Genomic DNA, 114,477 nt, shown 5'->3' on the forward strand with positions numbered 1-114,477 from the left:
GCCCCCGCCCGAGGACACTGGCAGCGCGCCGACATACGACGAGCCGTACTGGACGCGTCCTGCACCGGAGCCGACCGCCAAGCCGCCCACGCCTGTCACCCGCTCTCCGATCAGCGTGGAGCCGGTGCCCAGGAAACCGACGGAGCGCAACTCTCTCGGTGAAAGCGACAAGCCCGGCTGCGCGGGCTGGTGCTGAGGTGCCGGCTACTCGTAGTTGAGGCCCTGCACGAGCGTTGGCCGAGTCGAAAAGTCAATCTGCACTGCGGGATTGGCAACCGCGGTGACCATCCCCGTCCCGAACGGGCCTTGCGAATCGAAGAGCGTCGCGGTACCTACCGAAATGCCGTCTGACGTCCAGTGTGAGTCCGCCTGTATTGCGATCCAGGCGTCCACGGGCAACCGCGCGAACGCGGCGGTCAGGTCCCCATTGATGTACCCGATGCCCCGAGTGCCGAGGTTGGTGACCAGACTTGTCGACTCGGCGAGCATGACGGCTCGGACGAAGGCCGAGTTCTCCTCGCCCGCAACCACTTTGATTCCGTCGTTGAAGAAGCACTTACGAGAATCGTTCTGGTGCGCGGCGGGCGACCGGGTCCAGCCCACCTCTTCACTACCGACGAACGGCTGGATCGAATCGTCGGGTGCGGGCGGCTGTGGACGCGCGACCGACGCGCTCCACTCCCGACCGGGCGGTGGCGCTGAACGCCGGTACTGCACCAGCGTCGCGCGCGCCACCGGTCTACCGTCCTGCACCACATCACATTCCGTGGTGCGCACCCGCCTGCCGTCACGCACGGTGCGGACATCGACGGTCGTCGGGGTGTTGCGTGCGGCCCGGAACAGGTCGGCAGTGAACCGAGCGGGCATGAAGTCCGGTGACCCAGCATGCTTTTCGAGTTCGCGTGCGGCCAGTCCGACAACGGCGGGACCGTTGAGATGATCATCGCCCCAGTGGCTCTGCGCGAACGACGTCGGCAGGTAACCGCCGTCGCCAGTCAGGGCGAAATGGGCCGGTTGCGTTGACATCCGATGATCGTCGCACAGCCGCCGACCGGTCAGGTGTTGCGCCCTCCGTTGACACCGAGGATCTGACCGGTGATGTAACCGTGCCTCATCGCAGATCAGGAAGGCACATACCGCGGCGATGTCTTGAGGTTTACCCATCCGACGGACGGGGGTGGCGTTGATCGTCGCTTGCACGTCGCCGACGACGCCGCGGGACTCAGCGCTGCGCAGCATCGGGGTGTCGATGAAGCCCGGCGGCGCCGTCGGTGCGCAACCGATCGGCCACCGCCCGCCCGATGCCTGAGCCGCCCCCGGTGACGACAGCCGTCTTCATGGTCTTTCCTTCCCGGAGCGTCGAGGCGTCCGCATCCCCAGCGTGCGACGCGCGGCGTCCACCAGATGTTCGCGCAACGCGTCGTCGTCGAAATGTCCCCACGCGGGTCCCACTGCGCCCGCCATGCCTGCGAACACCATGGCCGCCTTCACCTCACCGCCCGGTCCGGAGTTGACATCGGCCAGCAGCGCGACCTGGCGGCTGATCAGTTCACCCCATTCGGCACGCTCGCTCAGCGCGGTTGCTACGCTGCGATCCGCGGCAAGCACTGCGACAAGCCCTCGGTTGCGTACGGCCAGCGTCGCGTAGCCGGTGAGCATGTGTTCGGCGCGCGCATGCGCGGTGCGTTTGGCCTCGGCGGCTTCGACGACGACGCGCAGTTCGTCCAGTATGGGTTCGAGGACGGCGGCCAGCAGTTGTTCGCGCGTTCGGAAGTGGTGGTAGATGGCGGCTTTCGTGAACCCGAGTTCGTCGGCGATCATCTGTAGGGACGTGCCGGCGTAACTGTGCCGGGTGAACAGGTCGACCGCGGCGTCGATGAGTCGGGTACGAGTGTCGGCGGCCTCGGACGCCTTACCAAGGACCACGCTCACCGCCTATGTATTCCGCCACCCGACTTTACGATCGTAAAGTACTGTACTGGCCATTCGTAAAGCTAATCGGCGGTCAACAGCACTCCGTCCGGCGCCGTTTCCACCCTGGTGCCGAACCGTCGGCTGATGTCCTGGAGGTTTCCGCGAAGCCATTCGGCATCGGAATCGGGTGTGCGCTCGAGCCGCATCCGTCTCATCCGCATCGGCACCATCCGCAGTGCGCGTTCGTCGACCGACGCGAAGTACAACAGCCGCAGTTCGTGCCGGAATGATTCATATCCGGGGATGCCTTCGTAGTCGTCGATGGTGTCACCGCAGCCGTACATGATCAGCTTCCCCCGGTACCACTCGATCGGCCGGGGATGGTGCGACGAATGGCCATGCACCAGATCGATCCCTGCGTCAATCAGCCTATGCGCGAACTGGATTTGCGCATCACCCACGTCGTAGCCCCAGTTCGAACCCCAGTGCACCGACACCACCGCGGTATCGCCCGGCCGTTTGGTGGCGTGTACCCGCTCGGCAATCACGCCGGCGGCGTCGTCGGTCACGTCCGGTAGGTACGCAACACCGGGCCGCTGATCCGTCGCGGCCCACGCCGGCGGAATTCCGCTGGACCGCATGCCGCAGCACACGATCACCGTCCGGGCTGCGACGGCGGGCCGCCAGGCCTGCCCGGCGTCCAAACCCGCTCCGGCGCTGCGTATTCCGGCAGCTGCGGTGGTCCGCAGCGTGTCGAGCAGTCCGCGATGACCGAAGTCGAGCACGTGATTGTTCGCCAGCGTGCAGACGTCCGCGCGGATCGCTGTCAAACATTCAATGTTGTCCGGATGCATTCGGTAGTGCACGGCCTTGCCCGGCGCGAAGTCGGCGCACGTGGTGATGCTGGTCTCCAGATTGAGTAGTCGGACGTCGGGGGCGAACGCATCCACGATGTCGAGCGCATCGCCCCAGGGCCACGTGTAGTCGACCGGCGCCGGGATCGGCCCGTTCACGCGCTCGGCCAGCGAGATGTACCTGCGTGCGTCGCGGACGACCCTCTCGCGCAGTTCCGGATCGCCGGGATACGGCAACAATTGGTCGATCGCGCGCCCGGTCATCACGTCACCGGTGAGAAAGATGACGGTCACCTCGACTCAGCGGGTGCCGGCCTCTGCGAGGTCGGCCACCGTGTTGATGTTCGTCTCGTCGACGAACGATGGTCCGGTCAAGGTGGGCTGGCCGCCGCCGATCACATTCCTGTTGGTGAGGTAGAGCCACAGCGAGTCGACCGCGAGATAACCCTGCAGGAACGGCTGCTGGTCGATGGCCCACTCGATCATGCCGTTCTTGATCGCGTCGACGACACCGGCGTTGGTGTCGAATGTCGCCACCTTGGCGTAGCTGTTTTCCTCGGCCACCGCCTCCAACGCGGCTAAAGCCATTGGGGCTCCGAGGGTCAGGATGCGGTCGATGCTGAAGTCCTGTTGTAGGCGTGCCGCTACCGCGGTCTTGACGACCGCGTTGTCCACACCGTCGACTTCGAGCGTCTGGGACTTACCGGCGAAGGCGTTCGACAATCCTTCACATCTGGCTTCGAGGTTGACGTGCCCCGGCTCATGAATCACGCACAGCGCGTTTTGGGCCTGTTCGTTGGTGAGGCGTTCCCCTGCCGCCTGGCCCGCGATCAGCTCGTCCTGCCCGAAGTAGGCCATCACCCCGAGCTGTTGCCAGTCTCTGATCCCGGAATTGATTGCTACTACTGGTATTCCGGCTGCGACCGCCTCCTGTACCGCGGGCGCCATCACCGCGGGGTTGGCCAGGGTGACAGCGATGCCGGACACTTTTGCGTTGACGGCGGACCGCACGAGGTCTGCCTGCGCCGCCGAATCGGGGTTCTGCGAATACTGCAGATCGATGTTGTCCTTACCGGCGGCCGCTTCGCCACCGCGCCGGACGAGGTCCCAGAACGTGTCACCGGGCGCCTGGTGGGTGATGAGAGCGACCGTCGCGCGCGGCGCGTTGTGGACGGGACCCGTCTCTGTCGTCGTGGCCGTGCGCTCACCGCCCGAACACGACGTAAGCGAGACCAATAGGGCCGAGAGGATGTACGCAATGAGCCGTTTGGCCATCGCTTCGCCCCTCCCGTGCGAACCGGCGCGACTTCACCCATGACGGTGGTCTCAACACCCATAGTTGCAGGTGCTTACCGCCGAGATGGCAGCTTTAGCCCGAACCGGGACCCTTTTCCTCGGATGCGCTCTCGCCGGCGTCAGCGGTGTCTCGGCGTCGTTCACGAAGTACGAAGGCGGCCAGGGCGAGTACCAGCACCACGCCGCCGAGTACGCCGATCTCGACGACGGCGCGCGCGTACTCCGGCCCCTTCGACAGCAGAGTTGCCGCCTCCACCGACAGCACGACGATCTCTTTGATGCCGGCCAGGATCCCGACGACGAGGAACGGTTCGGCGACGATCTCGTGCGAGCGCAGGCACGACCGCACCGCGTAGAGCAATTCGACGAAGATGAAGATCAGCAGCAACCCGTCGAGAATTTCCACCATCACCACTTGGACGGGGGTGTTCGTCAGTCGGAACATCGTGACGAACTGGGAGACGAGCAAGGCCACGGCCCCGGCGACCAGTACCACCGCGATCGCCCAATAGACCGCGTCCTCAAGCATTCCCAACACACGGTCAGCGACGCGCTGACGCTCCTCCTCGTCCGTGTCGGCTTCTGTTTGGCGCGCGGTCACGGTCTCACCGGCCGCGGTTGAGTTGCCAGATGCGCGAAGACAGCAGCGTCGCGAACGCGCACCACGCCGGGTAGGCGGCGAGGACTCCCGCGGCGGGACCGCGCGCGGCGACCGCCCGCCGCGTGAGATCGGCACTGCTGGCCGTCAACGCCGCGGCCGCCACGGCCGACGTGCCAAGCAGTCGACGGTCGAAGAACAACCACGACCAACTGGCATTCAGCACGAGATTGACCCCCAACAGCGCGGCGAAGGTGCGGGCCTGTCCCGGGTCGCGGTTGCGCAGGCGCTCCAACGTCGACGCCGACACGGCGGCGATGTCCGCGTACAGGATCGGCCACACGATCGGAAAGGCCTGCCGTGGCGGCTGAAAGCTCGGCTTCTCGAGCTTGGCGTACCAACCCGACTGCGCGGGCCTGCTCGCCAGACCGCCGACCGCGCCGGTGAGAAGGACTGCTCCAAGGGTGCTGACCAGGGTCTTCGGCTGCATGACGTTATTTACCCCGAAGTCGATGTCACGAATCGCCGGCGTGCTTGCGTCTCGTGTTCATCAGTCGACACGGAAGGCACGAATGATGAACGAGATCCTGATACTGGGCGCCGGATACACCGGCATGGCGGCCGCCGCGGGCCTCGCGGGCCGACTCAAACACCACGACGACGTCCACGTGTCAATCGTCAACCCGCAGACGAGGTTCACGGAGCGACTGCGCCTGCACCAGATTGCTTCGGGCCAGGAACTGGCCGACCTTCGGATCCCCGACCAGTTGGAGGGCACCGGCGTCGACTTCGTCAAGGGCTGGGTGACCGGTATCGACGCCGACGCGCAAACCGTGCGCGTCGACGACGCCTACACGCTGCGCTACGACACACTGCTCTTTGCGCTCGGCAGTGTCGCCGACACCGAAACAATCCCGGGTGTCGACGAATTCGCGTACACACTGAATAGCGCACACGATGCATCGCTTCTCGCCGCCCGGTTGAGCCGCCTCGGGAACGGCACCGTCGTGGTGGCAGGCGGCGGGCTGACGGGAGTCGAGTCCGCGGCCGAAATCGCCGAGCAGCATCCCGAACTCGATGTCGTGCTGTTGAGCCGCCAGGTGCCCGGGGCGATGATGGGCGCTAAGGCGCGGGCCCGGTTGCACGCCGGCCTCGACCGGTTGGGTGTGCGGGTGCGCGCCGGCGCCGAGATCGTCAAGGTGATGGCAGACGGTGTCGCGCTGGACGACGGCGAGGTAGTGCCCGCCGAGGCGGTGTTGTGGACCACGGGCGTGCGGGTATCCCCCATCGCCGCGGCTGCGGGCTTCGAGGTCGACGACCGTGGCCGCATCGTGACCGACGAATCGCTGCGGTCGGTGTCACATCCGACCGTCTATGCCATCGGCGACGCCGCCGCGATCCGTCAGAGCTACGGGGTGATGCACGGCACCTGCCAGAGCGGCATCCCGAGCGCGCTGCACGCCGCAGCGTCGATCGCTCGCGAATTGAAAGGCAAGCAGCCCAAGAGGTTCCGCTTCGGCTATGTGCACCAGCCGGTGAGCTTGGGCCGCCACGACGGCGTCATCCAGTTCACCCACGCCGACGACAGCCCCGGCCGCTTCTACTTGGCCGGCCGCTACGCGGTGGCGTACAAAGAGACGGTGAGCTCCAGCCCGTGGACCACATATCGACTTCTCAAGGTGCTGCCCGCACTGGGAGCGGCGACCTGGCGGCGCGGCGGCCGGTCGACGAGATGACGTCGGACCAGCAGACGTTCGCCGATCACAGAACTCTGTTGTTCTCGATCGCCTACCGGATCCTCGGTTCCGCCGCGGATGCCGAAGACGTCGTCCAGGACGCCTGGTTCAAATGGTCGGCGCAGGATCGCTCGCGGGTGTCGGACCCGAAGGCCTATCTGGCGCGCATCATCTCGAACCTGTCGATGGAGCGGCTTCGCTCCACCCGGCGTCAACGCGAAACCTATGTGGGGCCTTGGCTTCCGGAGCCGATCCTGACCCAGCCCGATGCGTCCGACGACGTCGCTACCGCCGAATCGGTGTCGATGGCGATGCTCGTCGTGCTGGAGACCCTCAGCCCACTGGAGCGCGCGGTGTTCGTTCTCAAGGAGGTGTTCGACTTCAGCTACGCCGAAATCGGTGACGCCGTCGACCGATCGGAATCCGCCGTACGGCAGGCGGCCCACCGGGCGCGTGAGCACATCCAGGCGCGACGCCCGCGGTTCGAGACCGACCGCGTCAAGAAACGCCAAGCCACCGAACGCTTCTTCGCCGCGATCACCGGCGGTGACATCAACTCATTGATGGAACTGCTCGCCCCTGAGGTCACCCTGTGGACCGACGGCGGTGGCAAGGTCCGCCAGGCCATGCGCCCGATCCGCGGCATCGACAACGTCGCGCGCTGGATCGCCGGTGCCAGTCAGCGGCCGTATGAGGGTGTCGAAATCGCCGATATGGCAGCCGAAGTCGTCGAGATCAACGGTGGTCCGGGCATCCTGTTGACCGGTGGTGGTCGGGTGATCGCCACCCTCACCGTCGACCTGGACGCCGACGGTCGCATCGAAACCGTGCACAACGTAGCCAACCCCGACAAGCTGCGCGCAGTGACAGCCGGGGTGAAACACATTTAAGTACGGTTCACCGGCCGCGACAGCCACCGGTAGCCGCCGTAGAGCAGCGCGGCTACCGCCAGGTTGACGAAGTAGGCGATGTCCGCGCCGTGCCAGGCCTTGGCGATGGGTCCCTCGAACAGCGAGGTGTTCATGAACGGCACCGCAGCGACATATGCCAGCAGGAAGACGACGACCGCGACCGCTGCATCCCGGCGGCCGGTGGTTTCCTCCGCCGGGTTGATGCTCGCCCTGCCGTCGATGCGCAACAGCCAGTCGATGACCACAATCGCGACGAACGCAGGGATCCAGTAGCTGACCAACAGCAGCACGGCCTGAAACCTCGGTGCAGTGTCGACATCGTTGAGCCACAGGATGAGCGGATACGCCAACACCGCCACCATCAGCGCCGACACCGGCCGTCGCACCTTGACGCCGATGGTCTGCAGCGCGAGCGATCCACTGTAGTCGTTCATCACCCCGGAACCGATCGAGGCCAGCGCGATGATCAGCAACGCCAACCCGCCCAGCAGGCCACCGCCCATCACCGTCCGCACACCCTCGGCGGTCTGGTCGGACACCACATTGCCCGCGGCGACGCCGATGCCCTGAATGAAGGTGTAGCCGAACATGATTCCGGCGAACGTGAAACCGAAGACCCGCGTTTTCGGTGAGCTGGCGGGCAGGTAGCGGCTGAAGTCGGCGGCGTAGGAGGCCCATGACACCGCGAGGCTGAACGCGATGGTCACCTCGAGCACGAACGCGCCTGCCAGGTTGGCGCCTTCCGCGCCTGCGGGCGTGATGATGTCTTCTCCGCTGACCAGTTTCACCGCGAACACCACGAAGGTCACGAACAGCACCACGGTCAGCACGGCCTGCAGACGGTGGATGACCTCGTAGCCGAAGAAGCCGACCGCCGCCTGCACCGCGAGCACGATCAGCACGGCGAACCAGAACGGGATGCCGACCAACAACGCCAGCGCCTGTCCGCCGAACAACCCGACGAGTGCGTCCCACGCGATGGTGCCCAGCCATTGCAGCACCGCGGGCAGTACCACCGCGCCCCCGAAGGCCATCCGCGAGTTCGGCAATTGCCCGGTGCCGGTGCGCGGACCCCACGTCGACAGATAGGCGACCACCAAGGAGCCGAGCGCCGTGCCGATCACCATCGCGAGCAGACCCAGCCAGAAGCCGAGGCCCAGCACGATCGCCAGCGCGCCGGTGAACACGCCGGTCATGTTGACCTGGGGCGCGAACCACACGGTGAACAACCGGACCGGCGACCCGTATCGCTGGTCTTCCGGGATCGGCGCGATGCCGTGCGTCTCGACGGAGAGATCGCCTGCGGCCGCGGGTCGGTGGCCTGCGAAAGTCGGTTCGGTCAGCGCGCTCATTGCTCCATTCGATCATGAGTGTTGAGAGGATCGGCCGGTGACCATGACCCACACCAGTGACGGTCGGCCCCGCGCACGCGGGCTCGGCATCCGGCTGCCCGGTGAGCCGGGACCGCTCAACGCGATCACCGACGTCGACGGCGTGACCGTCGGCGTGACGACGTTGATCGACGGCGCGTCGGTGCGCACCGGCGTCACCGCGATCCTGCCGCGCGGCCGCGACGGTGTCGGGCAGCCGTGCGCGGCGGGCTGGTATTCGCTCAATGGCAACGGCGAGATGACCGGCACCACGTGGATCGACGAAGCCGGATCGTTCAATCTGCCTGTCGTACTGTCGAATACGCACGCGGTCGGCGCCTGCCACACCGGCGTCGTTGGCTGGGTCAACCGGGTCAATCCGCGACTGGCGCGGCAGTGGCTGCTTCCGGTGTGCGCCGAGACGTGGGACGGCTACCTCAACGACATCAACGGCGGCCACGTCCGACCTGAACATGTCGAGGCCGCGCTGGACGCGGCCACGACCGGACCGGTGGCAGAAGGTTCGGTCGGCGGCGGCACCGGGATGAACTGTTACGAATTCAAGGGCGGCAACGGCACCGCGTCGCGCCGGGTCGGTTACGGGTCGAGGACGTTCACCGTCGCGGCGTTCGTGCAGGCGAACTTCGGCTCGCGGGCCGAACTGACCGTGGCCGGAGCCCATGTCGGTCCGCACCTGCTCGACGACAACCCGCTCGGCGGCGATTGGTTCGAGGTCGATCTCGGCCTCAAACCGCCGCCGGGCGCGGGGTCCGTCATCGCGATCGTGGCCACTGACGCCCCGCTGCTACCCGGGCAGTGCAAGGCGCTGGCCCGGCGCGTTCCGCTCGGCCTGGCGCGCACCGGAACGGCGGGCAGTCACTTTTCCGGTGACATCTTCCTGGCCTTCTCCACCGCCGACGTGCCGGGTTTGGCCAGCGCGTTTCCCGTCGGCCCTGTTGACGCACCCGGTCAGGACGAGTTCGGCACGCTGACGTTCGTGCCGTGGGGACGCATGGACGACCTCTACACCGCCGCCGTGCAGGCCGTGGAAGAGGCGGTGCTCAACGCGCTGGTGGTCAACAGCGACATGGTCGGCCGCGACGGCCACCGCTCCCCCGCCCTCCCGCACGACCGCCTGCTGGCCCTGTTGAGGTAGCCCGCCTCCGGCGCGAACGTTCCTTACCGCTCGAAATGTCGGCGATTTTTCGAGCGGTAAGGAACGTTCGCGGGGCAGGGCGCCGGGCCGCCGCGCCGCGGGACATAATGCGAGAGAACCCAAGATGAGCTAACGATCGGAGCCGGGCCGTGGTCGAGACCGATGCGACACGGTCCGGCGCAGGCGTGAAGCCGGGACTGCTCATCGCCGGTCTGTCGATCGTGGTGCTGACGGTCGCGGTGCTGCAGACCGCCGTCGTCCCGGTGCTCGGTGTCATCGCCGACCAATTGAACGTCTCGCCGGTCGCAGCGAGTTGGGTTGTCACCGCGAACCTGTTGGCCGCCGCGGCCGCCACCCCACTGATCGGCCGACTTGCCGACCTGCACAGCAAGAAGCGGGTGCTGCTGACGGTGCTCGTCATCGTCCTCGCCGGTTCGATCCTCGCCGCCACCACGACATCGCTGGCGTTGCTGGTGGTCGCCCGCGTGCTGCAGGCCGCCTCGTACGGCCTGTATTCAATCAGCATTGCGATCCTTCGTGAGGAAATCCCCGACGACCGGATGGGCTCGGCGATGTCGGTGCTCTCGGGCACGTTGGGCTTCGGCGGCGGCACCGGGCTGGTGGTGGTCGGCCTGCTGATGAGCGGGCAGGCGGGCTATCACCGCGTCTTCTGGTTGACGACGGCGTTCACGGTGGTCGTGATCGCGATCGCGCTGCTCGTCGTGCCCGACCGCTCACGCGCTGCCAGCGGGACCATCGACTGGGTCGGGGCGTTCGGGTTGGCCGCCGGCCTCTCGGCGGTGCTGTTGGCCATCACGCAGGGCCACTCGTGGGGTTGGTCGGCGCTGCCGACCGTGGGCTGCGCGGCGTGCGGCGTGCTGATCCTGTGCGGCTGGTGGTTCTGGGAGCGTCGCGCCAGGCAACCGCTGGTGTCCACCACGATGATGACCCGACGGCCCATCATGCTCACCAATCTCGCCACCGTGTTCGTCGGCATGGGGCTGTACTTCGCCTTCCTCGGCCTCACCCAGTTCGTTCAAATCCCTTCCGACGCAGCGGGATACGGCTTCGGCGCGACCGTCCTTCAGGCAAGTGTCAGCTATCTGCTGCCGGGTGCGTTGACCGGCTTTCTGGTGGCTCTGGCCAGCGGTCGGTTCATCGACCGGTTCGGCGCCAGCCCGGTTCTGATGGTCGCCGCCGTCGCAGGCATCGCGGGCTTTCTGTTCATCGCATTGGCCCATGACGCGCCGTGGCAGATCATCGCCGCCAGCATCCTGGCCAACGCCTACATCAGCCTCGGGTACGGTGCGCTGCCCGCACTGGTGGTAGCCGAGGTCGACGCAGCCGAGACCGGCGTCGCGACGAGCATGAACGCCATTGCGCGGACCATCGGCAGCGCGCTGGCCGCCGCCCTGGTCGCGGTGTTACTCGGCCGCACCCGCAACGGGGTACCGATGGAGAGCAGTTTCGTCGCGATCTTCGCGGGCGGCGCGATCACCGCCGCGCTGGCGATGGTGCTGATCGCGTTCTCGCATCCGCGGCGGACGACGATCGAATCCGTCGAGGCGCGCTACGAATCCCGCGCCATGAACCACGAGTGGGGTTAACCCAGCGCCGCGAGATTCTCCACGGACTTGCGCACGTCGTTTCGGATCAGCTTCGCCACGAAATTGCCCACCGGCGTGTTCAGCACGCCGCCGGACAAGTCGGCGACCACCCGGAAGGTGGTGCCGGGATCGTCGTCGACCACGTGGACGCACAGGCCGATGCGAATTCCGGGACGGCCGCGTCCGACCATCTCGATCAGCTCGGGCTCGTCGTAGCGGGTCACCCGCCAGTGGATGATGTTGCGGACACCCTTGACCCGGATGCACGACGACACGCAGGTACCGACCTCGAGCTGGGACGGCACCTCGCTGCGCCAGCCGTTGAAGATCGTCAGCCACTCGTCGAAGCGACGCAGGTCCGACGCCAGCGCCCACGCCTTCTCCGGACTCAGACTCGACGACACCGCTACATCAACCTTTGCCATGTCAAGGCAACTACCCGGCGGTGCGCATCACGTAAACGACGTCGGCAATTTCCACCGACCGTGCGCTGCACGGCTGGGAAACTGGAAGCCCATCCCGTCGCCCTGCCGTCAGCGGCAGGCGGTAGGCGATGACGCCCGATTCAGCGGTTTTTCTCGGTCTCAGGGGCAACTGACGAAGGATTCCATTGTAAAAATGTAAATTCGTTGCGGAATCGCTTGCGCAGGACCGCTCGATCCGCGAAGGTTTACCCACAGCTTCACCGCTGTGTCTAGAGGAGGCTCGCCCTGACCGGCACACACACCACCCCCGTCGAGCAAGCGGCGGGATCTGACGGGGCCCGCGCCAAGGGCGGCCCGGTCATTGAGATCGATCATGTCACCAAACGGTTCGGCGACTACGTCGCCGTTGCCGAAGCCGACTTCTCCATCGCGTCGGGCGAGTTCTTCTCGATGCTCGGCCCGTCGGGGTGCGGGAAGACGACGACATTGCGGATGATCGCTGGATTCGAGACGCCGACGGAGGGCGCGATCCGGCTGGAAGGCGCCGACGTGTCGCGCGTCCCTCCGCACAAACGCAATGTCAACACCGTGTTCCAGCATTACGCGCTGTTCCCGCATATGACGGTGTGGGACAACGTCGCGTACGGGCCGCGGAGCAAGAAGAAGGACAAAAACGAGGTCCGCAAGCGGGTCGACGAGTTGCTCGAGATCGTGCGGCTCACCGACTTCGCCCAGCGCAAGCCTGCTCAGCTGTCCGGCGGACAGCAGCAGCGGGTGGCACTGGCCCGCGCGCTGGTGAACTACCCCAGCGCGCTGCTGCTCGACGAACCACTCGGTGCACTCGACCTCAAGCTGCGTCACGCGATGCAGTTCGAGCTCAAGCGCATTCAGCGGGAGGTCGGGATCACGTTCATCTACGTGACCCACGACCAGGAGGAAGCGCTCACGATGAGCGACCGGATCGCGGTGATGAACGCCGGCAACGTCGACCAGATCGGCACCCCGACCGAGATCTACGACCGCCCGTCGACGGTGTTCGTGGCGAGCTTCATCGGACAGGCCAACCTGTGGGTAGGCAAGCAGACCGGCCGGGTCAACCGCGACTTCGTCGAGGTCGAAGTGCTGGGCACGAAGTTGAAGGCGCGCCCTGGCGATACCGCGATCGAATCCGGCGGCCATGCCACGCTGATGGTGCGACCCGAACGGGTCCGGGTGTCCATTGACGCACCGACCGGAGACGTCGCGGCCGTCCGCGCGACGGTCACCGACCTGACGTTCCAGGGCCCGGTGGTGCGGTTGTCGCTGGCCGCGCCTGACGAGTCGACAATCGTCGCGCACATCGGCCCTGAGCAAGATCTGCCGATGCTGCGGCCCGGTGACGAGGTCCATGTCTGCTGGGCACCCGAGGCTTCGCTGGTGTTGCCCGCAGCGGACATCCCGACCACCGAGGATCTCGAAGAGATGCTCGACGACTCCTAATCGTTGGCCGTTGTTTCGTTCTCTTCCCTTCGTCGAAAGGCCCAGTCGCCATGCCCTCCAAGGACTTTGACCCGCAAATTCTGAATCGTCTTGCCGCCAACCGGACTTCGCGCCGGCGCTTCATCGGCGGCGGCGCCGCGGCCGCCGCGGCGTTGGCCGTGGGCGGCTCTTTCCTTGCCGCGTGTAGCTCGGACGACAAGTCCGCCTCCGGTGGCGGCACGACGACGCAGGAGGGACCGGCCACCGGAACGGTGCGCATCTCGAACTGGCCGCTGTACATGGCCGACGGCTTCGTGGCGGCGTTCCAGAAGGCGTCCGGTCTGACCGTCGACTACAAGGAAGACTTCAACGACAACGAGCAGTGGTTCGCGAAGGTCAAGGAACCGTTGTCGCGCAAGCAGGACATCGGCGCCGATCTGGTGGTGCCCACGCAGTTCATGGCTGCCCGCATCAACCGCCTCGGCTGGCTCAACGAGATCAGCGACGCGGGCGTGCCGAACCGGAAGAATCTGCGCAAGGACCTGCTGGACTCGCAAGTCGATCCTGGCCGCAAGAAGACCGCGCCCTACATGACCGGCATGGTCGGGTTGGCCTACAACAGGGCCGCCACCAAGCGAGACATCAGGACGATCGACGACCTTTGGGATCCCGCCTTCAAGGGCCGGGTCAGCCTGCTCTCCGACACCCAGGACGGGCTCGGGATGATCATGCAATCGCAGGGGAACTCGATCGAGAAGCCCACCAAGGAGGCCGTGCAGAAAGCGGTCGATCTCGTCAGGGAGCAGAAGGACAGGGGCCAGATCCGGCGGTTCACCGGCAACGACTACGCAGACGATCTGGCGGCGGGCAATATCGCCATCGCCCAAGCGTATTCGGGTGACGTGGTGCAGTTGCAAGCGGACAACCCGGATCTGCAGTTCGTGATCCCGGAGTCCGGCGGCGACTGGTTCATCGACACGATGGTGATCCCATACACCACCCAGAACCAGAAGGGTGCCGAGGCGTGGATCAACTACGTCTACGACCGGCCCAACTATGCCAAGTTGGTGGCCTTCACCCAGTACGTTCCGGTGCTCTCCGACATGACCGACGAGCTCAACAAGATCGATCCGAAGCTCGGCGCCAACCCGTTGATCAACCCGCCGCAGGCCAGCCTCGACAAGCTGAAGTCCTGGGCCGATCTGACCGACGAGCAGACTCAGGAGTTCAACACCATGTACGCCGCAGTCACCGGCGGTTGATCCGATGGCGGGTGTAGCCAGCAGCAGTCGGCAGCGGAGCAGGATCGCTCCGTATCTGATGATCCTGCCGGCGCTTGTGTACCTCGGAATCTTCTTCGTGGTGCCGCTTTTCACGCTGGCCCGCACGTCGTTGTCGAGTTCCGGCGGGTCGGTGTTCCTGCCGACACTGACGTTCGACTGGGACTTCGGCAACTACGCGGAAGCGTTCAGCACCTACCGCGATCAGATCATCCGGTCGTTTTCCTACGCGTTGGTCGCCACCGTGGTGTGCCTGCTGCTGGCCTTTCCGCTGGCGTATGTCATCGCGTTCAAGGCGGGCCGGTACAAGAACCTGATTCTGGGACTGGTGATCCTGCCGTTCTTCGTCACGTTCCTGATCCGCACCATCGCGTGGAAAACGATTCTGGAAGACGACGGTTGGGTGGTCAAAGCACTCGGCGCGATCGGACTGCTGCCCGACGAAGGCCGACTGCTTTCGACGGCGTGGGCGGTGATCGGAGGGTTGATCTACAACTGGATCATCTTCATGATCCTGCCGCTGTACGTGTCGCTGGAGAAGATCGACCCGCGACTGCTCGAGGCATCACGCGATCTGTACTCCGGCGCGCCGCGCAGCTTCCGCAAGGTGATCCTCCCGCTCGCGATGCCGGGTGTGCTGGCGGGCAGCATGCTGGTGTTCATTCCCGCCGTCGGCGACTTCATCAACGCCGACTATCTGGGCAGCACCCAGACCACGATGATCGGCAACGTGATTCAGAAACAATTTCTCGTGGTCAAGGACTACCCGGCGGCCGCGGCGTTGTCGATGGTGCTGATGGCGATAATCCTGGTCGGCGTGCTGCTGTACACCAGAGCGCTTGGGACGGAGGACCTGGTATGACGACTCAGGCCATGACCGACCTGGCCAGCACCGAGACGACGACCGTCAAGGGCAGCCCGAAGTGGGGCGACCTGATCCTGCGGATCATGGCGGGTCTGGTGCTGCTGTACCTGTTCCTGCCGATCTTCGTGATCATCCTGTTCTCGTTCAACAAGCCGCTCGGCAAGTTCAACTACACCTGGCAGGGCTTCACGTTCGAGAACTGGATGCATCCGTTCAAGTACCCGGCGCTGACCGATGCGTTGCAGCTGTCGCTGAACGTGGCGCTGGTGTCGACGTTGATCGCACTGGTTTTCGGCACCCTGGTGGCGATAGCGCTGGTGCGGCAACGGTTCCGCGGCCAGACCGCGGTGGACACGTTCCTGGTGCTGCCGCTCACCGCGCCCGAGGTGGTCATCGGTGCTGCCCTGCTGACCCTGTTCCTGGATTTCGGTTGGGCGGCCGGCTACACGACGATCGTCATCTCGCACATCGCCTTCGAGATCAGCTTCATCGCGATGACCGTCCGCGCGAGGGTGCGTGGTTTCGACTGGACGCTGGAAGACGCGTCGATGGACCTGGGCGCCTCCCCGACCCGCACGTTCTTCAAAGTGACTCTGCCACTGATCGTTCCGGGCATCGTCGCGGCGGCGATGCTGTCCTTCGCGCTGTCCCTGGACGACTTCATCATCACCTATTTCGTCAGCGGGTCGACGGTCACCTATCCGCTGTACGTGAACGCTGCCGTCAAGGCCGCTGTGCCCCCGCAGATCAACGTGCTGGCGACCGCGATCCTCGTGGTCAGCCTGTTGCTGCTTGCGGCGGGAACTCTGTACCGGCGCAAGCGGTTCGAGGCCTAACCCAGCTGGACGGTGACCTTCACGTGCCCCTTCTCGTCACGGCTGGCGACGGCGTGGCCGCTGCGGTCTCGGCCGTCGAGCTTGAGCAACGTTATCGGGCCGCCCTCGCCGAGGAAGTTGCGCCACCACGTCTTGCCGTTCGGTGCGGTCACGTTGATGACGATGCTGTCGCCTGAGCGCCGGTAGCCCACCGGCGTCTGAATCGTCTTGCCTGAGCGGCGCCCGACGTAGCGGGTGTTGATCAGGCCGCGTCGCACGACCGGACCGACGATGGGCGCGTCGATCAGCGCGACGAACATCTTGTTGACCACGCCGGCGATGGGCGTATCGAAGATTCCCGATGCCATGACTCGAGGGTAGGTCAGCCGACCTCGGCGGGCACCGGCGACGAGCGTGCGCCGGTGCGTGCTGCACCGATGCCAGCGGCTACCACGAAGCAGATGCCGACGGTGCCCGCCGGGCCGGGGATCTGGTGCAGCACCAGGAAACCGACGATCATCGCGAACGCCGGCTCCAGCGCCATCAGGGTGCCGAACGCCGCGGTGGTCAACCGCCGCAGCGCCAGCAGCTCGAGCGCGAACGGCACCACCGGCAGCAGCACCGCCAAACCGATGCCGATGAGCAGGATGTCGGGGGTCACCCGCGGCAGCACCGCGGGACCGACCGCGATGGTGGCCACGAGGCCGGCGACCGGCATCGAGACCGCGAGCGCGTTGATGCCGGACACCTCGTCACCGGCCCGCTGGGTGAGCACGATGTAGCAGGCCCAGCACGCGCCCGCGCCCAACGCGAACAGCACCCCGATCGGGTCGACGGACCCGGTCCACGGGCCGGTCAGCAGCACCACACCGACGGCCGCCAGTCCCGGCCACACCACCCGGTGGCTGCCCTTGCCGTGCGCCACCGCGACGCCGAGTGGCCCGAGGAACTCCAGGGCGCTGGCCGTGCCGAGTGGGATGCGGTCCAGCGCAGCCATGAACAGCAAGGTGACGGTTGCGGTCACGATGCCGAGCAGCACGCACACCCGGAACGTGGCCCAGGTGAACGCCGCGAACCGGGGCCGCACGATGACCAGCATGAGCACACCGGCCCACGCCAGTCGCAGCCACGCGGCACCCTCGACGCCGATGCGATCGATCAGCGTCACGGCCAGCGCGAGGCCGACCTGAACGCACATCATCGACCCCATCGCCATCAGGGCGCCGGTGCGGGCCTGGTTCGTCATCACCCCTGAATTGAACGGGATAACGACCGTTCACGTCCACGTGATTTTCCTGCACATACCGTTCACAATTCGTGAACAGTTATTTGATGGTGTAGCCCCCGTCGATGACAAGGTCGGCACCATTGACCATCGCCGCGGCGTCGGAGGCCAAATACACTGCGGCCGCGGCGATTTCGTCCGGATAGGCGAACCGCCCGGTGGGGATGAGCTTCTTGAGCGCATCGCCATGCGGCCCGTCCCACGCCTTGCGGCCCAGTTCGGTAAGCACCACCGTGGGCGAGATCGTGTTGACGCGCACCCCACGCGGTCCCCACTCCGCGGCCAGCACCTTGGAGATGCCGACGACGCCGAACTTCGAGGCACAGTAGGCCACGTGCTGGTCGAGTGCGACGCTGGCGGCCTGCGAGGCCATGTTGACGATGGCCCCGCCGCCTGCCTCCAGCATCGACCGGCCCACCGCCTGACACATCAGGAAGGTGCCCTTGAGGTTCACGTCGAGCGTGGTGTCCCACGCCTTCTCCGACAAGTCCTCCGCCGGGGCGAGATGGACCACCCCTGCGCTGTTCACCAAGATGTCCAGTCTGCCCAACGCGCTGTGCACCGCCTCCACGGTGCGGCGCACCGAATCGGGATCGGCGACATCGCAACGGAAGCCACGGCTTTCGGTCGGAAGAGCCTCGGCACGGGAGATTGCACCGGCCTCGTCGAGGTCGACGACCGCGACGCGGGCGCCCTTCGCGGCGTAGGCCTCGGCGATGGCCGCCCCGATGCCGGCGGCGGCACCGGTCACCAGGGCGGTCTTACCGTCCATGCGGAAGTCGAAATCGACTGTGACGTCCTCGGTTTCGCCGGTCACGGCTGTTTCTGACCCGGGATGCCCTCGTAGGCGATGTCACCGGTTTGGAGGTTGCGGTTGGTCAGCTCGGTCAGGTCCTTGAGGAACTGCGCGCGGTCGGTCACCACGTGCTGGATCGCGACGTCGACGTTGTCCTTGGTGATCGCAGGCATGGTGTAGACGGGATCGGCCTTGACCTCTTCGTGCTTGGCGAGCTTGCTGGCCACCGCGAGACCGGCGGCCAGTTCGACGGTGCCGTTCTGCAGTGAGGTGCCGATGAACTCACCGCTCTTGACCGCGTTCAGGCCGTCCTCGATGCCGTCGATGCCCACGATCGGAACACCCGAGCGGCCCGCCTCCTTCAACGCCTGCAGCGCGCCGAGGCCCATGTCGTCGTTCTGCGCGACGACGCCGGTGATCTGCGGTCCGAACCCGGAGATCCAGTTCTTCATCTTGTTGACGGCCTCGTCGCGTTTCCAGTTGGCGGTGTCCTTGGCGAGCACCTTGATGTCGGGGTACTTCGCCAGCACCTGCTCGATGCCCTTGCTTCGGTCGAGTTCACCCGACTGCCCCAGGGGGCCCTGCAGGATGACGATGTTGCCGCGGCCGCCCAGCTTGTCGGCCATCATCTGCATCTCCTGCGCACCGGCCGCAACGTCATTGGGTTGGACGTTGCCTGAGATGTCCTTACTGTTCAGCGATGCGTTGACGGCCACCAGCGGAATGCCCTTGGCCTTCGCCGCGGCGACTTGCGGGGCGAGCGAATCCGCTTGTACGGGAACGACGATGAGGGCGTCGACGCCCTGGTTGATCATCGAGTCGACCTGGCTGGCCTGGGTGGACACGTCGAGATTGGCTGAGTTCCAGACCAATTCGATGTTGTTCTCCTTGGCGTAGGCGTCCATCCCCTCCTTGCCCGCGGTGATGAACGAACTCATGTCGTACACGGTCACTCCGACCCGCAGGGTGCCCTTCTTGGCATCGGTGTCGCCTGCGCCGCAGGCCGTCATGCCGACGGTGAGCGCGCCTGCCGCGGCGATGGCGCCGATCTTGGTTGCCAGTTTCATATGACGGTTCTCTTTCTATGTGTGGTGATTCAGGTTCCGACCCTGCGGCGCGAGGACCACACGTCGACGGCGACGGCCGCGACGATCAGCACGCCCTTGATCACGTCCTGCCAATAGGCCGGGACGACAAGGATGTCCAGGCCGTTGTTGAGGGTTTGAATCATGAACAGGCCGAGCGCGGTACCCCAGATGGTGCCCCGCCCGCCCATCAGGCTGGCCCCGCCGATGACCACCGCGGCGATGGCGTCGAGTTCGTAGCCCTGACCGAGGTTCGGCGGTCCTGATATCACCCGCGAGGCCAGCATCACGCCGGAGATGCCCGCCAGCAGACCGGAGAAGGCGTAGACACTGAACAGCACGTTCTTGGTGTTGATACCGGCGATCTCGGCGGCATTGCGGTTGCCGCCGACCGCGTAGACCCGCATGCCGTAGGTGGTGCGCTTCATCACCACCGCCAGCGCGACGATGCCGATGATCATCAACAGCACCGGGATCTGCAATCCGAGGATCTTGGTGTTGGCGATCGACCCGAATTCGGCGGGCAACCCGTTGATGGGCGCGCCGCCGCCGATGACGTAGGCCATTCCGGACCCGGCGGTCAGAGTGCCCAATGTCGCGATGAACGGGGGAACATTGATGCGCGACACCAGGATTCCGTTCAGACAGCCGACCGCGAGCCCGACGACCATCGCGACCACGACGGTCAACCACACCTGCCCCGGGTTCGCCTTGGCGGTGGCTGCCGCGGCCATCGCCGACACCGCGATCACGCTGCCGACCGAGAGGTCGATGCCTCCGGTGAGGATCACCAGTGTCTGCCCGAGCGCGATGAGCGCGAACGGTGCGGCGGCGACCAGAATGGTGACCAGGTTGTCGACAGTGCTGAATCGCACACTGCGGTAACTGAAGTAGGCGATGACAAGCAGCATCACCAGCACCATCGCGTAGCGCAGCGCCAAGCCTGCGAACCATGCGCGCGAGAACAGCCGCACCGGCTCACCGGTGGCCGGCGAGGCCACACTGCGAGCCCGCACAGATGCGGTCTCTTCGCTGTCGAGTTGGGTGGTCACGAGGCAGCCTCCTGAGTTGTGTCGGCCTGCAGGCTGGGTGATGGTGCATCCAGGGCGGTGGCCAGACGGAAGACGGATTCCTGGACTGCTGGATGGTCCAGTGCGTCACGGTCGAGTTCGCCGACCAGCTCGCCGGCGCGCATGACGAATGCCCGATGCGACAGGCCGACGATCTCTGGCATATCCGATGACGCCATCACCACCGCCATGCCGTTGGCGGCGAATTCGGTGATGATGCGGTAGATCTCGCTGCGGGCGCCCACGTCGACGCCGCGGGTGGGTTCGTCGAGGAGCAGCACGTTGACCTCGCCGGTCAGCCACCGGGCCAGCACCACCTTCTGCTGGTTGCCTCCTGACAGCGTGCCGACCTCCTGACCGAGTCCGCGGCTGCGCAGGCGCACCGACGTCATCACGTCCGAAACAGCTGCGGTGCGGGCCTTTCCGCGGAGCCAGCCGGCCAGCGAGAACGAGGACAGTCGCGGCAGCGAACCGTTGTCGAGCACGCTCATCGACAACACGGCACCGTTGAGTTTGCGGTCCTCGGGCACCATCGCCATGCCGGCGGTGATGGCGGCGGCGGGTTGGTTGCGTTTGACCGGCTTGCCGCCGACGAGCACCGAGCCGGCCGTGCTGCGCCGTGAGCCGAAGATGGCCTCGAGCAGTTCGGTCCTGCCTGCGCCGACCAACCCTGCCAGGCCGACGATTTCGCCGGCGCGCACGTTGAACGAGACCGGTCCTGCGGCGCCCACGACTTCCAGATCGCGGACCTCGAGCACGGCGTCGGTGCCGGGTTGCGGTCGTTGGGGGAACAGGGTGTCGAGTTCGCGGCCGATCATCGCGGTGACGATCTCGTCGTCGGACACGTCGGCGATGGGGGTGTCCAGGATCAGCCCGCCGTCGCGCAACACCACGACGCGGTCGGCGATGGCGCGGATCTCAGCCATCTTGTGCGTGGTGTAGACCATCGCGACGCCCTGGTCGCGCAACCGGCGCACGATGCGGTAGAGCCCTTCGACCTCGCGTTCGGAGATCGCCGACGTCGGCTCGTCGAGCATCATCACCCGTGCGCCGGTGCGGGCAGCCTTGACGATCTCGACGATCTGTCGCAACCCGACGGGCAGGCTGCCCATTCGCGCTGTCGGCGAGATGCTGACGTCGAACAACCCCAGCGTCTGCCTCGCCTCGGCGATCATCGCGCGGCGGTTCAGCAGCGGTCCGCGCCGCAGTTCCCGCCCGACGAACATGTTCTCGTAGACCGTCATGTCCTCGATGGAGGCGAGTTCCTGCGGGACGATGGCCACGCCGTGGCGGACGGCGTCGCGGGGGCTTCCTGCCGTCAGGGTGGTGCCGGACACCGATACGGTGCCGTCGTCGGGGCTGTACTGACCGCTGATGATCTTCATCAGCGTCGACTTGCCTGCGCCGTTCTCACCAGCCAGCGCGGTCACTGTTCCTGGCTCGAGGCGTAGGCTCACACCTTTGAGGACCGGTACGCCGCCGAATCCCTTTGTGATCGACGAACATTCGAGAAGCGTCTCGGTCATCGTCATCCTGCGCTGGCCTGCGTGGCCGGCTCGTACTCGCCGATGGCCTCCACCTTTCCCGCCGACGCGCTCTGCGGATCGAACTCGTAAGCCAGCCATTCGCGGGCCAGTCGCCTCGCAAGTTCGAGGCCGATGACGCGTTGTCCGAAACACAGCACCTGCGCGTTGTTCGACAGCACCGAACGCTCGACAGAGAAGCTGTCGTGCGCAGTGACGGCCCGAATGCCGGGCACCTTGTTGGCGCTGATCGCCACGCCAAGACCGGTCCCGCACACCAACAGTGCGCGGTCCGCGTTGCCTTCGGCCACGACGCGGGCCGCTGCGACCGCAACATGCGGGTATGCGGTGTTGTCGTCGGCGCCGACACCGACGTCGATGACCTCGGCGACGCGGTGGTCGGCGAGCAGGTCGCCCTTGAGGGCTTCCTTGTATTCGTATCCGGCGTCGTCGGCGCCGACCACGATCCGCAGACCTGCGGAGTGTTCTGTCATGTCAGGGTTTCTCCTTTGGAGGTCAAGGTGAAGCAGTCGGCGACGGTGACGACGCACATGGCGAGTGAGGTGGCCCCCGCGTCCGGTGTTCCGACGCTGCGGTCGGCGAGCGGCCTTGCCCTGCCGATCTTCGGTCGCATGTCGGCGGTGCCGCGCGCGGCGTCGGTCGCGACGTCCGCGGCAACCGCCCACGCCTGCTGCCACGGTGTGCCGTCGCCGACGCGTCGCTCGAGATCCTCGACGAACGGCAATAGCGCGTCGAGCATCGTCTTGTCTCCCGGTGCGGCGCCGCCGAGTTGGATCAGCGCGTCGTAGCCGGCCCGCACGCCGGCCGCGATGGTGCGCCCGTCCGGTCTTCCGATGTCGCCCAACCGCGTTCCGAACGCCTTGAGCAATGCGCCCCACAGCACGCCGGACGTGCCACCCGCCCTGGCCGCCCACTGTTCGCCTGCGACCGTCAGAACCGAACCTTGTCCTGCGCCTGCGTCGACCGCGCTCAGGGCCGCGTCACGTGCCGCGGTGGCCCCTCTGACCATGCCGCGGCCGTGGTCGCCGTCGCCTGCCACCGCGTCCAGGCGGCCGAGTTCCTCTTCCGCCGCGGTCAGCGCCTCCGCCATCGCCTCCAACGCCCGCGCCACCAATCGGCCGCCCGCGCGGCCGTCGCCGTCCGACAGTGACGCCAAATCCGGTGTCGGCGTGGTCGTTTCAGCGGTGCCGCTGTCGGTACGCCGCTCCCCTGCGGCGGCGGACACGTCGGCGGGCCCCTTCTTGTAGGCGGGCGTGTCAGCGGGCGCCTTCCAGTAGCGTTCGAGTTCGTCGTCGAGCCACATCACGGTCAGCGAGCACCCCGCCATATCGAGGCTGGTCACCAGTTCCCCCACCTCGGGCTCGACCAGTTGATAGCCGCGCTCGCGAAGGAGTCGCGCCACCTCACCCCACACCACGAACAATTCTTCGTATTTGGTGCGGCCGAGTCCGTTGAGTATCACCGCAATCCGACGAGACGTCGCATCCTCGTTGTCGCCGAGCACACCGTCGACCAATGTGGCGGCCAGCCCGGCCGCCGTCGGCATGTCCCGTTCCTCGACTCCGGGTTCGCCGTGGATGCCGAGCCCCAGCCCCATCTTGCCGTGCGGGACGGTGAACAGCGGGTGATCCGCGCCGGGCAGGGTGCAGCCGTCGAACGCCACCCCCAGCGTGCGGGTCGCTGCGTTCGCCTTCTCGGCAACCCGGACCACGCCGGCAAGGTCGAGTCCTTCTTCGGCCGCCGCACACGCGGACTTGAAAACGGTGACATCCCCGGCGATGCCGCGGCGCTTGCTCTCCTCCCCCTTCGGGGCGCTGGCGACGTCGTCGGTCACCGCGAAGTAGTGCGCCTCGATCCCTTCGTCGCGCAACTGTGTGGCAGCAAGGCTGAAGTTCAACACGTCACCGGCGTAGTTCCCGGTCGTCAGCAACACGCCCGCATCGCCATGTGCCGCGCGCGCCACCGAGACGGCCTCCTCGGTCGACGGTGAGCTGAACACGTTGCCGACCACAGCGCCGTCGGCGAATCCGGGTCCAACCGTTCCGCAGAACGCCGGATAGTGCCCGGACCCGCCGCCGATCACCACTGCGACCTTGCCCGGCCTGGTCTTGTGTGCGCGCACCACGCCGCCAGGCACGCCAGTGACGTACTTGGCGTAGGCGTCCAGGAATCCGACGAGCATGTCGTCGCTGAAGCGGGCCGGGTCGTTGAAAAGCTTGGTCATCGCAGGCGCTCTCCGGTCTCGGCGTCGAACAGGTAGACGCGTTCCGGTGGCGCCGTGACCACCACGCGCTGTTCGGGCTCATACGATTCGGACGCAGGGGTCTGCACGATGATTCCTTCCTCCATGCCTGCGACAGTGCTGGTCGCCAGTCCGAACTCCAGCAGATGCTCGAAGTACGCGACGGTGGCGGTGATCCCCTTCTCCGCGGCCGAGGTCAGCGCGCAGTCCTGCGGGCGGATACCCACCGTGACGCGCGCCCCGTCGGCCACATGCTTGGCATTTGTCTCCAAACCGCCTGCGCCTGAGCCGATCTCGACTCGCACCCGGCCGTTGTCGACCTTTGCCACCCCGCGCAGCACGTTGATCTGTGGTTCACCGACGAACTGTGCGACAAACAAGTTCGCCGGATCGTCGAACACCTCGTCGGGAGTGCCGAACTGTTGCACGACGCCCGCATCCATCACCGCGAGGCGGTCCGCGAGCGACAGCGCCTCGACTTGGTCGTGGGTGACGACGATGGTGGTGTAACCGAATTCCCGCTGCAGTACCTTGAGTTCGCGACGCACCCGTTGCCGCGCCGACGCGTCGAGGTGCGACAGGGGCTCGTCGAGCAAAAGCACCGGTGGGTTACGCACCAGCGCGCGAGCCAGAGCGACGCGCTGCTTCTGACCGCTCGACAGCCCGGCAGGGCGCAGTTCGAGCATGTCGTCCATCTCGAGCCTGCGGCTGATCGCGGCGACCATCTGCTCGGCGCCCTTCACCTTCCTGGCCTTGAGTCCGTACAGCAGGTTCTCCCGTACCGACAGCGGCGGGTACAGCGCGTAGCTCTCGAAACCCACGCCGATACCGCGTTTGGCCGCCGGAAGGCCGGACACCTCCCGCTCGCCGATGCGGATGGAACCGCTTGTCACGGTTTCCAATCCGGCGATCATCCGCAGCGTGGTGGTCTTTCCGCAGCCCGACGGCCCGAGCAGAGCCACCAACTCGCCGGGTTCGATCGCGAGGTTGATGCCCTTGACCGCGGTCACGCTTTCCCGTCCACGCGACGCATACGTCTTCACCAGGTCGGTCAGCGTGAGGCTTTGTGCGGTGCCGGTGCTGGGCTTCTCGACGGTGGCGGTCACTGTGCTACCTCCAGCGTGTCGTTCGCGTTCAGTCGTGGACTGTCTCCCTCGCCTGCGGCGAATACGTGCACGTCCGAATCGGCGACACTCAACCCGACGTGCGCCCCTTCGCCGACACCTTCGCGGCCGGAGGCCAACACGATCACCTGCGTGCCCGCGACGTCGACGGTGAGTTCGATGTTGCGACCCAACCGCTCGGCCAGCACCACGCGTCCGCGGATTGCGGCCGAGTCCGGATCGGCGACGTGAACATCGCAGGGCCGCAGGCCCACCCGCACCCGATCGCCCCTGTCGCAGCGGACGCCGCCGGGCACCGGCACGTCGAACGAACCGTCGCCCAACCGGATTCGATCGTCGTCGACGACTCCGTCGAGCAGGTTGATCTCCGGCTGGCCCAGCGCGCGCGCGACAAAGGTATCCGCCGGCCGACGCCAGATCTCCTCGGGGCTGCCGATCTGGATCAGCTTGCCCGCACGCATGACCGCGATGCGGTCGCCGAGCGCGAGCGCCTCCTGATAGTCGTGCGTGACGTAGAGAGTGGTGGTGTTCGACATCGCGCCGAGTTGTTTGAGTTCGGCCCGCATCGACGCCCGCAGCTTGGCGTCCAGGTGGCTGAGCGGCTCGTCGAGCAGGTAGATGTCGGCGGGCCGCACCAGCACCCGTCCCAACGCCACCCGCTGCCGCTGACCGTTGGACAGCTCGCGCGGAAAACGCTTGAGCAGGTGGTTGATTCCCAACGTCGTGGTCACCTGGTCGATCCGCTCGGTGCGTTGCCGCTCGGTGTACTTGCCGGTGCGACCGGATTTCAGCGGCGAGGCGAGGTTCTCGCTGACGGTCTTCTGCGGATACAGCGCATAACTCTCGAACGCCATCGCGACGTTGCGGTGATAAGGCTCGACGCGCGTCACGTCGGTGCCACCGATCGCGACCGTGCCGCCGTCGACGTCGATCAGACCCGCGACCGATTTCAGCGTCGTGGTCTTACCTGCACCGCTGGGGCCGAGGATGACGAAGAATTCGCCGTTGTCAATGTCGACCGATATGCCGTCGACGGCCTTCGTCTTGCCGTACGACTTGTGCAGATCGGTGATGCTCACCGTTGCCATCAGGCTTTCACCGCCCCGAACGACAGGCCCCGTACCAGGTAGCGCTGAATGGTCAGCGCCAGGATCAGGGGCGGGAGTGCGGCGATGATCGCCGCCGCGGCGGTCAGGTTGTAGTAGGCCTGCCCACCGCCGCCGAGGAACTTCGTGATGGCGACCGTGACGGTGGCGGCGTTGGTGTCGGCCAGGATCAACGGGAACACGTAGTTGTTCCACGCAAAGATGAAGGCCAGCAGCGCCGCGGCGGCGATGCCTGGACGCACGATAGGCAGCGCAACCATCAGGAACGCCCGTGTCCGGGTATAGCCGTCGAGCAGCGCGGCCTGCTCGAGATCCTCTGGCAGATCCTGGAAGTACGATCGCAGGATCCACACCACCAGCGGCATCGTCACCAACTGCAGCACCCAGATCATGCCGACCTTGGTGTCGAACAGTCCGATCTGGTTGTAGATCACGAACAGCGGCACGATCACCATCAGCTCCGGCGCGAACCGGAAGGACAGCATCTGGAACATCAGGTCCTCGCTACCGCGGTAGCGCCACCGGCCCGCGGCGTAGGCCGCCGGAATGCCGATCACCAGCGAAACAATCACCGCGCCACCGCAATTGATGAGACTGGTGATCAGCGACGACTTGAAGTCGACGCTGGTCAGCTGAGTGCCTTTGTCGCTGACCACGGTCGCGAAGTTGGACCAGGTGGGGCTGAACTGAAAGTACGTGGTGGTCTGTTGCTGGTCATTCTTCAACGCCAGCAACAACATCCAGGCGATCGGGAAGAGCGAGAACAGGAACCAGAAGACCAACCCGACGTCCGCGGCGGCGGCGCCGATGGAGAAGCGCTTCTGGCCGGGCAGTAGTTCTTGTTTGGCCATGGTCTACGACTCCGCTCCGGCAGCACGTCGCTGCGCCTTGCCGAGCACGCTCACCAGGTAGCGCGCGGTGATGAACACGATGATCCACAGCAGCAGCATGTAGGTGCTGCCGCGGGAGTAGTCGAGGTTGATGATCGAGTCCTCGAAAGCGCCGATCTGCAGGGTGCGGGTGGCCACCCCGGGTCCACCTGCGGTCAGCACGTAGATGTGGTCGAACACCTTCAGGTTGTCCATGAACCGGAAGATCACCGCGACCAGGATGTAGGGCCACAGCATCGGCAGCATCAGCTTGCGGAACATGTACAGCCAGCTGGCGCCGTCGACCTCGGAGGCTTCGAACGGCTCCTTGGGCAGCGACCGGATACCGGCCAGCACCAGGATGGCCACGAACGGAGTGAAGATCCAGGTGTCGACCAGGATGACCGACATCAAGGCGGTCTTGCCGGACAGCCAGTCGAAGGTACTGCCAAGGCCGAGAACGTGATTCAGGATGCCGAACTGCGGGTTGAACATCAGCTTCCAGATCACGCCCGCGATCACCGGCGCAATCATCAGCGGAACGATCAGCACCTTCTCGAAAACCCGTCCGATGGTGCTGGACCGGTTGAGCAGCAGCGCCAGCCCGACACCGAGCACCGTTTCGATCGCGGTCGCCGCGACCGCGAAGATGCCGGTGACCTTCACGCTCTGCCAGAAGACCTGGTCGCCCAGAACCGATTTGAAGTTGTCGAACCAGACGAAATGCGGGTTGGGATTGACCGCGGCGTAGTTGAGGAACGCGTAGTACGCGCCCAGCACGAACGGGTAGAGGATGCCGATGACGATCACCAGAGCCGGGATCGACAGCAGGTAGGGCCGCAACCTGCGGCGCCACTGCGGAACCTCGGGCAGCACTCGGCGCGCGGTGGTGTCGGATGTCTCGGGAGCGGACTGGGAGATCTTGGATGTCTGGGTTGTCATGGTGCGCCGGACTCCTACAGATTGACCTTGGAGGTGTTGGTCTTGGCGAGGCTGCGCAGCCGCGACGCGGTATCTGCCCCGCCGTAGATGTCTTGCAGCGCGACCGCCCAGTTCTGAGTGGTGTCGAAGAACTTCTTCTGCGGGGTGAACTGGATCTTCGACGATCCGATCACGGTCTCGAACGCCTCGAGGTAGCCGAACTGGTCGGCGGCCACGCGCTTGAACGTCGTGTCGAACACGGACTTACGGACCGGGTCGGCGTACGTGCCGCCTTCGACGGCCTTGTTCAACGAGTCTTTGCCTGTCGCCCATTGGATGAATAGCCAGGCGGGCAATTTGTTGCGGGAGTTGGCGCTCATCGCCCAACTCCACGTCCAGAGGTTGGTCTTGTAGTTGCCGTCGGGACCGGCCGGACCCGCGTACCAGCCGAGGTTGCCCGCCTGCGCGCTGGCGCCTGCCTTGTTCTTCGGGTAGGTGGCACTGTCTGCGTCGTAGACCATCATCGCCGTGCCGTCGCCGAGATCCCCTGTGGCGTTGGGGTACTCGTACGACGTCCAAGAGGTCGGGCCCGCCTTGTGTTGCATCTCGATCCACTTCTTGGTGAAGTCGATCGCCTTGTCGCTGTCCATCTGCGCGACCAGGTCCGAACCGTTGAACGTGTAGTCCACCGCGCCTTCGCGCACGTACTGCGTCATGAACCCGGGGTGGATGGTCGCCCAGGATTTCGACCCGCGGGTCGCGATGCCGTAACGGTTCTGTGAGCGGTCGGTCAGGTCGACGGCCAATTGGATGAAGTCGTCGAACCGGTCCGGCAGTTTCTTGATGCCACGCTGGTCGAAATACTTTTTGTTGTAGGCGACTACGTTGTTCTCGAATCCCCACGGGATCGCCCACTGTCCACCGGTGCCCAGCGGGTTGCCGGTGGTGAAATCCCAGCGCGTCGAGGTGCGCAGCCCTTCGAAGATGTCCTCGAAGTCATAGTCGGGTCCGGTGGCCGACGAGTTCTTCAGCCAGGGGTCGAGGTTCTCTATCCAGCCGGCCGGTCCGTACTGCCAGATGAAGTACGCACCGAGCATGAACGCGTCGTGCTTACCGGTCCCGCCCGCCAGTTCGGTGTTCAACTTGGTGAAGTAGTCGGCCTCCGGCACCAGGTCGACGTTGACGTTGATCCCGGTGAGTTCGGTGAACTCCTTCAGCAGCGGCTGGTAGGACTTCTGGTAGGGGTGCGGGGTCTGCAGGATGTTGATAGTCGACCCGGCGGCCTTCTTCCAGTCGAATCCGCCGGTTACTTCCCCAGCCCCGTTGGGCGCGTTCGCCTTTCCCCCAACGCCGCATGCCGACAGCACCGGCAGGCTCACCGCCGCCATGCCGGCAAGGCCCATGGCGGCGAGCATGTCGCGGCGCGACAGTTCTCGACTCATCTCTCGTCCTCCGTTTCGGCGCGATCGATCACGCCGGAATCAGCGAGACCTTCACCGACTCCTTGCCGCTGGCGACCAGGTCGAGCCCCTTCTGGAATTCGGTGAGCGGAAACTGATGTGTGCAGATCTTGTCCATCGGCAGCACCCCGGACTCGATCATCTTGATCGCGGCGGGCCAGCAGTACGGGCCGAGGTGCGCGCCGAGCACGTCGAGTTCCTTGTCGTCGCTGATGATGCTCCAGTCGACCGAGGCCTCGCTGCCGAAGACGCCGTACTCGACGTAGCGGCCGAGCTTGCGTAACACGTTGAGTCCCTGGGAAACCGCGGAGGGATGGCCGGTTCCCTCCAGATACACGTCGGCGCCGTAACCGTCGGTAAGGTCCTTGATCACGCTGACGGGATCCTGCTCGGCGATGTTGATCGTGAGGTCGGCGCCGCAGGCCTCGGCCAGCTTGAGCTTCTCCGGGGCCATGTCCAGAGCGATGACCCGCATCGAGTTCTTGGCCTTGGCCCCGGCGACCATTCCGAGGCCGATCGGTCCGCATCCCGCCACCACGACGGTGTCTTCGAAGGTGATCTGCGCGCGCTCGACGGCGTGCAGTGAGCACGACAACGGTTCTGCGAATGCTGCGTGGTGTGCAGGAATATCACCAGAAACCTTGTGCACCAACGCTTCCGCCGGATACACCATATAGCTCGCCATCGCTCCGGGGGTGCGCCGCTTGAAGCCATAGAGGTCGTGCGGTTGGCACATGTGGTACTGGCCGCGCTTGCAAAACCGGCATTCCCAGCACGGCACGATCTGCTCGGAGACCACCCGGTCGCCGACGGTGATCCCCCACCGCGCGGCGGCGGCGTCGTCGAGTGCGACCACCCGGCCGGCGAACTCGTGACCGGGAATCACCATGGTCTCGGCCCAGGCGGGACGATTCTCGTCACCCCAGAACTTCGCCGCGCCGTGGTAGCACTTCAGGTCGCTGGCGCAGATGCCGACCGCCTCGACCTTGATCAGCGCTTCGCCGGGGCCGACGGTGGGAACCGCCACCTCCTCGAGGCGATAGTCGTGCGGCCCGTGGCAGACCACGGCCTGCATCTTCTCGGGGACTTGGTCGGACATCTGCAACTCCTTCGATGTCGGTGAACCGGCCGATCACAGCGCGGTATCGCTGTGGTTGCAGTCACACTAAAACAGCTCGTGCACAAATGTCCAGAACAAATGTTCATAGAAATTTCGCGCCGAACACATGTGCAGTGTCATACTCGTCACGTGCCAGGGCCCGCGCACTCCACCCAACCGGACGGCGTCGACGCCGCCGTCTCTGAAGTCGACGCCGGACATTTCCAACCGTCGTTGCTGTATGCGGCCGCCAAGCTCTACTACACCGAAGAGGCCACCCAGGCCGAGGTCGCCGCACAACTCGGCACCAGCCGAGCCACCGTCAGTCGGCTACTCGCCGAGGCGAAACGACGCGGCATCGTGCGCATCGAAGTAGTGCCGCCCGAAGAGGTCGCGACCAGCGACCTTGCCGATCGGCTTGTCCGTGCGCTGTCGCTGACCACGGTGTATCTCAGCCATCCGCTGCCCGCGCCCGGCGCAGGCCGCACGATCGTCGACGTGATGGGCGCCGCGCTGGCACCCGCCGTCGGCCGGGCGCTGGCGGCCGCCGGGCTATTGCCGGGCGACGTGCTGCTGGTGTCGTCGGGCCGCACCGTCTACGAAGTGGCGCAGTACGAACTGGCATCGCTGCCCGGCGTGCTGGTGGCGCCGACGGTCGGCGGCAACGACCAGCCCGAGGAGTGGTACCAGACCAATGAGATCACCCGCCGGGTCGCCAACCGGGTGGGCGGCAGGCCGAACTATCTGTTTGCGCCCGCCTTGCCGGGACCGGACCTGTACCCGTCGTTGTTGAAGGATCCGAGCATCCAGCGGGTGCTGCATCTGTGGCCGCGCGCCCGCTGCGCGCTGATGGGCGTCGGTGCGCCGCCGCTGATGCGTTCGGACATTCCCCGTTTCGTACCAACGGATTCCACATCGCTGCGCTCGGCCGTCGGCGACGTCTGCTCGCGGTTCTTCGACCGTGCCGGTGACGAAGTCGACTTCGAGGGCCGCGAACGCCTGATCGCCGTCGAGCTCGAGGCTTTGCGCCACGTCCCAGTCACCATCGCGGTGGCGGTCGGTCAGGAGAAGGTCGACTCCATCGTCGCGGGTGCGCGCGGCGGCTATTTCAACCAGTTGGTGACTGATCCGGTGACCGCGACGGCCATCCTGGCCAGCGTGGAGGCCGACGACAGGCCTGCGAAAGGTAAAGCGTGACAACGATGACCGAACGGCGCTACGCGGGCGTCCTACGCCTCGATGGCAAGCGCACCCTGATAACCGGCGCAACCAAGGGCATCGGCGCCGACATCGCGAAGGCGTTCGCGTCGGCAGGCGCCCACTTGGTGCTCAGCGGCCGCGACGAAGACGAGTTGGCCGCCGCGAAGACCGCGTTGACCGCCGAATTCGGAGCCGAAGTGCGCACTGCCGTAGTGGATCTGGCCGATCCCGAGGGCGCCGCACAACTGGCTGAGGTTGCCCGCGACGCGTTCGGCGGCCTCGACGTGCTGGTGAACAACGCCGGTATCTCCCATCCGCAATCGGTGTTGCAGACGGATCCGGCGCAGTTCGATGCGACGATCGCGGTGAACCTGCGGGCCCCTGCGCTGTTGGCGTCGGCGGTCGGCGCCGCCATGGTCGAACAGGGCACCGGCGGATCCATCATCACTGTGGCGTCGGCGGCGGCGTTGGCCCCGCTGCCCGACCACTACGCGTACTGCGCCTCCAAGGCCGGGCTCGTCATGGCGACCAAGGTCCTGGCGCGCGAACTGGGCCCGTACGGCATCCGCGCCAACTCTGTGTGCCCGACAGTGGTGCTCACCGAGATGGGCCAACGCGTGTGGGGCGAGGAGACCAAGGCCGCGCCGATGCTCGCTCGAATCCCGTTGGGACGCTTCGCCGTACCGCAGGAGGTATCCGACGCCGTGGTCTGGCTGGCCTCCGACGCGGCCAGCATGATCAACGGTGTCGACATCCCCGTCGACGGCGGCTACACGATGGGCTGACGCTATGCGGAATCGGTTTCGGCAAGCCTGTGCACCTGGTCACGGGTGGCCGGGTACAGCTCCCGCCACGTCGCGTACAGGCCTTCGTAGAGTTCCCGGTTGCGCGCGTCCGGTTTGATCTCGCGCGCGATTTTCGCCCAATCGGTGTCCGGCTCCACCAGGCCGACGCCGATGCCTGCCAGCAGCGCGTCGCCGTAGCTGGCACCGATGGCCTGCTCGGGTACGAGTTGCGGGCGTCCGGTGATGTCGCTGACCGCCTGCGCCCACACCGGGCTGCGCAGCCCGCCACCGACGGCCACCGTCCGCGACGCGCTGTGGGCGTCGTCGAAACGCTCCAGGATCTGCCGGATGCCGAATGAAATCCCTTCGTAGGCAGCGCGGAACAGATGTCCGCGGCCGTGGCGCAAGGTCAGGCCGGCAACGACGCCGCGAGCCCGCGGGTCGAAGACCGGCGTCCGCTCGCCCGCCAGATACGGCAGCACCAGCAGCCCTTCGCTGCCCGGTGGCACGTGCTGCGCCTCGGCGGTCAGGTCTTCGAACGATGGTCCGCCCGTGACCTTTTGCAACCACGCGATCAGACTGCCCGCTGTGGACGTGCCTGCCGCGAGCGCCAAGCTGTTGTGCTCGATGCCCGTGGTTGTCCACAGCGTCGGGTCGCTGTGGTACTCGTCGATGATCTGCACCAGGAACATCGTCGAGCCGTACATCAGCATCTGATCCCCTGGCTGCCGCACGCCGACCGAGAACGCCTCGGAGTAGGCGTCGACGGTGCCAGCCGACACCGGCGTGCCGACGGGAACTCCCGTGGCCTCGGCGGCCGCTGCGGTGACGAAGCCGACCACGTCGCTCGGCCACACCAGCCGTGGCAGCGGCAACCGTCCGCAGATGCGTTGCGCCCATTCGTGATTCCAGTCGAACTCACGCGTGGCATACAGCGGGTCGCACTGGCTGGCGGTGTGGTGATCCATCACGTATTCACCGGTCAGCTTGGCGGCGATGTAAGAGTTCGAGCCGTACCATCCGGCGGCTCTGTCGAACACGTCGGGTTCGTGGCGCCGGACCCACTCCAGCTTCGGGCCGACGGCCTGACTCGACAGCAGGGTGCCTGCCCGGTCCAGGATGTTCTGCTCGCCGAGTTCGGCGGTCAATGACTCGATTTCCGCCGTGGCCCTGGTGTCGATGCCGTAGAGGATGGCCGGCCGCAGTGGCCGCAGGTCGTCGTCGCAGAGAACAAGGCACGGCCCGACGCCGCTGACACACATTCCAGCGAGCGACGCACCGGCGGGCAACTTGGCCATCAGCGAAGCGCTGATGGCACACACCTCGCGCCACCACAACCCCTCGGCGTCCACCTCCGCCCACCCGGGCCGCGGCAGATCCATCGTGTGGGGAATCGCCTCCGACGCCATGATCGAACCGGTGGTGTCGACCAAGACACCCTTCGTGCTCCCGGTTCCAATATCGATTCCGAGCAGCAAGTCCACGCGACAACCCTACGTGGTCCTCAGCCACGTCACAGTGCACCGTCGGGAAACGAATCTGTGCTGAGGACAGCGAATGTCTATCGCATTGCCATCGGGTCAGCAGTCCCGCGCTGTCAGCTGTGAAGCGCCATATCACGGTTTGCCTCCATCAGTTTCAGCCACACCTCACTGATCGTCGGGAAGCACGGCACCGCGTGCCACAGTCGGGCCAGCGGGACCCGGGCGGCGACCGCGATGGTCGCGGAGTGCAGACCGCGAATCCGATCATTCGGTTTCGCACTGTTCACGGATGCTGAACAATCACCGGTGATGGACACCCGTCGCCTGCAACTGCTGCTGTCGCTGTCCCGGCTCGGTTCCATGCGAGCCGTTGCCGAGACACACCACCTCACCACGTCCAGCGTGTCGCAGCAGATTGCCGCCCTGGCTAAGGAAACCGGGGCGCAACTCATCGAACCCGCGGGACGGCGGGTGCGACTCACCCCCGCCGGACAGCGCCTCGCCGAGCATGCGGTGACGATTCTGGCTGCTGTCGACAGCGCCCGCCTCGACCTCGACCCGGACGCCGATCCCGCCGGGACGGTCCGCGTGGGTGGATTCGCGACCGGGATCCGGCTTTCGTTGCTGCCGATCGTCGCCGAGCTCGCCGAGGAGTTCCCGAAAGTGCGGTTCGTGATCAGCGAGTACGAGCCCATCGAGGCGTTTGCGCTGTTGACCGACGACGACTTGGACCTAGCGCTGACCTATGACTACAACCTCGCACCGGCGTCGCCGAGTCCGGTGCTGGAAACCGTTGCGCTGTGGTCCGTCCCGTGGGGTCTCGGTGTTCCCGCAGACACTGCCGACGGACCCGCGGATATCGCCGAGTACGCGAATCGGACGTGGATCGTGAACTCCCGCAACACCGCCGACGAAGATGCCGTGCGCACGCTGGCGTCGCTCGCCGGATTCGTCCCGCGTATCGCGCACGAAATCGACAGTCTGGAATTGGTCGAGGATCTGATCGTCGCCGGTTTCGGCGTCGGGCTGCTACCTGTCGGCAGGCCGACGTCTGCCGGCGTCAAGGTGCTACCGCTGTCCGAGCCTCAGGTGGTCCTGACCGCCTATGCGGTCACCCGTCGCGGTCGCGCGACGTGGCCACCGCTGCGCACCGTGCTCGACCGGATGCGGCAGCGGCCCGGCACCGAACTGCCGCAACCGAAATGGCCGCGCCCAATCCCCGAAACAACCAGGGGCTAACCGCTTGCCTCCCTGACGGCCTCGACGTCCCCACGCCGGACATCGACGGTGAATCGCTTAGGTCCCCAGCCCGTGGCAAGTGAGAAGTGAACCTTCTTGGGTTTGCCGAGGACGGTGGTGGACTCGACAGTCCCGACGGACCCGACCGGGACCTCGGGGACATTCATGCCCTCGATCCGGCGGCGGGCGATGATCGAATCTCCTTTGCGATAGCGCAATTCAGTTACCCCCAAAGGCTCCGAGTGCTCGACAGCTCGCACAACTATGTTGGCAACTTCGACTGTTCCAACGCAACCGAATTGTGGCGGATGGGTGTCTGAACGGCCAGCATGCCGGCGAGGCCGAGGGCCAGCACCACACAGATTCCGCCCATGCCGGCGCGGTCCGTGTCGAAGACGTCGATGAACGTCGAAAACAACCATGGCGCAAGAAAAGACACCGCCCGACCGGTCGTGGTGAACAGGCCAAATGCCACGCCTTCCTTGCCGTCAGCCGAGATCCGCAGCATCAACGTGCGCGCCGACGCCTGGACCGGGCCGATGAACAGGCACAACAACAGACCGCACACCCAGAACGCGGCGGGCCCCGAGAGCGCCATCAATGTGAGCGCAACGGTGAGCATCGCAAACAACGATCCGACGATCACCGGCTTCGACCCGAGTCGGTCGTCGAGCAGGCCGCCGCCCACCGCGCCGATAGCGGCGATCACACTGGCGCCGACACCGAACAACAGCACGTTGGCCGCCGAGATCCCGTACACCTTGACGCCGAGCACCGCGCCGAAGGTCGCGACGCCGGTGATCCCGTCGCGGAACACCGCGCTGAAAAGCAGGTAGTAGACGACGTTGCGGTCGCGCCGCCACTCACTGACGATCTCCGTCCACAGTGTCCGGTATGCGCCGAGGAATCCGACCGACTCCCGTCGCTCTCCCACCGGTAGCGCGGGCACGGCGATGAACACCGGAAGCGCGAACACGGCGAACCAGACGGCCGCCAGCAGGACCGCCGCTCGCACATTCTGCCCGTCGGCGCCAGGCAAACCCAGGAGTCCGTGCACGTCGCCGCCGCCGGAGATGAAGCCGAAGTACACGATCAGCAGCAGCAGGACGCTGCCGAAAAACCCCATCCCCAAACCGAATCCGGAGACCCGCCCGGCGCTCTCGGTGCTCGACACCTGCCGCAGCATCGCGTTGTACGGGACGGTCGCCAGGTCGTTGCACGCCGCGGTGCAGGCCAGCAGGACCAGACCGGGTAGCAGGTAGTGGTAGTCGTCGCGGATCAGACTCATCGCCGCCGTCAGCAGCACCGCCGCGCCCGTCAACATGGCCAGAACCCGGCGCCGCCGCCACGGTGCGTCGACCCACACCCCCGTGACAGGCGCCAGCACGGCCACCACCACGCCGGCGACAGCCAACGCCCGCCCGAGCCAACTGGCAGCACTGGTGTGTCCCGGCAGATCCTGGCCGACGCTGCTGGTCAGATAGACGGAGAAGACGAACGTCACCACGATCGCGTTCACGCCGGTCGCGCCGAAGTCCCACAGCGCCCAGGACGCTTGCGACCACCGGCGACTCATGATCGCCCACCATATACAGGCAGTTGGCTGGGTCTCAGGCGGCCTTGTAGCGACGGACCGTGCGCTTGCGGGTGTCGGTGGACCACAGCGTGGCGCAGTTCGGGCACTGCAGGTGCACCACCGTCGCCTGACTGCTCAGCAGGTATTGCCAGTGCGACGCGCAGTTCGCCGCACTCTGGCACTCGACACAATCTGCGCCCTGATCGCAGTTCGGACACGGCAGCCACGCGCGGCGGCACGGGTCGGCGGTCGGATCAATCGGCAACACGGTTGGCCGTCCGATCTGGCAGCACGCCGGCAGCGACGAGTTCGTCGTAGATCCGCTGCTGCTCATCGTCGAGATCGGAGTACAGCATGTCGTAGGCCTTCTCCTCCTCGGCCAGTACGGCGACCGGATCCCAGTCGTCGCCGATCGCTTCGAGTACCGCGGCACGCCGTCGACCCTCGTCAAGGGTGAGATCGTAGGAGAACTCAAAGTCGGGCATTGCGGCCAGAGTTCCCGACGATCGTTAGCCCAAGCAATGACCTAGGTCACGTTCCCGACTTGACCTACATCACAGCGCTTCGTTGCCCCAGCGTCAGGGGTTGCGCGGCGAGGTATTGGTCGATCACATCCGGTGTCGGGTCGGCAACGTAGGACGCCGTCGACTGCGCCGACCACCGAGGCGGCGAATCCTGTTCCGAGACAATCCATGCCGCCTGTCTGGCGGCCCCGATCGCGACGTACTCGGCGGGCGTGGGCACGTGTACCGGTGTGCCCAGCACCGCAGGCGCGATACGGCGCACCGCTTCTGAGCGCGCTCCCCCGCCGATCAAGATGATGCGCTGGACGTCGACACCCTGGGCGGTGATCTTGTCGATGCAGTACGCCATGGAGGCCAGCAGACCCTCGACGGCGGCACGAGCCACGTTGGCGGGCAACAGATTACGGGTCGTCACGCCGTGCAGCGCGCCTGCCGCGTTGGGTAGGTTCGGCGACCGTTCGCCTTCCAGGTACGGCACCAGGGTCAGCCCTTCGGCACCCGCGGGGGCCGACAGCGCCAGCTTGTCCAGTTGATCGAAGTCGACGCCGAGCATCTTCGTCACCGCCGCCAGCACCGGCGCCCCGTTGAGGGTGCACACCAGCGGTAGCTGACGTCCAGTGGCGTCGGCGAATCCGGCGACGATGCCCTCGGCGTCGTGGGGTGCGGCCTCGCCCACCGCGCTGACCACCCCGGACGTGCCAAGGGAAACGATGCAGTCGCCGGTCGCGGCGCCGAGGCCCAGCGCCGCCGCGGCGTTGTCCCCTGCGCCAGGTCCCAGGACGGCTCCAGTCCGCGTCTGGCCGGCAGCGTCCCTGGGGCCAAGCACGGTGGGTAGCGTTGGCCGTCGCCCGCGCGTCGCCAACTCGAGTAGATCGGGTTGATAGCTGTCGGTCTCCGAGGAGAAGTACCCGGTGCCGCTCGCATCGCTGCGGTCGGTGCGCAGCGTGGTGATGTCCGTCGACCCGCTCAACCGCCACGTCAGCCAGTCGTGCGGCAGACACACCGCAGCCGTCATGTCCGCGTGCGCGGATTCGTGGTCGGCCAGCCACCGCAGCTTCGTCGCGGTGATGGCGGCCACCGGGACCACTCCGATTCGCTTCGCCCACTCGCCGGGTCCGCCGAGTTCGTCGACGAGCGCCGCCGCCGCGTCACTGGATCGAACGTCGTTCCACAACAACGCATCTCGGACCACAGTGCCGTCACCATCCAAGCACACCATGCCGTGCTGCTGGGCGCCTACCGAGATTGCCGCGACGTCGTCGAGGCCGCCGACGGCGGTGATGCTGGCCTCCAACGCAGCCCACCACAGCTGCGGATCGATTTCGGTGCCGTCGGGATGCGGCGACGACGCGGACCGCACGATCTCACCGGTATCCGCATCGCAGACAACCACCTTGCAGGACTGGGTGGACGAGTCGATTCCCGCAACGAATGCCACGCCTGCGAAGCTACTACGGTGCGACGGCTTCTTGTCACCATCCTGGCGGTCGTGGCCGCGGTGTCATTGACGCCCGTCGCGCATGCAGATGACGACGCCGCGGCCAGGATCGCCGCAGCGGATTCCTACCTGAGCACCCGGCCTGGCACCGTCGGCTACGTGCTGCGCGACCGCACGACGGGGGCGGTGTATCGCAACGCGCACGCCACCGATTCGGTGTGGACGGCGTCGACCATCAAGCTCGCGATGGTGGTCGACCTGCTCACCCGGCAGCGCGCGGGCGCGATCACCCTGACAGACAGCGACAACCGTCTGATCGGCGCGATGCTGCACTCGTCGGACGACGACGCTGCCGACACGTTGTGGGCGCGCTACAGCGGAGCGGATCACCAGGCCTTCAACAACGACTTCCCGTCCTACGGCATGACGGACCTGCGGCCGCAACGCGGCTACAGCAAGACGTATCCCTACTGGGGTTTCCAGAAGGCCACCCCGGACGATCTCGATCGGCTGATCAACTACACCCTGACCCAATTGGACCCGGCCGACACCGCGAGCATCGTCACCCAACTTCAACACGTCGACGCCGATCAGCAGTGGGGCGTATGGGGCGCCGGACCGGCGATGGCACCGGGCAACAAGGACGGCTGGTCGCTGGAGGACACCGGGTGGGTGATCAACACGGTGGGATTCGCGGGCCCTGGCCAGCGGTACACGCTTGCGGTGATGAACGACCTCGGCGGAGCGGGCGGCTACGCGGACGGCGTCGCCACCACCACGCATCTTGCGCAACTGTTGCTCTCGGGCCGATGAGTTGACCGCCCCTGCGCGGTCAGTACTCATATGCGAAAGCTCGTGATCACACAGAACATCACGCTCGACGGATCCATCGAGATGCTCGACGACTGGTTCGATCCGCTGCTGCAGGACGACGATCTCCTCGAGGAGTCGCATCGCCAGGATTCGCAGGCCGATGCGCTGCTGGTGGGCCGTCGCACCTTCGAGGACTTCCGGGGCTACTGGCCCCAGCAGACCGACGATCGCACGGGGGTGACCGCCTACCTCAACGACGTGGCGAAGTATGTAGTGTCCTCGACCTTGACCGACCCGGGCTGGCAGAACTCGACCGTGCTGACCGGCGACGCCGTCGAGCAGGCGAAGGCGCTGAAGTCGGAGGCGGGCAAGGACATCGTGCTGACCGGCAGCATTCAGTTGGCGCACGCGTTGATCGCCGGTGGCGTCGTCGACGAGTACCGGTTGTTCGTCTATCCCACCGTGCAGGGCCGTGGCCGCCGACTGTTTCCCGAAGGAACAACAATCGGCAGACTGCGACCGGTGCAACCGCCGAAGTCGTTCCGGTCGGGAATCACCTTGCTGCGCTACGCCGCGTGATTGCCGCCGTTCGGAGTAACCGCGGCACCCCGGACTGTCACACTTATCTGGTGTCGGACATCGAGCATCCCGAGGCCCAGAAATGGGATCGGGATCGCGACGAGACGGAAGCGCAACGACTGGACCGAAATTGGTCGAGTCTGCTGCAAGAACTGCGAGTCGCGCAGACCGGTGTCCAGTTGCTCACCGGCTTCCTTCTGACGCTGCCGTTCCAGCAACGATTCACCCAACTCGGCGACGTCATGCGTGGCGTCTACCTGGTCACCGTCGCGTGTTCGATAGGCGCCACCGTGTTGCTGGTCGCACCGGTGAGCATGCATCGACTGTTGTTCCGCAGGCACCGCCTCGACACGTTGGTCTCGGCCGCGCACACCTACGCGATGGTGGGTCTGGTTTTGCTGGGGGTGGCGCTCGCCGGCGTAGCGGTCGTCATCTTCGACGCGGTGGTGGGCGCGACCGAAGCTTGGGTGGCCGGAGGGGTGACCTTGGTGGCGCTGGCAGCGTTCTGGTACGCCATGCCGATGATCGGTCGACGCGACCGGAACAACCGCTACTGACGTTTGCGTCACGAGGGGTCGGGGAACTCAGGGCCCATGTTCATCCGACGAATCGCGCGCCCCATGCTGTCGGCAGTTTTCATCAGTCGCGGCATCGATGCTCTCCGCAGTCCCAAACCCGCGGCAGATGCGGCCCGTCCCACCCTAGAGGGCCTGAGCAAGCTGCCGGATCCGGTAGGCCCCAACGTCCCGTCCAACGCCGAAACGGTGGCCCGCGTCAACGCCGCGGTGGAGATCGGCGGCGGCTTGTTGCTCGCCAGCGGCAAACTACCGCGCCTGGCGTCCGCCGCGTTGGCCTTCACAGTGGTGCCGGGAAGCCTTGGCGGCCACGCGTTTTGGAGTGAATCTGACCCGCAGCGCAAAGCCGACGAACGTCGGGCGTTCCTGACCGACGTCAGCTTGATCGGCGGGCTGATCATCGCCGCGCTGGACACCGAGGGCAAACCGTCCCTTGGCTGGCGCGGACGTCGCGCGGCGCACAAGGTCACCGAGGCGGTGGGCGCGGCACTGCCGGTCGGCGCCGCAACCGGCGGGGCGCTGACAGATAGCGCCTTCGCCGAGAAGGTCGGACATGGCCTGCAGGTCGGGGCGGAACGCGGCCGCGAGTTGGCGCACGTCGCCCGCGAACGCGGCGCCGAGTGGGCCGAGATCGCCCGCGAACGCGCACCGGTCGTCGTCGAAGCGGCGCGTGAACGGGGTGCGGAATGGGCCGAAATCGCCCGCGAACGCGCACCGGTGTTGGCCGAGGCCGCCCGCGAGCGGGGAGCGGAATGGGCGGACATCGCCCGCGAGCGCGCGCCGGAGCTCGCCGAAACCGCCCGCGAACGCGCGGGCGAGTTAGCCGGCACCGCCCGGGCTCAGGCCGAGCAGCAGCGCCGCCGCTGGCGCTGACCTGCCGAATCACGTTGCGCGCCAATTTGCCTTGATATGCGCACGTGAGCGGTACATTTGCCGCATGACAAGCGGTGAGTATCAACCTCAACCCGGACAGTACGGGGAACCCGGCGGTTATTCGCGACCCGTTGGCCAGGAACCCGGTGGCCTGGTTCCGCGTTTCGTGGCGCGCTTCGTTGACGGCATCATCGTCAACGTCGTCGCGATCGTGATCGCCATCGCGATCGGCTCGTTGAACAATTACTGGGTGACCGGCCTGTTCTCCGGTCTGCTGATGTTCCTCTACTTCTTGGTGTTCGAATCGAGCCAGGGCTGGACGCCAGGCAAGAAGCTGCTCGGCTTGAGCGTGCACGGGCCCGGCGGCGCCCCCAAACCGGATCTGCAGCAGGCCGCGATCCGAAACGTCTGGACGCTGCTGAACATCGTGCCGTTCATCGGCGGTCTGCTGACCCTGATCGCGGTCATCGTGATCGCGGTGACCATCAACGGCAGTCCGACCAAACAGGGCAAGCACGACGAACTCGCCGGGGGCACCCAGGTGGTCAAAGGCTAGCTGCCGCCGTCAGATAAATATCCCGAGCAGCAACACCAGCACGAGGCCTGCCACCGACAGCACGGTCTCCATGATCGACCACGACTTGATGGTCTGGCCCACGGTCATTCCGAACAACTCCTTGACCAACCAGAAGCCGGCGTCGTTCACGTGTGAGAAGAACAGCGAGCCTGCACCCACGGCAAGCACCACCAAGGAGACCTGGCCGGTGCTCATGCCTTCGACGAGTCCGAGCATCAACGACGACGCGGTGATGGTGGCCACGGTTGCGGAACCCGTTGCGAGGCGGATCAATACGGCCAGCACCCAGGCCAGCAGGATGGCGGAGATGTTCGCGCCCTTGGCCCAGTCGGCGAGCAGTGTGCCGATGCCGCTGTCCACGAGCACCTGCTTGAAGCCGCCACCTGCCGCGACAATCAGGATGATGCCCGCCACCGGCGGCAGCGACGTCTCGATGCATTTGACGATCTGGTCGCGGGTCATCGCCGCGCCGCGGCCCAGAGTGAAGATGCCGACGATCACCGCGATCAGCAGCGCCATCAGTGGGCGGCCGAGGATGTCGAAGATCTGCCGCAGCAGGTTGGTCTCGTCGTCGATGAAGATGTCGGCCAACGCCTTACCCATCATCAGTCCGACCGGCAGCAGCACAGAGAACAACGTGATGCCGAAACTCGGCCGTTGCCGCTCGACCCGGGTGGCCGTCTTCGTCGTCGCGGCCTCCCCCTCGGCGACGTCTGCCGCGGTGACCACCGAGCCTGCGCCGCCTGCGCCGCGTGCGAAATCGTCGGCGTCGAACCGGTCGGGGACCTCGAGGACCACCCAGCGACCGGCCAGCCTGCCGAACAACGGGCCCGCGACGATCACCGTCGGGATCGCGACCAGGACACCCAACGCCAACGTGATGCCCAGATCCGCCTTCAACAGGTCGATGGCGGTCAGCGGTCCCGGGTGCGGCGGAACCAACCCGTGCATGGCGGAAAGGCCTGCCAGCGCGGGGATTCCGACCGTGATCAACGACAGTTGCGAGCGCCGCGCCACCAGATAGATCACGGGCATCAACAGCACCAGGCCGATCTCGAAGAACATCGGCAGCCCAATGATGGCGCCTACCAACGCCATTGCCCACGGCAGCGCCCGCGGCGATGCGTGTCCGACGATGGTGTCGACGATTTCGTCGGCGCCGCCGGAGTCGGCGAGCAGTTTGGCGAACATCGCGCCGAGGGCGATCAGGATGCCCACCCCGGCCGCGGTGGTTCCGAAGCCGTCCCCGAACGAGTCGAGCACGTCGCCGACGTTCTCCCCGGCGACGATGCCGACAGTCAGCGCACCGAAGATCAGCGCGAGGAACGGGTGCATCTTGGTGATCGTGATCAGCACGACGATGAGCGCGATGCCCGCGACCGCGGCCAGCACCAGCTGCCAACCGGCCGCGACCGGCTCCGGTAGCTCTGTGTCAGCCGCCAAGACAGTGAGTGCCGGATTCATCAGTTCTCCTGTTCCGTTGTGCGCGCGACGGATAACGCGACGTAGTTGTCGATGATGGAGTCGATGTTCTGGTCGACGTCGATGACGACGCCGCGTTCGTCGGGGGCCAGCGGTTCGAGCGTCGCGAATTGGGACGCCATCAGCGATGCGGGCATGAAGTGCCCGGGCCTGCTGGCCTGGCGCCTACCGATGACCTCGGGTGTGCCGGACAGATGCAGGAAGTCGACGTCCGGGCAATGACGGCGCAACTGGTCGCGGTACTTGCGTTTGAGAGCCGAACAGCTCATCACCCCGCCGTCGCGGCAATGCCCGGCGAGCCAATTTCCGATCGCTTCGAGCCAGGGGTAGCGGTCGTCGTCGTCGAGCGGTTCACCGGCCGTCATCTTCGCGATGTTGGCGGCCGGATGAAAGTCGTCGGCATCCGCGAAGGGAACCCGCAGGCGCTGCCCCAACGCCGCACCGACGGTCGACTTCCCGGAGCCAGAAACGCCCATGACGACGATTGGTGACGCCATTCTCTCCACCTACCCAGTTGTGCTTGACGTCACACAGCATGCACTAATAGTCATACGATTGCAACTCTGCAGCGCAATCATATGTTTTTAATAACGCCAGCAAAGCTATGACAAGATGTAAGTGTGGCTCCTGAGGCAAACGCCGGTGCACTTCACGGCAATTTGCTCACCGCGCTGGGGGCGTCCATCGTGTCCGGGACGTACCCGGCGGGGCAGGTCCTGACCCTGGAAGGGGTCAGCACCGAGCACGGGGTGTCACGCAGCGTCGCCCGCGAGGCGATTCGCGTGCTCGAGTCGATGGGCATGGTGGAGTCGCGCCGTCGGGTCGGCATCACGATCCAGCCGGCACCGAAGTGGAACGTCTTCGATCCTCGGCTCATTCGCTGGCGACTGGAGGCCGGGGACCGCGCCGCGCAGTTGGTGTCGCTGTCCGAACTGCGTCGCGGCTTCGAGCCCGCGGCTGCGGCGTTGGCCGCCAGACGCGCCGACCCGCACCAGTGCCGGATCATGGCGGCTGCGGTATCGGACATGGTGGTACACGGCCGCTCCGGCGACCTGGAGGCATATCTCTTGGCGGACAAGATCTTTCACAAGACCCTGCTGGAAGCCAGCGGCAATGAGATGTTCCGTGCACTCAACGGTGTGGTGGCCGAGGTGCTCGCAGGGCGCACTCACCACGGCATGATGCCGGACTCGCCCAACCCTGCCGCGATCGAACTGCACGACCAGGTGGCGCGCGCGATCCGGTTGCGTGACGACGAAGGCGCCGAGCGGGCCATGCGCGCCATCATCGACGAGGCGGTATCGGCTGTGGCGGAGGAGTTTTCGGACCCGGCCTAAGACTCCGCGAACGCCGCCGTTTCGGCGCCGGTGACCATCGCGCAGTCGACAGTGTTGCCCGGCGTGCCCTCCAGGTTGTCTGCGCACCGCGCTTGATCAGCACCGGCACCGGGCGATTGCAGGGACCATACAAGTCGCGCACTGACGGTGATGGTTAACTGCAGAAGTGACCAGACATCCTTCCCTTGCCCGCCGGTTCTTCGAACGCTACGAACCGGTGCACGGCGTCACGTATTTCGCGCCGGAGGCCCGAACGGCCCTCGACCAGCTGGGATTTCGCGGATTTTGGATGAGCTACTTCGCCGCACGGTCCGCGCCGTTCGGGGTGGTGCCCGCTCAGGTCGTCACGGCCGCGTTCTACAACTTCGCCCCCGAACGCGTCGCCAAGGCGCTGCCCGCGGCATGGGACGTCGCGTCACCGGAAGACGCGCTGCGCATCCGCGAAGATTCGGCGGTCGAGGCGCTGCGCCGCTACGGCGTGACCGATGACGAAGCCGCCGCTGCAGCGGAACTGGCCGAGAAGGCGGCGCGGAGCGCCCCGCTTGACGGCAGGCCGCTGTTCGCCGCGAACCTCGCTCTGCATTGGCCCGACGACCCCGTTGCCCGGCTGTGGCACGCGACGACTCTGCTGCGCGAACACCGCGGGGACGGACACGTCGCGGTCCTCGCGACGCTGGGGGTTTCGGGACGGGAGTGCAATGTGCTGCATGCCGCCGCGGGCCGAGTACCCGCGGAGATGATCATGCGCAGCCGCGACTATGACGACGCGACGTGGGAGCGGTACCGGTCGCAGTTGGCCGAGCGAGGCCTGCTCGACGCCAACGGTGCGCTCACCGACGCCGGTCGGGAGTTGAAGCAGCGCATCGAGGACACCACCGACACGCTGGCGCTCGCGGCACTCGACGCGTTGTCCGACGACGAAGTCGAGCGGCTGTTTCTGGCGCTCACGCCGATCACCCGCAGAGTGGTCGCGGCGGGCGATGTGCCCGCGGCGACGCCGATGGGCCTCACCCGCGACGACCTGGACGACGACAGCGCCCACCTACTGGGCTGACTTCGCTCGGCGAGCGACCATTGCTGTACGCCGACACGCCGTGTTCTGCGTACATTTTGCGGTCACTCGCGGCACGCTGTGGGGCGTGGTCGTGCTGAAATCCATCGCCCTGTTCGTGCTCGCGGCACTGCTGGAGATCGGCGGCGCGTGGCTGGTGTGGCAAGGCGTACGTGAACATCGCGGTTGGGTCTGGGCCGGTGCGGGGGTGATCGCGCTCGGCGCCTACGGATTCGTCGCCGCGTTTCAGCCCGACGCGCATTTCGGCCGGGTGCTGGCCGCCTACGGTGGGGTGTTCATCGCCGGCTCACTGGTCTGGGGCATGGTCGCCGACGGCTTCCGGCCCGACCGCTGGGACATCGCGGGTGCCACCGTGAGCCTTATCGGTGTTGGCCTGCTGATGTACGCTCCGCGCTGATGCGTGTCATCGTCACCGGCGGCAACAGCGGCGTCGGACGAGCCACTGCCGCGGCCCTTGCCGCCGACGGCCACAGCGTCGTCCTTGCCTGCCGCCGCCTCGTCAAGGCCAACCAGGCCGCCGCCGCGATGTCGGGTGACGTGTCGGTCGCCGAACTCGACCTCGCCGACCTGGCCAGCGTGCGGGCGTTCGCCGAATCGGTGAAAACCGTTGATGTGCTTGTCAACAACGCCGGCGTGATGAACTTGCCGCTGACGCGGACCGCAGACGGCTTCGAGGCGCACATGGGGACCAACCATCTCGGCCACTTCGCGTTGACATGTCTGCTCGCCGACAAGATCACCGACCGGGTCATCTCGGTGGCCAGCGCGATGTACCACTTCGCGCGTCTGCATTTCGATGACTTGAATTGGCAGCGCAGGAGGTACGCGCGCACCGCGGCGTATGCGGAGTCGAAGATCGCCAATCTGCTGTTCGTGCACGAACTCGCGGCCCGCGGTGTCCGTGCCTACGCGTCGGATCCCGGGATGACGGACAGCGGCATCACCAGGCGCGCCGCGGAGGAACTCCCGGTGGGCGAGCGAAATATCGTATGGCGCATGCTGCATACCCCGGCTCAGGGTGCGCGCGCCACGCTCGAAGCGGTGCGCAGCGACTTGCCGAGCGGGACGTATTTCGCGCCGCGGTTCAACCAGTGGGGCAAGCCACGTGTCACCCGGTTACGGAAGAAGGCCCGCGATCCGGTGGCGGCCCGCCGGTTGTGGCAGCTGTCCGCGGAGTTGACGGGCTGCGACTGGCCATGCTGACCTACGCGAGGGACCGCTTTTGCACAGGGTTTCGCGGCGTGTCGATGTACAGACGCGGTCACTCGCGGAGAAGGGGTCAGGGCTGGTTGCGGTTCCACTCGACCCAGCCGACTCCGGTGCGGCCGTCGTCGGTGGTGACCGTCGCCCATGCCCGCGGGAAGTGGCTGATGCGGCCGTCGGGCGCGGTGAGCAGCACCGGGGCGTGCCCGCGGATGTCGATCGTCGCGGTGACGTCGCCATAGGTGATGGTGGTTGCTGTCGGTAACCCGTTGTCTGCGAACGCTTCCCGCGTCGCGTTGGCCGGCACCTCCACCAGTGGACGATCGGTCGACTGCACATATCCGACACTGAACGGTGGGGCGCCGGGGATACGGATGTCGACGCCGTGTAGGTGTGTGCCGTCGTCGAGATGCAGCGCGCTCCACACCCAGTCCATCGCCCACCAGTCCCGAACGCCCCACGAGTGGTCGCGCTGGCCCGCGACACCGCGCACCTGAACGTCGCGGTCGCCGATGGTGACGGTGCCGGACACCGTGCACGGGATCTCGTAGCGCGGGGTGACGCGGTACAGGTAGGGCACTCCGGCCGTCGACCACACCAGGTCCATCGTCACTTCGGTCGGTGTGCCCGCCTCACCGCGCAGCAGCGCCGCCGGATCCTCGTAGCGCTGCCCCTGTCCCCGCACCGTCACCCGGTACGTCTGCAGCGGTTCGGTTGCAGCGAAGGTGAGTTCGAGTCGGTCGGTGCGCACCGCGGCGGCGTCGTCGGGCAGCTCGGCCTCGAAGTCGTTGAGCGCCACGGTGGCCAAATCGGGCCCGCACAGCAGCGCGTTGATCCACGCGGTGCGCTGATTGGGGTACAGCCCCAACCGAATCCAGCCGCCAAGGCCCTGGTCCGGGTCGGCGAAGTCGAAGTACCAGCTCTCATTCCACAGCGACTCGTCGGTCGCCTCATGTGGACCCTCGTCGTCAGCGGCAGGGGTGAGCGGTTCTAGGGCAACGGGTTCCGGTAGGGCGGCCAGCGCATCGGTGTCGAGCACATGCTGGCAGTGCCGTTGCAGCATCACCATGAACATCTCGTCACCGCGGTCGGTCCGCTCGACCAGCATCGACGAGACGATCGCCATCATCACCCCGAAGAAGCTCTGCCGGCGCACACCGTCGCGCACCTCGTCGAGCGTCAGCGCGGGATTCTCGCCGAGTGCGTCATGGTAGACCCGCAGCAGCGCCTCGTATTGTTCGCGACGGACTTCGTCGGGCAGTGCGCAGCCGAGGAAGTACGCCACGTCGGTCAACGCGGGGCCCCAGGTGACCGTCTGCCAGTCCACCACCGTCAGCGGCCGGTCGGCGGCTGTCTCACCGAACAGCATGTTGTCCAGCCGATAGTCGCCGTGCACCAGTCCGTGTGGGCGCTGCGCGGCGGATTCGCTTGCCACATAGGCGTCGAAGCTCGCGACCAGGCGCTCGCACACCTCCTGGTGTTCGGGCGCGATGCGGTCGCGGTACCGGTCGACGAATCCGGCGTACAGTTGGCCGATCAACGCCTGGCTCATGGGTGACTCGCGGTTGAGCCATTCGGCGTTCGCCATCGCGGTGTCCCCGAGCAGCGGCGCGTGCACCCGGCCCAGCTCCGACAGCGCGAGCATCGCCTGTTCGGCTGTCGCTCCGCGGATTTCGTCGCCCACCACCGCAGGTCCGGCGTCGCCGAGCAGCAAGTGGAAAGCGCCGGTCTCGGTGTTGATCCCGGCGTGGTGGCAGGGGGCGATGGGCCCGTCGATACCAGGTGCGATGTCGGTGTAGAACCGCACTTCCCGTTCGTAGAGGCCCAGTGCCAGACCGGTCTGCCTGCTCACCGGATCGGTCGCCGCGACCTTGAGCACCACCGAGACGGGGCCGTCCTCGCCGTCGGCGTAGCTCAGTTCGACGCGGTAGCACTCGCTCATCTGGCCGGTGCCGATCCGGTCGAAGGCGAAGTCGCGCACCGGCGCACCGAGCGCCGCGGCCAGCCACTCAGCCGTCAGATCGGTAGGCCGCTCGATGATGTCAGTGGTGTGCACTGGTCGCCTGGGTGTGTGCGCCCTCGACGTCGAGCGACGGGTTGCGGTCGAAGAAGCCGAACGGCTTGAGCCAGAACGACACCACGTCGACGGGCATCACCGGCCAGTCTTCCGGCCGGGTGATGTGGTGAATGCCGAATACATACCACAGCACGATATCGGTGTTGTCGATCGACCTGTTGGCCCGTGTCCACCGGCCGAGCCCGGTGTCGTGTGCCGATTGGTTGACGAACTCACCTGCGGGCCAACGTTCGTCGGACCGGTTGGGTGTCACCCACAGGGTGTGGCCGATGACCCCGGCGCGTTCGATCAACGGCGATTCCGGATCGAACATCGGCGGGATCGCGCCCGTTGGGACGAGTTTGTACGACGGATGCGTGCCAAGGCCGTTCACCACGTTGGTGTTGACCACCTTCCAGCTGCGTTGTGTTGCGAAGTTGACGTCCTGTTTGGCCTGGCTCTCGGTGCGCAACGGCACGTTACGTACCACCAGCGACAGACCGTGCGGATTATCTGGGCCGACCGGTTCCGGATGCGACTCGGTCATGTACACGGTGTTGTCGCTGCCGTCGACGTCCATGTCCAGCCGCGCGACCAGAAAGTGTTGGTGGAACGGCGCATACGTGCGTTCGTCGACGAGCGTGCCGTTCGGGTGTGGTTGTCCTGGTGCCAGCGGCGTGGTGACCATGATACCGGTCGCCCGAACCTCGCATTCGATGGTGCCGTCCTGGTACAGCCGCCAGTACACCAGGTATTCGTAGTTGGCCACCGTCACGTGAAACGAGATGGTCAGTCGCCGCGACCGGCGCACCTCGGCGCCGACGTCGTGGTCGACGTGCTTCCATAGCACCGCGTCGTCTTCTTCATGTATGCAGATCGCGTTGGCGATGGTGTACGGCTCACCCAAGCTGTCGTGCAGAACGGCGTCCAGATAGCGGATTTCGCCGAGGCAGTCGCAGCCCAGTTCCAGCGAGGTGGTCATGAAGCCCAGGCCCCACTCACCGATGTCGAATGCGGTGCGCCGGTAGTGGTCCACCGAGGGATCGCGATACGGGACGATCATCTCGGCGAACGACAAGCGATGTGCCACTGACCGATTCCGGTCTCCGTCGCGGTAGCGCACGGTGTGCAGGATTAAGCCCTCGCGATAGTTGAAGCCGAGGCGCAACGACCAGTTCTGCCAGTGCAGCAGGTTGCCGTCCAGCGTGAACGACGGTCCCTCGGGTTGCGTGACGTGCAGCGGCTTGAGTGGTTCGCGTCGCGATGCGGCGCGGATGGCCTCAGGAATGCGGCTGGGCACGTATTCGCCCATCACGTCAGGTGTCTCGACGCCACCGGAGTCTTCAACGCGAAGCAACTCCATGGCGTTGAGGTCGATCACACAATGCAGACCGCTGACCAGATTCGCGTACGGGTTCGCGCCTGGCCCGGCCTTGAGCCAGCTGTCCGACCAGCCGAGCCGCCGGTTGCGGTACTCCTCGGGCAGCACCGCGTCGCCGTAGGTCCAGGTGTCGAAGAACACCAGATCCATGTTCGTGATGCCGCGCTTGGCGAGTGCCGCGATCACGTCGGGATGGCTGCGCAGTAACCGGTCGCATTCGACGAATTCGTCGACGGTGAAGTTGGCCTGCACACCGGGGATGTGCTCGAACGACTCGGCCCGGTCATCGGTCAACGACACCACGCTCTTGTAGGTGGCGTTGGTGGACCGCTGCAGGCACACTGCGGTCGCTCGCCGCGGCGGCCGGGCTCCCCCGTCGTCGAACGCACGCAGTTCCGCCTTGCTGGGCTCGGCGAGTTCGATCGACGCGAACCGCCAGCCCAGGTCGACCCCGTGTTCACGGTCCAGGATCGATGCGACCGTCCTGAACTCATCGCCCGTCAGCGGGTCCAGTGGGTGAGCCACCGAATCACGCAATCACATCCGCGGCTGGCCGCGCAGCCGATTCGGGCGAGCATCTCTCATCCGGTCGCCAGCGAGAAGTCGGCCCACGCCTGTCTGCGATCGGCGTGCGGGTCGTATTCGACGCGGGGCCGCCGGTCCAACACCATCACCGCGCGGTCTTCGGTGCTGTAGGCAGGCCAATCGTGCCCCGGCACACCGGTGCGGGTGAACGCCCGCCACCGCGCCTGCACGTCGTCGCTAACCCGCAGCGCCGATCCGCGATCCGCCGCAGCAGTGAGCAACCGACCGAATGTTGTGCGGTAGACGTCGAACACCGCTAACAACTCGGTGGCGTGCGTGGCCCCGAGCCCCGACCAGCGCAGCGTTCGCGGGGCGTAGTCGTAGCGGTACAGGTACGTTGGCGCGTGCTGACTGTGCGCCTCCGCGATCTGCCACGCCGCGGACCCGAATGCGAAATCGCTGCCGAACTGGATGCATGCCGCGGGGTCCGGGTAGCCGGGGTATGCGGCGGTAATGCGTTCGCGCTCATCGGGTTTAACCGCCGCGAGCAGTCGCTCGATGGTCGGCTCGGTCATCGGCAACAGCTTGAGGAACCGGCCGAACAGTCGGGCCTCCTCGGCGTTGGTGCCCACGATGAGCGGCACCCGATGCGCCGCGCCGACCCGCATCGCCTCGACCGGATCGAGCGGTAGGTACTCGGTGTTGCGCGTCGGGCCCGCCGCGAACGCGCCGAGCATCTCGCGCTGGCCCTGGCGCACCAACCGGTCGAACGCGGTGACCAGCTCTGCGGGCCTGGCCGCCATCACGGCCTGGGCACCGTCGCCACTGCCTGCGCCGAGTAGCGCGGCGAACTTCGCTGCGTATTCGGTCGCGATCTCGGGAGACCGGACCATTCCCGCGGCCGGACTCTCCGAAATCGCCTGCGCGAAAAGGCCTTCGGCCTCGGGAACAGCCAACAGTGTGGCGACCGCGTGTGCCCCCGCGCTCTCGCCGAAGATGGTCACCTTGTCCGGGTCACCGCCGAACACGGCGATGTTGTCGCGCACCCAGCGCAGCGCCATCACCAAGTCGCGGAGGAACAGGTTGTCGTCGATCCTGATGTCCTTGGTGGACAGCGACGACAGGTCGAGGCAGCCCAGCGCATTGAGTCGGTAGTTGACCGAGACGTACACACAACCCTTGCGGGCCAGCGCTGCGCCGTCGTAGATCGGCGTCGCCGAACTGCCCATGAAGTAGCCGCCGCCGTGGATGAACACCATCACCGGCAGCGGCTGTTCTGCCTGCCCTTTGGGAGTAACGACGTTGAGCGTCAGGCAGTCCTCCCCCATCGGCTGGTATTTGCCGGGACCGAGCATCGTGTACATCCGTTGCTGCGGTGCGCAGTAGCCGAAGCCGTGGCAGTAGCGCACGCCGCGCCACGGCTCGACGGGCTGTGGTGCACGTAGACGCAGCGGGCCCACCGGTGGCCTGGCGTACGGGATCGACCGCCACCGGTTCACGCCGTCACGGGTGAAGCCCTCGACCGTGCCCGACTCGACGGTTGCGCGGACAACGTGTTGGTGCATGGTTCCGACGGTATCGAACGAGCCTGGCCGCCGCGCCTGGCCTCCGATCGCGTGTCGGCCCGCTAGCCTTGGCCGTTATGCGGATTGCTGCCCTCATCGCGGCGTCTGTGCTGGTGGCGGGATGTTCGCACTCGGTCGGCGGAGAGGCCGAGCGGGCGACCCCTTCGCTGACGGGCCCACCGAGCACGACGCGCGCTGCACCCACGACGACGCCGCCCACCCCCGCCAAAGCACCCGCCCCTGGCGCGCCGATGAGTGATGTCATCGCCTGGGTGGAAGCCGGCACGCCCGCCGACCCGGCGCAATTCCACTCCGCCTCGCGCGGCGGGGATACGACGGATCTCGGCGCGGACGTCGCCTTCGTCACCCCGTCTGGCAAGACCAATTGCATGACCGACTCTGCGCACAGTGCGGGCGCATTGGCGTGCCTGGTGGATCTGAAGGACCCGCCGCCGCGGCCTGACGACGCCTATGGCGAGTGGAAGGGCGGTTGGGTCGACTTCGACGGGATGAGCGTGCAGATCGGATCGGTACACGGCGACCCGGGCCGGTTCGACGCGGGCACCGGCGCCGAACTGCCGTACGGTCAGTCGCTGGCGTTCGGCGACTACCGCTGCCGAAGCGATCAGGCGGGGCTGATGTGCGTCAACTACGCGCACCAATCGGCGGCGCGGTTCAGCGACGCCGGTGTGCAGGTGTTCGGGTGCTTACAGCCGGCCACCGCCCCGCCGGACATCGGCGAAATGTTCAGCTGCTGAGCGCGTGCGCCGGATAGGCGTGCACGATCACCGAGCTGAGCTTCGGATTGCTGTGCGCCAGTTCGTGTTCGGCTCCGTGGGCGATGGTGTGCGCCTCGGCCAGGCTCAGAGACGGATCGATGTCGAGTTCGACGTCGGCCTCGAGTTGGTGACCCACCCACCGCATCCTGACCCGGCGCACCGCGCGGACACCGGGCCTGGCCGCCAACACGGTCACGGCGTTGTCGACCAGTTCGGGATCGACGCGATCCAGTAGCCTGCCGAACACGTCGCGCGCCGCGAAGACCAGAACGACGACGATGGTCGCGGCGATCACCAGTCCGACGATCGGGTCGGCCGCCGGGAACCCGAGCGCCGCCCCGGCGGCGCCCACGACGACAGCCAGCGACGTCAAACCGTCTGTGCGCGCGTGCAATCCGTCGGCCCGCAGCGCCGCAGAACCGATTCGATTGCCGACACGGATCCGGTACAGCGCCACCACCTCGTTACCGAGGAATCCGACGAGGCCCGCCACCACAACCCAGCCCAGGTGGGTCAGCGGGACGGGGTCGATGAGCCTGCGGATGGCCTCGACCGCGGCGATCACGGCGGAAATCGCGATCATCGCGACGACGAACAGGCCTGCGAGATCCTCGACCCTGCCGAAGCCGTAGGTGTACCGGCGGGTGGCGGCACGCCTGCTGATCGCGAACGCGATCCACAGCGGCACCGCGGTCAGCGCGTCGGAGAAGTTGTGCACGGTGTCGGCCAACAATGCGACCGAACCGGATTGCACCACGATGACCAACTGGGCGGCGGCGGTCAGGCCCAACACCAACAGACTGACCTTGACCGCACGGATGCCCGCGTCGCTGTCACGCAACGCGTCGTCGACGGCGTGGCTGTGGTCGTGGCTGTGACCAAGTCCCATCAGCCGGTCGCCTCCTCGTGCAGCACCCGCAACTCTTTGTCGTCGAGGTGGTGTGCTGGCACGCCGCCCGCCGCGTGCTCCGCGTTGTGCACGGCGTCGGTGAGGAGTTGACGGACATGGTCGTTCTCCAGTCGGTAGAACACTTGGGTGCCCTCGCGGCGGGTCCGCACCAGCCGTGCCATCCGCAGTTTCGCCAGATGCTGCGACACCGACGGCCCTGGCTTGCCGACCCGTGCTGCGAGTTCGTTGACCGAGAGTTCGCGATCGGCCAGCGCCCACAGCAGCTGAATGCGGGTGGCGTCGGCCAGCATCCGGAACACCTCGACCACCAGGTCGGCCTGTTCGTCAGCCAACCGGCGCGCACAGACCTGCTTATCTGCATTCATACGCAGATAATAGCGGTCCGTCACACCGGTCGGGCGCTCTCCCGTGCGCGGGCGGGATAGATCTGCGTCATGCCGATCGCGCCGACTATCACCACGACCGGGATCACCGCCTTGGTCCAACCGGCGGTTTCGGGTGCGTCGACGGCGACGTAGCCGAGGACGGCGATCAGCGCGAAGACCAGCGCCCACATCAGCGTGAGTACCCGGTTCATGCGGCGAAACGCCGCCTTCTCCCAGTCGTCGCGTGGTCCGCCCTCGGGCGCGTACTGCGCGGTGAACGGTACGAACGCCAGCGACGCCACCGACATCACCGCGAGCACGCCACTCGACAGCGTGGTGGCGTAGGTATCCATCCAGTCGCGGTCCTCGGCGCCGACGACCATGCCTGCGATCGTCACCGCGACGAAGAACAGGATGGTCACCACTTCCAGCAGCCGCGGTCCGCCGCGGCCTGCCGACACCCCGAGCGTCAGCGCCGCGATCACCGCGCATATCGCGCCGAACATCCAGGTGCTCGGTCCGTCGGCGACAACCCAATAGATGATCCACGGCGCGAACCCGACGAACGGGCTGCGTTCAAACCACTCGTCCACGGGTCTAGTTCTATCCGCGAGCAGACGTAAAACTGCCGCAAATTCGCGAAAAATGGGCAGTTTTGCGGCTGCTCGCGGGTGCTAGGCGACGCCCTTCTGCTTCAACAGCGGCAGCACGCCCTCGGCGAACCAGTAGGCCTCCTCGAGGTGCGGATAGCCGGACAGGATGAACTCGTCGAAGCCGAGCGAGTGGTACTCGTAGATGAGGTTCGCGACTTCTTCGTGGCTGCCGACCAACGCGGTGCCCGCCCCACCGCGAACCAGCCCGACACCCGCCCACAAGTTCGGGTAGATCTCCAACTGGTCCACCCGGCCGCCATGCAGCGCGGTCATCCGACGCTGCCCTTCGGACTGCGACTTGGCATGCAGCTCAGTGGCTTTGGCGATCTGGTCGGGGGTGAGCTCGGCCAGCAACTCGTCGGCGACGGCCCACGCCGCCGCGGAGGTGTCGCGGCTGATGGTGTGCAGGCGGATACCGAACCGCATGCTGCGGCCGCGCTCCTCGGCGAGCTTGCGCACGGCCGCGATCTTGGCTGCGGCGGCCTGCGGCGGCTCACCCCAGGTCAGATAGACGTCGACGTACTGCGCGGCGATCGGCAGGGCGGCCGGAGACGAGCCGCCGAAGTAGATCTGTGGCAGCGGATCCGGCGGTGCGGACACCCGCGCATCGGCCACCGAGTAGTACTTGCCCTCGAAGTCGACGGAGTCCTGGCGCCAAATCGAATTGACGATGTGCAGGAACTCGCCTGTGCGGACGTAGCGCTCGTCATGGCTGAGCCAATCGCCGAACCGGCGCTGCTCGAGGTCGTCGCCGCCGCTGACGATGTTGAGCAGCACGCGGCCCTCGGAGAATCGCTGCAGCGTCGCCGTCTGTTGCGCGGCCAGCGTCGGCGGCACCAACCCGGGCCGGAACGCGACCAGAAACTTCAGTCGCTCGGTCTCGGCCAGTAGCGCCGATGCGGTCAACCAGGCGTCCTCGCACCACGTTCCGGTCGGGGTGAGCACGCCTTCGTAGCCGAGGCGGTCGGCGGCGCGGGCCACCTCGGCCAGATAACGCCGGCTTGGGGCGCGGTAGTTCGCGGGCACGGTGTGATGCGACGACGCATGCGACGCGCCGACGATCGAGCGACTGTCGCCGTTGGTGGGCAGGAACCAGAAAAATTTTGCAGCCATAGCCTTCTCAATTCGTGCTTGCGAACAGGGGGCGCAGCGCGTCGTTGTAGCGACGGTCCACCCAATTGGCGAATTTCGGTGCCGGAGAGGCGATTTGGCCGGAGGCCGCGAACAGGTCGGCCAGCTTCTGTTCAGAAGCCACGATCTCGTCGTCCAGCTCTGTCGGCAGCCGCAGGCTGCGACCCTGCGCCACGGCGGCCACCTTCGGATCGAGGCCGACGTCGGCGGCGTAGCTATCCGCCCACTGCTGCGGATGATCCTGCGCCCAGCGCACCGCCTTCTCGAAGCGCACCAACAGGTCTTGTAGAGCGGTGTTGCGCTTCGGATCCGCCAGCGCCTGATCCGACGCGACGCCGAACCAGTAACCGTTGGTCACGTCCTTTGCCTGCGCGATGCTGCGCACCCGCACCTGCGCCTCGGCCTGCGCGGTGTACGGGTCCCAGATCGCCCACGCGTCGGCCTGGTGTTGGGTGAACGCGGAGAAGGCGTCGGCGGGCTGCAGGAACACCAATTTCACGTCGGACGGCGACAGCCCGGCCTTGTCGAGTTGGCCGAGGATGTTGCCGTGCGCGGAACTGCCCTTGCCGACGGCAATCGTCTTGCCCCGCAGGTCGGCCACCGTCTTGATCGGTGAATCGGCATGCACCAGGATCTGGTCGCCCACACCGCCGCCGTCATAGGCCGACACCACTTTCACCTTCGCGTTGGACGCCGCCCCGAAGATCGGCGGGGTGTTCCCGGTGATCGCGAAGTCGATCTTGCCCGCCGTCGCCGCCTCGACTTGCGGCGGTCCCGAGGTGAACGTCGAGAACACCACCTGGTAGGGCAGGTTGTCCAAGGCATTCGCCGCCCGCAGCAGCGCCTCGGTGTTGCCTTTCTGGTCGCCGACTTGCAATGTCAGACCGGACAATTCAGACAGTGCCACGGTGGCGGGAGCCGCGGTGGCGACCGAGTTGTCCGTGCGGGACACACATCCCGCGAGCAGAGCTGTCACGGCGATAACCACCGCGGCCAAACGTCGGTTCGACAAGGTTTGCCTTTCTCAGGTCTGGACGCCGAGTTTGTCGAGCAGTTCGTTCCGATAACCCTCGGTGTGAACGCCCGGCGACTCGCGCGGTTCGTCGATGGTCAAGGTGTGGATCACCCGGCCCGCCTCGAGCACAAGCACTCGGTCGGCGAGGGCGAGCGCTTCGTCCACGTCATGCGTGACGAGCAGCACGCCGAAACCGTGCTCGCGCCACAAGTCCAGCAGCAGCGCGCGCATGCTCAGCCGGGTCAGCGCGTCCAACGCGCCGAAGGGTTCGTCGAGGAGCAACAGCTCCGGTTCGGCGACGAGTGCGCGGGCCAGCGAAACGCGTTGAGCCTGACCACCGGACAGCGTCAGCGGCCAGACGCCGGCACGGTCTGCCAGGCCGACATCGGCCAACGCGCTGTCTGCGCGGGCCTGCGCTTCTGCCCGCGGCAGCCTGCTGCGGGTCAAGCCGTACACGACGTTGGTCCGTACGTCGCGCCACGGAAACAACCGCGGCTCCTGAAAAGCCAGCGCCGGAGCCCCGGAGACCATGCGCTCACCGGTGTGGTCCCTCGACAGGCCGGCGAAAACCCGCAGTACCGTTGACTTTCCAGAACCGCTTCGGCCGATGAGCGCAACGATCTCACCGTGCCCGACGCGCACGTTGACGTCGACGAGCACGTGATGCTCCCCATACCACTTGTCGACGTGGCGCAGTTCCCCCGCTGTCGCGGTCCGGCGGCCAGAGACAATCGTCATGACCGGTACCTCAATGCTCGACGTTCCAAGGCTCGGACTATGGCGTCGGTGCCGATTCCGAGGAGTGCGTAGACGATCAGGCCGAAGATGATGACGTCGATCCGCAGGAAGTCGCGGGCGTTGTTGATCAAGAAGCCAATGCCCTTGTCCGCGTTGATCTGTTCGGCGACGATCAGTGTCAGCCAGGCGATCGCCAGCGACTGCCGCACACCGACGAGGACCTGCGGCGCGGCGCTGGGCAGGATGATCGTCCGAAACCGCTGCCAGAACGAGAATCCCAGCACCTGTGCGGTTTCGAACAGCTTTGGGTCGACCTGGCGGATCGCCGAGAACGTGTTGAGGTAGAGCGGGAAGCTCACCCCGAGCGCGACCAGCAGCACCTTGGGCAGTTCACCGATCCCGAACCAGAGGATGAACAACGGAATCAAGCCGAGGTGCGGCAGCGCCCGGATCATCTGCATCGGCGGATCGACGGTGGCCTCGAACCACCGTGACAGCCCGACGGCGGTTCCCAGTGCGACACCGAGGATCCCGCCAAGGAGCAGGCCCTCGGCGACGCGGAGTCCGGACACCCGCAGCGCATCGGCCAGTTGCCCGTTGTGGATCAGTTCGATCCCCGCTTCGACGATCAGTGACGGGGCGGGCAGCACATCCTGCGGGATCACGCCGACGGCGCTGCCCAACTGCCAGACGCCGAGCAGGACGAGCGGCGACAACAGCCGGACCAATCCCCACTTACGGTGGGCCCACCGGTCGGTTCGCGCAGCGGCTGTCGACGCCAGAGGCACGGCCGACTCGGCGGAGATGGTCACGGTTAGTCGACGCTACGTGTCGCGATGAGGCCGTTGAATACTTTGATTCTGGATGATGAAAATGCCGAGGGCCCAGCCGGGTCAGGCGGCTGGGCCGTTGGGCGAGAAGGCTGTTGGGCGGTCAGCCCAACCGGAAGGTGCCGTTGACGAGCGTCGGTGTCACGTCGCGGCCGTTGATGGTCGATTTCGCGCTCTTGTTCTGCAGAAACTGGATCTGTGACGCTTGCTGAAGCTGTCGCTTGTTGCGCACACTGCTGCGGAACTGCTGTTCGTTGAGTTGCTGCAGTTCGGCCTGCTCGAAGTCGCGGCCGGTGATGCTGCCGGTGTTGAACTGGACACCGATCGCCGAGCCGTCCTCACGCACCACCCACGATGCGCGCACACCTTCGGAGTCGGCGGTGTACATACCGGCAACGCCCGACACCGGCGCGGCGCTGAACTTGTATGCGACACCGTTCATGGTCAGATCGCCCATCACGTCGGCGCCGTTGAACTGCGCGCTCAAGGTGTCGCGGAAGCGGGATTTGAGGTCGAGTTTGCCGTCGGCCTGGTTGCCGAAGAACCACGCTTCGTCGTCGGTGCCGTTGCAGGCGTACGCGGCGATGGACGGGCCGTCGACGGAGATCCCTATGGTCATGGTCTTGCCGTCGGCCGCCTTCATGTCGGCGACGTAACGCGCCGACTGCGGGAACGGTTTCGCGGTCGCTTCAGGCGGTGTGGTGACCGCCTCGGAGGTGTTGGTGGCTTCGGTGCTGGTGCCGCCGGAGCATGCGGTCAGGGCGCCAAGGGCGAGAAGCGCGCTGACACCCAGGATCAGGGTGCGGAGGTGCTTGTTCATGGTGATCAGCATGTCCGGTTCACAGCGACTTCACATGAAGAACGTGTGGAGATTGCGTGGAGATGTCAGCACGTGAGGAAGCGGTCGACCTCAGCGAGAAACAGCGGCCACGCAGGCTCGTCTGCGGTGAGCAGATGGTTGTTGCTCAACATCGCGACAAGTCGGGAGTCGGGTATCAGCGCGGCGAGTTCCTCGGCGAATCGGATCGGCACCCGGTGGTCGTCGCGGGAATGCATGATCAGCGTCGGACAAGTCAGTTGTGCCGCCTCGTCCCGAACGTCGATGCGGCCGAACTCCTCGAGGAAGCGCACCGCGTTCTCCGGTGAGGTGGTGCGGCGTTGCAGCTGATCGAACGCGGCCCAGTCGGCGCGGGTGCCGTCCGGCTGGAACTGCGCGGCGAACACCTGACGGAATGCCGGATCGTCTCGCCCCCAGCCGACCCTGGCAAGCTCCAGATCGAGGGCGGCTGCACGCTTTTCCTCTTCGCTCGCCGCGCGCACCGCCCGTCCGCGCGCGTAGGCGCCGCAGAGCACCAGATGGCTGACGCGGTCGGGGTGCCTGGCCGCGTAGGCTATCGCCACCGCACCGCCCTGTGACACGCCGAGTAACGGAAAGCGGTCCAACCCAAGGGATTCCACGACGGACTCGAGGTCGGCCACCCAGTCGTCGAAGGTGAAATCTGCGGCGTCCCAGTCCGATAGCCCGCAGCCGCGTTCGTCGTAGCGGATGAAGCGGTACCTCGACGACAGTTGGCACACCCAGTGTTTCCAGACGGGGCTTTCGATGTCGTAACCGAGGTGGGTCATCCAGTTGGCGGCCCTGACGAGCGGAGGCCCCTCCCCCGCGACCGCGTAGGCCAGTCGAACACCGTCGGCGGCGCGGCAGAACGCGATCTGCTGGCGCGGAGTGGGTGACTCCGGCGCGGGATCAGGCTGGGCCGCAGGGTCGTCTGCAATGGTGCCGACGAACTGGTAGCCGCGACCGCGGACCGTCCTGACGTAGCGCTGCGATTCGCCGTCGTCGCCGAGCGCCCGCCGCGCAGCCTTGATGCGACTGGTCAGCGCGGCCTCGCTGACGAAACGCCCGCCCCAAACCGAGTCGAACAGCTCTTCTTTGGTGACGAACCGGTGCGAATTGCGCACCAGGTGGGTGAGCACGTCGAATACCTGCGGCTCGACGCGGATCACGGCGTCGGCGTTGCGCAGTTCGTAGCGCAGTGTGTCGAGCACAAACGCGTCGAAGCGCCACACTCCGGTTTCTGGAAGTGAAATGGACACCCGCGTTCCCCATCTCGCGATTCGTCGTCTGCAAATCGTAGAACGGGTGTCCTGCCGGCGATGTTCACCGCAAAAAACAAATTGGTGGCTAGCGCCAGCCGTCGGCCGCCTTCGCCGCTCGCATCAGCGCGTCGCACAACTGGCGCAGCTCCGCCCCTTCCGCTCCTTCCTCGACCGCGATCGCGACGTCCTCGGCGGCGCATCTGACCTGGTAGACCCGGTCGGACAGCTCGGAGGCCTCGTCTGCGGTCAACACCACGGAATCCGGCGCCAATGAGGTGCCCTTGACCATCGCGCGCTGTTCGTATGCGCGTTGCCGGCACGACTGCCGGCAGTACTGTCTGCGCCTGCCGAGCCCCGCGTCGGCGACTTCTCGACCACACCAGCGACAAGGCTGGGGTTTCACGCTTCGTCTTCCGTGCCCCACGGACCAGACTGTAAACCGGACGCGGCGCGGATCCCGGTATCATTGACCGTCGAGTCGGGAACTGCGCGCGGCGTTGCTGCGTTGTTTCTCCGGACAAAATATTGACTTGAGGAGTGATGACGATGGCTGATCGTGTCTTGAGGGGCAGTCGCCTCGGAGCCGTGAGCTACGAGACTGACCGCAACCACGACCTGGCGCCGCGTCAGGTCGCCCGTTACCGCACCGAAAATGGCGAGGAGTTCGACGTTCCCTTCGCCGACGACGCCGAGATTCCCCACACCTGGCTGTGCCGCAACGGTATGGAAGGCACCCTGATCGAGGGTGATGCGCCCGAGCCCAAGAAGGTGAAGCCGCCGCGCACTCACTGGGACATGCTGTTGGAGCGCCGCTCGGTCGAGGAACTCGAGGAGTTGCTCAAGGAGCGCCTGGACCTGATCAAGGCACGCCGCCGGGGCAATTGAGGCGGCTAAGCCGCCGGGCCAATTGAGGCGGCTCAGCCGCCGGGCAAACTAGCGGGTTACGCCGACGCCGCGGGCGCGATCCAACCGCCCGCGGAAACCCCATTCCGCGACCTTGAACATGGCCTCGCGAATGTTGGATCCGCTCATCTTGGACTGACCGAACTCACGTTCGGTGAACGTGATGGGCACCTCGACGACGATGAAGCCGTTGTTGATGGTGCGCCAGGTCAGGTCGATCTGGAAGCAGTAGCCCTTGGAGTCCACCGCGGCCAGGTCGATCTTTTCCAGCACCTCCCGCCGGTAGGCGCGATAGCCGGCGGTGATGTCGTGGATGTCGACGCCGAGCAGGATCCGGGAGTAACCGTTGGCCGTGCGCGACAAGACCAGCCTGCGGCGCGGCCAGTTGCGCACCTCCCCGCCGGGGACGTAGCGCGAGCCGATCACCAGATCCGCACCCGCGTCGACGGCATCCAATAGCCGGTGCAACTGCTCCGGGGGGTGGCTGCCGTCGGCGTCCATCTCGACCAGCACCGAATACTCCCGATTGAGGCCCCACGCGAAACCGGCCAGATACGCCGCGCCGAGGCCGCCCTTGGCGGTGCGGTGCATGACGTGGATCCGGTCGGTGTCGGCCAGCGACAGCTCGTCGGCCAGGTCACCGGTGCCGTCGGGGCTGTTGTCGTCGACAATCAAAATGTGCACGTCAGGACGTGCCTTGTGCACCCGCTCGACGATCAGGGGCAGGTTCTCCCGCTCGTTGAAAGTGGGGATGATGACCAGAGTGCGCTCACTCGGGCGCTGAGCGTCAATGTCCCCCAGTCGTTCCCCTACCCTTCGGCTGGGAGGTTCCCCCACCGCTCCGCCCCTTGGGACGCCCATCTCGCTCCTTAATCCTTGCCGCGCCGTCCGAGCCGACGCACGAAACTCCCATTGTGCAGCATCGCGATGAGCACAGCGGCAACGCCGATCGCGGCCAGCAGGTACGAAACGATCGGTCCCCATCGTGTGGCGGGCGTGAGCTGCGTCTTTAGCCGCACCTGCTTGTCGAGGTATGCCGGCTCGAAGAATCCGGTGCGAGCCAGCTCACGGCCGTCGGGAGCGATGACGGCGCTGATCCCCGTGGTGCCCGCGACGACGACGTATCGGTCGTGTTCGACGGCCCGCAGCCTGCCGAACGCGAGTTGCTGCTCGCTCATTGCCTCAGTGAACGTGGCGTTGTTGGACGGCACCGCGAGCAGCTGGGCGCCGCTCTTTACCGCCTCGCGTGTAGCGCGGTCGAAGATGACCTCCCAGCACGTCGTCACCCCGATGGGCACGCCCGCCGCGTTGACCACCCCGTTGCCGGTGCCGGGCACGAAATAGCCGGCCCGGTCGGCGTAGGACGACAGATGCTTGAAGAAGCCACGCCACGGCAGATATTCGCCGAACGGCTGGATGATCTTCTTGTCGTGCCGGTCGGCGGGGCCGCTGCCGGGATTCCAGACGATCACCGAGTTGGTGGCCACCGGGTTGTCGGGGCTGTAGCCGGGGGCGGCGACGACGCCACCGACCAGGATGGGCGCCCGGATCGCCGCGGCGGCGGTGTCGATCTGCTCGCGCGCGTCGGTATTGGTCAGCGGGTCGATGTCGGAGGAGTTCTCCGGCCAGATGACGACCATCGGCTGGGGTGCACGGCCCGCGTGCACGTCGTCGGCCAACTGCATCGTCTGACGGACGTGGTTGTCGAGGACCGCGCGGCGCTGCGCGTTGAACTCCAGCCCGAGTCGCGGCACGTTGCCCTGGACCGCGGCGACCGTGACCGCCGGATCGTCGCCCGCGCCGAGGCCGGACTGCTTGACGTGTGGCCACACCAGCGCGGTGCACAGCAACACGGCACTGATGCACACCCCCGGCAGCACCACCGCGGACGGCGCCCCCGCCTCGTCGCTCTTGCGGCGCCACCACTTGATGATCTCGAACGTGATGGCCGCCAGGCTGAATCCGGTCAGCACCACCGCGAACGACAGCAGTGGCGCACCGCCGAGTTGCGCAAGTGCCAGCAACGGACCGTTCGTCTGACTGAAACCGACCACGCCCCAAGGAAATCCACCGAACGGGACGGTGGACTTCAACCACTCCATGGCCGCCCACAACCCCGCGAACCAGAACACCCAACCCGACAACCGCCGAACGTAGACGGCGGCCAGCCCGAACAGCGCGGTGAACAACGCCTCGACCGCCGACAGCGCAATCCATGGAGCCGGGCCCACCAGGCCGCTGATCCACGGGATGAGGGGCAGATAGAACGTCAGCCCGAAGAGGAAGCCGTACCCGAATCCCCCTGCCCGGGTTGTCGTCTCGCGGGTGAGCACCCAGGCCAGCAGGCCGGCCGCCGCGAACGCCGCGAACCACCAACTGAACGGCGGAAAGCTCACACACAGCGCCAGCCCGGCGACGATCGTGACGCCCAACTGGGCCAGCCGGTCCACCACCGCCTGGCCGAATCGCGTTGCCCGCGTTTGAAATTCAGCCTTCCAGTCGCGGCCCTTAGCGGGTGCGAGTTCGGCGTAGTCTTCGCCTTCCACCGGCTCTTCGGTGTCGTCGACGATCGGCGGAAAGGTCTCCGTATCGTCGGCTGCGCGGGCCCATTCGCGCCTGCGCCCGGACGATTTAGCCATGTATGACGGCACCCCGGTGCACCGTCTGCCTGCAATGCGGCAACGGGTCGTCGAGTCGCGGCAGCGGCGGCACCCGCGACCGCTGATCGGTCGACCAACGCTGCACCGCATCGGCAGGCGCGCTGACTTCCAGGGCGTCCGTCTCCCAGACGGCATAGGACGCCGGGGCACCAGGAACGAGGGTTCCTGTGATGCCGTCGCGGGCGCCGCCTGCGCGCCACGCACCGCGGGTAGCCGCTGCGAACGCCGCCCGCGCCGACACCGCGCCGCCTGGAGTGCGGTGTCGGGTCGCGGCACGTACCGTCGCCCACGGATTCAACCCCGTCACAGGGCTGTCCGAGCCGAAGGCGATTGGCACGCCTTGGGATGCTAGCAGCGCAAACGGGTTCAATTTGACGCCTCGGCCAAGCCCTAGGCGGCGCGCATACATGCCGTCCTCGCCGCCCCACAGCGCGTCGAAATTCGGCTGCATGCTCGCGAACACGCCCCAGGACCCGAGCTTGGCCGCCTGCTCCGGCGTGACCATCTCGAGGTGTTCCAGCCGGTGGCCGCAGCGGGCGACCGAGGGCGCACCGAATTCGTCGACGACACGCTCGAGTCCCGCGACGACGGCGCTGACCGCGGCGTCGCCGATGACGTGGAAGCCCGCGGTGATGCCCGCCTCGGTGCAGGCCCGCAGATGGGCGGTGATGGCGTCGACGTCGAGATACGTGTTGCCGCAACAGTCTGGCGCATCGTCGTAGGGCTCGTGCAACCACGCGGTGCGGGATCCGATCGCGCCGTCGACGAACAGGTCGCCGGCAAGACCTCGGGCACCCGTTCTCTCGATGAGCGCACGCGCCGCGGCCGCCGTCGTCACATGCTCGCCCCAATAGCCGATGACCTCGACTCCGTGCTGCGTGTCGCGGACCTCGACCCAGTCGTCGATGCCGCCGATCTGCGGACCCGCGCACTCGTGCACCGCCGCGATGCCGAACGCGGCCGCCGCGTCGAGGGCCGCGATGCGGGCCTCGCGGCGCTGTGGTGCGGTCAATCGGTCACGGGCGGCGGCGCGAACCAGATGGTGCGCTTCGCTGGTCAAGGGCAGGCGCGGGTCGAAACCCGCCGCGTCGGTCAGAGCGGGCGCCAGACGCCGCAGCGCGGTCGACGCGGCCGCCGAGTGCACGTCCACGCGGGCCAGGTAGGCAGGCCGGTCGCCGACCACGCGGTCAAGGTCGTCGGTGCTGGGCGCGGTGTTCTCAGGCCAGCCGGACTCATCCCAGCCGTGGCCCCAGACGGGACCGTCGGGATGGCTGCGCACGTAATCGGTGACCAGATCCAGGCAGTGCCGCAGCGAGGTGGCGCGCCGCAGGTCCAGTCCGGCCAGCGTCAGTCCGGTCGCGGTGAGGTGGACGTGGCTGTCGACGAAGGCAGGCGCGACGAAACCGCCGTCGAGGTCGACGACCTCCGCGCCCGGAAACTGTTGGCGCCCAACGTCGTCGCTACCGAGCCACGTGACGACGCCATCGGCGACCGCCATCGCGGTGGCGTCGGGCATGGCGGGGCTGTGCACCCGCCCGTTGAGCAGGAGAGTCGCCACTAGTCAGGCTTGCGCTCCACCGCGGGCGGCGGCACTTCGATGACCTCGCCGTCGATGTAGTCGCCGCGGCCTGACGCGTCGTAGCCCCAGCCGGTGGCCGCGATCGGACCGGCGGCAGCCACCAAGGGCACCCGGCGCGCGGCCATCGCGGTGATCAGCGGACGCGCGGCGGCCCGGGACGGCGGCAGCAGAAACAGCGCGCCGACCACAGAGCTGGCCAGTCCCGGGATCACGACGAGCACGGTACCGAGTGCGACGATCAGGCTGTCCGTCGCGGCCCCCTGGACCGCTGCGGGCTTGAGACCCGACTGGAGTCGTCGGATGTGTCGCTTGACCTGCGATCCGGCCAGGGTGACACCGACCACCCAGGTCCCGAGCAGTGCCACGATGGTCCAGCCGAAGCCGATGGTCGACGTCAGCGCCACGATGACGGCAAGCTCGACGACCAGGTAGACCAGAAACAGCCGTATCGCCATGCAATGTGAACGTCGCCGGGCACGCCTGGGTTCCGTGCGTGCGAGTCAGGCCGGCTGGATCTCGATCGCGCTGTGCACCTTGTCGACTCCGCCGCGGATGATCGCCTGCGGGATCCACCACCACGCGTGCCACCAATACTTCCTGGTGACCATCTCGAAGACCCGCCGGTTCTCCGACTTGGGCAGGTTGCGGGCCACCGCTTCCACCGGTTCGCACTTCGGCTTGCCCAGGGCGGTGGACTTCTGGATGGTCACCCGCGGGGTGTTGTTGATGCGCTTGGTCTTCCACGACCCGTCGTCGGTGGAGATCAGCAGCCGGTCGCCGTCGCGCACACCCCAGACCGGGGTCGGTTTGGGCCTGCCGTCCTTGGTGAAGGTAGTGAGCAGCAGGTACTTGGCGTCGGCGACGTCATGGAACATGTCAGGCATGGGTGTTGGCCCGCTTTCAAACAGGGTTTGCTAAACGGCTCGCAGCTCGACGGTCACGTTCTTCGTCATTCCCCCACGCAGCTTCGAGAAAACGTTGAACGTTTTGCCGAGCAGGCCGTAGCGCTTGCCGATCGCGTCGTAGGTGGCGCCGTTTGCCGACTTGTCCAGGATCGTGGCGGTCGCCTCGACCGCCTCACTCTTCGGGTTGCCGCGCCGGTCGCAGACGGCGATGGTGACGCGCGGGGTGTTGCGAATCCGCTTGACCTTCCAGGACTGCTCCTGCGTGATGACGAGCAGGCGGTCGCCGGCGGGCGCGGCCCAGATGGCGGTGGGCTTGGGCCTGCCGTCCTTGGTGAACGTGGTCAGCAGGATGTACTCGGATTTCGCGACGTCGGCAAAGGTGGTCTGCACCGACCCAACCTAGCCTTCGAGTTCGCCTTCCGTCTCGAGCAGCACCTGTCGCAAACCGTCGAGGGTGGCCTGCTCGGGCCGGGCCCACATGCCGCGGCCGGCGGCCTCCAGCAGGCGTTCCGCCATGCCGTGCAGTGCCCACGGGTTGGACTCGGCCATGAATTTGCGGTTCTGCTCGTCGAGCACGTATTCCGCGGACAGCCGTTCGTACATCCAGTCGGCCAGCACGCCTGCGGTGGCGTCGTAGCCGAACAGGTAGTCGACGGTGGCCGCCATCTCGAACGCACCCTTGTACCCGTGGCGGCGCATCGCGGTCATCCAACGGGGATTGACGACGCGCGCGCGGAACACCCGTGTCGTCTCCTCGGACAGTGTGCGGGTGCGCACGGCGTCCGGTCTGGTGTTGTCGCCGATGTAGGCGGCAGGCGACTGCCCGGTCAGCGCACGCACCGTGGCGACCATGCCGCCGTGGTATTGGAAGTAGTCGTCGGAGTCGGCGATGTCGTGTTCGCGGGTGTCGGTGTTCTTGGCGGCCACCACAATTCGTCGATACTGCCGGTTCATGTCGTCCGCTGCGGGCGCGCCGTCCAGCCCGCGGCCATACGCGAACCCGCCCCATGCGGTGTAGACCTGCGCGAGGTCGGCGTCGTCGCGCCAGTTGCGGCTGTCGATCAGCTGCAGCAGGCCGGCGCCATAGGTTCCCGGCTTGGAGCCGAAAATTCTTGTGGTGGCGCGGCGTTGGTCGCCGTGGTCGGCGAGGTCGGCCTGCGCGTGTGCCCGCACGTAGTTGTCGTCGGCGGACTCGTCGAGGCCCGCGACCAGTTGCACCGCGTCGTCGAGCATGGTCACCACGTGCGGGAAGGCGTCGCGGAAGAAGCCGGAGATGCGCACCGTCACGTCGATGCGCGGCCTGCCGAGTTCGGCCAGCGGCATCGGCTCGAGGTCGACCACTCGACGCGACGCGTCGTCCCAGACCGGCCTGACGCCCAGCAGCGCAAGGACTTCCGCGATGTCGTCGCCTGCCGTGCGCATCGCCGACGTGCCCCACACCGACAGTCCCACCGACTGCGGCCAGCGACCGTAGTCGTCGCGGTAGCGGGCCAGCAGCGAATCCGCCATCGCCACACCGGTTTCCCAGGCCAACCGGGACGGCACGGCCTTGGGGTCGACGGAGTAGAAGTTGCGGCCCGTGGGCAGCACGTTGACCAATCCGCGCAACGGCGAGCCCGACGGCCCCGACGGGATGAAGCGGCCGTCCAGTGCCCGCAGCACCTGGTCGATCTCCCCCGCCGTCCCGGCGAGTCGAGGCACGACTTCGTCAGCGGCGAACCGCAGGATCGCGGCGATGGCGGGGTCGTCGGTCATGGTGTCGGCGGCCGTGGCGTCCCAACCGGTTTCCTGTAGCGCTGCCACCAGGGCGCGGGCGGCGGACTCGGCGGCGTCCACCGCGGTCCGTTCGTCGCTGCCGTCCTCCGCCAGGCCGAGCGCCTGACGCAACCCCGGCACCGTCTGCTCGCCACCGAACAACTGCCTGGCCCGCAGTATGGCCAGCACAAGGTCGAGTTCGGCCTCGCCCGTTGGCCTTTGGCCGAGGACATGCAGCCCGTCGCGGATTTGCACGTCCTTGATCTCGCACAGCCAGCCGTCGACGTGCAGCAGCATGTCGTCGAACGAGTCGTCCTCGGGGCGTTCGTCCAAACCCAGATCGTGGTCCATCTTCGCCGCGCGCATCAGCGTCCAGATCTGCTGCCGGATCGCGGGCAGTTTGCCTGGGTCGAGGGCGGCGATCGTCGCGTGCTCGTCGAGCAACTGTTCCAAACGTGCGATGTCGCCGTAGGTTTCGGCGCGGGCCATCGGCGGGATCAGATGGTCGACCAGCGTGGCGTGGGCGCGGCGCTTGGCCTGGGTGCCCTCGCCGGGATCGTTGACCAGAAACGGGTAGATCAGCGGCAGGTCGCCGAGCGCAGCGTCGGCGCCGCACGCTGCCGACATGCCCAACGTCTTGCCCGGCAGCCATTCCAGGTTGCCGTGCTTGCCGAGGTGGACCACGGCGTCGGCGCCGAATGCGTTGCCGATCCAGTGGTAGGCGGCGAGGTAGTGGTGGCTGGGCGGCAGGTCGGGATCGTGGTAGATGGCGACCGGATTCTCGCCGAATCCGCGCGGCGGCTGAACCATCAACACCACGTTGCCCGCCTGCAGCGCGGCGATCACGATCTCGCCGTCGGGATCGCGGCTTCGGTCGACGAACAACTCGCCAGGCGGCGGGCCCCAGTGTTCGGTGACGGCGTCGGTGAGCTCGGCGGGCAGCCTGTCGAACCACTCGCGATAATCCTTGGCGGACAACCGGATCGGGTTGCCGGCCAGTTGCCCGTCGGTGAGCCAGTCAGGGTCCTGACCGCCGCGCGCGATCAGCGCGTGCACCAACGCGTCGCCGTCCTGCGCGTCGAGGCCGGGAACGTCGTCTATGGCGTAGCCGACGTCGCGCATGGCGCGCAGCAGCGCCACCGCACTGGCCGGGGTGTCCAGTCCGACCGCGTTGCCGATCCGGGCATGTTTGGTGGGGTACGCCGAGAACACCAGCGCGACACGCTTGCTCGACGGCGGAATCGTCCGCAGCCGGGCGTGTTTCACTGCGAGCCCGGCGACGCGCGCGCACCGCTCGGGGTCGGCGACATAGGAGATCAGGCCCTCGTCGTCGATTTCCTTGAACGAGAACGGCACCGTGATGAGGCGACCGTCGAACTCCGGCACGGCGACCTGGGTGGCGACGTCGAGCGGGGACAGCCCGTCGTCGTTGTCCGTCCACTGGGCACGGGAACTCGTCAAACACAGGCCCTGCAGGATCGGAATGTCCAGCGCGGCAAGGTGCGCCACGTTCCAGCTGTCGTCGTTACCGCCCGCGGTGACGGAGGCGGGGGTTGCGCCACCGGCCGCAAGCACGGTGGTCACCATCGCGTCGGTCGTCGACAGCAGGTCCAACAGACCCGCTTCGGCGGTGCGCAGCGAGGCGCAGAACACCGGAAGCGGTCTGCCGCCCGCGTCTTCGACCGCCCGGCACAGCGCTTCGACGTAGTCGGTGTTGCCCGCCAGGTGCTGGGCGCGGTAGTAGAGAAGCGCGATCGTCGGGCCGTCGACGTCACGTGCCGCGCGGTCCAGGACGCCCCACGACGGTGTGGTCTCCGGCGGGGCGAAGCCGAATCCTGTCATCAGCACCGTGTCGCACAGGAACGCGTGCAACTGGCGCAGGTTCGGCACGCTGCCCTGGGCCAGATAGATGTGGGATTGCAGTGCGACGCCGGCGGGCGTCGTGGAATGGCCCATCAGATCGGCGTCCGGCGCCTGCTCGCCGCTGACCACGACGGCAGGCACGCCGCTGGACACCACGGTGTCGATGCCGTCCTGCCAGGCCCGGTAGCCGCCGAGGATGCGGACAACGGCGATGTCGGCGCCGGCCAGCAGTTCCTCGAGTTCGCCGTCGACCAGCCGTGACGGGTTCGCCCACCGGTAGTTCGCGCCGCTTGCCCGCGCCGTGATCAGGTCGGTGTCGGACGTCGACAGCAGCGCGACGGTTGGCTGGTTCACCCACCATTCGTACCGCACCGCCCCCTGGACCGGTGCGGTCGGTGGGTCAGCCGCCGCTGCCCCAGCGGCCGTGCCATGTCTGCGGGTACGGCAACCCGACTCCGGCGATGAGCAGCAGCAGGAACACGCCGAATGCGATGAGCGCGAACATCGTCGTCCTTCCGTGACATTCGGGTTACTACACACGCGTGCAGTAGCCAGAATCTAACGCGCTACCGGTGGATATTGATCCTTCTGTGTGGTAGAGATCACCGCTGCCCGTACTGTGGCGGCCGTCACATCTCGCGTCGTGGAATTCGGATCGCGATCAGCCAAACCGTTTACCTGGCGACCGATGCCTGCCGGAATGGATGCGTGACTGAATTCTTCGATGTGGTGAAACTGGGCGCCAATATCGGGGCCCGCGTTGACGGCGTCCGTCTGGCTGATGATCTCGACGCCCGCACGGTGGTGGCGATCAACGACGCACTGCTGGAACACAAGGTGATCTTCTTCTCTGACCAGCACGACCTGGACGACGACGGTCAACTTGCGTTCGCAGGAAAGCTGGGCACCCCCACCACGGCACACCCCACGCTTTCGGCCGGCGAGTCGGTGCTGCCGATCGACTCGCGATACGACAAGGCCAACAGTTGGCACACCGACGTCACCTTCGTCGACCGTATTCCGAAAGCCTCTCTGCTGCGCGCTGTTTCGCTGCCGAGCTACGGCGGCACCACGGCGTGGGCCTCAACCGAAGCCGCATATGACCAGTTGCCGGAACCGCTGCGGGTGCTCACCGAGAACCTGTGGGCGGTGCACACCAACAAATACGACTACGTCCGCGAACACTTCGACCACAACGAGCAACTGACCGACACGGTTCGGCAGTACCGCGAAGAATTCGTCCGCGAGTACTACGAGACCGAACATCCGGTGGTGCGGGTGCATCCCGAAACGGGTAAGCGGGTGCTGCTGCTCGGACACTTCATCAAGCAGTTCGTCGGCCTCGGCTCTTCGGAGTCGGCGACCCTGTTCAACCTGCTGCAGGCCCGGGTCACCAAGCTGGAGAACACGATTCGCTGGAACTGGTCGCCCGGCGATGTCGCGATCTGGGACAACCGCGCCACCCAGCACTACGCGGTCGCGGACTACGACGACCAGTACCGGCGGCTCAGCCGGGTCACGCTGGCCGGCGACATCCCTGTGGATGTCCACGGCAGGCGCAGCCGCGTCGTCGTCGGTGACGCGTCACAGTATTCGGACGTCGTCAGCCCCGTCGCGCTGGCGAGCTGACTACAGCCGGTCCATTTCGCGTGACATCAAGGCGTTCTCGAGCCAGACGCGCCGCTCGGGGTAGACCGGCTTCGGCGGCTGCGCGGCACTTGCCAGCCAGCTGCCGACAGCCGCGATCATTGCGGTCGCGCTCCACCGGCGGGTCTGTGCCGGTGGCAGTGCCACCGCGGCGGCCGTGCTGAGCAGCACCTGCTGCTCGGTGATCAGCGCGTGCGGCTGAGCCGAGGTCTGTTGAGACGTGACCTGGTGCGTGCGACCCTCGTTGAGTGGCCGTTGCGACGTTGCGGTGTCAGTCATTTCGATTGCTCCCACCCGATGTGCGGTGATGTCCGGCCGAACCGGATCGCCTCAAGTTTCGAAATTAACGCGGTAGTCGGTGGGTCTCACGCGTAGGTGAGTACCTGTTTCCTGGGTTAACCGGCGCTGGTGTACGCAGGTACCGAGCCTGCGCCCGCGGCCGACGCGGCGACGTGCGGAAAAGCCCGCGGCTCGGCGTGACGGTGCGGGCGAGGCGCCGGGTTTGGCTGTGTCGAGCAAACCCGGCTGTCCGTTGGGCACCGGTCATAGCCGCGTCATCTCGCGCGCCATGCGCGAATCTTCGAGGAAATCCACGCGGGGCGGGTAGTGACGCCGCTTCGGCCGCTTCTCGTTGCTGGACACCGCGAATACGGCGAGCAGAACCGCCCGCACGCTGTCGATCCAGCGCGTCTTCACCGGCCGCAACGGGACCGCGGCGGCGGTGGCGAACAGCACCTGCTGCTCTGTGATCAGGACCGGTGTGCGCGGCGGTGCCTCGACATCGGCGGGCCGTTTGACCGGCTCTGCGTCGAAAGGCGCTATCAGATCAGTCATTTCAGTTCTCCCCCTGGTTGACCCCTGGCCGCCGGACGCGGCTGTCGGTTGGGAAGAATCGTCGATCGGTCGTTAGCGATCCTCACGAGTATCCGACTACCTGTTTATCCCCTTCACTGACTACGCAACCGCATCTGCAACGACGGAGTTGGGGTCTAGCAGTGCTTTATTCGATTTCGGCAATGCTGGTCGGCGCGGTGTCATGCCGGTTTCGCGGGGACGTACGGTGGTCTGGTGGCCCGAACCCGCGATCACGACGCTTGCCCCGGCGCACTGCAACTGCATCAGGCGGCAGACGGCGCACTCGCGCGGGTGCGAGTGCCGGGCGGCATGATCACGGCCGACCAACTCAACACTCTCGCGCACGCCGCAATGCAGTTCGGATCGCCTGCCATGGAGTTGACCTCGCGCGGCAGCATCCAGTTGCGGGCCATCACCGATACCGCCGCGGTCGCGGAAGCCGTTGCGGCCGCTGAACTTTTGCCTTCGCAAACGCACGAGCGGGTGCGCAACATCGTCGCATCGCCGTTGTCCGGGCGCGTCGGCGGCATCGCCGACATCCGCGGACTGGTCGCCGAATTGGACGAGGCGATCCAGGCCGAACCCGCTTTGGCGGCGCTGCCGGGCCGGTTCCTGTTCAGCATCGACGACGGGCGCGCCGACGTGTCGGGCCAAGCCGCCGACGCCGGGGCGCACTTCCTGGATCCGTCCACGGCCGCTCTGCTGCTGGCGGGCAAGGACACTGGCGTACGACTGGCGGCGGCTGAGGTGGTTGCCGCGCTCGTCGACGTCGCGGTCCGGTTCGCAGAGATCCGCGGAAAGGCCTGGCGCATAGCCGAACTCGCCGACACCGCGGCCCTGCTCGAGCCGTTCAGCCCGGTGGCGCCGCCGGGAGCGACCTGGCCTGCCGTCACCCGGCCGCCCGTCGGGTGGCTGCCGCAGAACGACGGACGCATCACGCTCGGCGCGGCGGTGCCGTTGGGTGTGCTGCAGGCCAGGGTGGCCGAATTCCTGGCGGCGATCGAGGCGCCGATGGCGATCACCCCGTGGCGCTCGGTGCTCGTGTTCGACCTCGACGAGGGTGTCGCCGACACCGCCCTGCGGGTGTTGGCGCCGATGGATCTGATCTTCGACGAGAACTCGCCATGGCTGTCGGTGAGCGCGTGCACGGGCAGTCCTGGCTGCCACCATTCGGCCGCCGACGTCCGCGCCGACGCGACCGCCGCGGTGGGCGACCGGGCCGACCGTCACCGGCACTTCGTCGGTTGTGACCGGGCATGCGGAAGTCCACCTGTCGGAGACGTGCTGGTGGCCACCGGAGACGGATATCAACGCCGAGCACGGCCGTAGTGTCGGCGTGCACGGTCACGGTTGCCGCAGTCGGCAGAGCTGCACCATCGCCGATTCTGTCGGTGACTGTTGTCCAGGAACAGCCATCCGCAAGCGCTGTCATCACAGCGCCTCACCTGGTCGAACGTGACCTCGGTGAGCAAGTCGACGGCCGCCACGGCCAATCGGTCGAACGGCGTGCGCACCGCGAGTTGCCGGTCGATCCACGTGACGTGGCGCTCGACCGGGCACAGTCGTCTGTGCCGCAGAGCGTCCGCGTAGGCGGCCGCAACCGCGTCGAACGCCGGCTGGGCACCGTCGATCCACAGCGCGTGCAGCGACTCGCGTAGCCGCTTGGCACGCGTGAGGGCATGCGCTGCCGTTGACACATCGGCTCGCGCTGCGCGGATGAGTTCCGAGGCCTCCCTGCTCGAGACCACACCGGCATGCCGACACCAAGCGATGGCGTCGGCGTAGTCGCCGAGATGATCGATCCGGCGGGCGTCATCGCCTCGCCAGGCCACTGTGTTGACGAAGTCGATGGCCGGGTGGCCGCCGCGCAGATCCAGTTGTCCGGCCGGTGACGTCACAATTCCAACCTAACACCTAAATACTGGTTTATATGTTAGATGCTGTGGGCAGCCAATCGAGACATGACCACCATCGAGCGCACTGATTTCCGTTGGTACGTCGGCTTGGCCGTCAGCGCTGTCTGCGTTTCCGCCTCTGCGGTTCTGCTGGGCCTGGCCCACACCACTCCTGCGACAGCGACCGTCGCACGAAGTCTCATGGCGCTGCCCGTTGTTGCTGCGCTTGCCGTCTTCGAGCGCCGACGTAACGGTGGCCTCTCAACGGCAGAGTGCCTGTCGGCGACGGCGTGCGGCGTGTTGTTCGCAGGCGACATGCTGTGGTGGACCCAGTCGATTCCCGAAGTCGGCGCAGGGCTGTCCACGGTGCTGGTGAACACCCAAGTGGCGATCGTGCCGCTGCTGGCATGGCTGGTCGACGGCGAACGCTGCGGTCCACGGTTCCTCTATTCGCTGCCCGTCGTCCTGTTCGGCGTGCAGCTCTCTGGCGGAGTCTTTGAGCGTGGCGTCGGCGGCACCAACCCCGGGTTGGGCACCGTGCACGCGGTTGCGGCCGCACTGTGTTATTCCGGCTTCCTGTTTCTGTTGCGGCGCGGTGGTCAACGTGGCGGGCCCATGCAGACGTACACGGTGGTACTCGCCGCGGCAACCATCGTCGCGTTCGCCGTCGGGCTCGCGACGCACAGCCTCGACATGTCGCCGGGCGGTACCGCAGTCGGGTGGCTGCTTCTGGTCACAATCACCGGCCAGTTGCTCGGTTGGCTACTGGCGGCGTTGTGCACACCCCGGCTGCCCAGCGATGTCAGCTCAGCTCTGCTGCTGCTCACCCCGGTCGGGGCGGTCGGGCTCGGCGCGCTGGTGCTCGGTGAGCGGCCCTCGCCGCTGCAGCTGACGGGGTGCATGCTGGTGCTGGTCGGGAGCTACGCCGGAACCGCCCGCCGCTAGGGTGAGCGGGTGCTCGACTACATCCGCGACGCCGCGGAGATCTACCGGCAGTCGTTCGCGACGATCCGCGACGAGGCAGATCTGTCGCGATTTCCCGACGACGTCGCGCGCGTGGTGGTCCGGTTGATCCACACGTGCGGGCAGGTCGACGTCACCGAGCACGTCGCATTCAGCGACGACGTCGTCGCCAAGGCGCACGCCGCGCTGGCGGGGGGCGCACCGGTGCTCTGCGACTCGTCAATGGTGGCCGCTGGCATCACCAAGTCGCGGCTCCCGGCCGACAACGAGGTGGTGTCGCTGGTGGCCGACAACCGGGCCGCCGAGTTAGCCGGCCGCAACGGCACGACGCGTTCGGCCGCCGCGGTGGATTTGTGGTCCGATCGGCTCGGCGGTGCGGTGATGGCGATCGGCAACGCGCCGACGGCATTGTTCCGGCTGCTGGAACTCATCGACGACGGCGCCCCGACGCCCGCCGCCGTGTTGGGCGGGCCGGTCGGGTTCGTCGGCTCGGCGCAGTCGAAGCAGGAACTGATCGACCGGCCCCGCGGCATGGCCTATCTGGTGGTCACAGGCCGCCGCGGCGGTAGCGCGATGGCCGCGGCCGCCGTCAACGCGATCGCGAGCGCCGAGGAATGAGGGGCACGCTCTGGGGAGTCGGCCTCGGACCGGGTGACCCCGAACTCGTCACGGTCAAGGCGGCGCGGGTGATCGGCGAGGCGGACGTCGTCGCCTACCACAGCGCCCGTCACGGCCGCAGCATCGCGCGCAGCATCGCCGAGCCCTATCTCCGGCCGGGCCAGATCGAGGAGCACCTGGTCTACCCGGTCACTACGGAGGCCACCGACCACCCCGGCGGCTACGCGGGCGCGATGGACGACTTCTACCGCGAGTCCGCCGACACGATCGCCGCGCATCTGGACGCCGGCCGCGACGTGGCGCTGCTGGCCGAGGGCGATCCCCTGTTCTACAGCTCCTACATGCACATGCACACCCGGCTCACCGCACGGTTCGACGCCGTGATCGTGCCTGGCGTGACGTCGGTCAGCGCCGCCTCCGCGGCGACCGGCACCCCCCTCGTCCAGGGCGACGAGGTCCTGACGATCCTGCCCGGCACGCTGCCCGCCGACGAACTCGAGCGCAGGCTCGCCGACACCGACGCCGCAGTGGTGCTCAAACTCGGCCGGTCCTATCCGTCTGTGCGAGAAGCGCTTTCGTTGGCCGGCCGGCTGGACGAAACGTACTACGTGGAGCGAGCCAGCACGCCGGCCCAGCGGGTGCTGCCCGCGAGCGAGGTCGACGACGACAGCGTGCCGTATTTCTCGTTGGCGATGCTGCCCGGCACCACGCAGCGGCCGTCAACCGTCGGCAGCGTCGTCGTGGTCGGCCTCGGGCCTGGTGACACCGACTGGATGACGCCGCAGAGCCGGCGCGAGGTGGCCGCCGCGACCGACCTGATCGGCTACGGCCCGTATCTCGACCGGATCAAAGGCCGCGACGGTCAGCGCAGGCACCCCAGCGACAACACCGACGAACCGGCCCGCGCCCGCCTGGCCTGCACACTGGCCCAGCAGGGTCACGCCGTCGCGGTGGTGTCCTCCGGTGATCCCGGCGTGTTCGCAATGGCGACGGCCGTGCTGGAAGAGGCCAAGCAGTGGCCGGGCGTCGAGGTGCGGGTGATCCCCGCGATGACGGCCGCGCAGGCCGTTGCCAGCCGGGTCGGCGCACCGCTCGGCCACGACTATGCGGTGATTTCGTTGTCCGATCGGCTCAAGCCGTGGGAGGTCATCGAGCAGCGGCTCACCGCAGCGGCGCGCGCTGATCTGGTGCTGGCGGTCTACAACCCCGCGTCCAAGAGCCGCACCTGGCAGGTCGCCGCGATGCGGGACCTGCTGCTGGATCACCGCGACTCCAGCACGCCGGTGGTGATCGGGCGCGACGTGTCGGGGTCCGCCGAGAGCGTGAAGGTGGTCAGGCTCGCCGACCTCGACCCCGCCGATGTCGACATGCGCTGCCTGTTGATCATCGGGTCGTCGCAGACGCAGTGGTACTCCGACGAGGCCGGGGACCGGGTGTTCACGCCGCGTCGCTACCCGACCTAGCAGTCTGGGCGCACCCGCAGTGCTAACGTCCGGCGCGTGACCCTAGACATTCCACGCGGGCCGTCAGATGTAACGCCGGCATGGCTCGGTTCGGCGCTCGGAGCCGACGTCCGCGACGTGGACGTCACCCCGATCGGCACGGGCCAGACGGGCGCGACCTATCGGGTGTGCGCGACGTACGCCGCAAACAGCGGGCTGCCGGACACTTTCGCGGTCAAGCTGTCGGCGCAGGATGACGCGGTCCGCGAGCGCGTCGCACTCGGCTACCGCTCCGAGGTCGAGTTCTACGCTGACGTCGCCGCCCACGTGCAGATCCCGGTGCCGAGGTGTTACTACAGCGACATCAGCGACAGCGGTGCCGACTTCGTTCTGGTGCTCGCCGATATGGCGCCCGCCGTGCAGGGTGACCAGCTCGCGGGGTGCAGCCCGCAGGAGGCGCAACTGGCCGTCGAGGGCCTTGCTGGTTTGCACGGCCCGAGTTGGTGTGACCCGACGTGGCTTGCGCTGAAGGCTGTTTCGATGCCCAAGCCAGGCGACGAGGCAGCGGCGAAAGGTCTCGGCGACGTCTCGGTGATGGCCGCCGACATCACCATCGAGAAGCTTGGCGGCCGGATGAGCGCGGAGGACCGCGACACGCTCCGCGCGGCCATGCGGTTGGTGACGCCGTGGTTGTTGACCGAGCCGACGCGTTATTCGCTGATGCACGGGGACTATCGGCTCGACAACATGCTGTTCGATCCCGACCGCACCCGCATCACGGTGGTCGACTGGCAGACCGTGGGCCTCGGCCTGCCTGCACGGGATTTGGCGTATTTCGCCGCGACCAGCCTGGTGCCGGAGGTGCGCGCGGAGATCGAACGGGATCTCGTCGGCCGCTACCACGACGGGCTGTTGCGTTATGGCGTAACGGGTTACGACGCCGAAACATGTTGGCGGGATTACCGTCTAGGCGTGCTGCAGGCGCCGTTGCTGGGCGGTCTCGGGTTCGCGTTCGCGGCGTCAACCGAGCGCGGCGACGAGATGGTGCTGACCATGTTCCATCGTGGCTGTCGGGCGATCCGCGAGTTGGGCACGCTGGAGTTGATCAACAGCCACCAGTCGATCTGACCCAGTCGGCGGCGGCGGCGACGGTGCTCACCGTCGTCACCCCGGCGGGCAGCAACGGGCGGTCGACCATTACCACCGGGATGCCAAGTGCCGCAGCGGCATCCAACTTCGGCCGCGTCATCGCGCCCCCGCTGTTCTTGGTCACCAGCGCGTCGATGCGGTGTTCGCGCAGCAGAGCCACCTCGCCGCGGTAGTGGTACGGCCCGCGGGACAGCACAAGGTGGTGGCGACGGGGCAATGTGGTCGGCTCGGGGGCCGTGACCGCACGGATCAGGAACCAGGCGTCGACGTTGGCGAAGGCTACCGTGCCGGATCGACCGGTGGTCAGAAACACGCGCGAATAGCCGTTGGCGGTCACCGTTTTCGCTGCGTCGGTGTCGGACGCCACGACGATCGCGTCGCCGGGATCCCAGCCAGGCCGGGCCAGCACGAGATGCGGCAGGCCCATGTCGCGGCATGCGGCGGCGGCGTTGCCGGTGATCGTGGCCGCGTAGGGATGAGTGGCGTCGACGACGGCGTCGACGCGGGTATCGCGCAGCCACCGGCGCAGGCCGTCGACGCCGCCGAAGCCGCCGATCCGGACCTCACCCACCGGGAGCGCGGGGTCGGGGACGCGACCGGCCAGCGAGCTGATCACCTCGACATCCCGGTGCAATTGGGCGGCCAGCGCGCGAGCTTCGGATGTGCCGCCGAGAAGCAGGATGCGCATCAGTGCCGTCCCCGGCGCACCCGACCGGACGAGTAGAGATAGCTGTCGGCGAACCCTTCGGCGGCGAGCACGTCGCCGACCACGATGACGGCGGTGCGGGTGATGCCTGCCTCCTTGGTCTGCTCGGCCAGTTCGGCCAGGGTGCAACGCAGCACCGTCTCCTGCGGCCACGTGGCGAATGCCACTACCGCGCAGGGTGTTTCGGGTCGGTAGCCGCCGGCGATCAGGTCCGGCGCGATCGAGTCGATCTGCGCGGCGGCCAGATGCAGCACCAGCGTCGAACCGGATGCCGACAGGGTCCGCAGGTCCTCCCCCGGCGGCATCGCGGTGGACAGCGTCGCGACCCGCGTCAGGGTGACGGTCTGCGCAACGCCGGGCACGGTGAGCTCGCGGCCCAACACGGCCGCCGCGGCGGCGAATGCCGGTACGCCGGGGACGATCTCGTAGTCGACACCGAGCGCGTCGAGTCGACGGCATTGTTCGGCTAGGGCGCTGTAGATCGACGGGTCGCCGGAATGCAGTCGTGCGACGTCGAGGCCCGCCGCATGCGCGTCGGCGAGTTCGGTGATGATCTGGTCGAGCGTCAGCGGTCCGGTGTCGACCACCCGTGCCTCCGGCGGGCAGAGTGCCAGCAGGTCCTCGGGCATGATCGACCCGGCGTACAGGCAGACCGGACACCTGCTGAGCAGACGCTGGCCGCGCACGGTGATCAGGTCGGCGGCGCCGGGGCCGGCACCGATGAAGTACACCGTCATTCCTTGGTCACCGACCACTGGGTGATGGGCATGGCGGGCCGCCAACCGGTCAAACCGCCCAGCGGCTCGCCGCGGTAGTGCTGGAACCGACGAAGCTCGCCGCCGAGATGCGAATACCACTGGGCGAGAACGGCTTCGGATTCAGCGGTGACGGCGTTGACCACCAGCCGTCCACCGGAGGGCAGCTTGTCGTAACAGGCCTCCAGCAGGCCCGGTTGAGTGACCCCGCCGCCGATGAACATCGCCGTCGGCCGCGGTATCCCGTCCACGCCACCGTCCCTGAGGATTGCTTCGTCGAATGCGGCGGGCGCCGCGCCGCGTACATCCACCATGACTCCGTGTGCCAACGCGTTCTCGGCGATCTGGTTGCGGCGCTGCGCGTCACGCTCGAACGCCACTGCCCGACACCGTGATCCGCTGCGGCACCATTCGATCGCGACGCTGCCGGATCCGGCGCCCACGTCCCATAGCAGCTCGCCGTCCCGCGGCGCCAGCGCGGCGAGAGTGACCGCGCGCACCGACTGCTTGGTGATTTGGCCGTCGTGGGCGAACGCGTCGTCGGGCAGCACCGATCGCCGAGAATCGTTGGGCAGGTAGCGCACCGCCACTACGTTGAGATCGTCGACATCGTCGGGCGGATTGGCCGCCCACTCGCGGGCCGTGGCGTCGCGGCGACGCTCTTTGGGCCCCCCGAGCTGTTCGAGCACGGCGAGTTCGGAATCACCTCGACCGCCGTCGGTCAGCAACCGGGCCACGATGGTGGGGCCGCCGCCGTCACGACACAGCACGATCGCCTGCCCGCCGCGCCGCACTGCCGTGTGTGGTTCAGCGGTCATCAGACTGATCACTTCGGTTTCCTGCACGGGCCAGCCGAGCCGTGCGCACGCCAGCGTCACCGACGACACGTGCGGCAGCACGGTCACCTTGTCCGCACCCAACAACCGGATGAGCAGGCCAGCGACGCCATGAAGCATGGGGTCCCCGCTGGCGACGACGTGGACGTCGCCGTCGATATCGCCAAGGGACTCCACCACGCCCAGCATCGGCGATGGCCATTGCCTGCGCTCGGCGGTGACGCTGTCGTCGAGCAGGTCCAGTTGCCGAGACGACCCGTAAACCACTGTCGCGCTGCGCAACTCGGCAGCTGAGGCCGGCGCCAGCCCGGACATGCCGTCGGCGCCGATGCCCACGACGGTGATCATCTCGGCATCCTCCGCCACACCGGCTGCGGCAGCAGCCGCATCACGGCAGCGAGCGCTCCCACCTGCCAGGGAAACCAGACGCTGCGCCGGGTGCCGTTCAATGCGCGCACGGTCGCGTCGGCCACCTGCGGCGCGGTCCTGGAGAACGGCGCAGGCGCCATGCCCTCGGTCATCCGCCCGATCACGAAGCCCGGCCGCACCACCAACAACCGCACCCCGGAGCCGTGCAACGCGTCGGCGAGGCCGCTGCAGAACCCGTCCAATCCCGCTTTCGCCGAGCCGTATACGTAGTTCGCACGCCGCACCCGCGCACCCGCTATCGACGAGAACGTGACGATCGTGCCGCGCCCTGCCGACCGCATCACGTTGGCGAGCACGGTCAACAGGCTCACTTGAGCGACGTAGTCGGTGTGCACGATGGCGGCGGCGTGCGCGGGATCCTTCTCGGCCAGGGCCTGATCGCCGAGGATGCCGAACGCCAACACCGCGCTGCGGATCGGACCGAGTTCGGCGACGATCTCGTCGACCAGCGGGCCGTGTGACGCGAGGTCGTCGGCATCGAATTCGCGGACGTGCACGGGCGCGGCGCCCGCCGCTCGCACTGCGGAGACCTCGTCGTCGAGGGTGTCGGCGCGACGGGCCGCGAGCACCACGGTGGCGCCCGCACCCAGCCGGGTGGCCAGTTCCAGCCCGATCTCGCTGCGGCCGCCGAAAATCACGACCAGCCCGGGGTCCGTGTCCTTCACGAACCTGATTATGTCCTGCGCTACCGTGAGCCTTGATGGCGAAGGCAACCACCCGACTCACGAACGACGCGTTGGCGTTTCTCACCGAACGGCATCTGGCCATGTTGACGACGCTGCGCTCGGACAATTCCCCACACGTGGTGGCGGTCGGGTTCACCTTCGATCCGAAGACACACATCGCGCGGGTGATCACCACCGGCGGCTCGCAGAAGGCGGTGAACGCGCAGCAGCGCGGTGTCGCGGTGCTCAGCCAGGTCGACGGTGCCCGCTGGCTGTCGCTGGAGGGCAAGGCGGTGGTCAACACCGAGACCGACGCGGTGCGCGACGCCGAACTGCGGTACGCCCAGCGCTACCGCACGCCGCGGGTGAACCCGAAGCGGGTGGTCATCGAGGTCCGCGTGGAGCGGGTGCTGGGGTCCTCCGACCTGCTCGACCGCGCCGAAGACTAGGTCCTCATAGGCGCGAACTCAGGCGGGTACGACGACCAGGTCGTGCGGGCGGTTGTTCACCGACACCGCGCCGTCGGCGGTGACCACCACGATGTCCTCGATGCGGGCGCCCCACTGACCCGGGAAGTAGATACCGGGCTCGACGGAAAACGCCATGCCCGGCTCCAACGGCAAGTTGTTGCCTGCGACGATGTAGGGCTCCTCGTGCACCGACAGCCCGATACCGTGGCCGGTGCGGTGCACGAACGCGTCGGCCAACCCTTCGGCGGCCAGCACGTCACGCGCGACGGCGTCCACCTGTTCCGCGGTCACCCCTGGCCGCACCGCCTCGACCGCGGCCTGTTGAGCGCGTTGCAGCACCGCGTAGCGCCTGGCCACCTCGGGGTCGGGCTCGCCGATGCTGTAGGTGCGCGTCGAGTCGGAGTTGTATCCCGGCTCGTACGGGCCGCCGATGTCGACGACAACGATGTCGCCGGCGCGCAATTCACGGTCGGAGCACTCGTGGTGCGGGTCGGCGCCGTGCGGCCCCGAGCCGACGATGATGAAGGCCACCTCTGAATGTCCCTCGGCGACAATCGCTTCGGCGATATCCGCGGCGACGTCTGCTTCGGTTCTGCCGGGCACCAGAAACTCCGGGACGCGGGCGTGCACCCGGTCGATCGCCGCGCCGGCCTTACGGAGCGCGTCTACTTCGGCGGCGTCCTTGATCATCCGCAACCGGCGCAACACGCTCGTGGCGAGCACCGGCACCACCCCGAGCACCTCGGCGAGCGGAAGCAGGTGTAGCGCGGGCATGGCGTCGGTGACAGCGGTCGCGACGGGCGCGCCCCCCAGCGCGTCGGCGACCAACGCGTACGGGTCGTCGCCGTCGACCCAGTCACGCACGGCCAGACCGAGTTCGGTGACCGCGGACTCCTTCAACGAGGCCAGTTCCAGCCGCGGCACCACGACCGTCGGTGCACCGTCGGCAGGCAACACCAACGCGGTCAGCCGCTCGAAGGTCTGCGCCCGCGAACCCACCAGATACCGCAGGTCGTATCCGGGGGTGATGACGAGCCCGGCCAGGCCCGCTTCGGCGGCGGCGGACGCGGCCGCGTTGAGCCGCTGCGCGTACACATCGGTGCTGAATCGACTGGCGGTCATGCCATGAAGGCTAATCGCGGGCCCAATAGCTGGCGACCTCGATCAGGTTGTCGTCGGGATCGCGGCAGTAATGCGACGTCATTGGGCCCGCAGCGCCGGTCTTCGGCACCGGCCCCGCCGTGATCGTCACTCCGCAAGCCCGCAGGTGGGCCCCGATCTCGTCCGGGCTCAGGTCGGCGATGAAGCACAGATCCAGCGACCCGGGGGCGTCGACCGCGCCGGTCTCCCAATTGGGCGCGCCCGTCGGCCGCACGTTGATCTTCTGGTTGCCGAAGGCAAGCGCAATCCGATTGTCGCCGAACACTTCTCGTCTCATGCCGAGCACCCGCACATACCAGTCGACCGTGGCGTCGACGTCGCGACAATTGAGCACAACGTGGTCGATGTGATCAACACCGAAGGGCATCTGTTCTCCTCCGTCAGCCCGCGGCCCACTGCGCGGCCCGGTCGACCTCGTCGAGCCCGAACAATGCGAGTTCGCCGGGAACCATCCAGGCGAACGCGTGCAGCGCGTGGGCCACCCAATCTTTGTCGGAAACCACCGCAATTCGTCTGAACGCCGAGTGGTGGTGAATCAATGCACCGAGCCCCAGCTTCAGGTCTTCTGCCAGCCCGCCAGGCCCGAAGCCTTCGTAGTCGGAGGCGATCACCTCGACGATCCTGATCTCACCGGTCTTGGCCAGGTGCTCCATCGTCGGCTTGAAATCGCGCAGGTCGTCACCGCGCACGCGGCCTGACACGCGGATGCCGGTGACGCCCGCCGGCATGCCGGGCAACATCTCGATCATCCGTCCAGTGTGACTCGCCAGCCGAACGCGGTGGCTGATTCACAGGCGCCGTTGCAGTGTGCGCACCCGGCGGCGCAGCGCCGCGACGGGCCGCATCGCGTACTGCCTCTCGATGGCACGGGCGCCGGACCGGAAGAACCGGCGTACCGCGTCACTGGCCGCCTTCTCGTCGCCGTCGGTGACCGAGAACTGGGCTGTCCAAATCGCGGTGGATCGGTGTTGTCCGCCAGGGCGGATGCGGAACTCGCCGCGAAAATCTGCGATCGGCAGATTCGCCAAAGAGGCTTCGTATCGGTAGATCCGTTGCGCGGGATCGTATTCGGTCAACCGCTCCTCCCACCGCAGGCCGTCCTCGGTCTCCAGAATCCGGACCGCGCCGGGCTGTTCGCCTTCTCCGGACGCCGCGGTGATCATCGGATGCCAATCGGCGATGCTGTGGAACCCGCCGAGTTCACGCCACATCGAATCGGCGCTGCGATGGGCATCGGCGAAGACTTGCACCTGCGGCATGCCCTACCGGATACCCGCGAAAGTGCTGCGCAACCCCTGGCAGGATGACCGGCATGTCCTTGTTGCTGCTCGACGGCGCCAGCATGTGGTTCCGCTCGTATTTCGGTGTGCCCTCATCGATCAAGGCGCCCGACGGACGGCCCGTCAACGCGGTACGCGGTTTTCTCGACGCGGTCGCGACGCTGATCACCCGGGAGCAACCGACGCGACTGGTGGTATGCCGCGACGATGACTGGCGTCCGCAGTGGCGTGTCGACCTGATCCCGTCGTACAAGGCGCACCGTGTGCTCGAGGAGAACCCGGACGGACAACCCGACATCGAAGAGGTCCCCGACGAGTTGACCCCGCAGGTGGACATGATCATGGAGATCCTGGACGCCTTCGGCATTCCGACCGCGGGCGCCCCGCAATGCGAGGCCGACGACGTTCTGGGCACGTTGGCCTACCGCGAACGTCGCGACCCGGTCGTGGTGGTCAGCGGTGACCGCGACCTGCTGCAACTGGTGTGCGACGACCCGGTCGCGGTCCGGGTGCTCTACCTGGGCCGCGGATTGGCCAAAGCCACCAAGTTCGGGCCCGCCGAAGTCGCCGAAACCTACGGTGTGCCGGTCGACCGCGCCGGACCCGCTTACGCCGAACTGGCGTTGCTGCGCGGGGATCCGTCGGACGGCCTACCCGGGGTGCCAGGCATCGGCGAGAAGACGGCTGCGACGCTTTTGGCGCAGCACGGCTCGCTCGAGACGATCCTGGCTGCGGCGCAGGACCCGAAATCAAAGATGTCCAAGGCGTACCGGAACAAGTTGCTGGCGGCCACCGACTACATCGAGGCGGCGGGGCCCGTCGTGCGGGTGGCCGCCGACGCCGACGTCAGCTTCTCCACGAAGTCCGACAAGCTGCCGCTGGCGGCCGAGCATCCGCGCAAGGTCGTCGAACTCGCCGAACAGTACGGAGTGACGTCGTCGATCGGTCGCCTGCAAAAGGCGCTCGACGCGCTGCCCGGATAGCCGCTACTTGGGCCTGCCCACCTCGTAGGTGCCCTTGTCGTCCTGGAACGTCACGGTGACCTGGCGCTTGGTGCCGTCGATGCTGACCTCGCAGTTGAAGGTTTCGCCCTTCTTCACCGTGGGGTTCTGGCCGTCGTTGCACTTGACGTCCTTGACGTTCTTCGCGCCGTAGCCGTTGGCCTCGTCGGTCAGGATCTGCTGCACCCCGGTCTGCGCGGCGTTGATGTCCAGCTTGTTGGTCCAGAACCAGCCCGGCGTGACGAATCCCAGCACCGCCACCGCCGCGATCACAATGAGGACGAGAGCCCCGACGACACCGAGGATGACGCGCATCGAGCGCTTGGAGCTTTCTTCCGAACCTGGCGCGGTGTACTGCGGGAACTGCCCGTACTGACCAGGCTGTTGGCCGTATTGGTCGGGCTGCTGCCCATACGGCTGGCCAGGCGGAGGCGCGTAGGGCTGACCCGGTTGGGGGGTGTATTGGCCGGGCTGACCGTACTGCCCCGGATAGGTCGGCGGCGTGTACGCCCCAGGCTGGGCGTACTGCTCACCCGACGAGTACTGCTGCGGCGGCTGATACGCCGGCGCGCCCGGCTGCTGATACTGCGGATACTGATGCTGTTGCGGATCGTAAGCCGGCGGAGGCTGCCAGGACGGCGCCGCGGTGGTCGGTTGTTCGGCCCCTGGAGTCGGCGGCTGCCACGGCTGATTCGCCGACGGGTCGCTTGACGTCTGATCCTGCCCAGACTCCGGTTGCTGACCGGGCCACGGCTGCGTCGGATCAGATCCTTGCGGTCCGCTCATGTCTCTCCTTGCTCATGGGTCGCACTGCTGGCGAACACACTACCCGGCATCAACAGCCACGACGCCGCGTCGAATGTCGTTGATAGCGCGTTTCGCGGTCGTCCGCAGCGCCGGTGTCGGTGCGGCGTTGCGGACCTGGTCGAGCAGGTCGAGCACCTGACGGCACCACCGCACGAAATCGCCCGCCGACAACGGTGTCCCGGTGCCTGAGGCGTCGGAGGCGGCGAGCGCGGTGGTCAGGTCGCCGGTGGTGGCCCAGCGGTAGATGGCGGTGACGAAACCCTCTTCGGGCTCACGGCTTTGGGCGATCCGGTGCCGCTGCTCGTCGGCGCGCAACTCGCTCCACAACCGACGGGTCTGGTTCAGCGCGCGACGCACCTTGCCGGTCGGCACTTGAATTCCGTCCGGGGCGCCCGGCGCGTCGCCCCGCGATTCGAAGAGCACCGATGACACCACGGCCGCGAGTTCGGCGGGCTCCAGCCCGTCCCAGGTGCCGCTGCGCAGGCATTCGGCGACCAATAGGTCACTCTCGCTGTAGATCCTGGCCAACAACCGGCCGTCGTCGGTGACCTTGGGGTCGGCGCCTTCGCCGTCGATGAACCCGCGCTCGGTCAGCAGCACGACGATGCGGTCGAAGGTGCGGGCCAGCGAGTTGGTGGCGGCCGCGATCTTCTGCCGCAACTGTTCGTTGTCGCGTTCGACGCGCATATAGCGTTCCGCCAACCGGGCCTTGGCTTCCCGTTCGGGCAAGTGATGGGCGGGGTGACCGCGCATCTGTTCGCGCAGTCCCGCGAGTTCGGGGTCGACGTCGCGTTCCTTCGGCGGTCCGCTGCGGTGGCGGTTGCCCGACGGCACGTCGAGTCCCGTCGACGCCGAACGCAGCGCCGAGGCGAGGTCGCGGCGCATCCGCGGGTTGCGGTGTTCGACCCGTTTGGGCAGCGGCATCGAGCCCAACGGTTCCGACGCGCCCGAGTAGTCGGCCGACGAAATGCGCCCGGCCCAACGGTGTTCGGTGAGCACCAGCGGCCGCGGATCGTCGCTGTCACGGTCGGCTTCGAGCACGACTGCCAGGCCGCCGCGGCGGCCGTGGGTGATGGTGATGATGTCGCCGCGGCGCAGCGCGGCCAGCGCGTCGTTGGCGGCCCGCCGCCGTTGCAGACGCGACGCCCGCGACTGCGCGCGTTCGCGTTCCGAGATCTGCTGTCGCAGCCGCACATACGCCAGGATCGGCGCGTCACGTCCGCCGTCGAGTTCTCCTGCGATTTCGTCGAGTAACCGTTCGCCGCGCTCGACGGCACGGACCAACCCGACCACCGAGCGGTCGGCCTGATACTGAGCGAAGGAGCTTTCAAGCAGTTTGTGTGCCTGCGTGGGCCCCATCTGGTTCACCAGGTTGATGGTCATGTTGTAAGTCGGCGCGAACGAACTGCGCAGCGGAAAGGTACGCGTCGACGCCAGACCAGCGACCTCGGCCGGGTCGATGTCGGGATGCCACAACACCACCGCATGCCCTTCGACGTCGATGCCGCGTCGTCCCGCCCGGCCCGTCAACTGGGTGTACTCCCCCGGCGTCAACGGCATGTGCTGCTCACCGTTGAACTTGACCAGCCGTTCGAGCACCACCGTGCGCGCCGGCATGTTGATGCCCAAAGCCAGTGTCTCCGTTGCGAAGACAGCCTTCACCAAGCCTGCGGTGAACAGCTCCTCCACGGTGTGGCGGAAGATCGGCAGCATTCCCGCGTGGTGGGCGGCCAACCCGCGCAGCAGTCCTTCGCGCCATTCGTGGTAGTCGAGGACGACGAGATCGGCGTCGTTGAGGTCGGCGGTGCGCCGGTCGATGATCTCCGCGATGCGGACCCGCTCCTCGTCGGAGGTGAGTCGCAGCGACGAGCGCAGGCATTGCTTGACCGCGGCGTCGCAGCCCGCCCGGGAGAACACGAAAGTGATTGCAGGCAACAGGCCTTCGCGGTCGAGCGCGGTGATCACGTCGGGCCTGCCCGGTGGCCGGTAGATGCTGGGTCGGGAGCGGCCACGGCCGCGGGGCTGCCAGTCGGCCAGCCGGTCGGCCTCCCGCCGATTCGCGATGTGGCGCAGCAGTTCCGGGTCGACCAGAAGTTCGCGACCGGACTTGGTGGCCTTCGAGTTGCGGTAGTCGAACAGGTCGAACAGTCGCTTGCCGACCAGGACGTGCTGCCACAACGGGACCGGGCGGTGTTCGTCGACGACGACGGTGGTGTCGCCGCGCACGGTCTGGATCCAGCCGCCGAACTCCTCGGCGTTGCTGACCGTCGCCGAGAGGCTGACCAGCCGCACCTCCTCGGGCAGATGCAGGATCACTTCCTCCCACACCGCGCCGCGCATGCGGTCGGCCAGGAAGTGCACCTCGTCCATCACCACGTGCGAAAGACCGCGCAGCGCAGGCGAATCCGCGTAAAGCATGTTGCGGAGCACTTCGGTGGTCATCACGACGACGTCGGCGTCGCCGTTGATCGACTGGTCGCCGGTGAGCAGGCCGATCCGCTCCGGACCGTACCTGGCCACCAGATCGTTGTGCTTCTGGTTGCTCAACGCTTTGATCGGCGTGGTGTAGAAACACTTTCGGCCCGCGGCCAACGCCAGGTGCACGGCGAACTCGCCGACGACGGTCTTGCCCGCACCGGTCGGTGCGCACACCAGCACGCCGTGGCCGTTCTCCAGCGCTTGGCAGGCGCGCTGCTGAAAGTCGTCCAGCGCAAACGACAACTGCGCGGAGAAGCTGGCGAGTTGGTCGCTAGGTGGCGTCGTCATCGATCACGACCCGGGACGGGGCGGGCACGGCGCTCGGCGCCTCGATCGGCTCGACACTGCCGATCGGCGCAGCGAGTTCGTCGGGGACGTCCTCGGCCGCCGCGCGCCGGGCCTTGCGCCGGTCGTGAATGCGGGCCAGCTGGATGGACACCTCCAGCAGCAGAGACAGGGCCAGCGCCAACGCCAGCATCGAAAACGGGTCCGACCCGGGCGTCGCGAACGCGGCGAAAATGAAGAGGCCGAAGATCAGTCCGCGCCGCCACGCCTTCAGCCGGTCGTAGGTCAGGATGCCGACGAGGTTGAGCATGATGATCAGCAGCGGGAATTCGAAGCTGATGCCGAACACCAGCAGCAGGTTGATCAGGAAGCCGAAGTACTGCTCGCCGGACAGCGCGGTGACCTGGACGTCGCTGCCGACGGTCAACAGGAAGTGCAACGCCTTCGACAACACGACGTAGGCGAGCACGGCGCCGGTGACGAACAGCACCGCCCCGACGGCGACGAACGCGCTGGCGAACCGACGTTCCTTTTTGTACAAGCCGGGGGTGATGAACGCCCACAGTTGATACAGCCACACCGGGCAGGCCAGGATGACGCCTGCGGTCAGCCCCACCTTCAGCCGCAGCATGAACTGGTCGAACGGCGCCGTCGCCAACAGCCGGCATTCGCCGTCGGGTGCGATGGCGGCGCGCGCGGACGGCGGCAGCGAACAGTACGGCCCGCGCAGCCACTCGCCGAGACTGGGGAACCCGAAGAAGCTGTGGCTGTACCAGAAGAACCCGGCGATCGTCGTCAGCACGACGGCGGCGACCGCGATCAGCAGCCGGGTCCGCAGTTCGGTGAGGTGCTCGACCAACGACATGGTGCCGTCGGGGTTCACGCGCGACCGACGTCGACGCGGATCGAGTTTCTTGAAGATTCCGGGGGTTTGCACGGGCTATCTACGCCGCGTCACGATGCGGCCATTGGGTTGGCGTCGGTCAGGCCGGGCGTTGATCCGACCGCTGCTCGGCCTGCGGGGCCGGCGGTGGCGTCTCGACGCGCTCCGAGGAGATCGGCGTGGCCGCCGGAGCCGCTTGGCCGGCGACGTTGGGCGCCGGTGCGGAGGCCTCCGGCTTGGAGTCCGACTGCATCTCTTTGATCTCCGATTTGAAGATCCGCATCGACTTGCCGAGTGAACGCGCTGCGTCCGGCAGCTTCTTGGCGCCGAAGAGCAGCACGAATACGGCGATGACGATTACCCAGTGCCAGGGCTGAAGACCGCCCATTTTTGTTACCTCCAGACGTCTGGACCGAGTCTACCTGCCGGCGCTGTCCGCACCGACCTCGTAGGCGTGCAGGGCAGCGGTCGCGGACTCGCGGACCCGCTGAGCCAGCGATTCGGGCTCCAGGACGCGGACCGCGGAGCCGAAGCCCAGCACGAACCGTGCCATCCACTCCTCGGAGGCGTAGGTCATGGCGGCCTGGCAGGCGCCGTCGGCCAGCTCGCGGATGTCCCGCAGCGGGTAGTAGTCGAACATCCACGACGCGGACCGGTCGATCAGCAGGGTGGCCGACGGCAACGACGGGTCGGCGTCGAACAGTGAGGTGTCCGGTTCGGCCTGCACCGCCGGTGGCGGCGGGGCGGACGGCTCGTCGAGCACGTGCGCGTCGACGATGCGGTCGAAGCGGAACAGCCGCACGCCTTCGGCGGAGCGACACCAGGCCTCCAGATAGCTGTGGTCGGCGACCAGTACGACGCGGATGGGGTCGACGATGCGGCTGGTGAGCACGTCGTGGGAGGCCGAGTAGTACTCGATGGACAGGGCGCGGCCGTTGCGCACGGCGGCGCGGACCGCGGCGGCGGCCTCGCTTTCAGCGGGAGCGGGCGCGTCGACCGCGGCTTCGGCGCCCCGACCCACTGTGCCCGCGGCGGATTCGATCTTGGCGATCGCGCTGCGCGCGGCCTCGGGGTCGACCATGCCGGGCACGTCGAGCAGCGCCCGCAGCGCGACCAGGATGCCGGTGGCCTCCGGCGACGTCAGCCGCAGCGGGTGGTCGATACCCGCGGTGAAGGTGACTTCGATTGTGTCGCCGGAGAATTCGAAGTCGATGAGGTCACCGGGGCCGTAGCCGGGCAGCCCGCACATCCACAGCTGGTTGAGGTCGTCGCGCAGTTGTTTGACGCTGACGCCGAGGTCGGTGGCCGCCTCAGCGTAGGTGATCTTCGGGTTGGCCTGGAAGTACGGCACCATGTTGAGCAGCCGAACCAGCCGGGTGGACACGGCGGTCATGCGGGCACCTCGCCGGCTTGGGCGCGCAGGCGCGCCAGGACGTCGTCGCGCAGGGCCTGCGGTTCGAGGACGACAGCATCGGGGCCGTAGCTGGCGATTTCGCGGGCGAGGCGGTCCATCATGCCGATCTCGACGGTGATCTCGTCACCTGCGCGGCCGCCGAGGGTGCGCGGTCCGACGATGGATGCGTGACGGCGCAGGGCAGTGGCGCGACCGTCGGCGACCCACACCCGGGCTTCACCGGTGCTGGGCCACTCGCCTACTGCGCGGTCGACGATCTCGCGCAGGTTGACGCCTTCGGGCGGTTTGACCGCGCCGGTCGGGCCGATCGGGGTGACGTCGGCGCCGATGCGGGACAGCCGGAAGGTGCGGGTGGCGTTGCGGTCGCGGTCGTGCCCGACCAGGTACCAGCGCCCCTTGTCAGTGACGACGCCCCACGGTTCGACGGTGCGCACGGTGTAAGGGTCGCTGCGCGATGGCCGGTGCGGGAATTGGACGGCTTGACCAGAGTCGATGGCGGACAACAGGATTCCCAACACATCTTCGGAGCCGCGCAGTCCGGGCAGCATGCCGGTGGAGGAGATCGCGATGGCCGAGTCGGAGGCGTCGACGTCGACGCCTGCGGCACGCAGCTTGAGCAGTGCGCCTTGCGTGGCCGTGATCAGCTCGGGTGATTCCCAGAGTTGGGTGGCGACGGCGACGGCGGCGGCCTCGTCGGCGGTCAACTCGACGGCGGGCAGCGCGTAGGCGTCGCGGTTGATGCGGTAGCCCTCGGTGGGGTCGAACTGCGACACTCGCCCGGTTTCGAGCGGGATGCCGAGGTCGCGAAGTTCGTTCTTGTCGCGCTCGAACATCCGGGAGAACGCTTCGTCGCTGGCGCTGTCGGCGTAACCGGAGACGGTTTCGCGGATCCGCTCGGCGGTGATGTAGGTGCGGGTGGACAGCAGCGCGATGACGAGGTTCATCAGCCGCTCGACTTTGGAAATACCCACTCGTGACAGCTTAGGGCTTCCTGTCGCCGTCACTTCGCTGCGGCACCTGCCAGCGCGTCGGAGGTGAGCACGCTCAGGTGCTGCCAGTAGACCCAGTCGGCGATCGCGCCGCGTTGAGCGGCGGCGTCGGCGGCGGTGTGCGCGCGGTACAGGGCTTGTTCCTGGGCGTGGTTGGCGTAGTCGACGAAGGCCTCCAGGTGCGCGACCCCGCGTTCGGGGTTGGTGCTCATCATCGGCTTCATCACCTCGAACCACAGCTTGCTCGACTCATCCGGCGGCGGGTTGGTGTCCGACGGTGGAGGCGGCAGCAATTCGGACAACCCGCCGGCGCTGACGCTGGCCAGCCGGGCGGCGGCTTCGGGCGCGATGACCGCTAACCTGTTGCGGCCCTCCATCTTTCCGCTGTCGGGGATGTCGTCGGATTGCAGGGTGACCTTGGCGGTGCCGGGGTCGAAGTTCTTGAACTGGTCCTCGGTTGCGACGACGGCCCGCAGCCGCAGGTTGTGGTGTTGCGCCCAGCCCTGGACGGCGAGAATCGGATAAGTCGCCCACTTCGCGCGTTCACCGAGCGGGATGGCTTCGTCGGCGCTGGCCATCCGGACTTGGTCGGGCAGGTTGACGCCGTCGGGGATGTAGGCGATGCCGTAGCTGTTGGCGACGACGATCTGACCGTCCTGGGTCAGGGCGGTCACCCAGAAGAAGCCGAAGTCGATGTTGGGCTCGGCGTTGAGGGCGGCGCCGATGCGGCGGGCGACCTGCAGGGGGTCATTGCCGCTGGCGGATTGGCGGCGCAGTGCGCTGGCGGTCGCGGCGGCGGCGATGGCGTCGCGTTCGGCGCGAGCGGCCGAAACCGGTACTGGCGCAGGCGCTCCCACGGTGCTGGCTGCTGCGGCCGCGGATGCGGGCGCGACGCCGGGGCCGACCGAGGTGGCGGCCGGGGCGGCGGTGCCGGGCGGGCCGAGTGGTGCAGCCGGTGGTGGTGTGGGAGGCGGACCGAGGGGCATCGCGGGTGCGGCCGGAGCGCCACCGCCGGGGGCAGCGCCGATGGAGGGCGCCGGGGGTGGCGGCGGCGCGACGTGTCCGGCGGGTGCGCCGGACGGGGCGGGCGCGCTGGACGCGGTTGGTGCCGGGGCGTCGGGAATCGGTGCCGGGCCGGGAGGCGTGGCCGGGATGGAGGGCTGGGCGGCCATCGGAGGAGTCGGGTTAGCTATGGGTGCGGTTTGCGGCTGAAGACCGGTCTGCTGACCGGCTCCGGCTTTGGCGGCGTCTACGCCTGGTGCTTGCGCACCGCCCTGGCCGGCCGAGGCCGGGTTGACGGGCGCACTGCCCGCAGCACCTGAGGGTGCGCCCGAGGACGTCGACAATGGCGAGCTTGGGCTGCTGATGCCGGGAGCGCCGCCCGACGAGGATCCGCCACCGCCTCCGACGAGGCTTGGGGCTGCGGGGGCTGCGGGGCCCGATGGGGCGCTGGCGACTGGGGTTGGCGCAGTGGTCGAGGGCGTACCGATCACCGGCCGCTCCACGACTGATGGCGGTGGCGGCTGCACATTTTGGTTCAGAGCGTTGTACGCAGGTCTTCCGTGCGGGCCGCCTGTAGAGACCGGCGCCGCGGGAACTGGCGGGGCGGTGTTTCCATTAAGGGACTCGTAATTGGGCCTGCTTTGAGCTCCAGTCAGCCGCCCATCTGGCGGTGGCGGACTGCCGTCGAGAGAGTGATAACCCGGCCTGCCAGGATGTTGTGCAGTGAGCGTTTGCATCTCTTCGGATTGACCAGGATCCGGCTTCGCGGGCTCGTCAGCCGGCGAGAGCGGCAGATCTCCCGGCTTGGCGCCCCACGCCAATGCGAACGTGTTGACGACGTCCGCGTTCTCCTTGAATTCGCGCTGGACAAGAGCCCTGATGGCGCCATCAGGGTTTTGATTGTTTTTCGCTGCAGCTTTTTCGATCGACTGAATTTCTCTCTGGGCCGCAGTCACGTTAGACGTGATGGTGTCTTTTGCAACGACGATCGTGGTTGCAGCGTTCTTGCACCACGCAATCGCATCAGTGAGTTGCTTGGCGTGATCTTGCAGCGCCTTCGTCGCCCCCTGGACCGCAGCGCTCGCAGCTGTCGAAGCGTCACCCGCCCAGACGTGAACACCGTTGAAGATTGTTGCTTGGTGCCCTTGCCAATTTGAAAGCGCAGCATTGACCTTGTTCAGAACTCCACCTAGCTCGTTCGCCCGCCCGGTGAAATGATCTTCGTCAGCTTCTGGCCACGCGCCGGGTCCAGTCATCTCGGCGGCATGGGGGCCCCCTGGCTTGCTCTTACCCACTGCTAACCGCCTTGCATGCCTGATCGACAGTCAGTGCGATATACGTAGCAGTGCTGGCCAAGTAGTTGTCGGCGGGTGTGTAAGTCGGTATCGCGTTTACGAAGGCACGGCGATATTGAGCGGACAACACTGCGAAGTCCTCGATTTTGGCATTTCCGCTTCGGCGGCCTAACGCTTCTACATCATCCGCGAACTGTGACATGACCGGCACGACAGCTTCGTACGCAGCTCTCTGTTCAGAAGTCCATTGCGTGGCTGGAATCGTCTCACTTATCGCTTGCCATGAGGCCGTGTCGTCCAAGAATTTCTTCAGTAGCGACACCCACTCCGAACAGATCGCATTGTCGTCCGTAAGTAGGCGACGCGGTTCCGCGGAATCACTCGGAGGCGACACTGAAGAGGGCGGATCAGCCACTCGAACTAAGGGAGCTTCCGCCTGCGCAGAGCCGTATGTAATTGCGCCGCATACGTTTGCCAGCACTCCCCCAACGCCGTCGGCAACTCTCGCGAGGTCATTATCACGTGGGGTGTAGCTCGGTATCCGCTGAGCGAAGGCACGGGCATACGCGATGAACTGCTCGTATAGCTCGCGCATCACACGATGTGGCGTAGCCTTCGCGAGCGCAATGGCTTGATCGGCGGCACCATTCATCGCCTGAGCAACGGATTCGAAAGTCGTCCGCTGGTCAGGACTCCAAGATGCGGCCGGTACTGAAGGGTCGCGATCGGGCCAACGGACCCGTTGTTCCGCGTCGGTTAGCCCGCCGCCGACCTTGCTCCAGGCCGCACACGTCGGGTCCTCCGTGATAATCCCAACGGGGCCTTTGTCATTCGCGCTGGCGAAGTCGGAGCCGTTGCCATTCGTCGGCGTCGGCGATGCACCACCACCGGAGTTTTTGCCCACGACCAACACCGTGACGACGACCGTTACCGCGATGACCGCAAGTAACGCGATACCGCCAAAGATCCACTTGCCCTTGCCACCTCGACTTGGCGGCGGTCCCGGCGGAGGACCCCAGGGCTGCTGGGGACCCCACTGCGGAGCTGCGCCCGACTGCCCCGGAGGCGGCGACCCCCACTGCGGCCCGCCCGGCGGCGGTTGCGAACCCCACTGATTCGGGGGCGGGGGCACACTCATCGGCACACCTTCGTGTCACGAATCTTCATGTCACAGAACGCTTTCCGGACCTGACGTCGCCGGACGCGTCGGCGCTGGCTTAGGCGGCTGCGGCGCGGCTTCCGGCGTCGGTGTCCGCTTCGGCTCCGCGGGTGCGCGTTCCGCCGTGCCCGGGCCCGCAGCAGCATCGGAAGGCGCTTTATGCTCCGGCGCCCGTTCGGTGAACTCCGCGTGCTTGGCGTCCTCTTGCGAGCCTTCGCCCGGCTGCTCCGGATCGGTCTTTTCGTCTGTGCCCTCTGCCAATTGGCCGGCTTGCTGCATCGCGCTCTGCACGCCCTGCATGATTCCTTGCGGTATCGACGCCGCCATGCTCGCCAACTGCATCGGAATCTGGGCCGCCTGCTGCGCCATTTGCATCGGCATACCCATCATCTGGCCAAGCTGGCCCGCCTGCTGCGCGGCGCCCGCCGCACCCGATGCCGGAGCCTCGCCAGCCATCCCTGCCGCACCGGTGGCGCCGGCACTACCGCCACCAACTCCGCCCGTGCCCCCGGCGCCGGCAGCTTCCGCGCCTTCGAGTTCGGCCAGCGCCTTCATCACCTGTTCCGCCAGGTGTTGGTCGACGCCTTCGTATTTGGCTGCCGCCTGAATGATGTTCTGAGCCGTGCACAGCGCATCCGCTTTCGTCACCGGCAAGCCCGCGATCAACGGCGCCTCGAGCGCCTGTGTGCGCGCATTGAGAATGGTCGACAATGCGTCCGCGCCCGTCGTCGTGAAGGGCTGTGGCGGCTCCGGAATCTCTCCCGCCGCAATCAGTAACCCTTGCCCACCCGTGGCCAGCGGTGTGGTGTCGACCCTTAGCTCTCCTGGCATCAGCCCAGTCCCCTTGCCAAGTCACGCCTGATAGCTGTCGGTCGCCGATCGATACTCGACAAAACCGGCTCGCCTCTGCCAACACCCGCGCACGTGAAGACCCCAGAAGTCGCTACGACCCCATTCAGCAACCGCGCTCCAGGATTGATCGGGCGCTCGGCGTCCGCGTCGCGCGGCCTTCCGAAAGTCACTCAACCACCTTCAGAAACACCCGAACAGCACCAATTCGCAACACTTGCGATTCCGGCGCGCGCATTCGACATTCCCTCCAGCAGTCGTGCAGCAAAAATGCTACCGGAGCCGCCACCAGGCCCACCGCGCCAATTTCTCCCGCTGGGGACGCCTACATCGAGGCGATCAGCCGCTTGACCCGCTCGTCGACCGACCGGAACGGGTCCTTGCACAGCACCGTGCGCTGCGCCTGATCGTTCAGCTTCAGGTGCACCCAGTCCACGGTGAAGTCGCGGCCCGCCTCCTGCGCGGCGCTGATGAACTCGCCACGCAGCTTGGCCCGCGTCGTCTGCGGCGGTGTGTTCACCGCGGCCTCGATCTCCTCGTCGGTGGTCACCCGCGACGCCAAGCCCTTGCGCTGCAGCAGGTCGAACACGCCGCGTCCGCGCTTGATGTCGTGGTACGCCAAATCCAACTGGCTGATCTTCGGGTCGGACAGCTCCATGTTGTAGCGGTCCTGGTAGCGCTGGAACAGCTTGCGCTTGATCACCCAGTCGATCTCGGTGTCGACCTTCGCGAAGTCCTGGCTCTCGACCGCGTCGAGTTGGCGTCCCCACAGGTCGACCACCTGCTCGATCTGCGAGTTCGGCTCCCGGGTCTGCAGGTACTCCACCGCGCGCTGGTAGTACTCGCGCTGGATGTCCAGTGCGCTGGCCTGCCGCCCGCCCGCCAGCCGCACCGGCCGTCGACCGGTCAGGTCGTGGCTGACCTCGCGGATCGCCCGGATCGGGTTGTCCAGCGAGAAGTCGCGGAACGGCACCCCGGCCTCGATCATCTCCAGCACCAGCGACGCCGTGCCGACCTTCAGCATCGTCGTCGACTCACACATATTGGAGTCGCCGACGATGACGTGCAGCCGCCGGTACTTCTCGGCGTCGGCGTGTGGCTCGTCGCGGGTGTTGATGATCGGCCGCGACCGCGTGGTCGCCGACGAGACGCCTTCCCAGATGTGCTCGGCGCGCTGCGACAGGCAGAACGTCGCCGCCTTCGGCGTCTGCAGCACCTTGCCCGCACCGCAGATCAGCTGCCGGGTCACCAGGAACGGCAGCAACACGTCGGAGATCCGGGAGAACTCCCCCGCCCGCACGATCAGATAGTTCTCGTGGCACCCGTATGAGTTGCCCGCCGAGTCGGTGTTGTTCTTGAACAGGTAAATGTCGCCGCCGATGCCCTCATCGGCCAGCCGCTGCTCCGCGTCGATCAACAGGTCCTCGAGCACGCGCTCTCCGGCGCGGTCGTGGGTGACCAACTGGGTCAGGTTGTCGCATTCGGCGGTGGCGTACTCGGGGTGGCTGCCCACGTCGAGATACAACCGCGCACCGTTGCGTAAGAACACGTTCGAACTGCGGCCCCACGACACCACCCGCCGGAATAGGTAGCGGGCAACCTCGTCGGGGCTCAGCCGACGATGGCCGTGGAACGTGCAGGTGACACCGAACTCTGTCTCGATGCCCATGATTCGTCGCTGCACCTCATCGAGACTACTTGCTGCTGGCCGACCTCGGCGCGCAAGCCGCGCCGAAGCTTCGAGTTGACACCGACCGGAGCGTCCGTCAACCCAACCGACCCGACCGCGAGCAGACGCAGAATGCCCCGACAGCTGCTCGCCGGAAGACGGCAAGGGACATCGGCCCTGTGGATAACGCCGGCGCCGCCGCGCCGGAATCTGCCAGCATGAGGCATGGGGGAAATCGTCGAAGTCGATCTGACCCAGCTGCGGGCCGTCGCCAACCGGGTCATGGAATCCGCCGAGAAGATCACTCAAATGCGTTGGCCAACACTGGATCCTGACGACCTGCCAGGCTCGGCCGTCGGAAACGTCGCCGCGCCCGTTCTGGTGGCCGCCCGCCTCACCGAGGTCGTCGCCAACATGCGGGGGTGGGCGGTCGCGGCCCACATGTCGGCCGACGCGTTCGAGCGCGCCGACCGCAGCAACGGCGAGCGCCTGCAGCAGTGACCCGACCGACCGTCTCGCAAGCCCGTGCCTGGCAGCCGGATTCGCTTCATCGACTCGCCGAAGGCTGGGACCAGGCTGCTCGCTGGGTGACGAAAACCGTCGACACCGCCACCAGCGACATCGGCCGCAGCCACGACACCTGGACCGGCGCCACCGCCGACGCCGCACGCAACCACGCCGACGCCATCACCACCGCCGCAGACGCGGCGGCCCGCTGCCTCGTGCTGGCCGCGGTCGCCGCACATAACGGCGCCGACCAGATCGCGGCCGCGCAGACAGCGCTGCAGACGCTGGTCACCGACGCACAGTCCAGCGGATTCAATGTCGCCGACGACGGAACCGTGTCGATCCGCGCCGGCCCGCCGCCGCTTCTTGTCGCGCTGTCCGGCGGCGACTCCGCCGTCGCACACGAGTTGCTCGATGCGCGCGCCGCCGCGCTGACGGAGCAGATCGCCGAGGCGCTGGATCGACTGGCCGCCGCCGACGCGGATGCCGCCGCCGACATCGACGAGGCGTTCGCGTCCGCAAGCGCCGGGCCGGTTCATGCCCCCGACGTGGTCGCCGGATGGCCCGCCATGAGCCAGGACCGGATCGGCGCGCAGATCGCCGCCATGACGCCCGCCCAGCAACAGCAGTTGATCGCCGAGTTCCCGCGCCAGGTCGGCAACACCGACGGCGTCCCATGGTCGATGAGAGTCGCCGCCAATCGGACCAACATCGCCCAGGCCATCGTCGACGGCTTCGACGACCCGCAACACCGGCTTTACCGCAGCCTGCTCGGCGAGATCGACGACCCGGCCGGCACCGGTCGCCGCATCGACCGCCAGATCCTCGCCTTCGACCCGGCCCGCGCTTCGCTGGTCGAACTCAACGGGGACCTGTCCACCGCCAAGAGCGTCGCGGTGTTGGTGCCCGGCCTGAACACCACGGTCGAGGCGTCAGCGGCCAACACCCGCACCGCCCGACGCTTCGTCTCGGCAACGCGCGGCGACGTCGCCGCCATCACCTATCTGGGCGGCCCCTTCCCCCGCGGCAATCCGGTGACCGGCCCCGTCGCGGCCGCCGACCCGCGGTACGCGCTCAACATGGCGCCGCGGCTCGTCGCGTTCAGCGAAGACGTCGACCGCACCGTCGACGCGACCGGGCGATCCATCCCCGTCACCTACATCGGGCACTCCTACGGCGGGTCGATCGTCGGCACCGCCGAGACGCTGGGCATGACGGGCGACCGGATGCTCTACGTCGCGGCCGCGGGCGCAGGCGTCGGTGTCGACGATCCCGGCGACTGGCACAACCGCAACCCCGATGTGCTGAGATTCTCGATGACCGCCCCCGGCGACATCATCGAGGCCGTGCAGGGCATCCCCGGCGGACCGCACGGCGCCGACCCCGACGAGATGCGCGGTGTAATCCGTTTAGCGACAGGACATTACGACGACGGTCGGCTGATGGCCGGCCCACAGGCGCACAGCGACGTGCTGAACTGGCCGTCCGATGCCTGGCGCAACATCCTCGCCGTCATCACCGGCGATTCGGAAACCCTGCACCAATCCGGCTGAGATATGGCCAGAATGGGCCAATGTGGTCGCGTAGCTCGCCCGTCGACGGGTTCCGATTGGCCTTCGACCGCTTCGGAACACGGGGCGCACCTGCCGTGGTGCTATTGCACGGCTGGCCCGGCAACCGGCACGACTACCGCAAGGTCATCCCGATCCTCGGCGACGTCGCCGACGTCATCGTTCCCGACCTGCGCGGCTTCGGCGGCTCCGACAAACACGAAGTCGCGGTCCGGCACTTCTACAGCGCCACCGCCCAAGCCAGCAGCATCATCGGGTTGATCAAGGAACTCGATCTGTCGAGCGTGGTCATCGCCGGCTACGACGTCGGCAGCCGCGTCGCCCAGAGCATCGCCAGAATGCATCCCGACCTGGTGTCGGCTCTTGTGCTGTCTCCCCCGCTGCCCGGCGCAGGCGAGCGGGTGCTCACCGCCCACGCGCAGGGCGAGTTCTGGTATCAGGCGTTCCACCAACTCCCGCTCGCCGCCGAACTGATCGACGGCAATCCCGACGCAGTCCGAGAGTACTTGCGGCACTTTTGGACTCATTGGTCCGGACCGAATTTCGCGCTGTCCGAAGACGATCTGGACCGGTTGGTGGCCGACTACGCGCTGCCGGGCGCATTCACCGCGTCGATCGCCTGGTACCGCGCAGGCGCGGGAACCGTCGCCCAGTCACTGGTCGAACTGCGGCCCGACGCCGCCATCAAAATCCACGTCCAAACCGACGTGCTGTGGCCGCACCATGATCCGCTGTTCCCGCCGGAGTGGGCGGATCAACTCGAGCACTACTTCACCAATGTCCGCCTTCATTTCGCCGACGGCGCCGGGCATTTCACCCCGCTCGAGTGCCCCGAGCAGTTCGCCGAGTTGATCCTCGTTCAGCAGCCGACGTAGTTCACCGACACGTTGACCGCGAGCCCGCCGGTCGACGTCTCCTTGTACTTCGAGCTCATGTCGCGGCCGGTGACACGCATGGTCTCGATCACCTCGTCGAGGCTGACCCGGTGGTCGCCGTCGCCGCGCAACGCCATCCGCGCCGCGTTGATCGCCTTGCCTGCCGAGATCGCATTGCGCTCGATGCACGGGATCTGCACCAGCCCCGCAATCGGATCGCACGTCAGACCCAGGCTGTGCTCCATCGCGATCTCAGCGGCGTTCTCCACCTGTTCCGGTGCGCCGCCGAGGATTTCGGCCAGCCCGGCCGCCGCCATCGACGACGCGGAACCCACCTCGCCCTGACAGCCGACCTCCGCACCGGAGATGGATGCCCGCTCCTTGTACAGCGACCCGATGGCGCCCGCGACAAGCAAGAACCGCACCGCGACGTCGTCGGGATCGGCCACGCCCGCCTCGGTGTAGTGCACCGCGTAGTGCAGCACCGCGGGGATGATACCCGCCGCACCGTTCGTCGGCGCTGTCACGATCCGTCCGCCCGATGCGTTCTCCTCATTGACGGCCAACGCCACCAGGTTGACCCAGTCCTCGGCGAAGCGCGCATCACGGTGCGGGTCCTCCTGACTGAGACGCTCGTACCACTGGCCCGCCCGCCGTCGCACCTGCAGCGCACCGGGCAGCAGTCCGGTGCGCGCGATACCGCGTTGCTCGCATTCCACCATCACGTCGCGCAGATGCAGCAGTCCCGCGCGCACCTCCTCGGCACTACGCGTGCGGCATTCGTGGGCGAGCATCACCGCGCTGATCGATCTGCCCGAGGCCAGCGCGAGCAGTTCGGCCGCCGACGAGAACGACATATCCCCGGAGTCGACGGCCGAATCTGCGAGCACCTCACCTTCGGCGACGACGAATCCCCCGCCGACGGAGAAGTAGGTCCGGCGATGAAGCGTGCTGTCGTCGGCCGCGTACGCCGTCAACGTCATACCGTTCGGATGGAAGTCCAGCACCGTCCTGGTGTAGAGCGCGATGTCGTCCTCGGACAACGCAATCGGGATCCGCCCGCCCAGCATGATCTTGCCGGTATTGCGCAGCCGCTCCCGTCCGGCCTCCATCTCCTCCGTCTCGACGGTTTCCGGCCGATACCCCTCGAGGCCGAGCAGCACCGCAGGCAATGTGCCGTGACCCCGGCCGGTCGCCGCCAGCGATCCGTACAACTCGACACGGACGTCGGCCACCCGCGGCAAGGATCCAACAGACTCGAGGTCGGCGACGAAGTTCGCAGCCGCCCGCATCGGCCCGACGGTGTGCGAACTCGACGGACCGATGCCCACCTTGAACAACTCGAAGACGCTGATCGTCACTGAAAATCCCTTCCCGGTCAGAGCTGCGGGTACAGCGGGTGACGCTCGGCGAGTTCACTCACGCCACGGGCCAGCTTCGCGGTGTCCGCGTCCGGCGCCGCGATCAGGCACTGCGCGATCAGATCCGCCACGGCGGCGAAGTCCTCCGCCTGGAACCCGCGAGCCGCCAATGCAGGCGTGCCGATGCGCAGCCCGGACGTCACCATCGGCGGCCGCGGATCGAACGGAACGGCGTTGCGGTTCACCGTGATTCCGATCGTCGCCAGCCGGTCCTCGGCCTGACGCCCGTCGATCTCCGCGTTGCGCAGGTCGGCCAGCACCAGGTGCACATCGGTGCCGCCGGTCAGCACGGCGATGCCGGCATCCCGGACGTCCGGCTGCGACAGCCGCTCCGCGAGGATGCGCGCACCCTCGACGACGCGTTGCTGACGCTCGACGAAAGCGGGTTCGGCAGCCATCTTGAAGGCCACCGCCTTAGCCGCGATCACATGCTCCAGCGGTCCGCCCTGCTGACCCGGGAACACCGCTGAATTGATCTTCTTCGCGATGTCGGCGTCCTTGGTCAAGATGATGCCGCCGCGCGGTCCGCCCAGCGTCTTGTGCGTCGTTGAGGTGACCACGTGTGCGTGCGGCACCGGCGACGGATGCAGGCCTGCCGCAACCAGACCGGCGAAATGCGCCATATCGACCATCAGATACGCGCCGACCTCGTCGGCGATTTCCCGGAATCGGGCGAAGTCCTGGTAGCGCGGATACGCCGACCAGCCGGCGATGATCATCTGCGGCCGGTGCTCGCGGGCCGCCTCGGCCACCTGATCCATGTCGATCCGATAGTCGTCTCGCGAGACGCCGTACGCCGCAACGGTGTACAGCTTGCCGGAGAAGTTGAGCCGCATCCCATGGGTGAGGTGCCCGCCGCAGTCCAGCGACAGCCCGAGGATGGTGTCACCCGGCTTGAGCAGCGCGTGCATCACCGCGGCGTTGGCCTGCGCACCGGAATGCGGCTGGACGTTGGCGAACTCCGCCCCGAACAGCGCCTTGATCCGGTCGATCGCGATCTGCTCGATGACGTCGACGTGCTCGCAGCCGCCGTAGTAGCGCCGACCGGGATAGCCCTCGGCGTACTTATTGGTCAGCACGGATCCCTGTGCCTGCATCACGGCCAGCGGCGCATGATTCTCCGAGGCAATCATCTCCAGGCCGGTGCGCTGTCGGTCGAGTTCCTTGTCGATGAGCTCAGCCACCTCGGGGTCGAAATCCGTCAGGTGCGCGTCCAGAACGCTCATGCACATACTCCGTTCATGGGAAAAAATCTATGCATACCAGATGACGTGTAACTGATATATCAGGGTGTGACGGGCATCATAGCTGCGTGCGGCTTCGACGGTCAAGGGCGCCCATGTCCGGCTTGTTACCAGCGAGTTTCGTTTCACCCCTGCCCTTGACAGTGATGTCCGCCACGGTCCAGTCTGTTGCATGTAGAGGGTTTCATTGCGCGATACGCAACGTTGACGTAGCTGGGCGAGAGGCCGACTAGGTGGCGGAACACCTGAATCTGTACATCGCGGGCGAATGGCGCCCCGCGCATGGCGATGCCCGCCGAGAAATTCGATGTCCGGCGGACGGCCAGTTGGTCGCCCAGGCGGCAGAGGCGTCCACCGAAGACGCCCACGCCGCGATCGCCGCGGCGCGGGAAGCCTTTGACACCGGTCCCTGGCCGCACACGCCGGAGCGCGACCGGGCCGAGGTGTTGCGGCGCACCGCCGACTTGATCGACCGCGACCGCAAGGACTTCGTCCGCGCCGAGGCACTCGACACCGGTAAACGGATCGTCGAGGCCGAATACGACATGGACGACGTCGTCGCCTGCCTGCGCTACTACGCGGGCGTCGGCGGCACCGAAGCGGGCCGCGTCGTCGACACCGGCAAGGCCGACGCGATCAGCCGCCTTGTCTACGAGCCGATCGGCGTCTGCGGACTGATCACACCGTGGAATTACCCTCTGCTGCAAGCAAGTTGGAAGGTCGCGCCGGCACTGTTGGCGGGCAATACCTTTGTGCTGAAGCCGAGCGAACTGACGCCGTCGACCGCTGTGCTGTTGATGCGCGCACTGGAAGAGGCGGGCCTGCCCGCGGGCGTCGCCAACCTGGTGCTCGGCGCCGGACCCGTGGCGGGTGCGCCACTGTCGGAACACCCGGACGTGGACATGGTGTCGTTCACCGGCGGTGTGCCCTCGGGCACCCGCGTGATGGCGGCCGCCGCCGCGACGGTCAAGCGGGTCGCGCTCGAACTCGGCGGCAAGAACCCCAACGTCGTGTTCGCCGACGCCGATTTCGACACTGCGGTCGACTTCGCGCTCACCGCAGTGTTTCTGCATTCAGGGCAGGTGTGTTCGGCCGGTGCGCGACTGATCGTCGAGCAGTCCATCCACGACCGCTTCGTCGACGAAGTCGTCGCGCGCGCGCAGCGGATCAGGCTCGGCGGCCCGTTCGACCCCGAGGCCGAGACCGGACCGCTGATCTCGGCCGCACACCGCGACAAGGTCGAGGCCTACGTCGCCAAGGGCGTCGAAGAGGGCGCCGTGCTGCGCTGCGGCGGACGCCGACCCGACGACGACCACTTGCGCGACGGCTTCTTCTATCCTCCAACCGTTCTCGACGGCTGCCATTCGAAAATGACGGTGACACGGGAAGAATCGTTCGGTCCGGTGCTGACCGTCGAGACGTTCACCGACGAGGACGACGCCGTGCGGTTGGCCAACGACACCGTCTACGGCCTGGCAGGGGCGGTCTGGACGCAGGATGCCGGCAAGGCGCAACGCGTGGCGAACCGGCTGCGGCACGGCACCATCTGGATCAACGACTACCACCCCTACGTGCCGCAGGCCGAGTGGGGCGGCATGAAGCGCTCCGGCAACGGTCGCGAACTCGGCCGCGCCGGCCTCGACGAGTACCGCGAGATCAAACACATCTGGCAGAACACCAATCCACGGCCTGAGCGGTGGTTTCGGGGTTGACCCCGGAATCCCCGGAACGTCGCTTGTTCAACAGCCCACCAAGTTAGGAGATTTCCGTGGCGATCCACACCGAGAGCGCGCCCACCGCGGTGGCCGCGCCGCCCACTCCCCGCCGCGGCGACGCCGAACTGAGCGTCCAAGGCCTGTGGAAGGTCTTCGGCAACAAGGCATCCGACGTCGCACGCGATGAGTCGATCGAGCGGCTCAGCGTGCAGGACATCAAGAAGAAGACGGGTTGCGCGGTCGCCGTCCGAGACGTCAGCTTCGACGTGGGATGCGGTGAGGTGTTCGTCGTCATGGGCCTGTCCGGCTCAGGCAAGTCGACGTTGGTGCGATGCCTGACCCGGCTCATCGAGCCGACCAAGGGGCAGGTGGTGTTCCAGGGCACCGACATCATGTCGGCCGACGAGAATCAGTTGCGCGATCTGCGGCGTCGCAAGGTGTCGATGGTCTTCCAGCACTTCGGCCTGCTCCCGCACCGCCGGGTGTTGGAGAACGTGGCGTACGGCCTCGAGGTCAAAGGCACCCCGAAGAAGGAACGGATGCAACGCGCCACCGAGGTCACCGAACTGGTCGGGCTCGCCGGCTTCGAATACTCCTACCCGGATCAGCTTTCGGGCGGTATGAAGCAGCGCGTCGGCCTGGCCCGCGCGCTGGCCAGCGATCCCGACATGTTGCTCTTCGACGAACCGTTCTCGGCGCTCGACCCGCTGATCCGCCGCGACATGCAGAACGAGGTCATCCGTCTGCACCACGAGATGGGCAAGACGATGGTGTTCATCACCCACGACCTGTCCGAGGCGCTCAAGCTGGGCGACCGGATCCTGATCATGCGCAACGGCGAGGTGGTACAGATCGGCACCGGCGACGAACTGGTCGGCGCCCCCGCCGACGACTACGTCCGCGAATTCGTCAGCGATGTGCCGCGCTCACGCGTGCTGACGCTGAAGTGGATCATGCGCGAAAAGCGTGCCGATGACGCACTCGACGGTCCAGAAATGAGCCCCGACACCGTGATTCGCGACGCCGTGGATCCGGTGCTGGCCGCCGACAAGCCGATCAAGGTGGTCTCGAACGGCGAACTGCTCGGCGTGGTCGGCCGCAGCGAGATCCTCGCGGTGATCGGCAAGGTCGACGAGGGCGGTGCGTGATGACCACCATCGCGGTCGACGCTCCCCCTGCGCCGCCAGCACCGGAGGCGCAGTCGCGGACGTCGTGGTTCTCCGAACGCGGGCCCGCGCAGTTCGTCGCGGTCATGGGCGCGGTGCTCGGCCTGTGGATCATCCTCTACCAGTTCCTGGCAGGCCGAAACACGTTGGCGCAGGCCCCCGCCGACACCAGGCCGCTGCACGTCTGGCTGTCCGACCTGCAGACGCGCGTCGGTGAAGGTCGAAACAGCAACCCGCTCTTCACCTATTTCTTCAACCCGATCAGGTCGGTGATCGACGCCTTCGGCACCGCAATCGGCGACCTGATCGCGCACCCGGTGGACGGGCGACCGGTGCCCTACATCGGATGGCTGGGCGTGGTGGTGCTGTTGACGTTCCTGGCCTGGATGTTGGGGAACTGGAAGGTCGGGCTGCTCACGCTATTTGGCTTCTTGTTCATGGGATTGCAGGGCCTGTGGCAGGAGAGCATGGAGACGCTGGCGCTGACCATCGCGGCGGTGGCGATCTCCTTGCTCATCGGAATCCCGCTGGGCATCTGGGCGGGCATATCCGACGGGTTCAACCGGGTGATCACCCCCGTGCTGGACTTCATGCAGATCCTGCCGTCGTTCGTCTACCTTGCGCCGTTGACGCTGGCGTTCCTGATCGGCCCGGCAGCGGCCATCATCGCGACCGTCATTTACGCGGCCCCGCCGGTCATTCGGCTCACCGCCCACGGCATCCGGTCGGTGCCCTCCGAGTCGCGTGAGGCCGTCGAATCGCTGGGCGCCACCCGATCGCAGGAACTGTTCGGGGCGCTACTTCCAATGGCCAAGCGCACCATCGTGCTTGGCATCAACCAGACCATCATGGCGGCCTTGGCGATGGTGACCATCGCCGCGCTGATCGCCGCGCCCGGCCTCGGCCAGGTGGTGGTCCAGGCGCTGTCCACCCAGGACGTCGGCACCGCGTTCAACGCCGGCCTGGCCATCGTGATCATGGCGATCATCCTGGACCGGACCACCACCGCGGCCAGCGAGCGCGTCGAAACACAGCGACGAAAGTCTGCTGAGCCCAACAAGTATCGCCGTCCGGGCATCATTGTCGGCGCCGTGGTCACGGCGGTCGCGATTTGGCTGTCCTACACCTACCAGTTGGTCGCCCTCTTCCCGTCGTCGCTGCAACTCGGTTCCGTCCACATCGGACTCGACGTCGGCACGCCGATCGTCAACGCCGCCAACGCCGTGACCAACTGGGCGCAGACCAGCTTCTCCGGAGTGACCAACGGCATCAAGGACGTGGTCACCGCCGTGGCGCTGGACCCGCTGCAGAAACTGCTGGACAACTCGCCGTGGTGGCTCACGTTCGTCGCGATCACCGTGATCGCGGCGATCGTCGGCGGTCGGATCGCGGCGCTGATCACCGCGGTGTGCCTGCTGCTGATCCTGTGGCCGCTGGAGTTGTGGCAGGCGACCATGGACACCCTGGCCGCGGTGCTGGTGGCCACGGTCATCGTCGTCGCACTCGGCGTCGTCGTCGGGGTGTGGATGGGCCGCAATCCCACCGCGGACAAGTTCGTGCGGCCGTTCCTGGACGCCGCGCAGACCATGCCGTCGTTCGTCTACCTGGTGCCGTTCCTGGCGTTGTTCTCGGCGTCGCGGTTCACCGGCATCGTCGCGGCCATCGTGTACGCCGCGCCCGTGTCCATCAAGATCATGGCCGACGGGATCCGCGGTGTCTCCGCCGAGACGGTCGAAGCCGCGCGTTCGGTGGGATCCAATACCTGGCAGGTGATCAGCAAGGTGCAGCTGCCGATGGCGGTGCGCTCACTGACGTTGGCCACCAATCAAGGCCTGATATATGTGCTTTCGATGGTGGTGGTCGCCGGTCTGGTCGGCGGCGGCGCGCTGGGTTACCTGGTGGTGGCCGGCTTCGCCCAGACCAGCCTCTTCGGCAAGGGACTGGCCGCAGGTCTGGCCATCGTGCTGCTGGGCACGATCCTCGACCGAACCACCGCGGCCGCATCGAAACGGATAGGACGGGTCAGCCAATGAAGCGAATCGCCATCGCAGCAGTGGCACTTGCGCTGCTCGTATCGGGGTGCAACGCCACCAAAGTGTCCGACCTGCAGGCGCGCGGCGACCTCAAGCCGGGCGCCAGGCCGTGCGGCACGTTCAACTTGGCCATCAACTCGTGGGTCGGGTACGAGGCCAACGCCGCCGTGATCACCTACCTCGCCGAGAATGTGTTGGGCTGCTTCGTCAAACAGCGGCACATCGCGGAACAGGTGTCGTGGCAAGGCATGTCGACCGGACAGGTGGACGCGATCGTCGAGAACTGGGGCCACGACGACCTCAGACAGCAGTACATCGACAACATGGGCGTCGCGCAGAGCGCAGGCTCCACCGGCATCGAGGGCGAGATCGGTTGGTACGTGCCGCCATGGATGGTCGAGGAGTATCCGGACATCACCGATTGGCGCAATCTGAACAAGTACGCCCACCTGTTCCAGACCTCCGAATCCGGTGACAAGGGGCAGTTGCTCGACGGCGATCCGGCGTATGTGACCAACGACGACGCGTTGGTGGCCAACCTCGGCTTGAACTACAAGGTGGTCCAGGGCGGCAGCGAGACGGCGTTGATCTCGAGCATCCGGCAGGCCCAACAGCAACGCAAACCGCTGCTCGCGTACTTCTATTCGCCGCAGTGGCTGCTGAGCGAGGTGCCGATGGTCAAGGTCAAGTTGCCGCCCTACACGAAGGGCTGCGACGCCGACCCGGCCAAGATCGCCTGCGACTATCCGGCGTACGACCTGGACAAGATCGTCGCGACGAAGTTCGCGGAATCGGGCAGTCCGGCGTACACGCTGGTGAAGAACTTCCAGTGGACGGCCGAGGATCAGAACTCCGTCGCCCGGTCGATCGCGGACGGCATGAGTGACGACGAGGCCGCCAAGAAGTTCATCGACGCCCACCCGCAGTTGGTGGCCAAGTGGCTGGCAGGCACGGGTGCCGAGAACGCGGCGTAACGCCTGCTGAGAAGGGGAAAAACACCCGTCGCGACTCTTGACAAGGGCAGGCGATTTCCAGCAGGCTGTTGCATATTACGAACTGCGTTTCATAATCCGCTACAACAATCCATTCGAAGGAGGTCATGGTCGTGCTGGAAATCTGCCCGCTCGCGGCCCTGCCTCGCGGTGAGGCGCGCAGGGTCGAAGCGGACCCGCCGATCGCGGTCTTCCACACCGACGACGGTGAGGTGTTCGCGATCGACGACACCTGCACGCATCAGGACGCGTCTCTGGCCGACGGCTGGCTCGAGGGCTGCGAGATCGAATGCCCCTTGCACGCTTCACGTTTCAACCTGCGCACCGGCCAGGTCGACGAACCACCTGCGAAGCTTCCAGTGCGAACGCACGAGGTGGTCATCGTCGACGGCGTGATCAACGTCGTCCTCGACGATGCGCCGCCCAACCTCCCTCCCGGTGTCACCACGCGCGCCGCCGGCGAGGCGACGCAGTGAAAAGCGTTGCGGTCATTGGCGCCTCGCTGGCGGGGCTGTCGGCGGCCAGGGCGCTGCGGGCCCAGGGTTTCGACGGTGAACTGACGGTCGTCGGCGGCGAAGACCGGCGGCCGTACGACCGTCCCCCGCTGTCGAAGGAATTCCTCGCCGGTGACATCGGCGAGGACACCCTGGCCCTCGAAGCCGACGACGACGACCTGCAGGCCGACTGGCTGCTCGGCGCGCACGCCACAAGGCTCGACCCGGTCGCAGGCGCGGTGCACCTCGACAACGGCGCCGTGGTCCACGCCGACGGCATCGTCATCGCGACGGGCGCGCGCGCCCGCACCTGGCCGGGCGCCGAGCACCTCGCCGGCGTGCACGTGCTGCGGACCATCGACGACGCCGTCGCGCTGCGCGTCGACCTGCATCCCGGCGCCCGCCTCGTGGTGATCGGCGCCGGCTTCATCGGAGCCGAAGTCGCTTCCACCGCAGCTAAATTGGGTCTCGACGTGACCGTGGTCGAGGCGGCGTTGGCGCCGCTGGCCGGTCCCCTTGGCGTGCAACTGGGCGCCGCGGTGGCACGGCTGCACACCGAACATGGCACCCGGTTGTTGTGCGGTGCGCCGGTGGCCGGTCTGATCGGCACGGATCGGGTGACGGCCGTCGAACTGGCCGACGGGCGCCGAGTGGCCGCCGACGTCGTGGTTGTCGGCATCGGCGCGATACCCAACGTCGAGTGGCTGCGCGACAGCGGACTAGAACTGGGCAACGGAGTTGTGTGCGACGCGGGCGGGGCGACGTCGCTGCCCAACGTCGTTGCGGTCGGCGACTGTGCGGCCTGGCACGAGCCCGCCGTCGGATTTCCGCACCGCGTCGAACACTGGACGGGTGCGCTGGAGCGGCCCGCTGTCGCGGTCGCCACCCTGCTCGCGGGCGGGCAGCACAACGGCAGGCCAGTCAAACCTCCCTATTTCTGGTCCGACCAGTACGGCCACCGCATTCAGTTCGCCGGCATCGCCCATTCCGGCGACGAGATCGGCTTCGAGGTCGGCTCCGTGCGCGACGCCAGCTTCCTCGCCGTGTACCGCCGCGGCGGCGAACCGGTCGCCGTGCTCGGTGTCGACCAGCCCAAGTTGTTCACCAGATGGCGTCGCCAGCTGGCCTTCGTTCCCGTTCCAGCCTGACTTTTCTTTTCGCAGAGAGGATTTCGATGACGACCGTCGGACTGCCGCAGAGCTTGATCTCGACGCTGCCCGGCAGCTACTACACCGACCCGACGATCTTCGCGATGGAGCAGGCACAGATCTTCGAGTCGATGTGGTTCTGCGCGGTGCGCTCGGCGGACCTCGACAAGCCGGGCGCGTTCAAGACCGTCCAGGTCGGCACCGAAAGCGTGCTGATAACGCGGTCGCGCACCGGCGAGGTGCGCGCCTTCTTCAACGTCTGCAGGCACCGCGGCGCCCAACTGTGCACCGAAGACAGCGGCGAGGCCAAGCGCGCTTTTCAATGTCCCTACCACGCTTGGACTTACGATTTCGACGGCAAGCTGGTGGCCGCGCCGAACCTGACCAAGATGCCGGATATCGATCGGGTCGAGTACGGGCTTCGCCGCATCGCGGTCCAGGAATGGCTGGGCTATGTGTGGGTGTGTCTCGCCGACACCCCGCCGTCGTTCGACAAGACGGTCCGCAAGGACGTCAGCGACCGCCTTGGCAGCATCGAGTTGATCGACCACTACGACATCGCCAACTTGAGTATCGGTCGCCGGATCGTCTACGACGTCAAGGCCAACTGGAAGCTCATCATCGAGAACTTCATGGAGTGCTACCACTGCGCCACCATCCACCCCGAACTCACCGAGGTGTTGCCGGAGTTCGCTGACGGGCTCGCAGTGCAGTACCACGTCGGCCACGGCGCCGAATTCGGAGAAAACATCGAGGGATTCACGATCGACGGTTCGGCCGGACTGGACCAGATCCCCACGGTCGCGCAGGAGCAGGACCGGCGCTACTACGCGATCACGATCAAGCCGCAGGTGTTCGTCAACCTGGTGCCCGACCATGTCATCCTGCACCGGATGTTCCCGATGGCCGCCGACCGCACCGTCGTCGAATGCGACTGGCTGTATCTGCCGGGGGTAGTCGAATCCGGCAAGGACGTCAGCCGCTCGGTCGAATTGTTCCACCGGGTCAACGAGCAGGACTTCGCCGCCTGCGAGCGTTGCCAACCGGCGATGAGCTCACGCACCTACCGCGACGGCGGCGTGCTGGTGCCCAGCGAGCATCACATCGGCGAGTTCCACAACTGGGTGCAGGCGAAGCTCACCAAATGACCGCCGTGTCAGTCCAGATGACCCATCCGGTTGCTGATCGCCGCGGCAGCGGCGACGACGTCCGGGGTCACTTCCCGCAGCCGTTCTTCGGTGAACCGGTAGACC

The 114,477-nt window shown here is 66.9% G+C and carries 114 protein-coding genes and 3 pseudogenes (1 of these 117 only partly in view); 40 read left to right on the forward strand and 77 right to left on the reverse strand.

Features of this window, described 5'->3' with window-relative positions:
* Positions 1-204: 204 nt before the first annotated feature.
* The 7 genes and pseudogenes from A5724_RS12300 to A5724_RS12325 all read right to left on the reverse strand — a co-directional run bounded on the left by A5724_RS12300 (position 205) and on the right by A5724_RS12325 (position 5,152).
* Positions 205-1,026 carry a thioesterase family protein gene (locus tag A5724_RS12300; protein ID WP_067801929.1) on the reverse strand — a complete coding sequence of 274 codons (822 nt, stop codon included), beginning with the start codon at positions 1,024-1,026 and terminating at the stop codon, positions 205-207.
* 29 nt (positions 1,027-1,055) lie between these two features.
* Positions 1,056-1,263, reverse strand: a pseudogene (locus A5724_RS33015) (SDR family oxidoreductase); the annotation flags it as partial.
* Positions 1,264-1,335: 72 nt separating this feature from the next.
* Complete coding sequence (locus tag A5724_RS12305) at positions 1,336-1,932, reverse strand: TetR/AcrR family transcriptional regulator (protein ID WP_082964985.1); 597 nt, start codon at positions 1,930-1,932, stop codon at positions 1,336-1,338.
* Between the two features lie 62 nt (positions 1,933-1,994).
* Complete coding sequence (locus A5724_RS12310; RefSeq protein ID WP_082964986.1) at positions 1,995-3,062, reverse strand: CapA family protein; 1,068 nt, start codon at positions 3,060-3,062, stop codon at positions 1,995-1,997.
* A gap of 6 nt (positions 3,063-3,068) precedes the next feature.
* Positions 3,069-4,043, reverse strand: a complete 975-nt coding sequence (locus tag A5724_RS12315; RefSeq protein ID WP_067801500.1) for a sugar ABC transporter substrate-binding protein — start codon at positions 4,041-4,043, stop codon at positions 3,069-3,071.
* Between the two features lie 94 nt (positions 4,044-4,137).
* On the reverse strand, positions 4,138-4,665 hold the full coding sequence (locus A5724_RS12320; RefSeq protein ID WP_067801502.1) for a phosphate-starvation-inducible PsiE family protein: 528 nt from the start codon (positions 4,663-4,665) through the stop codon (positions 4,138-4,140).
* Positions 4,666-4,669: 4 nt separating this feature from the next.
* Entirely contained in the window at positions 4,670-5,152 is a 483-nt protein-coding gene (locus A5724_RS12325; RefSeq protein ID WP_067801505.1) for a TspO/MBR family protein, read from the reverse strand.
* Positions 5,153-5,237: 85 nt separating this feature from the next.
* Between A5724_RS12325 and A5724_RS12330 the strand changes: the two genes are divergently transcribed.
* Both A5724_RS12330 and A5724_RS12335 read left to right on the forward strand, forming a co-directional pair.
* Positions 5,238-6,398, forward strand: coding sequence for an NAD(P)/FAD-dependent oxidoreductase (locus tag A5724_RS12330; protein WP_067801934.1), 1,161 nt, complete (start codon positions 5,238-5,240; stop codon positions 6,396-6,398).
* A complete protein-coding gene (locus A5724_RS12335) occupies positions 6,395-7,288 on the forward strand; it encodes an RNA polymerase sigma-70 factor (protein ID WP_067801508.1) in 894 nt (297 codons plus the stop codon). The genes A5724_RS12330 and A5724_RS12335 overlap by 4 nt, the downstream gene beginning before the upstream one ends.
* Here A5724_RS12335 and A5724_RS12340 read toward each other — a convergent pair.
* Complete coding sequence (locus A5724_RS12340; protein WP_067801510.1) at positions 7,285-8,661, reverse strand: cytosine permease; 1,377 nt, start codon at positions 8,659-8,661, stop codon at positions 7,285-7,287. The genes A5724_RS12335 and A5724_RS12340 overlap by 4 nt on opposite strands.
* A gap of 43 nt (positions 8,662-8,704) precedes the next feature.
* Between A5724_RS12340 and A5724_RS12345 the strand changes: the two genes are divergently transcribed.
* Together A5724_RS12345 and A5724_RS12350 are read left to right on the forward strand one after the other, a co-directional pair.
* Positions 8,705-9,835: a P1 family peptidase gene (locus A5724_RS12345; protein ID WP_067801937.1), complete on the forward strand. Its 1,131-nt coding sequence runs from the start codon at positions 8,705-8,707 to the stop codon at positions 9,833-9,835.
* 149 nt (positions 9,836-9,984) lie between these two features.
* Positions 9,985-11,442: an MFS transporter gene (locus A5724_RS12350; RefSeq protein WP_067801520.1), complete on the forward strand. Its 1,458-nt coding sequence runs from the start codon at positions 9,985-9,987 to the stop codon at positions 11,440-11,442.
* On the opposite strand, the gene A5724_RS12355 is transcribed toward A5724_RS12350, so the two are convergent.
* A complete protein-coding gene (locus tag A5724_RS12355) occupies positions 11,439-11,867 on the reverse strand; it encodes an SRPBCC family protein (RefSeq protein WP_067801523.1) in 429 nt (142 codons plus the stop codon). The genes A5724_RS12350 and A5724_RS12355 overlap by 4 nt on opposite strands.
* 360 nt (positions 11,868-12,227) lie before the next feature.
* Here A5724_RS12355 and A5724_RS12360 point away from each other — a divergent pair, with 360 nt between their 5' ends.
* The 4 genes from A5724_RS12360 to A5724_RS12375 are packed head-to-tail and all read left to right on the forward strand — an operon-like array spanning position 12,228 to position 16,306.
* Positions 12,228-13,346, forward strand: coding sequence for an ABC transporter ATP-binding protein (locus A5724_RS12360; RefSeq protein WP_067801526.1), 1,119 nt, complete (start codon positions 12,228-12,230; stop codon positions 13,344-13,346).
* Between the two features lie 50 nt (positions 13,347-13,396).
* Positions 13,397-14,587 (forward strand): spermidine/putrescine ABC transporter substrate-binding protein, encoded by a 1,191-nt coding sequence (locus A5724_RS12365; protein WP_067801529.1) that lies wholly within the window; start codon positions 13,397-13,399, stop codon positions 14,585-14,587.
* 4 nt (positions 14,588-14,591) lie between these two features.
* Positions 14,592-15,467 carry an ABC transporter permease gene (locus A5724_RS12370; RefSeq protein WP_067801532.1) on the forward strand — a complete coding sequence of 292 codons (876 nt, stop codon included), beginning with the start codon at positions 14,592-14,594 and terminating at the stop codon, positions 15,465-15,467.
* On the forward strand, positions 15,464-16,306 hold the full coding sequence (locus A5724_RS12375) for an ABC transporter permease (RefSeq protein WP_067801535.1): 843 nt from the start codon (positions 15,464-15,466) through the stop codon (positions 16,304-16,306). Before A5724_RS12370 ends, A5724_RS12375 begins: the two co-directional genes overlap by 4 nt.
* On the opposite strand, the gene A5724_RS12380 is transcribed toward A5724_RS12375, so the two are convergent.
* From A5724_RS12380 to eltD, 14 genes are all read right to left on the reverse strand, one after another.
* Positions 16,303-16,653: a hypothetical protein gene (locus A5724_RS12380; protein WP_067801538.1), complete on the reverse strand. Its 351-nt coding sequence runs from the start codon at positions 16,651-16,653 to the stop codon at positions 16,303-16,305. The two genes, A5724_RS12375 and A5724_RS12380, sit on opposite strands and share 4 nt — an antisense overlap.
* 14 nt (positions 16,654-16,667) lie before the next feature.
* Complete coding sequence (locus tag A5724_RS12385) at positions 16,668-17,534, reverse strand: DMT family transporter (RefSeq protein WP_067801540.1); 867 nt, start codon at positions 17,532-17,534, stop codon at positions 16,668-16,670.
* A gap of 76 nt (positions 17,535-17,610) precedes the next feature.
* Positions 17,611-18,387: an SDR family oxidoreductase gene (locus A5724_RS12390; protein ID WP_082964988.1), complete on the reverse strand. Its 777-nt coding sequence runs from the start codon at positions 18,385-18,387 to the stop codon at positions 17,611-17,613.
* Positions 18,384-19,433 (reverse strand): substrate-binding domain-containing protein, encoded by a 1,050-nt coding sequence (locus A5724_RS12395; protein WP_067801544.1) that lies wholly within the window; start codon positions 19,431-19,433, stop codon positions 18,384-18,386. Before A5724_RS12395 ends, A5724_RS12390 begins: the two co-directional genes overlap by 4 nt.
* A gap of 29 nt (positions 19,434-19,462) precedes the next feature.
* Positions 19,463-20,503 carry an ABC transporter permease gene (locus tag A5724_RS12400; protein WP_067801547.1) on the reverse strand — a complete coding sequence of 347 codons (1,041 nt, stop codon included), beginning with the start codon at positions 20,501-20,503 and terminating at the stop codon, positions 19,463-19,465.
* Positions 20,500-22,047, reverse strand: a complete 1,548-nt coding sequence (locus tag A5724_RS12405; protein ID WP_067801942.1) for a sugar ABC transporter ATP-binding protein — start codon at positions 22,045-22,047, stop codon at positions 20,500-20,502. Before A5724_RS12405 ends, A5724_RS12400 begins: the two co-directional genes overlap by 4 nt.
* A gap of 2 nt (positions 22,048-22,049) precedes the next feature.
* Entirely contained in the window at positions 22,050-22,538 is a 489-nt protein-coding gene (locus tag A5724_RS12410) for a ribose-5-phosphate isomerase (RefSeq protein WP_067801549.1), read from the reverse strand.
* Positions 22,535-24,289: a D-erythrulose 4-kinase gene (gene derK, locus A5724_RS12415; RefSeq protein WP_067801552.1), complete on the reverse strand. Its 1,755-nt coding sequence runs from the start codon at positions 24,287-24,289 to the stop codon at positions 22,535-22,537. The genes A5724_RS12410 and derK overlap by 4 nt, the downstream gene beginning before the upstream one ends.
* The gene (locus A5724_RS12420; protein ID WP_067801555.1) at positions 24,286-25,413 is read right to left on the reverse strand and encodes an ABC transporter ATP-binding protein; all 1,128 of its coding nucleotides are present in this window, start codon (positions 25,411-25,413) and stop codon (positions 24,286-24,288) included. The genes derK and A5724_RS12420 overlap by 4 nt, the downstream gene beginning before the upstream one ends.
* Positions 25,410-26,519 carry an ABC transporter ATP-binding protein gene (locus A5724_RS12425; RefSeq protein ID WP_067801559.1) on the reverse strand — a complete coding sequence of 370 codons (1,110 nt, stop codon included), beginning with the start codon at positions 26,517-26,519 and terminating at the stop codon, positions 25,410-25,412. The genes A5724_RS12420 and A5724_RS12425 overlap by 4 nt, the downstream gene beginning before the upstream one ends.
* The gene (locus tag A5724_RS12430) at positions 26,519-27,388 is read right to left on the reverse strand and encodes a carbohydrate ABC transporter permease (RefSeq protein WP_067801561.1); all 870 of its coding nucleotides are present in this window, start codon (positions 27,386-27,388) and stop codon (positions 26,519-26,521) included. Before A5724_RS12430 ends, A5724_RS12425 begins: the two co-directional genes overlap by 1 nt.
* A gap of 3 nt (positions 27,389-27,391) precedes the next feature.
* Complete coding sequence (locus tag A5724_RS12435; protein ID WP_067801564.1) at positions 27,392-28,348, reverse strand: carbohydrate ABC transporter permease; 957 nt, start codon at positions 28,346-28,348, stop codon at positions 27,392-27,394.
* Between the two features lie 14 nt (positions 28,349-28,362).
* Positions 28,363-29,769, reverse strand: a complete 1,407-nt coding sequence (locus tag A5724_RS12440; RefSeq protein ID WP_156752249.1) for an extracellular solute-binding protein — start codon at positions 29,767-29,769, stop codon at positions 28,363-28,365.
* 28 nt (positions 29,770-29,797) lie between these two features.
* Positions 29,798-30,886 carry an erythritol/L-threitol dehyrogenase gene (eltD, locus tag A5724_RS12445; RefSeq protein WP_067801567.1) on the reverse strand — a complete coding sequence of 363 codons (1,089 nt, stop codon included), beginning with the start codon at positions 30,884-30,886 and terminating at the stop codon, positions 29,798-29,800.
* A gap of 150 nt (positions 30,887-31,036) precedes the next feature.
* Between eltD and A5724_RS12450 the strand changes: the two genes are divergently transcribed.
* Positions 31,037-32,083 carry a sugar-binding transcriptional regulator gene (locus A5724_RS12450; RefSeq protein WP_067801570.1) on the forward strand — a complete coding sequence of 349 codons (1,047 nt, stop codon included), beginning with the start codon at positions 31,037-31,039 and terminating at the stop codon, positions 32,081-32,083.
* A 5-nt stretch (positions 32,084-32,088) separates the two neighbouring features.
* Positions 32,089-32,871 carry an SDR family NAD(P)-dependent oxidoreductase gene (locus A5724_RS12455; protein WP_156752250.1) on the forward strand — a complete coding sequence of 261 codons (783 nt, stop codon included), beginning with the start codon at positions 32,089-32,091 and terminating at the stop codon, positions 32,869-32,871.
* 2 nt (positions 32,872-32,873) lie between these two features.
* Here A5724_RS12455 and A5724_RS12460 read toward each other — a convergent pair whose 3' ends face one another.
* Complete coding sequence (locus tag A5724_RS12460; RefSeq protein ID WP_067801576.1) at positions 32,874-34,355, reverse strand: FGGY-family carbohydrate kinase; 1,482 nt, start codon at positions 34,353-34,355, stop codon at positions 32,874-32,876.
* A 113-nt stretch (positions 34,356-34,468) separates the two neighbouring features.
* Positions 34,469-34,606, reverse strand: a pseudogene (locus A5724_RS33715) (hypothetical protein); the annotation flags it as partial.
* 58 nt (positions 34,607-34,664) lie between these two features.
* On the opposite strand from A5724_RS33715, the gene A5724_RS12465 reads away from it, so the two are divergent.
* Positions 34,665-35,594 (forward strand): LysR family transcriptional regulator, encoded by a 930-nt coding sequence (locus A5724_RS12465; RefSeq protein ID WP_067801579.1) that lies wholly within the window; start codon positions 34,665-34,667, stop codon positions 35,592-35,594.
* Here the strand turns inward: A5724_RS12465 and A5724_RS12470 are convergent.
* The 5 genes from A5724_RS12470 to A5724_RS12490 all read right to left on the reverse strand — a co-directional run bounded on the left by A5724_RS12470 (position 35,591) and on the right by A5724_RS12490 (position 39,132).
* Positions 35,591-35,812 carry a hypothetical protein gene (locus A5724_RS12470; protein ID WP_156752252.1) on the reverse strand — a complete coding sequence of 74 codons (222 nt, stop codon included), beginning with the start codon at positions 35,810-35,812 and terminating at the stop codon, positions 35,591-35,593. The genes A5724_RS12465 and A5724_RS12470 overlap by 4 nt on opposite strands.
* Before the next feature lie 44 nt (positions 35,813-35,856).
* Positions 35,857-37,170 (reverse strand): MFS transporter, encoded by a 1,314-nt coding sequence (locus tag A5724_RS12475; RefSeq protein WP_067801584.1) that lies wholly within the window; start codon positions 37,168-37,170, stop codon positions 35,857-35,859.
* A 34-nt stretch (positions 37,171-37,204) separates the two neighbouring features.
* Positions 37,205-37,438, reverse strand: a complete 234-nt coding sequence (locus tag A5724_RS12480) for a hypothetical protein (RefSeq protein ID WP_067801587.1) — start codon at positions 37,436-37,438, stop codon at positions 37,205-37,207.
* Positions 37,425-37,655, reverse strand: coding sequence for a DUF6400 family protein (locus A5724_RS12485; RefSeq protein WP_067801591.1), 231 nt, complete (start codon positions 37,653-37,655; stop codon positions 37,425-37,427). The genes A5724_RS12480 and A5724_RS12485 overlap by 14 nt, the downstream gene beginning before the upstream one ends.
* A gap of 64 nt (positions 37,656-37,719) precedes the next feature.
* A complete protein-coding gene (locus tag A5724_RS12490) occupies positions 37,720-39,132 on the reverse strand; it encodes a xylulokinase (RefSeq protein WP_067801594.1) in 1,413 nt (470 codons plus the stop codon).
* A gap of 51 nt (positions 39,133-39,183) precedes the next feature.
* On the opposite strand from A5724_RS12490, the gene A5724_RS12495 reads away from it, so the two are divergent.
* The 5 genes from A5724_RS12495 to A5724_RS12515 all read left to right on the forward strand — a co-directional run bounded on the left by A5724_RS12495 (position 39,184) and on the right by A5724_RS12515 (position 42,528).
* Positions 39,184-39,945, forward strand: coding sequence for a tat pathway signal sequence (locus A5724_RS12495; RefSeq protein ID WP_156752261.1), 762 nt, complete (start codon positions 39,184-39,186; stop codon positions 39,943-39,945).
* Positions 39,946-39,975: 30 nt separating this feature from the next.
* Positions 39,976-40,524, forward strand: coding sequence for a dihydrofolate reductase family protein (locus tag A5724_RS12500; protein ID WP_067801600.1), 549 nt, complete (start codon positions 39,976-39,978; stop codon positions 40,522-40,524).
* Positions 40,525-40,571: 47 nt separating this feature from the next.
* Complete coding sequence (locus A5724_RS12505; protein WP_197518640.1) at positions 40,572-41,081, forward strand: DUF6328 family protein; 510 nt, start codon at positions 40,572-40,574, stop codon at positions 41,079-41,081.
* Positions 41,082-41,117: 36 nt separating this feature from the next.
* On the forward strand, positions 41,118-41,972 hold the full coding sequence (locus A5724_RS12510) for a DoxX family protein (protein WP_067801603.1): 855 nt from the start codon (positions 41,118-41,120) through the stop codon (positions 41,970-41,972).
* A 64-nt stretch (positions 41,973-42,036) separates the two neighbouring features.
* Entirely contained in the window at positions 42,037-42,528 is a 492-nt protein-coding gene (locus A5724_RS12515) for an RDD family protein (protein WP_067801606.1), read from the forward strand.
* Positions 42,529-42,537: 9 nt separating this feature from the next.
* On the opposite strand, the gene A5724_RS12520 is transcribed toward A5724_RS12515, so the two are convergent.
* A complete protein-coding gene (locus A5724_RS12520) occupies positions 42,538-44,013 on the reverse strand; it encodes a GntP family permease (RefSeq protein ID WP_067801609.1) in 1,476 nt (491 codons plus the stop codon).
* Positions 44,013-44,528, reverse strand: a complete 516-nt coding sequence (locus A5724_RS12525; protein WP_067801611.1) for a gluconokinase — start codon at positions 44,526-44,528, stop codon at positions 44,013-44,015. Before A5724_RS12525 ends, A5724_RS12520 begins: the two co-directional genes overlap by 1 nt.
* Before the next feature lie 123 nt (positions 44,529-44,651).
* Between A5724_RS12525 and A5724_RS12530 the strand changes: the two genes are divergently transcribed.
* From A5724_RS12530 to A5724_RS12545, 4 genes are all read left to right on the forward strand, one after another.
* Complete coding sequence (locus tag A5724_RS12530; protein WP_067801616.1) at positions 44,652-45,368, forward strand: FadR/GntR family transcriptional regulator; 717 nt, start codon at positions 44,652-44,654, stop codon at positions 45,366-45,368.
* Between the two features lie 166 nt (positions 45,369-45,534).
* Positions 45,535-46,422: a hypothetical protein gene (locus A5724_RS12535; protein ID WP_067801618.1), complete on the forward strand. Its 888-nt coding sequence runs from the start codon at positions 45,535-45,537 to the stop codon at positions 46,420-46,422.
* Positions 46,423-46,498: 76 nt separating this feature from the next.
* Positions 46,499-46,837: a YnfA family protein gene (locus A5724_RS12540; RefSeq protein ID WP_067801963.1), complete on the forward strand. Its 339-nt coding sequence runs from the start codon at positions 46,499-46,501 to the stop codon at positions 46,835-46,837.
* Positions 46,837-47,643, forward strand: a complete 807-nt coding sequence (locus tag A5724_RS12545; RefSeq protein WP_067801620.1) for an SDR family NAD(P)-dependent oxidoreductase — start codon at positions 46,837-46,839, stop codon at positions 47,641-47,643. The genes A5724_RS12540 and A5724_RS12545 overlap by 1 nt, the downstream gene beginning before the upstream one ends.
* A 76-nt stretch (positions 47,644-47,719) precedes the next feature.
* Here the strand turns inward: A5724_RS12545 and A5724_RS12550 are convergent, their stop codons facing one another.
* Genes A5724_RS12550 through A5724_RS12560 form a run of 3 tightly spaced genes read right to left on the reverse strand, consistent with a single transcriptional unit; the run spans position 47,720 to position 53,170 of the window.
* Positions 47,720-49,699, reverse strand: coding sequence for a phosphotransferase (locus tag A5724_RS12550; protein WP_067801623.1), 1,980 nt, complete (start codon positions 49,697-49,699; stop codon positions 47,720-47,722).
* Positions 49,686-51,605 (reverse strand): primary-amine oxidase, encoded by a 1,920-nt coding sequence (locus A5724_RS12555; RefSeq protein WP_067801970.1) that lies wholly within the window; start codon positions 51,603-51,605, stop codon positions 49,686-49,688. The genes A5724_RS12550 and A5724_RS12555 overlap by 14 nt, the downstream gene beginning before the upstream one ends.
* 56 nt (positions 51,606-51,661) lie before the next feature.
* Positions 51,662-53,170, reverse strand: a complete 1,509-nt coding sequence (locus A5724_RS12560; RefSeq protein WP_067801625.1) for a carboxylesterase/lipase family protein — start codon at positions 53,168-53,170, stop codon at positions 51,662-51,664.
* A gap of 77 nt (positions 53,171-53,247) precedes the next feature.
* Between A5724_RS12560 and A5724_RS12565 the strand changes: the two genes are divergently transcribed.
* Positions 53,248-53,928 carry a hypothetical protein gene (locus A5724_RS12565; protein WP_067801627.1) on the forward strand — a complete coding sequence of 227 codons (681 nt, stop codon included), beginning with the start codon at positions 53,248-53,250 and terminating at the stop codon, positions 53,926-53,928.
* On the opposite strand, the gene A5724_RS12570 is transcribed toward A5724_RS12565, so the two are convergent.
* The 10 genes from A5724_RS12570 to A5724_RS12615 form a co-directional block, all read right to left on the reverse strand.
* Positions 53,918-54,838, reverse strand: a complete 921-nt coding sequence (locus A5724_RS12570) for a cation diffusion facilitator family transporter (RefSeq protein ID WP_067801629.1) — start codon at positions 54,836-54,838, stop codon at positions 53,918-53,920. The two genes, A5724_RS12565 and A5724_RS12570, sit on opposite strands and share 11 nt — an antisense overlap.
* The gene (locus A5724_RS12575) at positions 54,838-55,224 is read right to left on the reverse strand and encodes a metalloregulator ArsR/SmtB family transcription factor (protein ID WP_067801973.1); all 387 of its coding nucleotides are present in this window, start codon (positions 55,222-55,224) and stop codon (positions 54,838-54,840) included. Before A5724_RS12575 ends, A5724_RS12570 begins: the two co-directional genes overlap by 1 nt.
* Before the next feature lie 20 nt (positions 55,225-55,244).
* On the reverse strand, positions 55,245-55,817 hold the full coding sequence (locus A5724_RS12580; RefSeq protein ID WP_197518632.1) for a hypothetical protein: 573 nt from the start codon (positions 55,815-55,817) through the stop codon (positions 55,245-55,247).
* Positions 55,818-55,898: 81 nt separating this feature from the next.
* The gene (locus A5724_RS12585) at positions 55,899-56,990 is read right to left on the reverse strand and encodes an LLM class flavin-dependent oxidoreductase (protein ID WP_067801636.1); all 1,092 of its coding nucleotides are present in this window, start codon (positions 56,988-56,990) and stop codon (positions 55,899-55,901) included.
* A 7-nt stretch (positions 56,991-56,997) separates the two neighbouring features.
* Positions 56,998-58,020 carry an ABC transporter substrate-binding protein gene (locus A5724_RS12590; RefSeq protein ID WP_067801641.1) on the reverse strand — a complete coding sequence of 341 codons (1,023 nt, stop codon included), beginning with the start codon at positions 58,018-58,020 and terminating at the stop codon, positions 56,998-57,000.
* 12 nt (positions 58,021-58,032) lie between these two features.
* Positions 58,033-58,761 carry an ABC transporter ATP-binding protein gene (locus A5724_RS12595; protein WP_067801643.1) on the reverse strand — a complete coding sequence of 243 codons (729 nt, stop codon included), beginning with the start codon at positions 58,759-58,761 and terminating at the stop codon, positions 58,033-58,035.
* Positions 58,758-59,549, reverse strand: coding sequence for an ABC transporter permease (locus A5724_RS12600; RefSeq protein WP_232004813.1), 792 nt, complete (start codon positions 59,547-59,549; stop codon positions 58,758-58,760). The genes A5724_RS12595 and A5724_RS12600 overlap by 4 nt, the downstream gene beginning before the upstream one ends.
* A 145-nt stretch (positions 59,550-59,694) precedes the next feature.
* The gene (locus A5724_RS12605; RefSeq protein WP_067801983.1) at positions 59,695-60,411 is read right to left on the reverse strand and encodes a hypothetical protein; all 717 of its coding nucleotides are present in this window, start codon (positions 60,409-60,411) and stop codon (positions 59,695-59,697) included.
* 65 nt (positions 60,412-60,476) lie between these two features.
* Positions 60,477-61,688, reverse strand: a complete 1,212-nt coding sequence (locus A5724_RS12610) for an alpha/beta fold hydrolase (RefSeq protein ID WP_067801646.1) — start codon at positions 61,686-61,688, stop codon at positions 60,477-60,479.
* Between the two features lie 88 nt (positions 61,689-61,776).
* The gene (locus tag A5724_RS12615) at positions 61,777-62,094 is read right to left on the reverse strand and encodes a hypothetical protein (RefSeq protein WP_232004803.1); all 318 of its coding nucleotides are present in this window, start codon (positions 62,092-62,094) and stop codon (positions 61,777-61,779) included.
* A gap of 143 nt (positions 62,095-62,237) precedes the next feature.
* On the opposite strand from A5724_RS12615, the gene rbpA reads away from it, so the two are divergent.
* Positions 62,238-62,576, forward strand: a complete 339-nt coding sequence (rbpA, locus tag A5724_RS12620; protein WP_067801986.1) for an RNA polymerase-binding protein RbpA — start codon at positions 62,238-62,240, stop codon at positions 62,574-62,576.
* Positions 62,577-62,648: 72 nt separating this feature from the next.
* On the opposite strand, the pseudogene lnt reads toward rbpA, so the two are convergent.
* The 6 genes and pseudogenes from lnt to cobN all read right to left on the reverse strand — a co-directional run.
* A pseudogene (gene lnt, locus A5724_RS12630) lies at positions 62,649-65,233 on the reverse strand (apolipoprotein N-acyltransferase); the annotation flags it as partial.
* On the reverse strand, positions 65,226-66,812 hold the full coding sequence (locus A5724_RS12635) for an amidohydrolase (protein ID WP_067801653.1): 1,587 nt from the start codon (positions 66,810-66,812) through the stop codon (positions 65,226-65,228). The pseudogene lnt and the gene A5724_RS12635, both read right to left, overlap by 8 nt.
* Positions 66,812-67,288, reverse strand: coding sequence for an FxsA family protein (locus A5724_RS12640; RefSeq protein ID WP_067801656.1), 477 nt, complete (start codon positions 67,286-67,288; stop codon positions 66,812-66,814). Before A5724_RS12640 ends, A5724_RS12635 begins: the two co-directional genes overlap by 1 nt.
* Before the next feature lie 45 nt (positions 67,289-67,333).
* Positions 67,334-67,717, reverse strand: coding sequence for a PPOX class F420-dependent oxidoreductase (locus tag A5724_RS12645; RefSeq protein ID WP_067801659.1), 384 nt, complete (start codon positions 67,715-67,717; stop codon positions 67,334-67,336).
* Positions 67,718-67,747: 30 nt separating this feature from the next.
* Complete coding sequence (locus A5724_RS12650; protein ID WP_067801662.1) at positions 67,748-68,128, reverse strand: PPOX class F420-dependent oxidoreductase; 381 nt, start codon at positions 68,126-68,128, stop codon at positions 67,748-67,750.
* A gap of 9 nt (positions 68,129-68,137) precedes the next feature.
* Complete coding sequence (gene cobN / locus A5724_RS12655) at positions 68,138-71,710, reverse strand: cobaltochelatase subunit CobN (protein WP_197518633.1); 3,573 nt, start codon at positions 71,708-71,710, stop codon at positions 68,138-68,140.
* 354 nt (positions 71,711-72,064) lie between these two features.
* On the opposite strand from cobN, the gene A5724_RS12660 reads away from it, so the two are divergent.
* Positions 72,065-72,985 (forward strand): TauD/TfdA family dioxygenase, encoded by a 921-nt coding sequence (locus A5724_RS12660; protein ID WP_067801670.1) that lies wholly within the window; start codon positions 72,065-72,067, stop codon positions 72,983-72,985.
* Here A5724_RS12660 and A5724_RS12665 read toward each other — a convergent pair whose 3' ends face one another.
* Positions 72,986-73,282 carry a hypothetical protein gene (locus A5724_RS12665; protein WP_067801675.1) on the reverse strand — a complete coding sequence of 99 codons (297 nt, stop codon included), beginning with the start codon at positions 73,280-73,282 and terminating at the stop codon, positions 72,986-72,988.
* A 264-nt stretch (positions 73,283-73,546) separates the two neighbouring features.
* Positions 73,547-73,837, reverse strand: a complete 291-nt coding sequence (locus A5724_RS12670) for a hypothetical protein (RefSeq protein WP_067801678.1) — start codon at positions 73,835-73,837, stop codon at positions 73,547-73,549.
* A 234-nt stretch (positions 73,838-74,071) separates the two neighbouring features.
* Between A5724_RS12670 and cobG the strand changes: the two genes are divergently transcribed.
* Entirely contained in the window at positions 74,072-75,187 is a 1,116-nt protein-coding gene (gene cobG, locus A5724_RS12675; RefSeq protein ID WP_067801680.1) for a precorrin-3B synthase, read from the forward strand.
* On the opposite strand, the gene A5724_RS12680 is transcribed toward cobG, so the two are convergent.
* Positions 75,166-75,756: an ABATE domain-containing protein gene (locus A5724_RS12680; protein ID WP_067801683.1), complete on the reverse strand. Its 591-nt coding sequence runs from the start codon at positions 75,754-75,756 to the stop codon at positions 75,166-75,168. The two genes, cobG and A5724_RS12680, sit on opposite strands and share 22 nt — an antisense overlap.
* Before the next feature lie 63 nt (positions 75,757-75,819).
* Here A5724_RS12680 and A5724_RS12685 point away from each other — a divergent pair, with 63 nt between their 5' ends.
* Genes A5724_RS12685 through A5724_RS12700 form a run of 4 tightly spaced genes read left to right on the forward strand, consistent with a single transcriptional unit; the run spans position 75,820 to position 79,904 of the window.
* Entirely contained in the window at positions 75,820-76,698 is an 879-nt protein-coding gene (locus tag A5724_RS12685) for a DMT family transporter (protein ID WP_082964992.1), read from the forward strand.
* Between the two features lie 9 nt (positions 76,699-76,707).
* Complete coding sequence (locus tag A5724_RS12690; RefSeq protein ID WP_067801691.1) at positions 76,708-77,334, forward strand: precorrin-8X methylmutase; 627 nt, start codon at positions 76,708-76,710, stop codon at positions 77,332-77,334.
* Entirely contained in the window at positions 77,331-78,797 is a 1,467-nt protein-coding gene (locus tag A5724_RS12695; protein ID WP_067801694.1) for a precorrin-2 C(20)-methyltransferase, read from the forward strand. The genes A5724_RS12690 and A5724_RS12695 overlap by 4 nt, the downstream gene beginning before the upstream one ends.
* Positions 78,798-78,833: 36 nt before the next feature.
* Positions 78,834-79,904 (forward strand): phosphotransferase family protein, encoded by a 1,071-nt coding sequence (locus A5724_RS12700; RefSeq protein WP_067801697.1) that lies wholly within the window; start codon positions 78,834-78,836, stop codon positions 79,902-79,904.
* Here A5724_RS12700 and A5724_RS12705 read toward each other — a convergent pair.
* Genes A5724_RS12705 through A5724_RS12720 form a run of 4 tightly spaced genes read right to left on the reverse strand, consistent with a single transcriptional unit; the run spans position 79,882 to position 83,316 of the window.
* Positions 79,882-80,613: a cobalt-precorrin-6A reductase gene (locus A5724_RS12705; protein ID WP_067801700.1), complete on the reverse strand. Its 732-nt coding sequence runs from the start codon at positions 80,611-80,613 to the stop codon at positions 79,882-79,884. The genes A5724_RS12700 and A5724_RS12705 overlap by 23 nt on opposite strands.
* A complete protein-coding gene (cobM, locus tag A5724_RS12710; protein WP_067801994.1) occupies positions 80,613-81,368 on the reverse strand; it encodes a precorrin-4 C(11)-methyltransferase in 756 nt (251 codons plus the stop codon). The genes A5724_RS12705 and cobM overlap by 1 nt, the downstream gene beginning before the upstream one ends.
* The gene (locus tag A5724_RS12715) at positions 81,365-82,570 is read right to left on the reverse strand and encodes a bifunctional cobalt-precorrin-7 (C(5))-methyltransferase/cobalt-precorrin-6B (C(15))-methyltransferase (protein WP_067801997.1); all 1,206 of its coding nucleotides are present in this window, start codon (positions 82,568-82,570) and stop codon (positions 81,365-81,367) included. The genes cobM and A5724_RS12715 overlap by 4 nt, the downstream gene beginning before the upstream one ends.
* Entirely contained in the window at positions 82,567-83,316 is a 750-nt protein-coding gene (locus A5724_RS12720) for an SDR family NAD(P)-dependent oxidoreductase (RefSeq protein ID WP_067801703.1), read from the reverse strand. Before A5724_RS12720 ends, A5724_RS12715 begins: the two co-directional genes overlap by 4 nt.
* A 35-nt stretch (positions 83,317-83,351) precedes the next feature.
* On the opposite strand from A5724_RS12720, the gene A5724_RS12725 reads away from it, so the two are divergent.
* Complete coding sequence (locus A5724_RS12725; protein ID WP_067801706.1) at positions 83,352-83,765, forward strand: F420-dependent biliverdin reductase; 414 nt, start codon at positions 83,352-83,354, stop codon at positions 83,763-83,765.
* Between the two features lie 18 nt (positions 83,766-83,783).
* Here the strand turns inward: A5724_RS12725 and A5724_RS12730 are convergent, their stop codons facing one another.
* Genes A5724_RS12730 through A5724_RS12745 form a run of 4 tightly spaced genes read right to left on the reverse strand, consistent with a single transcriptional unit; the run spans position 83,784 to position 86,206 of the window.
* Positions 83,784-84,908, reverse strand: a complete 1,125-nt coding sequence (locus tag A5724_RS12730) for a Xaa-Pro peptidase family protein (RefSeq protein WP_067801709.1) — start codon at positions 84,906-84,908, stop codon at positions 83,784-83,786.
* Between the two features lie 10 nt (positions 84,909-84,918).
* Positions 84,919-85,314, reverse strand: coding sequence for a VOC family protein (locus A5724_RS12735; protein ID WP_067801712.1), 396 nt, complete (start codon positions 85,312-85,314; stop codon positions 84,919-84,921).
* Positions 85,315-85,327: 13 nt separating this feature from the next.
* On the reverse strand, positions 85,328-85,696 hold the full coding sequence (locus tag A5724_RS12740; RefSeq protein ID WP_067801715.1) for an STAS/SEC14 domain-containing protein: 369 nt from the start codon (positions 85,694-85,696) through the stop codon (positions 85,328-85,330).
* A gap of 39 nt (positions 85,697-85,735) precedes the next feature.
* Positions 85,736-86,206, reverse strand: coding sequence for an SRPBCC family protein (locus A5724_RS12745; RefSeq protein ID WP_067801719.1), 471 nt, complete (start codon positions 86,204-86,206; stop codon positions 85,736-85,738).
* Positions 86,207-86,259: 53 nt separating this feature from the next.
* Between A5724_RS12745 and A5724_RS12750 the strand changes: the two genes are divergently transcribed.
* On the forward strand, positions 86,260-87,210 hold the full coding sequence (locus tag A5724_RS12750; RefSeq protein ID WP_156752254.1) for a 5'-3' exonuclease: 951 nt from the start codon (positions 86,260-86,262) through the stop codon (positions 87,208-87,210).
* A gap of 3 nt (positions 87,211-87,213) precedes the next feature.
* Here the strand turns inward: A5724_RS12750 and A5724_RS12755 are convergent, their stop codons facing one another.
* The 10 genes from A5724_RS12755 to pafA form a co-directional block, all read right to left on the reverse strand.
* Positions 87,214-88,014, reverse strand: coding sequence for a DUF4333 domain-containing protein (locus A5724_RS12755; protein WP_067801726.1), 801 nt, complete (start codon positions 88,012-88,014; stop codon positions 87,214-87,216).
* Positions 88,015-88,053: 39 nt separating this feature from the next.
* Positions 88,054-90,801 (reverse strand): RNA helicase, encoded by a 2,748-nt coding sequence (locus A5724_RS12760; protein ID WP_067801729.1) that lies wholly within the window; start codon positions 90,799-90,801, stop codon positions 88,054-88,056.
* Positions 90,785-91,735, reverse strand: coding sequence for a twin-arginine translocase subunit TatC (tatC, locus tag A5724_RS12765; protein WP_067801731.1), 951 nt, complete (start codon positions 91,733-91,735; stop codon positions 90,785-90,787). The genes A5724_RS12760 and tatC overlap by 17 nt, the downstream gene beginning before the upstream one ends.
* 46 nt (positions 91,736-91,781) lie before the next feature.
* Positions 91,782-92,069 carry a Sec-independent protein translocase subunit TatA gene (tatA, locus tag A5724_RS12770; protein WP_067801734.1) on the reverse strand — a complete coding sequence of 96 codons (288 nt, stop codon included), beginning with the start codon at positions 92,067-92,069 and terminating at the stop codon, positions 91,782-91,784.
* Between the two features lie 30 nt (positions 92,070-92,099).
* Positions 92,100-93,074 carry a YafY family protein gene (locus A5724_RS12775; protein ID WP_067801736.1) on the reverse strand — a complete coding sequence of 325 codons (975 nt, stop codon included), beginning with the start codon at positions 93,072-93,074 and terminating at the stop codon, positions 92,100-92,102.
* Positions 93,071-94,039, reverse strand: coding sequence for a YafY family protein (locus A5724_RS12780; protein ID WP_067801999.1), 969 nt, complete (start codon positions 94,037-94,039; stop codon positions 93,071-93,073). The genes A5724_RS12775 and A5724_RS12780 overlap by 4 nt, the downstream gene beginning before the upstream one ends.
* A 56-nt stretch (positions 94,040-94,095) precedes the next feature.
* Complete coding sequence (locus tag A5724_RS34520; RefSeq protein WP_232004805.1) at positions 94,096-95,256, reverse strand: secretion protein EccK; 1,161 nt, start codon at positions 95,254-95,256, stop codon at positions 94,096-94,098.
* Between the two features lie 1,117 nt (positions 95,257-96,373).
* The gene (locus tag A5724_RS33020; RefSeq protein ID WP_232004806.1) at positions 96,374-97,285 is read right to left on the reverse strand and encodes a hypothetical protein; all 912 of its coding nucleotides are present in this window, start codon (positions 97,283-97,285) and stop codon (positions 96,374-96,376) included.
* Between the two features lie 264 nt (positions 97,286-97,549).
* On the reverse strand, positions 97,550-98,371 hold the full coding sequence (locus A5724_RS12795; RefSeq protein WP_067801741.1) for a hypothetical protein: 822 nt from the start codon (positions 98,369-98,371) through the stop codon (positions 97,550-97,552).
* A 343-nt stretch (positions 98,372-98,714) separates the two neighbouring features.
* Complete coding sequence (gene pafA / locus A5724_RS12800; protein WP_101947112.1) at positions 98,715-100,073, reverse strand: Pup--protein ligase; 1,359 nt, start codon at positions 100,071-100,073, stop codon at positions 98,715-98,717.
* 210 nt (positions 100,074-100,283) lie between these two features.
* Between pafA and A5724_RS12805 the strand changes: the two genes are divergently transcribed.
* Entirely contained in the window at positions 100,284-100,559 is a 276-nt protein-coding gene (locus A5724_RS12805) for a hypothetical protein (protein ID WP_067801747.1), read from the forward strand.
* Positions 100,560-100,605: 46 nt separating this feature from the next.
* On the opposite strand, the gene A5724_RS35135 is transcribed toward A5724_RS12805, so the two are convergent.
* Both A5724_RS35135 and A5724_RS35140 read right to left on the reverse strand, forming a co-directional pair.
* Positions 100,606-101,064 carry a hypothetical protein gene (locus A5724_RS35135; RefSeq protein WP_369830628.1) on the reverse strand — a complete coding sequence of 153 codons (459 nt, stop codon included), beginning with the start codon at positions 101,062-101,064 and terminating at the stop codon, positions 100,606-100,608.
* A gap of 36 nt (positions 101,065-101,100) precedes the next feature.
* A complete protein-coding gene (locus tag A5724_RS35140; RefSeq protein ID WP_369830629.1) occupies positions 101,101-101,289 on the reverse strand; it encodes a hypothetical protein in 189 nt (62 codons plus the stop codon).
* On the opposite strand from A5724_RS35140, the gene A5724_RS35145 reads away from it, so the two are divergent.
* Both A5724_RS35145 and A5724_RS12815 read left to right on the forward strand, forming a co-directional pair.
* Positions 101,249-102,118, forward strand: a complete 870-nt coding sequence (locus A5724_RS35145; protein WP_369830630.1) for an alpha/beta hydrolase — start codon at positions 101,249-101,251, stop codon at positions 102,116-102,118. The genes A5724_RS35140 and A5724_RS35145 overlap by 41 nt on opposite strands.
* Positions 102,119-102,138: 20 nt before the next feature.
* Positions 102,139-103,011, forward strand: coding sequence for an alpha/beta fold hydrolase (locus A5724_RS12815; protein ID WP_067801755.1), 873 nt, complete (start codon positions 102,139-102,141; stop codon positions 103,009-103,011).
* Here the strand turns inward: A5724_RS12815 and A5724_RS12820 are convergent.
* Positions 102,996-104,372 carry an L-serine ammonia-lyase gene (locus tag A5724_RS12820; protein WP_067801757.1) on the reverse strand — a complete coding sequence of 459 codons (1,377 nt, stop codon included), beginning with the start codon at positions 104,370-104,372 and terminating at the stop codon, positions 102,996-102,998. The genes A5724_RS12815 and A5724_RS12820 overlap by 16 nt on opposite strands.
* A 17-nt stretch (positions 104,373-104,389) precedes the next feature.
* On the reverse strand, positions 104,390-105,658 hold the full coding sequence (glyA, locus tag A5724_RS12825; RefSeq protein ID WP_067802005.1) for a serine hydroxymethyltransferase: 1,269 nt from the start codon (positions 105,656-105,658) through the stop codon (positions 104,390-104,392).
* A gap of 251 nt (positions 105,659-105,909) precedes the next feature.
* Here glyA and A5724_RS12830 point away from each other — a divergent pair, with 251 nt between their 5' ends.
* From A5724_RS12830 to A5724_RS12860, 7 genes are all read left to right on the forward strand, one after another.
* Positions 105,910-107,388, forward strand: coding sequence for an aldehyde dehydrogenase family protein (locus A5724_RS12830; protein WP_232004807.1), 1,479 nt, complete (start codon positions 105,910-105,912; stop codon positions 107,386-107,388).
* 56 nt (positions 107,389-107,444) lie between these two features.
* Positions 107,445-108,539 carry a glycine betaine/L-proline ABC transporter ATP-binding protein gene (locus tag A5724_RS12835; protein ID WP_232004808.1) on the forward strand — a complete coding sequence of 365 codons (1,095 nt, stop codon included), beginning with the start codon at positions 107,445-107,447 and terminating at the stop codon, positions 108,537-108,539.
* The gene (locus A5724_RS12840) at positions 108,539-110,590 is read left to right on the forward strand and encodes a proline/glycine betaine ABC transporter permease (RefSeq protein WP_232004809.1); all 2,052 of its coding nucleotides are present in this window, start codon (positions 108,539-108,541) and stop codon (positions 110,588-110,590) included. The genes A5724_RS12835 and A5724_RS12840 overlap by 1 nt, the downstream gene beginning before the upstream one ends.
* Complete coding sequence (locus tag A5724_RS12845; protein WP_156752257.1) at positions 110,587-111,564, forward strand: ABC transporter substrate-binding protein; 978 nt, start codon at positions 110,587-110,589, stop codon at positions 111,562-111,564. Before A5724_RS12840 ends, A5724_RS12845 begins: the two co-directional genes overlap by 4 nt.
* 125 nt (positions 111,565-111,689) lie before the next feature.
* Complete coding sequence (locus tag A5724_RS12850; protein ID WP_067801760.1) at positions 111,690-112,058, forward strand: bifunctional 3-phenylpropionate/cinnamic acid dioxygenase ferredoxin subunit; 369 nt, start codon at positions 111,690-111,692, stop codon at positions 112,056-112,058.
* Entirely contained in the window at positions 112,055-113,224 is a 1,170-nt protein-coding gene (locus A5724_RS12855; RefSeq protein WP_067801762.1) for an NAD(P)/FAD-dependent oxidoreductase, read from the forward strand. The genes A5724_RS12850 and A5724_RS12855 overlap by 4 nt, the downstream gene beginning before the upstream one ends.
* Before the next feature lie 26 nt (positions 113,225-113,250).
* Positions 113,251-114,372, forward strand: coding sequence for an aromatic ring-hydroxylating dioxygenase subunit alpha (locus A5724_RS12860; RefSeq protein ID WP_067801765.1), 1,122 nt, complete (start codon positions 113,251-113,253; stop codon positions 114,370-114,372).
* Between the two features lie 8 nt (positions 114,373-114,380).
* Here the strand turns inward: A5724_RS12860 and A5724_RS12865 are convergent, their stop codons facing one another.
* On the reverse strand, positions 114,381-114,477 hold the 3' end of the coding sequence (locus A5724_RS12865) for an IclR family transcriptional regulator (protein ID WP_197518634.1). Its footprint extends 683 nt past the window's final position; 97 of the gene's 780 nt are visible here — the last part of the coding sequence; its start codon lies off the right edge, out of view; the stop codon is at positions 114,381-114,383.

It is taken from the genome of Mycobacterium sp. ACS1612 (assembly GCF_001667505.1).
Classification (GTDB): Bacteria; Actinomycetota; Actinomycetes; order Mycobacteriales; family Mycobacteriaceae; genus Mycobacterium.

Excerpts from the sequence above, each read along its gene's own strand:
- A5724_RS12395 (WP_067801544.1), bottom strand. The coding sequence starts at position 19,433 with ATGAAACTGGCAACCAAGATCGGCGCCATCGCCGCGGCAGGCGCGCTC.
- A5724_RS12640 (WP_067801656.1), bottom strand. The coding sequence starts at position 67,288 with ATGGCGATACGGCTGTTTCTGGTCTACCTGGTCGTCGAGCTTGCCGTC.
- rbpA (WP_067801986.1), top strand. The coding sequence starts at position 62,238 with ATGGCTGATCGTGTCTTGAGGGGCAGTCGCCTCGGAGCCGTGAGCTAC.
- A5724_RS35145 (WP_369830630.1), top strand. The coding sequence starts at position 101,249 with ATGAGAGTCGCCGCCAATCGGACCAACATCGCCCAGGCCATCGTCGAC.
- A5724_RS12755 (WP_067801726.1), bottom strand. The coding sequence starts at position 88,014 with ATGAGCGGACCGCAAGGATCTGATCCGACGCAGCCGTGGCCCGGTCAG.
- A5724_RS12520 (WP_067801609.1), bottom strand. The coding sequence starts at position 44,013 with ATGAATCCGGCACTCACTGTCTTGGCGGCTGACACAGAGCTACCGGAG.
- A5724_RS12840 (WP_232004809.1), top strand. The coding sequence starts at position 108,539 with ATGACCACCATCGCGGTCGACGCTCCCCCTGCGCCGCCAGCACCGGAG.
- A5724_RS12560 (WP_067801625.1), bottom strand. The coding sequence starts at position 53,170 with ATGCACCAACACGTTGTCCGCGCAACCGTCGAGTCGGGCACGGTCGAG.
- A5724_RS12775 (WP_067801736.1), bottom strand. The coding sequence starts at position 93,074 with ATGACCGCCGTGTCCACCCGGCTGGTTCGGCTGCTCAACATGGTGCCG.
- A5724_RS12410 (WP_067801549.1), bottom strand. The coding sequence starts at position 22,538 with ATGACAGAACACTCCGCAGGTCTGCGGATCGTGGTCGGCGCCGACGAC.
- A5724_RS12335 (WP_067801508.1), top strand. The coding sequence starts at position 6,395 with ATGACGTCGGACCAGCAGACGTTCGCCGATCACAGAACTCTGTTGTTC.
- A5724_RS12475 (WP_067801584.1), bottom strand. The coding sequence starts at position 37,170 with ATGAGTCGCCGGTGGTCGCAAGCGTCCTGGGCGCTGTGGGACTTCGGC.
- A5724_RS12715 (WP_067801997.1), bottom strand. The coding sequence starts at position 82,570 with ATGATCACCGTCGTGGGCATCGGCGCCGACGGCATGTCCGGGCTGGCG.
- A5724_RS12575 (WP_067801973.1), bottom strand. The coding sequence starts at position 55,224 with ATGAATGCAGATAAGCAGGTCTGTGCGCGCCGGTTGGCTGACGAACAG.
- A5724_RS12355 (WP_067801523.1), bottom strand. The coding sequence starts at position 11,867 with ATGGCAAAGGTTGATGTAGCGGTGTCGTCGAGTCTGAGTCCGGAGAAG.
- A5724_RS12815 (WP_067801755.1), top strand. The coding sequence starts at position 102,139 with ATGTGGTCGCGTAGCTCGCCCGTCGACGGGTTCCGATTGGCCTTCGAC.
- A5724_RS12330 (WP_067801934.1), top strand. The coding sequence starts at position 5,238 with ATGAACGAGATCCTGATACTGGGCGCCGGATACACCGGCATGGCGGCC.
- A5724_RS12345 (WP_067801937.1), top strand. The coding sequence starts at position 8,705 with ATGACCCACACCAGTGACGGTCGGCCCCGCGCACGCGGGCTCGGCATC.
- A5724_RS12430 (WP_067801561.1), bottom strand. The coding sequence starts at position 27,388 with ATGGCCAAACAAGAACTACTGCCCGGCCAGAAGCGCTTCTCCATCGGC.
- A5724_RS12500 (WP_067801600.1), top strand. The coding sequence starts at position 39,976 with ATGCGAAAGCTCGTGATCACACAGAACATCACGCTCGACGGATCCATC.
- glyA (WP_067802005.1), bottom strand. The coding sequence starts at position 105,658 with ATGAGCGTTCTGGACGCGCACCTGACGGATTTCGACCCCGAGGTGGCT.
- A5724_RS12730 (WP_067801709.1), bottom strand. The coding sequence starts at position 84,908 with ATGACCGCCAGTCGATTCAGCACCGATGTGTACGCGCAGCGGCTCAAC.
- A5724_RS12740 (WP_067801715.1), bottom strand. The coding sequence starts at position 85,696 with ATGATCGAGATGTTGCCCGGCATGCCGGCGGGCGTCACCGGCATCCGC.
- tatA (WP_067801734.1), bottom strand. The coding sequence starts at position 92,069 with ATGGGCGGTCTTCAGCCCTGGCACTGGGTAATCGTCATCGCCGTATTC.
- A5724_RS12565 (WP_067801627.1), top strand. The coding sequence starts at position 53,248 with ATGCGGATTGCTGCCCTCATCGCGGCGTCTGTGCTGGTGGCGGGATGT.
- A5724_RS12485 (WP_067801591.1), bottom strand. The coding sequence starts at position 37,655 with ATGCCCGACTTTGAGTTCTCCTACGATCTCACCCTTGACGAGGGTCGA.
- A5724_RS12510 (WP_067801603.1), top strand. The coding sequence starts at position 41,118 with ATGTTCATCCGACGAATCGCGCGCCCCATGCTGTCGGCAGTTTTCATC.
- derK (WP_067801552.1), bottom strand. The coding sequence starts at position 24,289 with ATGACCAAGCTTTTCAACGACCCGGCCCGCTTCAGCGACGACATGCTC.
- A5724_RS12455 (WP_156752250.1), top strand. The coding sequence starts at position 32,089 with ATGACCGAACGGCGCTACGCGGGCGTCCTACGCCTCGATGGCAAGCGC.
- A5724_RS12595 (WP_067801643.1), bottom strand. The coding sequence starts at position 58,761 with ATGACGATTGTCTCTGGCCGCCGGACCGCGACAGCGGGGGAACTGCGC.
- A5724_RS12670 (WP_067801678.1), bottom strand. The coding sequence starts at position 73,837 with ATGACTGATCTGATAGCGCCTTTCGACGCAGAGCCGGTCAAACGGCCC.
- A5724_RS12525 (WP_067801611.1), bottom strand. The coding sequence starts at position 44,528 with ATGGCGTCACCAATCGTCGTCATGGGCGTTTCTGGCTCCGGGAAGTCG.
- A5724_RS12805 (WP_067801747.1), top strand. The coding sequence starts at position 100,284 with ATGGGGGAAATCGTCGAAGTCGATCTGACCCAGCTGCGGGCCGTCGCC.
- A5724_RS12380 (WP_067801538.1), bottom strand. The coding sequence starts at position 16,653 with ATGGCATCGGGAATCTTCGATACGCCCATCGCCGGCGTGGTCAACAAG.
- A5724_RS12435 (WP_067801564.1), bottom strand. The coding sequence starts at position 28,348 with ATGACAACCCAGACATCCAAGATCTCCCAGTCCGCTCCCGAGACATCC.
- A5724_RS12340 (WP_067801510.1), bottom strand. The coding sequence starts at position 8,661 with ATGAGCGCGCTGACCGAACCGACTTTCGCAGGCCACCGACCCGCGGCC.
- A5724_RS12405 (WP_067801942.1), bottom strand. The coding sequence starts at position 22,047 with ATGACCGAGACGCTTCTCGAATGTTCGTCGATCACAAAGGGATTCGGC.
- A5724_RS12860 (WP_067801765.1), top strand. The coding sequence starts at position 113,251 with ATGACGACCGTCGGACTGCCGCAGAGCTTGATCTCGACGCTGCCCGGC.
- A5724_RS12440 (WP_156752249.1), bottom strand. The coding sequence starts at position 29,769 with ATGAGTCGAGAACTGTCGCGCCGCGACATGCTCGCCGCCATGGGCCTT.
- A5724_RS12325 (WP_067801505.1), bottom strand. The coding sequence starts at position 5,152 with ATGCAGCCGAAGACCCTGGTCAGCACCCTTGGAGCAGTCCTTCTCACC.
- A5724_RS12750 (WP_156752254.1), top strand. The coding sequence starts at position 86,260 with ATGTCCTTGTTGCTGCTCGACGGCGCCAGCATGTGGTTCCGCTCGTAT.
- A5724_RS12760 (WP_067801729.1), bottom strand. The coding sequence starts at position 90,801 with ATGACGACGCCACCTAGCGACCAACTCGCCAGCTTCTCCGCGCAGTTG.
- A5724_RS12795 (WP_067801741.1), bottom strand. The coding sequence starts at position 98,371 with ATGCCAGGAGAGCTAAGGGTCGACACCACACCGCTGGCCACGGGTGGG.
- A5724_RS12665 (WP_067801675.1), bottom strand. The coding sequence starts at position 73,282 with ATGACTGACACCGCAACGTCGCAACGGCCACTCAACGAGGGTCGCACG.
- A5724_RS12585 (WP_067801636.1), bottom strand. The coding sequence starts at position 56,990 with ATGGCTGCAAAATTTTTCTGGTTCCTGCCCACCAACGGCGACAGTCGC.
- A5724_RS12425 (WP_067801559.1), bottom strand. The coding sequence starts at position 26,519 with ATGGCAACGGTGAGCATCACCGATCTGCACAAGTCGTACGGCAAGACG.
- A5724_RS35135 (WP_369830628.1), bottom strand. The coding sequence starts at position 101,064 with ATGTCGGCGGCGGCATCCGCGTCGGCGGCGGCCAGTCGATCCAGCGCC.
- A5724_RS12375 (WP_067801535.1), top strand. The coding sequence starts at position 15,464 with ATGACGACTCAGGCCATGACCGACCTGGCCAGCACCGAGACGACGACC.
- eltD (WP_067801567.1), bottom strand. The coding sequence starts at position 30,886 with ATGTCCGACCAAGTCCCCGAGAAGATGCAGGCCGTGGTCTGCCACGGG.
- A5724_RS12745 (WP_067801719.1), bottom strand. The coding sequence starts at position 86,206 with ATGCCGCAGGTGCAAGTCTTCGCCGATGCCCATCGCAGCGCCGATTCG.
- A5724_RS12735 (WP_067801712.1), bottom strand. The coding sequence starts at position 85,314 with ATGCCCTTCGGTGTTGATCACATCGACCACGTTGTGCTCAATTGTCGC.
- A5724_RS34520 (WP_232004805.1), bottom strand. The coding sequence starts at position 95,256 with ATGGCCGCCCAGCCCTCCATCCCGGCCACGCCTCCCGGCCCGGCACCG.
- A5724_RS12845 (WP_156752257.1), top strand. The coding sequence starts at position 110,587 with ATGAAGCGAATCGCCATCGCAGCAGTGGCACTTGCGCTGCTCGTATCG.
- A5724_RS12705 (WP_067801700.1), bottom strand. The coding sequence starts at position 80,613 with ATGCGCATCCTGCTTCTCGGCGGCACATCCGAAGCTCGCGCGCTGGCC.
- A5724_RS35140 (WP_369830629.1), bottom strand. The coding sequence starts at position 101,289 with ATGGCCTGGGCGATGTTGGTCCGATTGGCGGCGACTCTCATCGACCAT.
- A5724_RS12850 (WP_067801760.1), top strand. The coding sequence starts at position 111,690 with ATGGTCGTGCTGGAAATCTGCCCGCTCGCGGCCCTGCCTCGCGGTGAG.
- A5724_RS12685 (WP_082964992.1), top strand. The coding sequence starts at position 75,820 with ATGACCACCATCGAGCGCACTGATTTCCGTTGGTACGTCGGCTTGGCC.
- A5724_RS12780 (WP_067801999.1), bottom strand. The coding sequence starts at position 94,039 with ATGAACCTCGTCATCGCGCTGCTGTCCACCCGCACCTACATCACCGCC.
- A5724_RS12515 (WP_067801606.1), top strand. The coding sequence starts at position 42,037 with ATGACAAGCGGTGAGTATCAACCTCAACCCGGACAGTACGGGGAACCC.
- A5724_RS12570 (WP_067801629.1), bottom strand. The coding sequence starts at position 54,838 with ATGGGACTTGGTCACAGCCACGACCACAGCCACGCCGTCGACGACGCG.
- A5724_RS12300 (WP_067801929.1), bottom strand. The coding sequence starts at position 1,026 with ATGTCAACGCAACCGGCCCATTTCGCCCTGACTGGCGACGGCGGTTAC.
- A5724_RS12725 (WP_067801706.1), top strand. The coding sequence starts at position 83,352 with ATGGCGAAGGCAACCACCCGACTCACGAACGACGCGTTGGCGTTTCTC.
- A5724_RS12545 (WP_067801620.1), top strand. The coding sequence starts at position 46,837 with ATGCGTGTCATCGTCACCGGCGGCAACAGCGGCGTCGGACGAGCCACT.
- A5724_RS12645 (WP_067801659.1), bottom strand. The coding sequence starts at position 67,717 with ATGCCTGACATGTTCCATGACGTCGCCGACGCCAAGTACCTGCTGCTC.
- A5724_RS12465 (WP_067801579.1), top strand. The coding sequence starts at position 34,665 with ATGGACACCCGTCGCCTGCAACTGCTGCTGTCGCTGTCCCGGCTCGGT.
- A5724_RS12370 (WP_067801532.1), top strand. The coding sequence starts at position 14,592 with ATGGCGGGTGTAGCCAGCAGCAGTCGGCAGCGGAGCAGGATCGCTCCG.
- cobM (WP_067801994.1), bottom strand. The coding sequence starts at position 81,368 with ATGACGGTGTACTTCATCGGTGCCGGCCCCGGCGCCGCCGACCTGATC.
- A5724_RS12315 (WP_067801500.1), bottom strand. The coding sequence starts at position 4,043 with ATGGCCAAACGGCTCATTGCGTACATCCTCTCGGCCCTATTGGTCTCG.
- A5724_RS12695 (WP_067801694.1), top strand. The coding sequence starts at position 77,331 with ATGAGGGGCACGCTCTGGGGAGTCGGCCTCGGACCGGGTGACCCCGAA.
- A5724_RS12365 (WP_067801529.1), top strand. The coding sequence starts at position 13,397 with ATGCCCTCCAAGGACTTTGACCCGCAAATTCTGAATCGTCTTGCCGCC.
- A5724_RS12605 (WP_067801983.1), bottom strand. The coding sequence starts at position 60,411 with ATGAACAAGCACCTCCGCACCCTGATCCTGGGTGTCAGCGCGCTTCTC.